The following is a 113922-nucleotide window of genomic DNA, read 5'->3' on the forward strand; positions in this document are numbered from 1 at the left end:
CGTAGGAGAGGCCATGAAATCCATTGCGCCGTACGCCTTCGGCATGAAGCCAACGCGGGATCGCGCAGTGGTCGGCCACCTCAGCATGGGTTCGATGAAATGCGGTCTCGAAGCAGGCGACCTGCGGGAGCGTTGGGAAGTCAGACAGGATCAAACGTATTGGAGCCAGATTGTGCGGCAGATGAAGCGGCGCCAATTCCGTCAGTCCATCCAGGCGAGTCAGGACCTCCTGATCAATCAGGACCGGGCGGTCATGCTCCGCACCGCCGTGAACGACGCGATGCCCGACAGCAATGGGGCTGATATGAAGCTCATCCCGCAACCAAGCGACTGCAATGTTCAGTGCGGCCGAAATATCCAGCACCGCTTCGATCGGATAGGCGCGATTGGCAAGCGGATCACCGCCGGCACTGCTCGCTTGCAGTCGCGGGCAACGCCCGATGCCGTCGATCCGCCCCTTAATCTGCTGTCGTAAGATTCCTTCTCCTTCGACCGAATAGATCCGGAACCAGAGGTGGGAAGAGCCGGCATTGATGACAAGGATGGTATCCATGGCACTCACGTCGCACTCGTTGGAGCATGTCAAAACCCTGCATCAACACCGACGGTCACAGCAACGGCACCAAGCGAGCCAGACAGTCAACGCTCGATCGCCAGTTTTGCCGGCACAGCACGTTCGGTACGAATCCAGGCCACCGTCAGCTCCCAGACCACAGATAGAATGATAGGTCCGATGAAGAGGCCGATGATCCCGTGGAAGAGGGTTCCTCCGATCACCCCGATCAGGATGACGAGCGCTGGCGTGGTCAGGCCGCGGCCCATGACAAGCGGTTTCAGGATGTTGTCGAGAACTGATACGATCACGAAAAACACCGTCAGCAGGAGGGCGATCGGAAATTCCTTGTCGGTCCAGATCCAGATGATGACGGGCAGGATGACGATGGCCCCGCCGATCTGCACGATCGACAGCAACAACACCACAAAAGCCAGCAGCCCTGCGCTGGCGATGCCGGCCAGCTTGAAGCCGATACCCGCCAGCAACGCCTGGATGATGGCGACGCCGATCACGCCCTGGGCCACCGCGCGGATCGTGGCACCCGCTAGATCCAGAAAGTGCTCGCTCTGGTCCGGCACGACGCGCGACAGAAAGCTGCGCCCCGCAGCCACGAGCTGAGGTCCATACGGAAACAGCACCCCGGCCACCGCCACCGACAGCAAAAACTTGACCGTTCCCACACCGGCATTGCCGGCAAACCCAAGCAAGGTGGCCGCGAATGGCTTCAGATAAGGCACGATCGCGCGCAAGAGCGACCGGAGGTTGGTCGTCGCCTGATCCCAGAGATCGAAGAGCTGAGGCCCAATGACTGGCCACTCCTTGAGGGACTGCGGCGGCGAAGGCACATGCAATTCACCAGCCGTCACCTGGGCGGCAAGATCGGTGATCCCGTCGACCGCGCCCATGCCCAGCCAGGTCGCCGGTCCGATCACCACAGCCAGGTTGACGAGCGTGAGGATCGTCGCCGCGAGCTTCGGCCGTCCACCGAGAATGTTGCTGAGGCGCCGAAATACCGGGTTCAGCGCAGCGGCGAGCACGACACTCCAGGCCAATATGGGCACGAATGGACGGACCAGGAGAAGGGCCCAGATGAGCAACAGACCCAGCAATCCCAGCCGGATCAGAAGCTGGATGATCTCGTCTCCTGAGAATATCTGGCGGAGTGTTTTCACGGACGCGCCTTCAGCCATGCCGCGCATGCTGAGGCGAACTAGCCCCTGCTCTCACGCCGCACGCTTGATCCAGATCAAGCGTCGAGCCTCTTCTAGGGCTGTGGTCCGGACAGCGTCAGTTCGCGCTCGGCCCGAAATACGTTGCCGTAGAGACTCGCGATCCATTGCCGGCCTCGGGACGTCACGTTGAGATAACGTATCGCCGGCTGGATCTGGGGAGCCACGTTACTCCAATAAAATTGCGGATATTTGTAAACGATGTCCGCTGGCGTCGCGTAGCCCAGGGTCTTGTTGAGTCCGATCTCTTCGAATTCGTAGAACAGCGCGTTGGACTTCTTCAGATAGTTGGGATCGCCGAGCTGACCGATGAGATCGGCGGCCCGCAACAGCAATCCCTCCTCTTCGATGAGGCTGTCATTCGAAGACATCGTGTAAGGAAACCGGGTATATTCGATCGCCCGGGCGACCCGGTCGGCATCCAGCTGTTCGACGGAATCCAGCCGTTCCAGCACGAACAGTTTCGACCGATCGACATGGTATGGCGCGAGAGCCGCATCGGACGATCCGCGCGGCAGACGAACGGTGTTGCCCGTGACGTCCGCGATGAACAGATCGTCCTCATCGCCCTGAACGACGCCGCGGACGTATCCGATGTCGTGGAAAAGGCACGCCAGAATGAAATTCGCATAGTCATTTGCTGTGGTGGGACGCAGCAACGCACGTCCCGTCAAGATATCGTGCCCGGCCAGGGTTACGAGCAACGTATGCTCGATATTGTGATACAGGGCATCGCTATTGCCGATGCACTCCATCGTGAGCTTGGCCGCGAACGGAAGCAGTTCTGTCAGACCGGCATGGGAGGCACCGAACCGGTCCTTGGTTTCCGTCGTCAGAAACGCGCCCAGAGCTTGCGACACCAGTTCCGGAACTGTGATCATCAGGTCTCTCCGCCATGGTATTGTCGACGATGCAGATCAAGCCATGTCTCTCTGCGATCAATGCTGGCGATATTCGCAGATTCTTCAAGCCGGCCGCGCTCTGCGACCTTAAAGACGATCCATCTGGTGCCGCGCCTCGGGCAAGCGGACCCGTGACCGGTCGGAGCCGCTCACGGTCTCCAACCTCTCTCGTTGATTCAAATCAAGGCCAAGCCGGTAACGAAGGCAAACATTTCATGTGCACGGCCATGCCGCCGGCGTGACGGAATTCTTCTCTTGCCGGTCAGTCGAGATTTAAACCAGTGGAGGACATTATGAGGTTCATCAAAGGGGCATTTGCAGCAATTCTTACTGTCGCGAGCGCCATGATTTCTGTACCCGGAAGCGAAGCAGCGCCTTTGCCTACCAACGTCGGCGTGATGAGAGCAGCGCTCGATAACGACGTAGTAAACGTGCGCTACGGAGGCTGGGGTTATCGCGGCGGATGGGGTGGAGGCTACCGCGGAGCGGGATTGGGCTATCGTGGTTTGGGATATCGCGGCGCCGGATATGGCTACAGAGGTTATGGATATAGAGGCTACCGTGGCTGGGGCGCCGGCGCGGTGGTCGCGGGCGCCGTCGTCGGTGGCGCGATCGCAAGCTCCGGCTACTATGGTGCATATCCGTCCTACGGCGGCGGATACTCCTCTTACGGCGGAGGATACGGCTATGATTATTGTCCGCCCAGTGCCTACAGCGCCTACGGAAGCTATGGCGGTTATGGCGGCTACTACGCGAGACGGAGCTACTATTCCGGCTGGTAGAATCTGCCTCGGATTCTCCTGAGCACGCGCTCTTGGTGCCAGGGCTCGTCTTCGCGAGCCCTGAAAGCGCCAACGCGGCCGTATACTGCCAATATTGTGAACTACCCCGCGCATTGCGTCGCAAGACCGGGCGTCGCCCTGGGAGTGCGTCCCGTCGCGCGCGCTGCTGCACGAGAAGCAGTGCGGTCCGGCACTCCGACCAACCGCGGCGGTCCGGTCGATCGCGCCGGCAGACGCTGCCTGGCTTGCACGATAAGACCACAAAAATGAGGGCCGGCGTTGCTGCCGGCCCCCTGAAGACATCAGACCGAGAGAGTTCAGTACCTCGCGACGACGGGGTTGGCCCCTCCGAAGCGGTAATTGAAGCGCACGGTGAGCATATCCACGTCCTGAGTGATCCGGTCGTTTACAAAAGCGGCAAGGCGCGGATCGGCGACCGTGAACGAATTATTTCGGTGCCCCATGAACAGATGATCGTATTCGAGTCCCACCGACCAATTCGGGGTGAAGCCATACTCGAATCCGACACCGATGACACCGCCCCAGCGGGTTGCGCTTTGCGCCGCGAGCTCGGCGCCGGTCGCAGTATCAAGCACGCTGAGGCGATTGTCTGTCACCGCAGCGCCGCCCTTCACGTAGAACAGTGACGCATTCCAGGCGTAGCCGATCTGGCCGGTGAAGAGGCCGATGGCGCTCGTTTTGGCGCGCGTGGAGAGCGTCGGATCGAACAGGCTGACGCGCTGATTGCTGAGATCCGCCCAATCGCCCTGAGCCTCCAGACCAAACACCCACTGGCTGGCTTGCCAGCGGTAACCGAGCTGGCCACCGATGACGCCACCGGATCGATCGCGGCAGCCGGAAGCGACGGCGACGCCAGCCGCGTCAAGGAAATCCACGCAGTTGTGGTTCTGCGCCCAGCCACCATTGCCGCCGATGTAGAACCCCGTCCAATTGTAGATCGGAATGATCGGTGCCGGTGGCGGCGCCTTCACGGCCATGTCGGCAGCCATGGCGGTCCCCGCCGTGCACAGCGCCACCAGACCAACGGTTGTCAGAAAAAGTCTTTTCATCATGCTCTCTCCTTGCCGGCCGCTTTTGATTGCTCGAACGGCGGCTTGTTGCACTGCAATCATGCCCCAACTTCCAGCTGAAACTCTACGGGCGATGGCACAGACTCCACGTGCCAAAATGGCAACACTCAAGACATTTCGAACCAGACTCCGGGTTGCCTCGCCAGCAGAGTCGAACGACCGGCGCCAGTATGCGAAATCACCAAAAGGCAGCCGCCCGCTCCGAGCCGCCTCCGGTCATCAGCATCAATCACCATGATGGGCCGCTTATTTCTCCGGGTCGCGCTTGGCGTCTTGGCCGGCAACCTCGTCGCCTTGGTCTTGCTCTATCCAGGACGGAATGTCGCTCGAGGGGATCAGCCGTCGCGGCAAAAAGGGATTGAGCGTGCCTGCAAACACGATCAATCCCTCATTGAGCTTCTCTCGCGCGAAAGCCCGCGCCTCGGCTTCGCTCTCGAATGTGCGTGTCTCCCGTGGACTTCGCCGCTTCGGCAAGGTCCCACGCTTCTGCACCTCGAATGTTACGTACCAGGTCTGCGGCATCCGCCAGCTTCCGGATCGCGATCAAGCAGACATATGCCGGTGAACGATGATCGGTGAGATCATGTCGGCGTCCTAGTTGCGCCGCTCTTCACGGCGCTCCGTGCGCCCTGTACGCCTTTCCAGGCGGCGCCAGTCCGGCCCGTGCGCCGTTCCTGACGCCGCTCGTGGCGGGCTCCCCGCCTCTCCTGGCGTCGCTCCATGCCGATCGTCTGAGCCGGCACTTCTGTTCCTAACAGCACCGTGCCGGATGTCGCCAATCCGAGCAATGAAAGAGCCCCGCGACGATCGAATCGTTCAGGCCTTGACGTTTCACTCATGTCAGTTACTCCCGATCTTGAGGACGTTTGTAGGCGAAGCCTCGACGTGCATTCGTTGATCAGTATCAACGGCGGGCACCCCACTCCGCAGCGACGAACGGAGACGCTCACCAGACCTGGTTGCCAAACCAGCCGTACTGCGGAGGTCGCGAGACGAGCCGGATATTTCTTTCAATGTGCCTCCTCACAATTTTGTTTTGACGCTGCGGCTTCGCATCAGCCTTTGCCGACGGACGCGCTGGCGGTCGTTCGATATCGAGCGGTCCAAGCCGAGCAAATGCCTCGCGCGCGCGCGTCTGTGGCAGGTCGGCGCCCGGCGGGGCGGCGAGCTCGACCTTGGGGACGTCGACCGCCACGATCGTGGGCCGGCTAGTGTCGAGAACGATCCGTTCGGGCAACCTCAAATCAGAGTGGATGCGGATAGTGGAGGAGCGCGCAACGCCATCGTGTATAGCGGGCCGGACCGGGACAAAGGCATCCGCAACGAAGAGCATCGCGAGCAACGCACCGCCGACATAGAACAGATATCGTGAGATAGGCATTGTCGGCGCCATCGCCGCCGCAGATTTTCGTCTGGCAAGCAACGGGCCACGGCGGCAGAATTGGCGAAGCAACGCAACCTGCATGGACGTGGTTGCCTAAATCGAGCCGCCGCCGCTTCCGCCGCGGCGCGCCCCTGGTGAAACACTTGCTGAGGCATGGGCGACGCTTCGTGGTAAGCGCACGCACGCTGCAGCGGACTAATGTTCACCGCGCCCGACGCGGTTTCGCTTGAGCCAGATCAACGAATTGAATTATCGCAACACCGCCTCGCGTTAGTGCCGCATGGCATAGTCAGTGTCAGTGACATGCCCCTTGGTACAATGGCCGGAAGGGCAATTGCAGAGATGTGGCACGCAACGCAGAATTCTCACCGCGTACATCGAGCTTCTGGCAGGGAGGGCCGATGATGAGTCAATCCGAGCTGAGTTCGCGCGCAGCACTTTGCCGGCAGCTTGCAAGCCAGGATCCGGTAAACCAAATAGTCTGGATGGCCGAGGCAAGGAGCTGGTCACGCCAGGCCGCCGAGACGCTTCATGATGAGCACCAATTGAAAGGTGGCATCACCGCCCGATTGTTCTTCGCGTTCAGCAAATTGGTCGAGGCGCAACACGAGCCTACAAACGAAACAGCAGACATGATGAAGAGCAGGTCGAGAGGCGTCATGCCGTCTCGGAGCTTGTCGCCGACTGCCTGACGCATTCCAGCAAACAGCGCTCGCACGATTGCATACTTCGCTCCAGTGTGGAGAAGCCGTCCCACGTGACAGCACGCTTTCCGATGCGACCCGGCGGGCTGCACTTTTCAGACGTCGGAGCGTCCTCCTCCAGATTCACTTAACTCGCTCCGAACTGGATCCGGCGAATTCGAAGAGGAAGCGGACTCGATTTATTTCAATCCCTTGATCTAAAGCAAGTCGGCGGCCCAGTGCCGGGATGGTGTTGCAGCGTTGAACTTCATTTTTGGAGAACGTCCATGAAGTCGATAAGCGCAAGGAAAATTGCCGTTGCCGTCGCCGCGCTCGTATGCGGCACGACGCTGTCCATAGGCTGGACCGACCAAGGCGGAGTTTCGCTGAAGGTCGACAAGGCGCAAGCGGCGACGCGATTGTACGTCACTCCCTCTTATCGCGGACACTACTACACTAACGAGAGTCTGCCCTGGTACGCTGTTCGGGCCTATTACTTCGGCGGACCGTGGAGCTACGGCTATAGCGGCTGGACCGACTATGCGGCGCGCAACGGCATCGGTTGCGTCCCAGGCTCGTTGGTGAAGGGCGGTGACGGCATCATGTATGTCTGCCAATAGAGCTTGATAGCGGCGCGATGGACGGCGCTCATCAAGCCGCCTGTCGCGCTAAGCTGCGTTCCGAGATCGGCGACTGAGGGGGAGGATACCATGACCTATGTTCTGGTCGTCATCAGCTGGCTCGGCGTCGCGAACGGCGCCGTAGTCTCGACGCAAGAATTTTCAAGCGCAGAGCGTTGCGAAGCAGCCCGGATAGCGCTGATGGAATACGCAAAAGCGCGCAGTACCGACGAGACGCTCAGGCCACTCTGCATACAGAAGTAAAAAAGCGACGAAAAAGTGTGACGCATGCACCCGACCCCGACTGAAATCGTTCTGGTGTTTCGCCTTTGCTAACAGCTTCACGATTTCCACGGTTCTTTGATCTTGATCAATGGTCCGAGCGCCAGTCCATGGAGCGATCCAAATTCACTCTCACAGGCGGAGACTATCATGAAGCGTGGTTTGGTCACAAAGCTATCACTCGCGGCTGCCGTGGTCGCCCTTGGAGTGTCCGGCTCGATCGACTGGTCGGTCGACGAAGGCCTTTCGCTCTCGCTCGGCCGGGCTGAAGCACGGGTCGGGCGGCCCTTGACACCTGTATCAGTCGCTGGCGTAGCACGGCGCACCACCAGGCGCGCGGTCGTCGGCGGCGCGGCAGTCGGTGCAGCCGCTGTCGGCACGGCATGTGTCCGCGTTCTGGTCAATGGCAGCTACGTCTGCCGCTGATAGCCGTCGTTGCCGGCTCTGAACACCGCATCCTGCCGGATAATTTTTCTGCAGGATGTGCGGTTTCGGGTTTCGGAGCGCGATTGACGTGGCCGGATGCGAGCGGCAATGCACCGACCAAATCCTCGTTGGGCCACTGCAGATTTTTCAGTCTCCCAGCGGCCCTTTGGCGTCCCCGTCGCTTCCCTTCAGCAACTCGTATTTGATCCGCCGCATGCGTGCCTGGGCTTCGAGCGGCTTGCAATAGGCAGTTGACGCTGCGAGCAGGTCGATGGTGGCGAGAAACGCATAGCGCGACGCCGTAGGCTTGAGCGCGTCGGGCGCTTCGGGCACGTGCACGCCAAGCGCAATATCGGCGATTGAGGCCAGCCTGCTTTGCGGCTTAGTGATTGCCACGACCAAGGCGCCGTATTGCTTGGCGATACTGGCTGCGTCGATCACTTCGTTCGCCGCACCGGTGGTCGAGATGGCAACGACGACGTCATCCCGCCCGAGGGTCGCCGCGATCATGCGCATCAAGCTCGGGTCAGAGGCATGCGAGACGGCAATCCCAAGACGAAAGAACCGGTTCTGAACTTCCGCCGCCGCAAGAGTGGAACCGCCCCCCACCCCGAACGCTGCAAGCTTCGAACAGCCGGAGATAGCCTCGGCAGCCCTCTCGATGTCCTCCTTGCGAAGTCCCTCCTCGGCAGCGGCAATTGCACGACGAATTTCCTGAAACACCGACCGCCACAGCGCGGGGCGCGCCAGATCGGTCCCGACATGCGGGGGAAGCTCAACGTAGATCCGCCCAACCGCCATTGCTTGAGCCAGCCTCACCTTGAGGTCCCGGACGCCCCGGCAACCGACGGAGCGGCTGAACCGGGTGACCGTCGGCTCGCTCACGCGCGCCCGACGGGCCAGCTCGGAATTGCTGGCGTGAACGGCAAACTCCATATCGGCCAGCAGCACCGTGGCAACGCGTTGCTCGGACGGGCTGAGGCTTGGAGCGCTCTGCCTGATGAGGGAGATGATGTCGCCGACCACGACATTGTCGTCGCCCGACGGCTTCGAGATCGCTGCATCAACGGCTCTCGTCGGATGATTTCGCTTTGCACGCGCCATTGCCGCCCTTCCCCAGGTCAGATCCACCTGCGCCCTTGGCAAGAAGCTGCCGTAAGAAACCTTCAGCATCCGACCAAACGTATATCGGCATGCCCCATCAATAACAGCATTTTCCGCTTGATAATTGCCAAATTGTGTATGTAACTTTCAAACAAGCAATAGCGTGCCATCAGCCCAACAGCTGAAAGGCACATCCCCTGCACCGGGAAGCAGGCGGTTCAACAAGGCGGGAGGGCGATCATGAGATACGGTCCAAGTGTCTTGATGCGTGGCGTCGTGGGGCTGGTTACCGCGTCATTCTTGATTGCGCAGGCTAATGCCGCCACCCTGCTGCGCGAAGCCACCATCGGAGAACCGCCGCCGCTCGATGTCATGCTGACGACAGCCGATGTGGCATCGGTCATCGGCCGCCACATCTTCGAGACCCTGTATGCGCTGGACTCAACCTATACGCCGCGTCCGATGCTGGCCGAGAACGATCGGACGGAAGACGGCGGTCGGACCATCGTCATCGAGCTCCGCGAGGGTGTCCTCTTCCACACCGGCAAGGAGATGACCGCCAAGGACGTGGTCGCCTCGATGACGCGATGGGGCAGTTTCGGTGCGCGCGGCAAGCTCCTGATGGCGGCGGCTACGTCGGTCGAGGCGACCGGAAAGTATGAAGTCACGCTGAAATTGTCCGCGCCGAACGGCGCCTGGAAGGCTCTCATTGCGGACGTCAATGGCGGTCTTGCGATCTATCCGGAAGACATTGCCACCAAAGCGGGAAACCGGCCGATCGAGCAAAAGGACTATATCGGCACCGGGCCTTACAAGTTCGTGGAGTGGCGGCCGAACCGCTACGTCGAGGTGGAAAAGTTCGACGGCTACAAGCCGTTGAAGGAAAAGGGTGACGGCTTCGCCGGCGCCCGCCTTGCGAGCTTCGACAAGATCCGGTTCATTCCGGTGCCTGACGTCGGCACGCGCATGAGCGGCGTGCAGGCGGGCGACTACGACTATGCGGAAATGATCTCCGGCGATCTGTACGAGTCCCTGAGCAAAGATCCATCGGTTCAGGTGCAGCGTACCAACGCGCCGATCTTCGGCCTTTTTTTCATGAACTCGAAGCAAGGAATCCTGAAGGACAATTACAAGCTCCGCCGCGCCATCCAGACCGCGTTGGACAAGTCGCAGGCGCTGCGCGTCGCCTTCGGTCCCAAGGACCTGTGGAATGCCGAAGGATCGATCTTTCCCAACGGCACACCCTGGTACTCGACGGACGGCGCCTCAAATTATAGTGCGCACGATCCGAAGAAGGCCAAGGAGCTCGCAAAGGAGGCGGACTACACGGGGGCGCCGATCCGCCTGCTGGTCTCGACGAACTATCAGGCACACTATGACGAAGCCTCCGTCTTCACCCGCCAGCTGGCCGATGCCGGCATCAATGTTCAGATGATGGTCGTCGATTGGGCGACTCTTCTGAAGATGCGCGGCCAGCCGGAACAGTGGGACATCTTCGTCACCCACCATTCCTTCGCGCCCGACCCGCTGCTGCTCACGTTCCTGAATGCGAGCTATCCCGGATGGTGGGACAGCCCCGAGATCGGCTCGCTTCGGGCTGAGTTGATCAACACGACCGATCCAGCCGCGCGCAAGTCGACATGGGACAAGATCCAGTCGCTGATCTATGAGCAGGTACCCGTGATGAAAGTAGGCGATGCCTACACCTATGACATTGCGTCTCCCAAGCTCAAGGGGCTCAACCCAAACGGTCCCGTGTTCTGGAATGTGTCAACGAAGTAAGGACGGGCAATGAGGCCGCGAGGACTGTCGAGCGCCGGCGCCAGCGCGCATCGTTGCCGCTGAGCAGGCGCACAATCACATGTGGTCTTACGCATTCAAGCGCGCAGGAACGACGGCGGTGACGCTGCTGGCGGCGTCCATCATCATCTTCGCGTTCATCCATATCGTGCCGGGTGACCCGATCTATGTTTTGCTCGGTGACACCGCGACTCCCGACCAGATCGACGCCTTGAGACACCAACTCGGTCTCGACCAACCGATCATCCTGCAATATCTCACTTGGGCCGGCCATGTGCTCGAGGGCGACCTCGGGCGGTCGATCTTCTTCCAGGCGCCCGTGCTGTCGGTGATTGCCGATGGCGCCGAGACCAGCACCTTGCTCGCCACGATGACGATGATCTGGGTTGCGGTCATCGGCGTGCCGATCGGAATGATTGCGGCGGTCCGGCACGGCACGTGGCTCGATCAGGGATTGTCCGGCGGGGCGATGCTGATGGCCTCGATACCCACGTTCTGGGTCGGGCTCTATCTGATCCTGATCTTTGCGGCCTGGCTCGGTTGGTTTCCGAGCTCCGGTTATCCGTCGATCTTCGAAGGTGGCGTCGTCAATCTCCGCTATCTCGTCCTCCCCAGCCTGGCGCTAGCGGCTCCGAATGCCGCCTTGATCCTGCGGCTGACGCGCGCCAGCATGCTCGACGTCTCCCGGGAGGACTACGTGCGCACGGCGCGTGCAAAGGGAATCCGGCCGTGGCAGGTGGTGCGCCGCCACATTTGGCGTAATGCACTCCTGGCCGTCGTCTCGGCCTTCGGCTTCACCTTCGCCGCACTGCTGTCCGAAGCGGTGGTGACCGAAACCGTGTTTGCCCTGCCCGGCATCGGCCGCCTCGTCGTTCAGTCGATCCTTCGTCGAGACTACCCTGTGATCCAGGGCGTCATCCTGGTCATCGTGGTGGTTTATCTCCTGATCAATCTGATCGTCGATCTGAGCTATCGTCTGCTCGATCCGCGGGTCGAGCTCCAATGAGCAGCAATAGCGTGACCTTGTGGCTCAGGCCGTTCACCGCCCGCCCGATCGCGCTGGCCGGGCTCGGGGTCCTTGTGGCGACTGTGCTCGCCGCGGTCTTCGCGCCCTGGCTGTCGCCTTACGATCCGTATGCCATCGATCCCCTGATCCGTCTGACGCCCCCGAACGTGACCCACTGGTTCGGCACCGACCAATTCGGCCGGGATACTCTCTCGCGCACCATTCATTCATCACGCATGGCACTTCTGATCGGCTCGGGCGTGGTGGTCTTCGCCCTCGCAACGGGCGTTCCGGCCGGCGTACTTTCCGCTCTGTTTCCGCGGCTGGGTCACCTGCTGATGCGCATGGTCGACGTGCTGATGGCCTTTCCGACTCTGCTTCTCGCACTTGGGCTGATTGTCATCTTGAGCCCGAGTGTGGGCACCGTCATTCTGGCCATCGGGCTCGGCTACATGACGACGACGACCCGCATCGTCTACGGACTGACACTGCGCTTGCGCGCGGAGACCTATGTCGAGGCATCCCGCAGCATGGGTGCCGGAACGGCATGGCTCATCAGCAGGCACATCTTGCCGAACCTTGTCTCACCGCTTCTCGTACAGGCCAGCTTCGTCTTCGCGTTCGCGCAGCTCGGCGCGGCTTCACTCGATTTCGTGGGCCTCGGCGCGCCGCCGGACATTCCGAGCTGGGGCAATATGCTGGCGGAATCGCGCACCTTCATCACGCGCGCTCCGTGGCTGCTCTTCTTTCCGGGCATGATGATCGTGGCGACGGCATTTTCTCTGAACCTGGTCGGCGATGCATTGCGCGATCGACTCGATCCGCGGTTCCGTCAGGTCTTTGGTGAGAAGGGTTAGGCCGTGCTGACAGTTTGCGACCTTACGGTGTCAGTGGGGCCGGAGACCGCGCCGGTCGACATCGTCGCGGGCGTGTCCTTCAGCTTGGCCAAGGGCGAGATCCTCGGCCTCGTCGGCGAGTCCGGCTGCGGAAAGAGCATGACCTCGCTTGCAGTCATGGGATTGCTGCCGCAGCCCGGTCCCCGGGTCCGGGCCGGGCGGGTCCTGTTGGAGGGCTGCGACGTAACGCAGCTGCAGCCCTGGCAACGTGTCGAAGCGGGCCACGGCCGCATGGCAATGATCTTTCAGGAGCCGATGACCTCACTGAACCCGGTTCGCCGGATCGGCGATCAGATCGCGGAAGCCGTGCGCGTGCATGAGGGAATTCCGGGTGCAGCGGCGCTCGTCCGTGCGCGCGAACTGCTCGAACTGGTGCGTTTGCCTGACCCCAAAATGCAGCTGTCCGCGTATCCGCACCAGTTGTCCGGAGGCCAACGCCAGCGGGTCATGATCGCGATTGCGCTGGCCTGCCGGCCACAGGTGCTGGTCGCCGATGAACCGACCACAGCGCTGGATGTCACCATACAGGTTCAGATTCTCGGACTCTTGCGCGAGCTCTGCAACCGGCTGGATATGGCGATATTGTTCATCACTCACGACATGGGAGTCATTGCGCAGCTCGCCGATCGCGTCGCCGTCATGTACGCCGGCCGAATCGTGGAAACTGCGGCAGTCGATGCGCTGTTCGGCGCACCGCGTCACCATTACACCCGCGGACTGATGGATTGCATGCCGTCGCGAAATTCCGGTGCGCGCCGGCTGCCTACCATTTCTGGTCAGCCGCCGCTGCCAGGTTCGGTCGCTGCTGGCTGCGTGTTTGCCCTGCGTTGCGCAGCGGTGCGCGATGAGTGCCGCGTGGCGACCCCGCCTCGTCTGGAGGCCTCCCAAGGACACGAGGTGCTCTGCGCATTTCCGCTTGCCCGCGGGGAGCTGCCATGAGCGGCAATGTCATCCTCGATGTCCGGGACATGATGGTCTCGTTCAGTGCCAGGCGAGCCGGTCGGAAATACCGGGTGCAGGCGGTGGATGGTGTATCGCTGTCGCTGGCCGAAGGCGAGGTCCTCGGGATCGTCGGCGAGTCCGGTTGCGGCAAGACCACGCTGGGCCGAACCCTCGTCGGGCTGGTCCAGCCCGACAGCGGCAACATCAATTTGAAGGGAACCGAAGTGATCGGAGCCGGCGGCTCCGGCCTCCGCGAGATGCGTCTGAATGTCCGAATGGTTTTCCAGGATCCCAATGCATCGCTCAACCCGCGGCGCACAATTGGAGATTCGGTGGCGGAGGCGGCCGACATCAGCGGCTTCTTCAAGAGCCGCGCCGAGCGCAGCGCGGCCATAGCTGCCACCTTGACGGCCGTCGGGTTGAACCCGTCTTTCGCCGCTCGCTATCCCTACGAACTGAGTGGCGGGCAGCGGCAACGGGTCGGAATCGCGCGCGCCATTCTTCCTACGCCGTCCATCATCGTCGCCGACGAGCCGGTCTCGGCCCTCGACGTTTCCGTGCAGGCGCAGGTGCTCAATCTGATGATGGATCTGCGTGACCAGTTGAGACTGGCGATGCTCTTCATCTCGCACGACCTTGGCGTGATCGGACAGATCAGCAGCCGCGTTGCTGTCATGTATATGGGCCGGATCGTGGAGCAGGCCGGGACGCGGACGGTGCTGGATCATCCGCTCCATCCCTATACGCGCGCGTTGGTGGCAGCAATTCCGAAGCCGGATCCATCGAGGCGGATCCTGGGCGCGATCGAAATGGGTGAACCGCCGAGCCTCTTCACACGACCGCACGGTTGTGCATATGCGCCCCGCTGTCTAATGGCCAGCGATCGCTGTCTCGTCGATGTGCCACAACTTCGATCTGTCGGTGCGGACGGTCGGACAATCGCCTGCCACAACGTATAACCATCGAATGTCGCTGAGCGAAACGAGCCGCGCGAGGCACTGAGCCGGCAACGCTTGGGATTGATTTCTCCTCTATTCGAGCGTTCCCATTCACGCGGCGGCAGTCCGCGACCGCCATGCGGCAGGCACATGCAAATTCGGGAAGCCCGACGCCTGTTGCACCGCGATGTTAATCGCGACGCAGCATTCAAAATGAGACTGCCCGTTAAGCCGCGCACAGCTCCGATACGTGCGCTGCATCGGAGTTCGGTTAGCCTCCACTTCAAGAACCGTCGGCCCTGCCCGAACGCCGCACGACGCAGCGGACGCGCCAGGGCGCGGTGAAAAACAGCGACAAGAACGCCAAGGGAGGAGAGCAATGTTGAAAGGCAGTCTAGGACTGATCGCGTTGAGCAGCCTGTTACTTTCGGGCACAGCCTTCGCACAGGAGAAGATCAAGGTCGGCGTCACCGCGACGCTCGAAGGCACCTACACCGTGCTCGGCGAGGACGGCATCCGCGGCTTCCAGACGGCCCTCAACGTGCTCGGCAAGAAGGTCGGCGACAAGGAACTCGAATTTGTCATCGCCTCGACCGACGCGACGCCGGACTCCGCCGTACGAGCCGTGCGCAAGCTGATCGAACAGGACAAGGTGCAGATTCTGCTGTCGCCGCTCTCCGGCGACGAAGGCATCGCGGTCAAGAATTTTGCAAAGACCCATCCCGAACTGACCTTCATCAACGCCGCCTCGGGGGCCCAGGAAACGACCTATGTCGATCCCGCTCCGAACTTTTTCCGCTACAACATGGACGGTGCGCAGTGGCAGGTCGGCCTCGGCAAATACGCTTATGACGAAAAGAAGTATCGCAAGATCGCGACCGTCGGCGAAGACTACTCCTTCATCTATACGCAGGTATTCGGCCTCGTGCTCGAGTTCTGCGGTGCCGGCGGACAGGTCACCAACCGGCAATGGGTACCGCTCGGCACCAAGGACTTTGCCTCGGTTATCGCCGCACTGCCCGACGACGTCGACGCGATCTATCTCGGCCTCGGCGGGGCCGACGCCGTCAACTTCCTGAACCAGTACCAGCAGGCCGGCGGCAAGGCGCATCTGATGGGCGGCTCGATCATGATCGACCAGACCATCCTGTCGTCCAAGGGCAACGCCAAGAATGCCCTGATCGGCACGCTGGCCGCGAGCGGCCAGGCCGACACCTGGGAGAACCCGAGTTGGCAGAAGTTCGTGAAGGACTATCAGGACGCCTTCCCGGCCAACAAGCGCTTCCCGAGCCCATCGCTGCTCGCCACCAACTATTACGACTCGACCATGGCGCTGATCCTGGCGCTGCGTCAGGTCAATGGCGATCTCTCCAACAACCAGGCCAAGTATAAGGAAGCCCTCGCCAAGATCGAGATCGACGCACCCAATGGCAAGATCAAGCTGGACTCCAACCGCCAGGCGATCGGCACCAACTTCGTCACCGAGGTCGTCGACGACGGCAAGGGCGCGCTGTTCTCAAAGGTCGTGAAGGTGATCCCAAACGTCAACCAGACGCTGGGCTACGATCCCGCAGTGTTCGCCAAAATCGGTTTGCCGAGCCGCACAGTACCGGAATGTAAGAAATACTGACCTAGTCTCGTTCGCGAGCGATGATCGACCGGGGAGAGATTTGCCAGGACGCGACACGTGCGCCCTTGCATTCTCTCCCCGGTTGTTGAACGCTACCAAAAAATACCAAGAGCTTTTGGGAGGAGAGGCATGAGCCGGGCGCTCGCCGTCTTCCACGGCCGCTTTGGTCGGGCGACGGTCTATCAGTTGAACCGCCCTTTCAACATCCACGCACATCGCGAAGGTCATTTGATCTTCCATGTCGGCGGACGTTCCGCATGCATCGATGTCAGCGACGGACGTTACGAGCTCACAGAAGGTTCCGTCGTCGCGGTCAATCCGTGGGAGCCGCATAATTTCCTGCCATCCGATCTCGAAGGCGGCGCCGTTTTCTTCGTGCTCTACGTCAATGCAGAGTGGTTCGCGCCCGACGCGCCCGGCGCCGACCGCCTGCGCTTCGGCCGTACCCAGTTCACGCGGTCGGTTGCGCTCGACAAGCATATCAGGCACGCAGCCGCCCTCGTGTGCGGCGCCCCCTCTCTCAACAGCCTCGATGGCGAGCTGAGAAGTCTCATCGACATCTGTTATGACGAAAGCTGGCAACAGGCCGCGACCGCGCGCGATCCGCGCGCAAACGGCTCCGTCACGGATTTTCGTGTGCGCAAGTGCATCAAGATGATGTCGGAGAGTCCCGGCGCCGAGATCGAACTCGACACCATCGCGCGCGAATCCGGCCTGTCGCGGCCGCATTTCTACCGGCTGTTCCGCACCCAGACCGGCGTCACGCCACACCTCTATCTCAACACGCTGATGATGGAGCAGGCGCTGGAGGCGCTGGTGGCGAGCGAAGCGCCGATCGCCGATATCGGCTTCGATCTCGGTTTCTCGTCGCAGAGCGGATTCACCCGCTTCTTCGCCGCCAATGTCGGCATGGCGCCGACCGATTATCGCCGCGCGGCCAAGGTTTTGCGCGCCTGACCGCACGCGAAAAGATACTCACGATCAAACGCCTCCCTTTCAGCCGCATTAGGATAGGCCAAATGCGGTCCCGAAAAGAGGATCGCGCGCGATAGGGAGCGCATGTTCATGGCAGGGCTTGCGGCCGGCAACGGTCTGCGTGCCCCTCCGTCCTGCTTGCGGGATGAGAGATGGGGTGACGTGAAGACGGAGCGGCGATCATGACCCGCTTTGTCGAACGCCATCCCGCCTGGGCATTGATCGTCATTATCGCGATCGCGGTGGCGCTTTGGCTGATTTTCGCGGTGTGGCCGCAGGGCCTTGAAGATGCGGTCGGCCGCAAGCGGGTCTTTCTCAACGCGCTCTTCAACGGCATCACGCTCGGCGGTCTGTATTTCCTGGTCGCCAGCGGTTTTACGCTGATCTTCGGCCTGATGCGTAACGTCAACCTCGCACACGGCTCGCTCTATTTGTTCGGCGGCTATGTCGGCTACGCCATCAGCGCCGCGACCGGCTCATGGGTCCTCAGCTTCATCGTCGCTTTCATCCTGACGGCACTGGTCGGCGTCCTGCTCCAGGTCCTCGTCTTCCGCCGCATGGAAGGCCAGGACTTGCGCCAGACCATGGTGACGATCGGACTCTCGATCGTATTCGCCGATTTGATGCTGTGGGCCTGCGGCGGCGATTTCTATCAGATCCAGACCCCGAACTGGCTGATCGGACCTGTGGAGCTGCCGCTGGTCACCGCGGTCAAATCCTCAGGCGAGCCGGTCTATCTCCGCTATCCCCTGGTCCGGCTCGTGATCTTCGCCGCCTCCGTCGTAATCGGCGTGGCGATGTGGCTCGCGCTCAACCGCACGCGCATCGGCATGATCATCCGCGCCGGCGTCGACGATCGTGACATCCTGGCTGCGACCGGTGTGCGGATCCAACTCGTTTTCGTCGTGGTGTTTGCGCTCGGCGCCGGCCTCGCCGGCGTCGCCGGTGTCGTCGGCGGAACGTTCCAGTCGCTCTCGCCCGGCGAGGATATCCGCTTCCTGCTCGCCTCCCTCGTCGTCGTGATCGTCGGTGGCATGGGCTCGATCCCGGGTGCCGCGCTGGGCGCGCTCATCATCGGCCTCGCCGAACAGCTCGGCTCGGTCTACATCCCGACCTACGCCATCGTCGTGACCTTCCTGATCATGGTTCTGGTGCTGGCAATTCGGCCGCAGGGCCTGTTGGCGAGGCGCTGACATGTCCCTCGCTCACGACACCCGCGTCACGGTTCGTCCCACTGCTGCGGTGCAGCGCTCCAGATTGCGCGGATGGCCGGAGATCGACAATCCGGCGGCCTGGGCCGTCGCGGCTATCCTCCTGATCATGCCGCTGATCGCCAACGGCTTCTTCCTGATCGAGATCTTCGCGACCACGCTGATCCTCGGACTCATGGCGCTGAGTCTGATGTTTCTTGCCGGCTATGGCGGCATGGTGAGCCTGATGCAGCTCACCATCGCGGGTTTCTCCGCCTATATGGTCGCGGTGTTTGGCGCCAGCGGCAACGCCAATATCAGCCTGGGCTGGCCGTGGTGGCTTGCGGTCCCGATGGCGCTTGCGCTCGCGACCATCTTCGGCACCCTCGGGGGCGCGCTGGCGGTGCGCACCGAAGGCATCTACACCATCATGATCACGCTCGCGATCGGCGCGGCGTTCTATTATTTCACCAACCAGAACTGGGCGATCTTCAACGGCCATACCGGCATCAATACCGTTGCCACACCGCATTTCTGGGGCGTCAACTGGCGCGCCGACATTCCCTTCTACTATATCGTGCTCGCGGTAGCCGCGCTGTGCTACTTCGCCGTCGACTACATCTCCCGCGCACCGTTCGGCCTCGCGCTGCAAGGTGTACGCGATAATCCCCGCCGCATGGCGGCACTCGGCTTCAACGTCAATGCGCATCGCGTCGCGGCCTACGCCTTCGCGTCCTTCGTCGCAGCGTTGGCGGGAGTGCTCCAGGTCTGGAATTATCGGCAGATTTCGCCGGGATCGGTGAGCGTCGGAGCCTGCATCGATATCCTCATCATCGCAGTCGTCGGCGGCATCACGCGCCCTATCGGACCCTTTATCGGCGCGCTGATCTTCGTGCTGCTGCGCACTTTCGCACTCGACTTTCTGGTCAAGCTGGGGCTCGACGGCAACCGCTTTCGCCTCCTGATCGGCCTCGGTTTCCTCGCGATCGTGTTCTGGTCCTCGGACGGCGTCATCGGGCTCTGGCAGAGCTGGCGGCGCCGCCAACGCTCCGGCGCGGCAAGTTCAAGCGGGCGTCATGGCCGGGAAGCTGGTCGAGAATCTGGCCAAGGATCCACCCAAGGATCCCGCCATGGATAGCGTCGCGCAACGCCTCTCTGTCGTGGGCGCAGGCGCGGCGCTGGAGCTGCGCGGCGTGACGCGTCTGTTCGGCGCGCTCGCGGCACTCACCGACATCACCATTACCGTCCGCCCCGGCGAACGGCGCGCCGTGCTTGGCTCCAACGGCGCCGGCAAGACCACGCTGTTCAACTGCATCACCGGCGACTTCCCACCTTCTTCCGGCACCATCCGCTTCTTCGGCGAGGACGTCACGCACTTCCCGCCCTATGAGCGCATCCGCCGCGGCCTGCGCCGGACTTACCAGATCTCAGCGCTGTTTCCCGGCCTCACCGTCCAGGACAATGTCTATCTCGCCTGCCGTGGCGTCTCACGGGGGCGCTTCTCGTTCCTCCGCCCCGGTCAGAACGATGCGTTGATGCACGCGGCCGAAAATCTCGTGCAGGCCGTCCATCTCTCGGGTGTGAAGGATCAGCGCGTTGCCGAGCTCGCGCATGGCCAGCAGCGCCAGCTCGAGATCGCACTTGCGCTTGCCGGCGCGCCGCGATTCGTCCTGTTCGATGAACCGGCCGCGGGACTGTCGCCGACCGAGCGTGCCGAGCTGATCGAGATACTGACCTCCCTGCCCGCGCATATCGGCTACATCATCATCGAGCACGACATGGACGTCGCCCTGCGCGTCGTCGAGAGCGTCACGATGATGCACAATGGGCGGATCTTCAAGGAAGGTCGTCCGCAGGAGATCGAGTCCGATCCCGAAGTGCAGGAGCTTTACCTCGGAGGCGGCCATGAGTGAGGTCCGCCGCACCGCCGCCGCGCTCGAAGTCCGCGGGCTGGACGTCTATTACGGCCATTCGCATGCGCTGCAGGGCGTAGATCTGACGCTCGAGGCCGGCGTGTTCTCGGTCGTCGGCCGCAACGGCATGGGCAAGACCACACTGTGCAAGGCCATCATGGGGCTGGTGCCGGTCAGCGGCGGCTCGATCCGCATCCGCGGCGATGACATCACCCGGCAGCCGCCCGCCCACATAGCCCGGCTCGGCGTCGGCTATGTTCCGCAGGGACGCCGGCTGTGGCGCTCACTCCGCGTCGACGAGCATCTGCAGCTTGCCGCCGGCTTGCGCCGCGGCGCCTGGACGGTCGAGCGCATCTACAAGACGTTTCCGCGGTTAGCCGAGCGCAAGGATCACGGCGGCGGCCAGCTCTCCGGCGGCGAGCAACAGATGCTTGCGATCGCCCGCGCGTTGCTCACCAACCCGCGGCTGCTGATCATGGACGAGCCCACCGAGGGGCTCGCGCCCGTGATCGTGGCCCAGGTCGAGGAGATGCTGCTACAGCTTGGCGAGGACGGCGACATGTCCGTGCTCGTGATCGAGCAGAATATCGGCGTGGCTACCGCCGTGTCGCGCAACGTCGCGATCATGGTCAATGGTCGCGTCAACCGCATCATCGATTCGGTGCGGCTTGCCGCCGATCGCGAACTGCAGCAGCGCCTGCTCGGTGTCGGAATGCACGCCGGACTCGAGCTCGACCTCGACGTGCCGCCAGCGGATACGGAAGGGAAGCCTTCTCCGCAGCAGACACGGCCAAGCGGCGCAATCCGCATCTACATGTCCAACCCGACGCCACCGACACGGTGGTCGCAGCCCGTGCCGATCGCCCGCATCGAGGCTGCGGCCCGCACGTTCTCGACACAGGTGATGCGTCTCGACGAGACGGCACGGCGACGACGCGAACCGGACGCGACGCAAACGCAGGCCTCTCCGGTCGTGCTCGTCGTCGGTACGCTCGACACCAAGGGCACGGAGCTCCGCTTCATCCGCGACATCATCGCCGGGACAGGCCTGCGAACCCGATTGGTCGATGTCTCCACCAGCGGCAGGCACGCGGCCAGCGACGTCTCCGCCCAGGAGATCGCCTTGAACCATGGTCGCGGCGGATCGGCGGTGTTCGGACCTGACCGCGGCGCCGCCGTCACCGCGATGGCCGACGCCTTCGCCAGCTGGCTGCGGCGCCAGAACAACGTTGCCGGCGTGATTTCGGCGGGCGGCTCGGGCGCAGCGTCGCTTGTCGCGCCGGGTATGCGGACGCTTCCTGTCGGGGTGCCGAAGCTCATCGTCTCGTCCGTCGCCTCCGGCGACGTCGGGCCCTATGTCGGCCCCGCGGACATCACCATGATGCATTCGGTCGCCGACGTGCAGGGCCTCAACTCGATCTCGCGCGCTGTACTGGCCAATGGCGCCAACGCGCTGGCCGGCATGGTCAAGGCGCGCCTTGATCAGCATGCACGAAAGGATCGCGACGACAGCGGACTGCCGTCGGTCGGTATCACCATGTTTGGTGTCACCACGCCCGCGGTGCAGAAGATCGCCGCCGACTTGCTCGAGGATTTCGAGTGCCTCGTCTTCCACGCCACCGGCGTCGGCGGACGCTCAATGGAGAAGCTCGTCGATTCCGGGCAGCTCGCAGGCGTCATCGACCTCACGACCACGGAGGTCGGCGATCTCCTGATGGGCGGCGTATTCCCGGCCACCGACGATCGCTTTGGCGCCATCATCCGCAGCCGGGTGCCTTATGTCGGCTCGGTGGGCGCGCTGGACATGGTGAATTTCGGTGCCCCCGAGACCATCCCGGAACGCTACCGCGGCAGGAAGTTCCACGTCCACAACCCGCAGGTCACCCTGATGCGGACCACGGCGGAGGAGAACGAGCGCATGGGGCACTGGGTCGCCGATCGGCTCAACCGCATGGACGGCCCGGTGCGCTTCTTCCTGCCCGAGGGCGGCGTCTCCGCGCTCGACGCGCGAGGACAGCCATTCTGGGATCCGGATGCGGATGCGGCGCTGTTCCGAACGCTTGAGCGCAACGTGCGGCAGACCGCCAACCGTCGGCTCATCCGCGTTCCCAAGAACATCAATGACCCCGAGTTCGCCTCCACCATTGTCAGCGCGTTCCGAACATTGTTCGGCCGCACCGGGGCGCGCCGGAGACTAGCGAGGTGACCGATGGCCCGGTTTGAACGCGCTGCACTGTTGAAGCGCTTCCGCGACATGGCAAGGCGCGGCGAGCCCATCGTCGGCGGCGGGGCCGGCACCGGCTTGTCGGCCAAATGCGAGGAGGCTGGCGGTGTCGACCTCATCGTCATCTACAATTCCGGCCGCTACCGCATGGCCGGCCGAGGCTCGCTCGCGGGATTGATGGCTTACGGCGACGCCAACGCCATCGTGCTGGAGATGGCCGGCGAAGTGCTGCCCGTCGTCACCAGAACGCCAGTGCTCGCCGGCGTCAATGGCACGGATCCGTTCCGCGACATGGATCTTTTCCTGGACCAATTGAAGGCGCTCGGCTTCGCCGGCGTGCAGAACTTTCCAACCGTCGGCCTTATCGACGGCGTCTTCCGTGCCAATCTCGAAGAGACCGGCATGTCCTATGCGCTCGAGATCGACATGATCGCAAGGGCGCGCGAGAAGGACCTGCTGACGACGCCCTACGTCTTTAGCGAGAAGGAAGCCGCCGCGATGGCGATCGCGGGCGCGGATATCATCGTCTGTCATCTGGGCCTGACGACCGGGGGCACCATCGGCGCGCAGACCGCACTCAAGCTGACGGATTGCCCGGGGCACATCGACACGTGGGCCTCCGCCGCGCTCGGCGTCAATCCGGACATTCTGGTGCTCGCTCATGGCGGACCGATCTCCGATCCGGACGATGCCGACTTCATCATGAGGAACACACGCTATTGCCACGGCTTCTACGGCGCCTCCTCAATGGAGCGGCTGCCGGTCGAGCGGGCGCTGACGGATCAGGTTCGCAAATTCAAGGCGATCGGCGCGCGATAACGCCGAAAGGTCGAGGGAGAGAAACATGTCAGGGACTCTGGTCGGTGAATTGATCCTCTGGCTGATCGTCGCCGTCGTGGTGATCGTGGTCGGCGTCTACATCGTGAACTGGCTCTATCATCGCTCGTCCAAGGAGACCTCATTCGTTCGGACCGGCCTGCTCGGCGAGCGCGTTGTGATCAACGGCGGCGCCTTCGTGCTGCCTTTCATCCACGATTACACGCCGGTCAACATGAACGTGCAGCCGATGGGCATCGTGCGCTCGCGGCAGGACGCCGTGATCACCCGAGACCGCATGCGCGTCGACATCGAGGCCGATTTCTATGTCCGAGTGCAGGCGACCCGCGAAGCCGTGTCCATCGCGGCCGCCACGCTCGGCCGCCGCACCATGGAGCCCGAGCAGCTCCACGCCCTCCTCGCCGGCAAATTCATCTCAGCCATTCGTTCCGTTGCCTCGGAGATGACCCTCGAGCAGATGCACGAGCAGCGCGGTGAGTACGTCGCTCGCCTCAAGGCGAACGCGGCAGAAGCACTCGCCCAGAACGGACTCGAGCTGGAGTCAGTCGCGATCACCGATCTCGACCAGACCGATCTCGAATTCTTCAACCCCTCGAACCGTTTCGACGCCGAAGGTCTGACCCGCCTGATGGAGGATATCGAGGCCAAGCGCAAGCTGCGCAACGACATCGAGCAGGATTCGATGATCAAGATCCGCTCTCGCAACCTTGAGGCGGAGCGGCAAGCTCTCGAGATCGAACGCGAAAGCGAGACGGCGCGCCTCGAACAAGAGCGTGACATCGAGATGCGCCGGGCCCTGCAACGCACCGAGGTCGCACGTGAGCGGGCCCTGCGCGAGACCGAAGCCGAGCAGGCGCAGATTTCCGCCCGTGAAACCATCGAGAAGGCGCGAATCGCCAACGACCAGGCGATCGCCGAAGCCCGCATCGCTTCGGAGCGTGAGACCCGTCAGCGGGAGATCGAGCGCACCCGCACCATCGAGGAGAAGGAACTGCTCGCACGGGAGGATATCGAGAAGGCCCGGATCGCCAACCAGCGCTCGATCGATACCAGCCGCATCGCCTCCGAGCGCGAGGTGCGCCAGCGCGAAATCGAGCGGATGCAGACCGTCGAGGAAGCCGAGATCACCGCCCGCGAGGCGATTGAGAAAGCGCGTATCCAGCAAGACCGCGTCGTGACCGACGCCCGCATCGCCAACGAAGAGGAGACCCGGCGCCGCGAGATCGACCGGACCCGCGCCGTGGACGAAGCCGAGATCGCCGCCCGCGAGACCACCGAAAAGGCCCGCATCGCCCAGACCATGATCGTCAATGTCGAGCGCATCGCATCCGATGAGCGCACCCGCGCGCTGGAGATCCAGCAGGTGCGGAACATCCAGGAAGCCGAGATCGAGGCGCAGCGCGCGGTCGAGTCGGCGCGCATCGCCCGCGAGCACAGGCTCGCCGTCGAGCGCATCGCGGTCGAGCAAAATACCCGGCAGTTGGAGATCGAACGCAACCAGACGCTGGAAGTCGCAGAGGTCACGGCGCGCGAAGCCACGGAAGCTGCCCGCATCACCCAGCAAGAACGCGTTCGCTCGCTGGAAATCGCCCGAAACCGCGCCGTCGAGGAAGCCGACATTGCCTCACGCGAAGCCATCGAAGCCGCCCGGATTGCGCAGGAGAAGTCCGTTGCAGCCGAGCGTATTCAGGCCGAGCGTGACACGCGCGCGCTCGAGATCGAGCGCACCGCCGTGCTCGAGGCTGCCGAGTTGAAGCGTCGCGACGCCATCGAGCGCCAGCGCATCGGCGTCGATCTCGCGCTCGAAGCCGAGCGGATCACGTCCTCCAAGAAGCGCGAAGTCCTCAACATCGAGCACAAGAAGGCGATCGAGATCGCGGACGAGGACCGCGTCATTGCGCTTTCGACCAAGAAGTCCGAGCGCATCGACGCCGACCGCCAGGTCAGGCAGGCCGAGATTGTCGCGCGCAGGGAGGTCGAGACCACGGATGTCTCGCGCGAGCATGCGCTGGAGGCGGCGCGGATCGAACGCCGACGTTCCATCGAACAACTCGAAGTCGCCCGTGTCCAGTCTCTCCAGGAAGCCGAGATTGCCGCGCGCGAGGAGGTCGAGCGCTCCCGCATCGCGTCCGATCGTGGCCTCGACGAGGCCCGCATCGGCCGCGAGCGCGAGCTGCGCAAGCTCGAAATCAATCGCGAGAAGGAGGTCGAGACCGTTCTGATGGAGAAGGCAATTGCCATCCACCTGAAGTCGTTGGAGGAATCCGCGGCCAAGGCTTCGGCCGAGGAAGCGCGGGTGCATGCCACTGAGGCGACCGAGCGTGTCATTACCGCGCGCGAGAGCGAGATTGCGAAGCGCCGTAAGACCGTGGAGATCCTGATCGCCGAGAAGCAGGCGGAGGAGACGCGAATTGCCGCGGAAGCCGAACGGATCCGCGCTGCGGTCGAGGCCGAGGCGCAGCGTATGCTCAACGAGGCCGAGAACGTGCTGACCGACCAGGCGCGCTACTCGCTGTTCCGGCGAAAGCTGCTCGACCGCATCGAGGGCATCGTCCGTGAGAGCGTCAAGCCGATGGAGAAGATCGAGGGCATCCGCATCCTCCAGGTCGACGGCCTCAACGGCAACGGCCATGGCGGCAATGGCGGCCGTAGCGCGACCGACGAGGTGATCGACTCGGCGCTGCGCTACCGCGTCCAGGCGCCGCTGATCGACTCGCTTCTGGCGGACATCGGCGTCGAAGGCGGCAGCCTCGCCAAGATGCCAGGCCTGATCCGGGAGGCTCGCGACATGCAGGGCATCAAGGACTCCGCACGCAAGGGCGGCGGCGGCGGCGAGAAGCCAGCCGCTGCACCCTCGCCTTCGGCCGAGGGCGAGCCGCCCGCCGAGCGCAGCCCACGGAAGAAGAGCTGAGGTCGCACCATGGCCCGCGTCTACGTCTCAACCGTCGTCAACGCGCGCAACGATCGCGTCTGGGCGCGGGTACGCGACTTCAACGGTCTGCCGAACTGGCATCCGGCGATCGCGGAAAGCCGTATCGAGGGCGGCGAGCCCTCTGACAAGATCGGCTGCGTCAGGGACTTTCGCCTACGCAACGGAGATCGCATCCGGGAAAAGCTGCTCGGCCTGTCCGATTACGACATGTTTTGCACCTACTCGATCCTCGAATCCCCGATGGGGGTCGAGGACTACGTCGCGACGCTTCGGCTGACGCCGGTCACAGATGGCGACCAGACCTTCATGGAATGGACCGCCGAGTTCGACTGTGCACCCGAGCGGGAGGCGGAGCTCGTCGCAAACATCGGCGGTGGCGTGTTCCAGGGTGGCTTCGACGCCCTCAAACGCCAGTTCGGAGGCTGAGGGCCGTGCCGCACATCGTCAAGAGCACGATCGTGGATGCGCCGACCGGCTCCTTGTGGGCCGTGCTGCGCGATTTCAACGGGCACGATCGTTGGCATCCGGCGGTCGCGACCTCCACGATCGAGCGCGCGCAGGCCTCGGACAAGATCGGCTGTGTCAGGCGCTTCAAGCTGCAGGACGGTTCGGAGCTGCGCGAGCAATTGCTGACGCTGTCGGATCTGGAGCAGACCTTCAGCTATTGCCTGCTCGATACGCCGGTCCCGATGTTCAACTACGTGGCCCACGTCCGCCTGCTGCCGGTCACGGACGGCGACCGCACCTTCTGGCACTGGGAATCCCGCTTCTCGACGCGGCCGGAGGACAAGGACCATATCACCCACATGGTCGCGGAAGATATCTACCAAGCGGGGTTCGACGCGATCCGCCGGCACCTCAAGGAGGCTGTGTCAACATGACTGTGACGGTGAAGACCTTCACGAGTTCGAGTGAGGCCGCCGCAGCGCTGTCGTCCGATCGCAATGCGCGCTATCTCGGCGGCGGCACGCTCGTGATGCGCGCACTGAACGAAGGCGACATCTCCATCTCGACCGTCGTGCGCGCCAATGACCATGCCTTGACGCGCATCGACCCCTCAGGCCCGCGGATCACACTGGGTGCCGGCGTAACTTTCGCCCGGATTCTGGGCGAGCGCGACCTCGCTTTCCTGCACGCTCCTGCCCGCTCGATTGGTGGCCCGGCGGTGCGCAACATGGGTACGGTGGGCGGCAATCTGTTTGCGCCCAATCCCTATGGCGATTTCACCGTCGCCCTGCTTGCGCTCGATGCCACCGTGGCCCTGCAAGGCGGCTTTGGATCGCGCGACATTCCGATTGAGGAGTTTTTGCAGTCACGTGAAAGGCAGGCGGGCACGCTCGTGCTGTCGGTGTCCTGCACGCGGCCGGCAAGCGCGGAGGCTTTCCGCTACCGCAAGATTGCACGAATCAAGCCCAAAGGCGGCTCGGTCATCACGCTCGCCGCACATCTGCCTATCAGTGGCGGGCGGGTCGCCGGGGCACGCATTGCATTGGGATCGATGGCGCCGACGCAAATACGTGCGCGGGCGGCCGAACGCGCGCTGGAAGGCCGCTCGCTCGATGCCGCGACCATTGCGGCCGCGGCCTCTGCAGCCGTGGAAGGAACATCGCCGTCCAACAACGCGCTCGGCAGCGCCTGGTATCGCCGCGAGATCGTCGGCGTACATCTGCGTCGTCTTCTCTTGGGTCAGGAATAGATAGTATGGCCAAGACTGCCCTGCAATTTCGTCACAACGGCAGCGATGTCGCCATTTTCGTCGATGGCGGCACCAACCTGCTCGTCGCGCTTCGCGAATTGATCGGCGACATGACGCCGAAGTTCGGTTGCGGCCAGGGGGGCTGCGGCACGTGCAGCGTCCTGATCGACGGCGAGCTTCATCTCTCCTGTCTGACGCTGGCCGAGACCGTCGCCGGCCGCTCCGTCGAGACGCTGGATAGCCTGAAGCAAGGACCAAACCTGCATCCGCTGCAACGCGCTTTCGCCGAGAATTTTGCTGCCCAGTGCGGCTATTGCACGCCGGGCATGCTGATGGCGGCCAAGGCGCTGCTCGACCGCAATCCCTCCCCGAGCCGCGCCGAGATCGTCGAGGCGATCTCCGGCAACATCTGCCGCTGCACCGGCTACGAGCCGATCATCAACGCCATCCTCGCCGCCTCCGGCGGCCGGGTGAGCGCCTGAAGGACCAGACCATGCTGGAACTGCGCAAAGACATTTTCGCGGACGAGCGCGACGATAATCTCAACGAGATCGGCAAGGGCACACAGCGCCAGGACATGCTCGGCCATGTCACGGGCACATCGAGCTATTTCAACGACCACAAGCTCCAGGGCATGCTGCACCTGAAAGTCGTCCGCTCGACCCATTCTCATGCAAGGATCCGACGGATCGACACCGCGGAGGCCGAGCGCTCCGCCGGCGTGCGCCGGATCATCCGCGGCTCCGACGTGCCCCGTAACCTCAACACGCTCTTGAGCCTGATCAATTTCGGCAAGGACGACGAACCGTCGCTGGCCGTCGACAAGGTCCGCTACAAGGGCGAACCGATCCTGGCTGTCGTCGCCGACAGCGAGCGCGAGGCGTTCGAGGCGATTGCAAAAGTGCGGATCGACTATGAGCCGTTGCCTGCCGTGTTCGACGTGGAACATGCGTTGAAGGCCGGCGCACCGGTCGTCAACGATACCTATCCGAAGAATGCCTTCATTTATCACGACACATACGACCACCAGAAACTCCGCTTCGGCGACGCCGATGCCGCACTCGCGACCGCCGATCACGTGCTCGAACAGCGCTACCAGATGTCGCCCATCGAGCACGCGCCGACCGAAACCAACGGATCGATCGCGGCGCCCGACACCAACGGGCGCTATGTCGTCTATACGTCTACGCAGGCGCTGTTCTTCTCGGTCGACACCTGCGCCAAGATTCTCGACGTCCCCTCCAACACCTTCCATTTCATCGGCGGCACCGTCGGCGGCGGCTTTGGCGGCAAGGTGGACACGCTGACCGAACCGTTATGCATCCTGGGTGCGATGCTGACGGGACGTCCCGTGCGTTACGTGTTCGGACGCGAAGAAGAGATGCAATACGGCCCGCCGCGCGGCGCCGAGCGCATCTACATCAAGGACGGCGTGATGCGCGACGGCCGGGTCGTCGCGCGAAAGATCCGCGCATATTTCGACAGCGGCGCATATACACGGCTCTCCAGTTATGCCGCGGTGAAATGCGCAGCCCATCTGCCAGGACCCTATACCATCCCGAACGTCTATGGCGATGTCTACTGCGTCTTCACCAACCGTACGCCGGCAACCGCGATGCGCGGATTCGGCGTCACCGCAATGGATTTTGCGATCGAGTGCCAGATGGACAAGCTCGCGAACCTCGTCGGGATGGATCCGATGGAGTTCCGTATCCTCAATGCCTATCGCGACGGCGACATGAAGGCGCATCGGCGCGAGGCCAAGAACACGGCGCTGATCGAGTGCGTCCAGGTCGCGGCCGAGAAAGCCAAATGGCCGATCCGCGACGAGTTCAAGCGCGCCTCCTCCCGCAAGGACGGTGGCGGCAACCGCGCCGCAATCCCGCGGACGCCGACTGACACCCACGGAGGATCAACTGCGCCAACGCAGCAGCGCACAACCTATGACCGCTTGCCGACGGCGGCGTTGCGCGAACCACCGCGCGAGCCCCCACCGCCCGCGCCGCGCCCGCCGCAGCCACCGCGACCAGCATCGCCCTCGCATGGGGCGGGCCGCTTCTCATCCGTGTTCGGCACCAGGAGGCGTTGAGATGACCCGACATCGCGGACGCGGCATCGCGTCGGTCAATTACCCCATCGGCATGAACCTCGGCGGCGATCCCAGCCAGGCCCTGGTTCATTCCAATCCAAGCGGCAAGTTCACCGTGGCGCTATCCTCGATCGACCTCGGTCAGGGCATGAAGTCGGTAACGCGACAGATTTGCGCAGAGACGCTGGGCGTACCCGTCGAGGACGTCTATGTCGACACCGCCGATTCCGACACCGGTCCGCATTGCATGGGCTCGTTCGCCTCCCGCGGCACCCATCGCGTCGGCAATGCCGTGATGGCGGCGGCGCGTGAGGCGCGTGGCGTGATGATGGAGGCCGCCGCAGAGGAACTCGAAGTCAACGCCGCCGATCTCGAAGCCGACGGGCGTGGCAACATCCACGTCAAGGGCGCGCCGCACCGCTCGATCTCCACCAAGGACGTCGCCATCGCCGCGCAGTTCAAGCAGGGCAAGACCATCTCTGGCCGTGGCATCTTCCTGGTTCCTCTATCCAATGTCGATCCGGAAACCGGCGAAATGTCGCCGGCGACCTGTTACGCCCATGCCTGTCTTGTCGCCGAGGTCGAGGTCGACGACGAGACCGGCGAGGTCACGATGATCCGCATGGACTCCGCCTATGAGCTCGGCCGTGCGCTCAACCCGCGCCTGGTCGAGCAACAGCTCGTCGGCGGCGCGTGGATGGGCGTCAGTCACGCGCTCTACGAGACGCCTGAACCCTATTATCCCGACCCTGTCCACGGCCCTCGCGACTTCGTCGAATATGTCATGCCCGGTCCTGGCGACATCTGTCCGCACGACATCGCCGTGTTGGAACGTCCCGCCCCCGATGGCCCCTTCGGCGCCAAGGGTCCGGGCGAAATGTGCGCGAATCCCGTATTGCCGGCGGTTGCGAATGCCATCTTCAACGCCGTCGGCGTCCGCATCGACGATCTGCCGATTACGCCGGAGAAGGTGCTCCGCGCGATCAAGGCCGAGGGCGGCGCGCGCCCTCAGGCGCGGCGCTGAGGTCTCGATGGCCGTCCGCAGCAACATCGTCGGCATCGACAGCCCCGAGGCACTGGAGAAGGCATTACGGGCGGCCTATTACCTCGCCGACGAGGGACTGGCGACCGCAGCCTATCTCGGGCTGGCACTCGGCAAGCCATTGCTGCTCGAGGGCGCGCCGGGCGTCGGCAAGACCGAGGCCGCCAAAGCTATTGCCGCCGTCCTCGGCCGCCGCCTGATCCGCCTGCAATGCTACGAAGGCGTCGACGCGTCCGCCGCACTCTATGAATGGAACTATCCGCGCCAGATGCTCGCCATCCGTCAGGCCGGCGATGAGAGCATCGACATCTATGGCGAAACGTTTCTGATCGAGCGACCCATGCTGGCGACGCTGCGCGCGCCTGACTCGACTGTGCTGTTGATCGACGAAATCGATCGCGCCGACCAGGAATTCGAGGCCTTCCTGCTCGAATTCCTGTCCGACTTCCAGATCTCGATTCCAGAACGTGGTACGGTGCGCGCCTCCGAGCGCCCGGTCGTCGTCCTGACCTCAAACCGCACGCGGGATCTTCACGAAGCGTTGCGGAGGCGGTGCGTCTATCACTGGATCGACTATCCCACCGCTGAGCGCGAAGCGCGCATCGTGATGATGCGGGCCTCCAGCGTCGCCGAAGGGACCGCGCGGGCCGTCGTCGCGGCCGTCGAGAAACTGCGGCGCGAGCCGCTCAGCAAGGCGCCCGGAATCGCCGAGGCCGTCGACTGGGCTGAGGCCGCCACGCTGTTGCACAAGGGCGGCGCGCGGTGGCCCGATGCCTTCAAACGCTCGATCGGTGTTGCCCTGAAAGACGAGGAGGATCTGCACTTTATCTCGCCGCGCCTCGATGCCCTGCTGGCGGAGGCCTCTGCATGAGCGCCGAACCCGAACTGCCGCGCGCTGCGCGTGTTTTCATCTCGTTCGTCGGCTTGTTGCGAACGAACAGGTTTGCCGTCGCACCGGAACAGACGACCTCGTTCCTGGCCGCAATCCAGTTGCTCGGTCCCCGCAGCCTGGAGGACATTCGGCAGGCAGCCCTCGCAACACTGGGCCCTCCACCGGAGCGTCGCGCAACGTTCGACCGGCTGTTCGATCTGCACTTTCGTGGAAACGAGGCAATCGAGCGCGTCGATGACGGTGAGGACGACGAGACGGTTCGGCTGCAAGAGGAGGCCCGCGGAAATGACGAGCCGCTGTTGTCGGACGAGGCAAATGAGTCCGGCCTCGCAGCGGCGCGTGCCGAAGCCCTTGTCGAGCGCCGCTTTGCGCAGCTCTCGACCACCGATGCGCTGCGCCGGCTGTTCCGCGAGGCGCCCAGACGCCTACCGAAGCGGCGCGGCCATCGCCGCATGCGGGCACGCAGCGGGCCCTACGCGGATTTGCGCCGCACCCTGCGCGACTCCGTTCGCAGCGACGGCGAAATCCTCCGGCTGGGACGTTTGAAGCGGCGGCAGCGCCCACGCAAGGTGTTGCTTCTGATCGACGTCTCCGGCTCGATGAAGACCCGCACCGAGGAGAATATGAAGTTCGCGCACACGCTGGTACAGGCGGCGCCCAACGTCGAGGTCTTCACCTTCGGCACACGGCTGACTCGTATCACCCGGCCGTTGCGTCTCAAGCGGCGCGAGCAAGCGCTCAACGCCGCGGCCTACGTGGTGAGCGACTGGGACGGCGGCACCCGAATCGGCGATGCGCTTCAGGCCTTTCTCGCGGTGCCCCGCTTCGGCGGATACGCGCGCGGCGCCGCCGTGATCATCGTTTCCGACGGCCTGGAGCGAGGCGAACCCGATGCGCTACGCGATGCGGTCGCGAAACTGTCGCGCCGTGCGTGGCGCGTGAGCTGGCTGACGCCGCTCGCGTCTGGTCCCGGCTTTCGCCCGCAGACCGAAGCGCTGGTCGCGATCGAACGCTTTGTCGACGACCTCGTCGATGGTGGATCGAGCGCGTCGATCGTCGCGCACGTGCTGGCGCTGGGACAAAGGAGAGTTGCGTGACCGACATCGTCGATGGGCACCATCATATCTGGCGCCAGGCCGACCTGCCCTGGCTAGTGGGTCCGCTGCAGCCGCGCATCTTCGGTCCGTACGAGCCGATCCGGCGCGATTACCCGATCGAGGAATATCTCGGCGACCTCGAAGGCAGCGGCGTCACCCGCTCGGTCTATGTCCAGACCAACTGGGCCAATGACCGCTTCGAGGACGAGGCGGCTTGGGTGCAGCAGACCGCCGAGGCGCACGGCTGGCCGCATGCCATCGTGGCTTACGCCGACTTTTCAGTGGATGACGTGCGTCCACAACTCGACCGCCTGAAGCGCTATGCCCTGGTACGCGGCGTTCGCATGCAACTGCATTGGCACGAGAACCCGCTTTATCGCTTTGCCGCGCGGCCCGATCTCTGCACCGATCCCGTGATCCAGCGCAATATCGCTCGCCTTGCGGACTATGGCTGGAGCTTTGACCTTCAGGTGTTCACGCCGCAGATGCCGGACGCCGCACACCTTGCGGAATCCTGTCCCAAGGTGACCTTCATCCTCCAGCACGCCGGCATGCTCGAGGACCTTTCACCCTCAGGCCGCGCCGCGTGGCGTGCCGGGATGGCCCGCCTCGCCGCCTGCCCGAACGTCGTGTCGAAACTGTCAGGGCTCGGAACCTTCATCCAACGCAACGACCCCGCGCATATCGCATCCGTCCTGACGGATACGATTGCGATCTTTGGCGCCGAACGCTGCTTGTTCGGCTCTAATTTTCCAATCGAGAAATTGTGGACCAGCTATCGCGAATTGATCGATGCGTTCCGTGACGCTGCAGCGCCGCTACGAGATGATCAGCGCGAAGCTATTTTCAGAACGACAGCCATGCGCGTCTATCGGCTCTGAGCGCCGAGGAAACCAATAAGAACGGACACAGGGAGGGACGGAATGCCGCTGGAAATCAAGATCCTGGACTATGGCGATATCGAGCTGGAATCGAGCTTTCTGGTTCTCGGCCACGACTGCGGCCGCACCCGCCGTGTCCTCACCCTCGGCTTCCTGATCCTCGGCGGCAAATACCCGGTCGTGGTCGATACGGGTTACCGCTCCAACCAGATCATGGAAACGCTGGGGATGCGCGGCCTGCAGTATCACGAGCACATGATCGAGAACCAGCTTGCGCGGCACGGCGTGCGGATGGGCGATGTGCGTTTCGTCTGCCACACCCATCTGCATATCGACCACGCTGGCAAGGACGATCTGTTTCCGATGAACACGACCGTCGTCCTCAACCGCCGCGAGCTCGAGTATTCCGTGTCCGGCCTGATGCATCCGCAATATCCGGCGCCGGATATCAAGCATCTGATCGACCGTCTGCACACCAAGAGCGCGCTGCGCTTTCTCGACCTCGAAATCACGGGTCCCATCGAGCTGATGCCGGGCGTCTACTGCGACGCCGCGAATGCGCATACCGAGGGGTCGATGAACATCATCGTAGAAACCGCCGACGGCATCGCCACCATCTGCGGTGACGTCATCTATGATTTCAACGACCAGATCGTGACGCCCTTCAACGAGATCCACGACTGGGAGCCACGCACCACGGGCAACCACGGCACCACCAAGCGGGCCGAGAAGGCCGCCATCAAGAAGCTGCTCAGCAATTCGCGCTATCTGCTGCCGGTCCACGACCGTCCCGCCAAGATCGAGGGCGGCAACGTCGTCGGCCGGCTGCACGACCAGGTCCCTGGACCGGTCGTGCAATCCCTGCCCCAGCGCAACTGGTTTCCGGCCTAGACGCCAGAGGATGGACGATGACGCACGTCACCTTGCGCTCCGAATTCGAGACCCTGATCGATCCTTACGCACCGGTCGCGCAGATCGGCACCGGTTTTGACTTCACGGAGGGACCGATCTGGCATCCGGTCGATCATTATCTGCTGTTCTCGGACATGCCGGGCGACGTGCGCCGGCGCTGGGATGGGCGGCGCGGCATCGCCGAGGTCAAACGTCCGTCGAACAAGTGCAACGGCATGACCTATGACGCCGAGCTCAATTTGATCGTTTGCGAGCACGCGACATCGTCGTTGATCCGCGAGCGGCCGGACGGGCGGCGCGAGGTGCTAGCCTCGCACTTTGGGGGGCAGGAGCTTAACAGCCCCAACGACGTCTGCGTGCACTCCTCCGGCGCGATCTATTTCTCGGATCCCTGGTACGGCCGCATGCCAGTCTATGGCGTCGAGCGGCCAAGGCAGCTCGGTTTCCAGGGCGTCTATCGCGTCGTGCCCGGCGCCGAGCCGAAGCTGGTAGTTGACCGCAATCTGTTCGACCAGCCGAACGGGCTGTGCTTCTCGCCCGACGAGAAACTGCTCTATGTCAACGACACCGTGCAGGCACTGATTCGCGTATTCGACGTCAACGGCGACGGCTCGCTGTCGAGTGCGCGTGTATTCGCGAGCGGCATCCGCTCCGAGCTCGAGCCCGGCTTGCCCGACGGCATGAAGTGCGACCAGCACGGCAACGTCTGGGTTACGGCACCCGGCGGGGTCTGGGTCTATTCGCCGCGGAGCGAGCTGCTCGGCAAGCTCCGCCTGCCCGAGCTCGTCGCCAACCTTACCTGGGGCGGGCCGGATTTCCGCACGCTGTACCTGACTTCGACGCACTCGGTCTATGCCATTCCCACCAAAGTCGGACCGCGCCACGAGCCCTATATGAGCGGCAAGCGAGGCGGCGGCACAGCGGCCGCCGGCTCTGCTTCCGCTGCCCCCGTCCTCGCCGACGGCGAAATGCAGCTCGACCCGCGACGATGTGCCATGATCATCCAGGATCTCCAGAACGACGTTATCATGGACGGTGGCGCCTTTGCCGATTCCGGCGCACCCGGGCATGCGCGCCAGCAGCATGTTGTCGAGAATGTTCGCCGCCTGGCGGAAACGGCGCGGGCGCGCGGCGTCGCCATCATTCATGTCTGGTTCGTCGTCGAGTCCGGCGCGCCCGGCGTGACCTTGAATGCGCCCCTGTTCGAGGGTCTCGTCGACAGCAAGGCGATGGTGCGCGGAAGCTGGGGCGCGGCACCGGTGTCAGGTCTCGAACCACGGCCCGGCGACTTCGTGGTCGAGAAGGTGCGCATGAGCGCCTGGGAAGGCACGAGGCTCGAAACAATTCTGAAAGCAACCGGCCGCGACATGATCATCAACACCGGCGCCTGGACCAACATGTCGGTCGAGCACACGGCGCGGACCGGTGCCGACAAGGGCTACTTCATGGTTGTTCCTGAGGATTGCTGCTCGACCATGAACGCCGATTGGCACGCTGCGTCGATCAACTTTGCCATGCAAAACGTCGCCGTCGTGACCAAGGCCGATGCGGTCATCAAAGCGCTGGGATGAGCGGTGGCGAAGCTCCTGCACCTGTCCTGCTCGCCCCGCGACGACTCTTGGTCAAGCGCCGGCGCCCGCGTTTTCCTTGACGGCTTTCGCCGAGCTCGGCCCGATTGGGACGTGGACGTCATGAATCTCTGGCGCGAGCGCCTGCCGGAGTTTTCAGGCCCCATTGTCGAAGCCAAGTATGCACGGATGAAGGCGCAAGCCTTCAACGACGCGCAGCGGGATAGCTTCGCTGAAGCCGAGCGGATGGCGGTGCGCTTGGCGCTTGCCGATCGTGTGCTGATCTCAACTCCCATGTGGAACTTCAGCATTCCCTATAAGCTTAAGCAATGGTTCGACGTCATCGTCCAACCCGGGCCTACCTTCCGGTTCGACCCGTCCCTGGGATATATCCCGCTGCTGAAGGACCGGCCGACCATCGTCATCATCGCCAGTGGCAGCGATTTCGCGACCGGAATGAACCGCGGGCGCATCGACATGGCAACGCCTTACCTGCGCGAAATTTTGCGTTTTGTCGGGATCAGCAATGTCCGCTTTATTCCGATTGGGCCAACCACCGGACCGCAACAGCCCATCGAAGCGGCCCGCGAAAGAGCCCACCAACGTCTGGCCGAAATGGCCGCGAGCTTCTGATGCGCCTCGCAGGCCAGTCGAGGTTACGGCAGATTGTCCCGCAGAAAAATGTCAATGCGGATGCGCTCCTGGTCGGGGCTGATGGGCTCACCCGAACAATGCGCGAGCAGAACTCTCGCCGCAGACCGTGCCTCGTGGCCGGGATCCTGGTTGATGATTGCATCGAGCGCGCCGCGCACCAGGAAACGCCGTGTATATTGAGTGAGCTCATGGGCAATCCAGACCACCTCACGCGCGCGGCCCGAGGCCTCGAGTGCGTCGGCGATGCCACGGTTGCCGGCGCCGCAGCAGTAGATGCCGCGAAGATCGGGTTGGCGCGCGAGCAGTGCCGCAGTGAGCTCCCGCGTCCGCCCGCTGTCGTCGCGGCCCTCGACCACCGGCAGCGCGAGCAGGTTCGGATACTCGCTGGACAGGATCTGGTGGAAGCCGAATTGCCGTTCGGTGTGATCGCGCAGCGACAACGATCCCGCGATCACGGCCACCGTCCCCTTGCGACCAGTGAGGAACCGTCCCATCAGCGTTGCAGCGGTGCGGCCTGCCGCCGGATTGTCGATGCCGACATAGTGCAGGCGACGCGAGCTCGGCGCGTCCGACACAAGCGTCACCACAGCGACCCCGCGCGCGGTGAGTTCGTCGATCGCCGCGCGTACCCTGGGATGGTCGAGCGCGATGACGGCGACGCCCTGATACGCCGGCGAGAGATTTTCCAGCGCGACGGCGAGTACATCCGGATCGAACACGTCAACATGGAGGATATCAATGAAGCCGCGCTGGCCGGCGAGCCAGTCCGCGGTGCGCTGGACCTGCTCGGTCAGGTTGGTCATGAAGCTGTTGCTGCCGGTCGGCAGCACGAAGGCAAAGCGGAACGTCTGCCCGCGGGCAAGCCGAGCGGCCGCGACGTCGGCGCGATAGCCGAGTTTTGCCACCGCGGCCTCGACTCGCGCGACGGTCTTGGCGCGCACGCCCTCGCGCCGGTTGACGACGCGGTCGACCGTGGCGAGAGAAACACCCGCCGTGCGCGCGACGTCCTCAAGCGTGGCACGAATCACCGGCTGAGTCGCACCAGCGTTCATTCGCGCGCGGCCCACAGCATGCCACGGGTCATCAACGTTCGGATCTCCGGTACGTCGAGCTCGTAGGCGCGGTGGCCGAGCGAGGAATAGAACACCCTGCCCGCGCCGTATCGCTTCTTCCAGACCACGGGCATCACCACGCCCTCGATCCAGGGCGCGTGCTCGCCGGTGAAGGTCGTCGTCGCCAACACCTCGTTGGCGGGGTCGACATGCATGTAGTATTGCTCGGAACGGTGCTCGAAACTCTTCAGGCCCTTCATGATGGGATCATCCGGCTTCGTCAAGTCGACCTTGTAGTCGATGATGTTGCCGGGATGCGCAACCCACTGCCCTCCGCACAGGAACTGGTAGTCGACGGAATCGCGGAACGCGTCCCCCATGCCCCCATGATGGCCGGCGAGCCCGACGCCGCTGCGGACCGCAGCGCAGAGATTGAGCGCTTCCGCCTTCTCGATCTTCGCCATGGTATAGATCGGGATGATCAGTGACAGGTCGTGAATCGCGGGATCGGCGAACGCGGCGGTGGTGGTTTCGGTCCGCACCTCGAAGCCTTCCGCTTTCAGCCAGCCGCGGATCATCGACGCACAGAGATCGGGATCGTGCCCCGGCCAGCCGCCCCATACAATCATTGCCTTGCGCATGTTTCTGTCCTTAGTCGATCTGTCCGGTTTCACGCCCGGCCGGCAGCATCGCAGGCCGCTCGACGTAGCTCTCGATCTTGACGCGTCGCCCTTCGTCGGCAGAGGTCTGGAACGCCTCCATCACCTCCAGCACGTGGAAAGCGAGCGCGCCGCTGGCACGATGCGGCCGGTTGTTCAGGATCGCAGAGGCCATGTCGGCGACGCCAATGGAACGGAACTCGCCATCGACATGACCATGAGTCAGCGGCACCGGCTCCCAGTCGCCGCCGGTCTTGGCGACCTGCACCTCGCCGCCGAAGCGGTTCGGATCGGGCACCAGCATGCTGCCCTTGTCGCCATAAATCTCGATTGGCGCGTGCCGGTGCTTCGGCACATCAAAGCTCATCACGATCGAGACGACCGCTCCGCTCTCGAATTCGAGCGTGCCGGCGACATGGGTCGCAACTTCGACCGGGATCAGCGTTCCGTTCATTGGCTGGCTGGTGACCAGCCGCTCGGATTTCGGACGCGCGGTCGAGCCCATCACGCTCGCCACCGGGCCGAGCAGCTGCACGAGATCGGTGATGTAGTACGGCCCCATGTCAAGCATCGGCCCGCCGCCGCGCAAATAGTAGAAACCCGGCGCCGGATGCCAGCGCTCGTGGCCGGGGCAGCCGAAGAACGCGCTACCGGCCACAGGCGTGCCGATCGCACCATCGTCGATCAGCTTGCGCGCGGTCTGGTGTCCGCCGCCAAGGAACGTATCGGGCGCGCAGCCGACGCGAAGACCCTTTTGCGCGGCGAGATCCATCACCTTGCGGGCTTCCGTGACGTTGATGCCGAGCGGCTTCTCGGAATGAACGTGCTTGCCGGCGTTTAGCACTGCGAGGCTGACGTCAGTGTGGGCGAGTGGCACGGTGAGATTGATGACGATCTCAATATCGTCCCGCTTGAGCAGTTGATCGACCCGCATCGCCGGCAGTCCGAAGGCGGAGCCCTGCCGCTCCGCGACGTCGCTGCGCATATCGGCGAGCGCCTTGATTTCCATGACCGGGAATCGCTGGGCCGCCTTCAGATAAGCGGTGCTGATATTGCCGCAGCCGATGATGCCGATGCCGACTTTTCTCATTGTGATCTCCGTGAGGTACCGTTCACCCCTTGACCGCGCCTGCGGTGAGGCCAGCGACGATGTGTTTCTGCGCCAGAAGAAAGAGAACGATCGTCGGCAGGATGGTCAGCGTGATGAAGGCGAGGATCAGATGCCACTCGGACGAATACTCGCCCTGATAAACCATGATCCCGAGCGGCCAGGGATAGAGCGCGTCGGTGTTGAGCATCACCAGTGGCAACAGATAGGCATTCCAGCTGTTGACGAAGGTGATGGTACCGACGGTTGTCAGGATCGGCCGCGATAAGGGCAACGTCACATAGCGGAAGAATTTGATATAGCTGCAGCCGTCGACCAGCGCGGCCTCCAGCAGTTCGTAGGGGATGTCCTTGAAGAAACGCCGCAGCAGCAGCACGCTCATCGCAAGACTGAAGGCCGTCTGCGGCAGGGCAACGCCAAAATATGTATCGAGCAATCCGAGATCGCGCACTTTGATGAAGAGCGGCAGCACCGCTGTCGCGGCCGGAAACAGCAGGCCCAGCGTCAGATAGCTCAGCAGCATCGAGCTGCCGTAGAACCTGATATGGGCGAAGGTGAACGCCGCCATCGAGGCTACGATCAGGGTCAGTGCAACCGTGAGGGTCGAGATGATCAGCGAGTTGCGCAAGAGCTGCCAGTAGCGCGCCGAGAACAGGATGTCGGCATAGTTCTGCCACTCCCAGTGACGTGGCAAGCCGAACGGATTGACGCGCAGTTCGCCGAGCGATTTGAAGCCACCGAACAAGGTCGCGAGCAGCGGTACTACTACGATGATGGCAACGACGGCGAGGAACACCATCTTGAATAGCATTGAGGGATCAAACGGCGCGCGGATAGCCTTGGCGTTACTCATCGCGCATGAACCATCGCTTGTACGTGAAGGCAAAGGTCACGCAGATCGCGAACAGAATGACACCGATAGCGCTCCCGTAGCCGACCCGCATGCGCGAGATGCCGTTGTTGTAGAGAAAGCTCACCATCGTGTTCGAGGTATCCGCGGGCCCGCCGCGCGTCAGCGGCATGACGAGGTCGAACAGCTGCAGCGAGCCGACGATGGCGAAGAACACGGAGAGCCGAATCGTCGGATAGAGCAACGGGATGACCACATGTCGCAAGGCTTGCGATCGGGTCGCGCCGTCAATGCGTGCCGCCTCGACCAGGCTCTTGTCGAGGCTCTGGAGCGCTGCGATGAACAGCATCATGTGGAAGCCAAAGTACTTCCAGACGATCACGATCAGCACCGCCAGCATGGCCGTATCCGTCGAGGCAAGCAGATGTGGGGGCTCGGCGCCGAAGGTGCGCCAGATCGAAGCTACAAGGCCGTAGTCGCCATCATAGACGAAGCTGAAGATCAGCCCGGTCGCGATCTCCGCCAGGATATAGGGCATGAAGAACAGCATGCGCAGCGCCACCGCCCCGCGAAAGCGTTCGGCGAGCATCAAGGCCAGCGTGAGCGCAAGCGGCAGCTGGATGGCGAGCGAAACTGCGATGATCAGGCCGTTGTTGCGCAGCGCGAGCCAGAAGGCGCGGGTCTCCAGCACGAAGCGGTAATTGTCGAGGCCAATCCAATTGGTCGGCCTGCCGAACCCGTTCCAATTGAAGCCCGAATACCAGGCTGCTTCGCCGATCGGCAGCACAACGAACAATGTGAACAATAGCAGCGCCGGCGGCAGGAACAGGATGAGCACCGTCAGCCTGCCGTCCCAACTCGGGCCGCGGATCGTGACCTGTGGCACCATCTCGCCAGCAGCGCCGATCGCCGACACGCTCGCGGTCCGCCGTGCCACCCTCAGTTGCCCTGCTTCCACGCCGCCTCGATCGCCTTGGCAGCCTCTTGCGGGCTCATGCTGCCGCCGGCGATCTCGGCTGTGACGTCGTTGACGACGCGGCCGACCGACGGACCGAGGCTCTGGTCATAGAAATTCTGGTGGTAGTTCGACTTCGCCAGATTGGCGGCAATCAGCTTCATGAAGGAGTTGTTGAGGCCGACATCTGCGCCCTGCACCACCGGGATGATGAAGTTGCCGGCGGCAAGCCGCGTCTGCACCTCTTTGGAGACGAAATATTTCAGGAAATCGACAGCCTCCTTCGGCGAGCCTTTCGTAATCAGCCAACCGGTGATGCCGCCGAGCGTATCGGTGGGCGCGCCCTTGCCGCCGGTCACGACCGGGAAGTCGAACCAGCACATCTTGTCCTCGGTCAATCCGGCCTTGTCGGCGGCGAGAGCGCGCTGCAGATGATAGACCGTGCTGATCGCCAGCGTCATCGCCGCCTTGCCGTCCCCGAAATAGCCGACGGCTTGCGGATTCTTGAAACCCAGGAAGCCATTCTGGAACGGCTGGAGATCGACGAGCTGCTTGAACAGCTCGCCGGATTTCTGGAAGGTTTCGCCGGCAAAGCCGCCGTTCTCGCCGCGCAGCGCCGCATCGAACGCCGCCTTGCCGCCGATGCGCACAGCAAGATGCGTCCAGTAGAAGTGCAGCGGCCATTTGTCGGCGCCGCCGACGACGATCGGGGTCACGCCGGCGGATTTCAACGTCTTCACGGCTGCAAGCAGATCGTCCCAGCTCTTAATCCCGGCAGGATCGACCTTCGCCTTGGCCATCAGCTCCTTGTTGCAGAGGAAGCCGACCTGCGAGAGCGCTGTGGGCAGACCATAAACACGGCCGTTGCTGGTGAAGGCGGCGAGCGCCGCCGGTGTGAGACTGTCGCTGTAACCCTTCACAGAATCGGTGATCTCTTCGAGCACGCCGGCCTCGATCTGCGTCTTCAGGACACCGCCCGCCCAGCTGTAGATGATGTTGGGCCGGTCTTTGGATTGCAGGATGGTCGGCAGCTTGGCCTTGTAGGCCTCGTTCTCGAGGAACTGCATCTCGACCTTCACGCCCGGATGCGACCCCTCATAGGCGCGCGCAACCTCCTCCCAGATTTTGACCTGGGCCGGGTTGGCCTCGATGTGCAGCCACTTGACCGTCGTTTCGGCCGCAGCGAGTTTCGCTCCGAACAGGCATGCGACTACGGCCAGTCCCAGTTTCCCGAGCAGTCTCATCACATTCCTCCCAACGGCTTTTATTCTTTGGTGCAATCCTGCCCTCGATTTTTGAGGTACGCAACTGAAATTCTGATCTATGCACCTCACGAGCGCAGTAGCTAAGGTGAGCGGGAGAGTCGGCGGCGCGTTGCGCTGCCCCAACGCAAATCGAGGGATATCCATGGCTGCCGTTTATTCCGACCTCGCCGGCAAGGTCGTTCTCGTCACCGGGGGCGCATCCGGAATTGGCGCTGCGATCGTGCGGCGCTTCGCACAGCAGAAATCCAATGTCGTGTTCTTCGACATCAAAGTTGACGAGGGCCAATCCCTGGCACGCGAGCTTTCGGACCAAGGTCTTGGCGCGCATTTCATGCGTGCCGACTTGACCGATATCGCCGCATTACGTGCCGGTGTCGCGGAGGCGCGCAACGTGCACGGCGCGATCAACATCCTCGTCAACAACGCTGCGCATGACGAGCGGCACAGCACCGAGGAAATGACACCGGAGTATTGGGACGACCGTATCGCAGTCAACTTGAAGCACCAGTTCTTTGCTGCGCAGGCCGTGTTGCCGGACATGAAGGCGGCGAACGCCGGCGCCATCATCAATTTCGGCTCGGTGTCGTGGATCGCCGGACAAGGCGGCATGGCCGCCTACACCGCCAGCAAATCAGGCGTGATCGGTCTCACACGCTCGCTGGCGCGCGATTACGGCTCCTACAACATCCGCGTGAACGCGATAGCGCCGGGATGGATCATGACCGAGCGCCAGCTCGATAAATGGATGACGCCACAGGGCGAAGTGGAGCTGATGCAACGACAATGCCTGAAGCGCAAGCTCATGCCGGACGAGGTCGCCAAGTTCACCATCTTCCTCGCTTCAGACGAAGCCTCCGCCTGCACAGCCCAGCACTACATTGTCGATGGCGGCTGGGTCTGAGGCGGACCAGACCGGATCGTGCATTACTTGCGAGCGGCTCGGAACCTCGTCAACCAAGCTCCTGCCGAACCTTGGCCGCCGCATCGCACGTCGCCTTCAATTTCCCGAACGCGACAGCACGCGGCATGTATTTCATGCCGCAGTCGGGCGCCGGAACGAGACGATCAGGCGACACATATTTCAGGCCGTTGCGAATGCGGTCGGCGACCGTGTCGACGCTCTCGATCTGGGGGTCTGCGAGGTCGAGCACACCAAGCATGATTTTCTTTGAGGAGAGGTCCTTCAGAACGCCGAGGTCGAGTTTTGGCTGCGCCGCCTCGATCGAGATCTGGTCGGCAGTCGTATCGTCGAGCTCGGCGAGGAACGAATAGCCGGCCGGCTTGTTCGAGCCGGGCACGACCGCCGCATAGCCGAAACAGAGATGCACGACGGTCGGCACTGTGATGCCCTTCAGCGCGCGGTTGATTGCCTTGACGGCGTAGCGCTTGGCAGAATCCGGATTGTTCCGCACCCAGGGCTCGTCGAGCTGGATCACGTCTGCGCCCGCTCTTTGCAGGTCGAGCGCTTCGGCATTGACGGCCTCCGCCAGGGCCATCGCGAGCTCTTCGTCGTCCTTGTAGAACTCGTTCTTGGCCTGCTGGCTCATGGTGAACGGACCCGGCAGGGTGATCTTCGCTGCACGATCGGTATTCCTGCGCAGGAACTGCATGTCGTGCAGCTCGACCGGTCCCTTGCGTTTCACCGGGCCGACGACGCGCGGCACCGGGGTCTGGGTGTTACCAGTGCGCGCAACGATCATCGCGGGATTGTCTCCGTCGATCCCGTCGAGCGCCGTGGCGAAGCGGTTGGAGTAGCTTTCGCGGCGGATTTCGCCATCGGTCACGATGTCGATGCCGGCGCGCTCCATGTCGCGGATCGCGACGATCGTCGCATCGTCCTGGGCCTCCTCCAGATGTTCCGCTGGCAGCCGCCACATGTCGTGCAGGCGGGTGCGCGGCACCACTTTCGACAGCATGGCGCGATTCACGAGCCATTCCGGCTGCGGATAACTTCCGACCACCGTGGTCGGGAGGATATGCGTTGGCATCGGCATGACGGTCTCCTTGTTATTGCTGTGGAGCGCGGCCAATCAGGCCGCGCGCGTCGCCTTGGCCGGCACTTCGTCCTTGACGGGATTGCTGAGGACCCCGATCCCGGAGATCTCGATCTCCACGACGTCGCCGCTCTTCATCCACAGCGGCGGATTACGATAAGCGCCGACACCGCCGGTCGTGCCTGTGACGATGACGTCGCCTGGCGCGAGCTCGGTGAAGGTGGAGCAATAAGCAATCAGGGCCGGCACGTCGAAGACGAGATCGGAGATCGGGGCCTTCTGCACCTCGACCCCGTTGAGCCGCGTGATCAGCGTCTGCTTGCTGACGTCGGTCAATTCGTCGGTCGTGACCATCCAGGGCCCAAAGCCGCCCGTGCCGGCGAAATTCTTGCCGGGGGCGAATTGCGAGGTGTGGCGCTGCCAGTCGCGGATGCTGCCATCATTGTAGCAGGCATAACCGGCGACATGGTTCAATGCGGCTTCGCGCGAGATGCGGCGGCCGGCCTTACCGATGACAACCGCCATCTCGCCCTCATAGTCGAAGCGCTCGGATTCGAGCGGCCGGATCATCGGCTGGCCATGTCCGACCTGGCTGTTGGCGAAGCGGGTGAAGATCATCGGGTGTGGCGGGGTGGGATGGCCGCTCTCGGCCAGATGGGTGGCGTAATTGACGCCGATGCAGAAGATCTTGTCGGGATCGGGGACCGTCGGCAGCAGTGTGACGTCCTGCAGCGCGTGGTCGGGCTTCTCGCCGGCAAGCTTCTTCAATTCGTCGAGCGATCCCTTGGCAAGCAGCGTCTTCAGCGTCGGATAGGCCTTGAGACGCTTGCCGGCATCGATGACGCCGTTGTCGGTGACAATGCCAAAGCTCGCGCTGCCGGCGATCGTGAAACTTGCGATTTTCATCAGTCAAACGCTCTCTTCGATGGAGGAAACATAGTCGTTGATCGGAAGTGCGATCGCGCCATTGCGGATCGGAACGCATTGTGGAGGGAAATCCTGGCGGAAACGGGCGCCGGCCGCCTCGGCGCGGTCGAGGAACCGCTCCAGATGGTCCATCGCTCCGGTCGGAAGATCGTGCAGAACCATCAGCGTCCAGGGCTGCTGGCCGCACTGGACAACGGCGCGCTCGGTCCAGCCGTCGGGATCGTCCCAGTCGCGGGGGATCGCGTTCCAGAGCACACAGCTATGCTTGTGGCGGGCGAGATAGTCGACGACGGATGGCTTCAACAGCCGCGTATCAAGATTGCCGCCGCCACCGAACGGCCGGAACCAGCGCTGCGGATGGGCGAGATCACCGATCGCGGCTTGCGTGCAGCCAACTTCGTTCTTCGCGGTCGCGCGATCCGGCTGCTCGCCGAGCGGGACGCTGTGGGTGAAGGTGTGATTGCCGATCCAGTGCCCCTCCCCGTGCGCCCGGATTGCAAGGCCATGCCGCGCGGGATCGGCGAGCTTCTCGCCGATGACGAAGAACGTGGTCTTGATGCCGCGCTCTCCGAGAATGTCGAGCACGCGCGGCGTCACGTTGGGATCGGGGCCGTTGTCGAATGTCAGGGTCAGATCAAACACGCGGAATTTCCTCAGGTCGCTGGCTGCATCGCGCCCGATGCGATGTCATCGTTGGCCTGACCAGCGCGCGTGCCGGTCTGCCAGATCGCCGCCTTGCGTTCGATCCACCGGATCGCGGCGTTGAAGGCGATCGCCATGAACAGCACGAGGAGGACGCCGGCGAACACGTGCGGACTATCGAGGATCGTGCGGTAGCGCGAGATCAGATAACCGATGCCGGCCGAGGAGATCAGCATCTCCGAGACGACGACGCCAACGATCACCAGTGCGCCTCCCACGCGGAGCCCCGACAGCACTGTCGGAATCGCCGCGGGAATGATGACGCGAACCAGCCGCTGGCTCAGCGTGGCGCCCATGCTGCGTGCCGCGAGCAGGAGTTGAGGGTCGATGGTCTGGATGCCGGCGGCGGTGGCCAGCATCGTTGGCAGGAAGCCGTAAATCGAGGCGAAGGCGATCTTGGATTCCGAGCCAATGCCGAGCCACACCGTGAAGACGGGATAGAGGATCACGAGCGGCACGGCATAGAGGCTCGACACCATCGGCATGATCAGGACGCGCGGACGCGGCAGGCTGCCGACGATAGCGCCAAGCAGGATGCCGCCGCCGCAGGCGAAGGCCATGGAGATCAGCACCTCATAAAGCGTCACTGCGAGCGCGTGACCGTATTCGGCCGCGTCGGTCCATCCGGCCATCAGCGTCGACGAAAGCGACGGCAAGAACAGCTCGGGAATGAGACCGGTTTGCGGCAACAGCTCCCACAGCGCGATCAAGCCGATCACGATCAGACGTCGCAGCGTCTTCGCACTTATTTTGGCACTCATCTCCGCCTCAGGCCGATTTGCGGATATGCCGCCAGATGCGGTCGCGCAAGCTCCCGAAGGCATCGCCGCTCAGCATCTCATAGGTGCGGGGCCGCGGCAGCTGGACCTGGAGATGATCGACGATGCGGCCGGGCCGCGCCGACATCACGATCACCTCGTCGGCGAGATAGACCGCTTCGGTGAGGCTGTGTGTGACGAAGACGACGGTCTTGCCGGTCGCCGCCCAGATGCGCAGCAGTTCGTCACCCATGGTCATGCGGGTCTGCTCGTCGAGGGCAGCAAACGGCTCGTCCATCAGCAGCACCGGCGGGTCCTGCACCAGCCCGCGCGCGATCGAGACGCGCTGCTTCATGCCGCCTGACAACTCGTGCGGATGGCGCTTGCCGAAGCCGTCGAGGCCGACCAGCGTGAGCGCATCCTGCGCCTTGGCGCGGCGCTCCGCCTTGGGCACGCCACGCAGCGCCAGCGGAAACTCGACATTGTCTTCGGCCGTCAGCCAGGGAAACAGGCTCGCCTCCTGGAACACCACGCCGACCATGTCCGGGTCGGGCTGCAGAATCGGCGCGCCACTGATGGCGATCGAGCCCGAGGTCTGCTGGCGCAGGCCCGCCATCATCATCAGAAGGGTCGACTTGCCGCAACCGCTCGGGCCGACCAGCACGACGAAGCGACCCGGCTTGATATCGAGCGAGACGTCTTCCAGGGCGACGACGTCCTGAGACCTGGTCTTGAAGACCTGCCCAACATTCTTCACCTCGATCGCGCCGGCGCGCGCGGGAGGCTTCAACGGGGTCACGTTCGCCAATGGCTGCATCGCGTTTCCACCCATCTGACAAGTTCGTTGAAGGTCATGGCGATCGCGGCGACCATCACGACCCCGGCGAGGAGTTGCTTCATCTGGAAGTTCTCGCCCCAGGTCGCGATCTGGTGGCCGATGCCGTCGCGCGAGGCGTACATCTCGGCAAGGATCACGCCGGTGAGGTTGAAGATCATGGAGATTCGCAGGGCCTCGAGCAGCACCGGCAGCATGCTCGGCAGATAGACCCGGAACGCGGTCTGCATCGGAGTTGCGCCATAGGAGCGCGCCACCGTGAGATGCTCGACCTTGACCGACTCCACCGCCGTGGTCGTCGACATGATCACGATGAAGATCGTGGAGAAGAAGCCAAAGCCGACCTTCTGGGCGAACCCGACGCCGAGTACGAGGATGAACATCGGCAGGAAGATCGACTTCGGGATGCTGAAGGCGAAGAACAGCAGCGGCTTGGCCACGTCAGCGAAGTAGCGGTTCTCCGCAACCAGGAAGCCGATCGCGGCGCCGAAGGGGACGGCTAGCGCGAACGCGGCCAGTACTTCGGTCGCAGTCACCATCAGGTCTTTCCGCACGGCCGCGCGCTGCAGGAGGTCGCCGAGTGTCGCGAACGTGTCGGACGCCGAGGGCAGCAGGCGCGGATTGACGATGCCGGTGCGCGACAGCACCTCCCACAGCGCCAGGACCGCGATGACGATCGCGATCCGTGCAAGCTTGATGGCGAGTGAGTTCTGCATCGTCACGGCTTGGTCGGAACCGGCTTGAACCTGGTCGAGATCACTTCCTCGACCGGTACGATGTCCTTGAGCCCGCCGAGCTTGGCGAGGTCCAGCGACAGCTGCACGGCCGCGTTCACGTCGGGCGCGCCCATGTCGCCGCTGGTCTCGAGCTTCATGATCGTGTTGTCGTATTCCAGGGCGGCGATCTCGGCCGGCATTTCGTAGAGCTCGGCGATCAGCTTGACGGTCACGTCCCGATTGGCGCGCATGAACGCAACTGCGCCATAGAGGGCGTTCACCGCCTTCTGAACCAGCTGAGGCTTTGTCTCCGCCAATTTGTCGAGCACGATCCAGCCTGCCGTGAGGTTCGGCGGCACCGCCGTGGCGTAATCGAGGATCGACTTGGCTTCGCCCGATTTCGAGATCTGGAAGCTCAGCGGCGAATAGACCACGGCGGCCTCGACGTTGCCCGCTAGGAGGTTCGGCACCAGACCGCCGCCGCCAACCGGGACGCGCGTGAAATCGATCTTCTTGTCCTGGAGTGTCCATAGTGCGAGCAGGTCGGAACCTGAGCCGGCGGCGGTGATTGCGACCTTCTTGCCGTTGAGGCCCTTGACGTCGAGCGTCGACTTGGTCGGGACCATCAACTGCCAGCCAAAATTTCCCATCGCGGCATTGGCCACGATCCGCGACATCACACCCTTCTTGCGCCCCGCGGAGACCAGCGAGGGCGGATCGAGGATGATATCGGCCGCGCCCGCAGCCATGCCTTCGAACGTCTCTGCACCGCTGCGGTAGATGGTCAGTTCGGCCTGGATGCCTTCCTTCTCGAACAATTTCTGCCGCACGGCCGTCTCGGCGATCGTTGTCGGCCAGTAGGTCTTGGTCGGCAGGCCGACGCGAATGGTTTCGGCCGCGGCGGCAGGGCCGGCGAGCACGCCGGCTGCGAAGAGCGACGCCAATAGCGCCTTGCGGCGAGTTATTTTCATGATCTGTTTCCTCCCGGTCTCTGTTTTTCTTTGCCGGATTTTTCCGGATCGTCAGTTTGCGCCGTTCACCTCCGCAATGCGAGGCGCGGCGAGCTCGACAAACGCTTTGGTGATGCCGAAGTGCTTTGCCAATGCGCGAACCGCCGCGTCCGCGTCGCGTTTGACGACGGCAGCGACAATCACCCTGTGTTCAGCCTCGACGTCGCGCGGCTTGCCCACCTCCCTGCGGATCGAGAGGCGGCGATATCGCTCGCTTTGTTCGTGCAGCACGTCGCGGAAGCCGAGCAGCCACGGTGAGCCGCAGGCATTGACCAGCGCACGATGGAAGATGCGATGGCGCACCACCCACTCCTCATAATGCACCGTCGGATCGTCGGGGTAGCGATAGGGGACGGCCTTCAGGTCCGCCCAGGCGGATTTCACCGAGGCAAGCCAGGCATCGTCGCCCCGCTCGATCGAGCGACGGAGCGCAAGGCCTTCGATATCGATCCGGGTCTGCGTCACGTCGGCGAGATCGGCGAGCGACACCGGGCTCACCCGGAAGCCACGCTGGTCGGACGCCAGCACAAGCCCGTCGGCGACCAATCGGGAAAGTGCCTCACGTACGGCGGCAAGGCTCACGGAAAACTGCTTGGCGAGGCCGGCGATATGCAGCTTCTGGCCCGGAAGCAGCCGCGTCGCCAGAATGTCGGCGCGCAAGCGCTCGTGCAACGCCGATGTCAGGCTGCGCGGACCATCCCCGGGGCCTCCGGTCATGTGAAACTGAAGCGGACCCATGGGTCGAATGATGGCAAGGCAACGCGAAAGGGTCAATAGAAAATCGAAAATCGATTTTTCCTATTCATCTCACGCCCCGTTAAAACGGACCACCGGCCAGATCGGCGCAGGCATGGTGTCCCGCCACCCGCTCGTACAAAACTGATTGGCGCCCCGCTACTTTGCGAGGCGGAACTTCCCGCCTTCGACCTTGATCAGAAAGGCCGAGCGCTCGTCGTAACCGTTGTGATCGGCCTTGCTCATGTTCGACAGCCCATTGTTGAGATAGATGTTCTGCCCACGCTCGAGTGCGTCGCGCAGAGCCGCGCGAAATTCGGCTGTGCCAGGCTTTGCCGTCTTCAGCGCATCCGGTGCAGCTTTTCCGATCAGCGCGACGACATCCCAGAGGTGAGCAGCGAACATGTTGGGCTTTTGCCCGTTCGCCGCTTCATACGCGGTCACGAACTCCTCCGTCGAGCGACGAAACGGATCTCCCGTGGGAAGATCGGCGGCAATGGTGAAAGCCTCACCCGCGAATACGGCGCCTTCGACGTTCGCGCCACCGAGCTTGATGAACTCCTCGCTGGCCACGCCGTGTGTCTGAAATATCTTCCCGGCGTAGCCGCGCTCGCGGAGCGCCTGCTGCGGCAAGACCGCCGGAGTTCCTGCGGAGGCGATGAATACGGCATCGGGATTGGTCGACATCACCTTCAGCGCCTGACCGGTGACGCTGGTGTCGGCTCGCGCATAGACCTCATGTGTGGTTACGGTCAGCCCCAACGTGGGCGCGAGGCGGCTCACTTCCTTGTAGTAGCCCTCGCCGTAGCCATCCGAAACGCCGATATAGCCGAGCGTCTTCACGCCTGATTTCGCGATATGCTTGAGGATGGCGGCCGCCATGAGGTCGTCATTGGGAACGACCTTGAATGCCCAGGCGCGTTTCTCATCCATCGGTTGAACGATGGCGGTAGCGGCAGCGAGCGACAGCAGCGGCGTCTTCGATTCGAGCGCGACATCCAGCATCGGCATGGTCACCGGGGTCAGAGAGGAGCCGACCAGCACGTCGACCTTGTCCTGGATCACCAACCGGCGTGCGTTCTGGACCCCTTTAGTCGAATCCGACTCGTCGTCCAGGACGATATAGGTCACCTTCTCTCCACCGATCTCTTTCGGAAGAGCTGCAACCGTCTTGAGCTGCGGTTGGCCCAGAGCGGATCCCGGGCCGCTTGCCGAAATCACAATTCCAATCTTGATGTCCGCGTGAGCAGCAGTTCCATAAAGGACGCATGCCACAAGAAGCGAGGCTCGCGCGAAACCGATCTTCATATCCTGTTCCTCCTTGTCCGCTCTGATGACTCCGCCGGCTGCATCGGGCGCCCGGCTCGAGGTTGCACTGCTCCCCAGGGGCACCGTCGTTGCTCAGAAGGCATGTCGTCCGATATACGCGTTTCCTCCCGCGGTCCCGAGCAACCGGGCGGACCATGCTAAGCGGATCGCAGCAACGCGTCTGTCCCTAGCGTTAGGGACAAGCCATCGGTAGGGACAAGGCATCGGTGCCCGAACCGGACTCTCGAGGTAGGCGGACGCACAGTCGCGTTCTCGCGGCGCATTTCGCCCGAGCTTTGCTTCGTCACTCCACCCTCTTATCCAAGAGGGCGCAGGGAAGGCCGGGTGCCGGCTGGCACCCGCGGTCCGCTGCGCGAAAAGCACACGCAGGAAAACCGCACAGCAGCATACAGGTGTAGCCAATCACTCGGCCTTCCCTGCGCGATGGTTGGACGGCTTATGCCGTGCTCTCCCGGGAGCCGAGTTCCTGCTGGCCTCCCTCGTCCCAGCGAAATTCACCGACATCGCGCCGGTTGACGCAGATGCCGCATTCGCCAGGGCTTGACCGTAGCAACGACGGCCAGGACCACACGGTTTTGCCGTACGCACGGTTCGCCATTTCGCCACCGGTTTCGACGGCGTTGTGCACGTTGCCGCCGACCTGATGACGAGACGAACCCAGCAGCGCCGCTCGTCGGAACGAAGCCTTGGGCTCACGGAGAGCAATCCGCCCTGCCCACGCCTCTCGCACCCGAACGCTGCCGCGTCCACCGCAAGCCCGGCTCGCGAACGTGACGACCACAAGATCGCCCCTCAAGGATGAGCCGGGATGAGCGACACATACGCTAAAACCGAATTTCGGTAAAGTGGAATATATTTGAAAAGAGGGGTTGACGCGGTCGTGGCTGTTTCGGCCGACGGGTCTTGGCCTGAGACCTGTAAGCGCAGACGCGGCTGCGCGCTCCCGGGTTCCCCGGAGTCCACCTCCGTCTGACTTTCCTTAAGTGCGGCCTGTAATTTCTCTCATAGGTCAACCTCCATGCCGCGAGGCCGCTCGATCAGGAAATTAATGGTTTGGTAACCATACGAGCCTTGCTCGAAGGATTAATGCAAATCACACGCCGCCGGTGTCTCCCCCGCAACGACCCTGCTATAGAGCGTAGATCCGGCTCCATCGACCACCCCGAGCCATCTGTTTTCTTGGTTGCACATGAACAGACCTAGCAACAAATTCAACATCGCCATCGAGCAGGGATTCGACTTCCTGTCGCCCGACTACGCGGAGCTGTTTGACAATTCGGCCGCCACCGCGTTCCAGCATCCGCTCTGGCTGGACACCCTCTACACCAGGCTCGCATCTCATGCGGGCGCAACTCCTCTGGTTGTTGTGGTCCGCCACCGCGCGACGGGCGCCCTTGCGATGGTGCTGCCCTTGCTACGGATCCGGCGCGGCCCGATACGGACCGTCGAATTCGCCGACCTCCGCGTCTCCGACTATCTGGCGCCGGTGTGCAGCCCGCAGGTATTTTCCGAGCTGCTCAAGGACGAGAGTGCGTGCGCAGAGATTCGGTGCCTCGTCCGCCCGTTCGATCTGCTCCGGATGACCAAGCTGCCGGATGGACGGCTTCCGATCGAGAACCTTCTGGCTGCGCCTCGCCGCACAGCGATGGACACCAATGCCTACGCCACCGTTCTCGTCACGCCATTCGAGCAATGGCGCGCCAGTGCGTTGGATCGTTCCTACCAGAAGGAGCTCGCAAAGAAAGCCCGGCAGCTCCAGAAGAAGGGGGACGTAATTTTTTCATGCTGCAGCGACAGCGCCTCCGTCCTGGAGGTGCTGGACGTGATGAAGAAATTTCGCGGGCCGCGCTTTCAGGCACATGGCGACGGAGATCTGCTCCAGCGCCCCGAATATTACGGCTTCTATTCCGAGATAGCGCACCGCGGTCTCGGCTCCTTTGTCCGGCTCTATGCCATGAAGATGAACGGCGAGGTGATTGCGGCCGTGCTCGGTCTCTGCCATCGCGGTAGATTCCTCGTGATCATGGGCGCCTTCGACATTGCCGGATACAAGAGCCAGTCCCTGGGCGCACTGATGTTCGAGCAGGTGGCGAAGGATTGCATCGAGCGCGGGGATCAGATGCTCGATTTCACCATCGGCGACGAGCCTTACAAGAAGCAGTTCGGCGCGGAGCCTTCGCCGATGTGGACCGTCACGCAGGCCGGCAGCACCACGGGCGCCTTCTCCCTGTTCGCACTCAAACAGGCGCCTTGGCTCAAACTGGCCGCCAAGCGAATGTCGGAGTTCAGGCTTCTGCCGACCCGCACCTCAACGCCGACGCGCTGACCGGCGCGAGGCGCCGACGGGCGCGGCTCTCAGGCGCGTAGCGCGCTTCGAACATGCGCGAGCCAGCCCGGATGCATCTGATCGACCCGGTGGGTGATACTGCGTCGCAGGAAGTGCAGCCGCCGCCGCACGTCCCAGCCGATATCGTTGCGGGACGTCAGGGCCTGCCGGAAGCGCGCCATCTTCAGTGATTGCTGGTCCGACGCGACCTTGTCGGGATCGGAATAGAATTGCGAAATCTTCTCCTGGCTCATGCCTGCGGTCATGAGCCAACGCGGCGCATATTCGGTGCAGAGGCGCTCGACGTCGACCAGCAGGCGGGCCACGCCGGTGCCAGCGGCCGGACAATTGGTCTGGAAGGCGTCGCCGATGAGCACGACGCCGGGCTGGAGATGTCCCTCCACGACGGACAGGTCCATCACCCAATTCTGCACCCGGTCGATCACGCGGAAATCGCCGAGGTAAGGCCGCAATCCCGGCAGCAGGCGCAAAACCGTCGCTTCCGGTTCGCGGCGCAGCTCGCGCATGATCGGATCGGTCGGGTCGCGGAACATGAAGAGATTTGCCCGCATGCCGGCGCGCACCGGAAACAGGCTGAGATAATCGATGCCGTCCGCCGTGCGCTCGCCGTAACAGGTCAGCGCCTCGAAGTCGAACGGCGCATCATCCCGGCGGGCGATCGTGAAGCCGAACGAGACCGAATGACGCTCGGCCAGCACGCGCCGCTTGATGCCGAGCTTGTAGCCGAGAACGCCCGCCATGCCCGTGGCCAGCACGACGAGTCGCGCTGTCAAGCGCCTCCCGGACGCGAGCTCGATATGCTGGATATCGTCGCTGCATTTGACGGCGGTGACCTCGTCGATGATCAGGCTCGACGGATCAGGCAGTTGGCTGCGCGCCATGGCGACGAGATCCGCATATGGAAGTCCGTAAGCCCGGCCGACGCTGACATCGACCACCTTGCCTTCCCTGATATTGAGCACCTGGTCATACCGGCAGGCCACGTTGTCGAGCGCGTCGAGAAAGCCAAGCTTGCGCAACATCTCCAGCTGATGGCCGCCGATTTTCTCGACCCGGAACTCGTCCGGATAGACCGCGCGCTTGTCGACGAGAGCGACACGATGCCCCGACCGCGCGAGCACGGCCGCCGCGAGCGAGCCCGCAAGGCCGCCGCCAACGATCGCGATGTCGGCGGCGATCGTCGAAGTGCCGGCTGCGGCAATCGGCTCGGGCACGTTGCTATCCGCCGTCATGGTGCAGGCTCCCACGGTCAATGATGATTGCCTGAGCAATTCTCACGCCTGATGTCGCATCGCAGGACCAAACGCGATCATTTCTCGATATCTCGGTTAATGCAGCGGAGACCTGCCCGGCCCGATGAGGTCCGGCACGCGCCTTGCTCGGGACGGCTATTCCCGGCGAGCTGGTCCGCATTCCAGCGGCTCATCTCGCCTCATCGGCCGTCGATGCGGCGCTATGCCGCCACGCGATTGGGCTGCACTTTGCTCTATCCGGGACAGTGGGGTCAGCGATGTTCCATAGTGAAGCACCAGGCATGACCGCGACGTCGCCGCGGTCGGCAGGATCACGAAGACCGTCCATTAACACTCGCGATTTTTCGGCATGCTAGGCTTTTGGAGGTAATCGGAAAATGTCTCTTCAGGGGAAGTTGCCTCTTAAATTTCCATGATCGAATCCATCGTCCAGTTCATGCGGCGCGACGTGACTCGCGGTGTTGCCGGAACCATCCTTCTCAAGGTTGGTAGCGGCGCGCTTGCATTCGCGTTGTTCTCGCTTGCGGCACGAACGATGTCGCCCGATGGGTTCGGCATCTTTGCGACCTGGCTTTCGGTGGCCCAGATGGCAGCGGTCGTCGGCCTGGTGGGCCAGGAATCGCTGCTGGTGCGATTTCTGAACGAGTATCGGGCTGGAAATCAGCCCGATCTCACCAAAGGCGTGCTGCTATCGAGCTTCAAGATTTCCTCCGTCGCGATGCTGATTGCGATCGGCGCAATCGCGATCGGCGCCAACATCAAAGGCGCCTCGTGGCTGCTGGTTGTCGCGGTGTCGGCCTACACGGCCGTGAATGCGGGGCTGATGCTTGGCAGCCAGATCGCACGCTCGCTGGTCAGCATTCTCATGGGAGAAGGAAACAGGGAGTTCTTCTGGCGAGTCAGCGTCGTGCTGTTTCTGCTCGCAATCATGTCCGGCCATCGGCTGCTCGATCCCGCCGAATTGATCGCCGTGATGACGCTTGCCATGTCCGTCGGGCTGGTTGCACAGATCATCGCGATTGCGCGAGTTCTGCCGGATTTCCGCGGCACGGCGGTGCGTTCCGAGCCGTCGCGCTGGAGATCGAGCGCGCTTCATTTCTGGGCCGCATCCATCCTCGAAGCCGCGAACCAATATTTCGACGTCATTCTGGTCTACTGGATGCTGGACCCGGCAACCGCCGGAATTTACTTTGCCGCTTCGCGCCTCGCCAACATCTTCGCCATGCTGTCGGCCGCATTGTACAGTTTTGGCGCACGTCGGCTCCCCTCGCTCTACTTCAGCAAGAACCATCAGGAATTCGAGCGAACGCTGCGGCTCATGGCGGAAGTGACCGCGGTGTGCGTGGTCAGCGGACTTCTCCTGATCTGGGTTGGCGGTCCCCATCTGCTCAACCTGTTTGGGCCGCATTTCGCTGCGCAGCACTGGGTTCTGATCGTGCTCGCCATCGGAACGGCGTTCCAGGCGGCGGGCGGTCCGTCTGCGGCGATATTGCAGCTGACCGGCTATGAGCGCGAGTATGTCCCCGTGATTGCCGGGAACGTAGCGCTGCGGCTAGTCGGATTTCTCGTCCTCATTCCCTGGCTCGGCGTTCTTGGCGCAGCAATCTCGGCCACTGTATCGCTGGCGCTCGCGACCATCGCCCTCAACATCATCTGTCGCCGGCGAACCGGCGTCGACCCCTCGATTTTGGGGCTTCTGCGTTTCTCGGCGTCGAAGCCTAGCGCCTACGCGGTCCGTGCCGCGGATGGTGAATAGAGCGTCAGAATACGTCGGGCGTGTCCCGCATGAAGGAGCGCACGGGCGACCGTCAGCGCACCGGCAGAGTCGTTTTCGCACGCTCTCAGTGGCCCGCTCCAACCTGAATATCGATGGCTGGTCGGCAGTTACCCACGTCCTATTCGCTTCATCGGGAACCGCCGGAATACCCTGGTGAACGACGCCCTTGCGGCAGGGCGCATTAACTCCGTTTCTTGCTAGTCGGTGTCCGCGCGATGCCCGCATGGTAGATAGGCGGTTAAGAAGGTGAACATTCGTTTCTTCAGTGGGTCGGGATACGTGCTCCATTACCAGCCAAACAAGGCGTTGGGCGATACGACTGCGACAGCACTCTCGCCGCCCAGTGGTGGCGGACGAAAGCTGCACGTGCTCCTCGTACAGACCCAGGCCGAGAACGCCGGTGCGCAGGAGATCTCGCGCCTGCTTGGCGCCGGGCTGACCGCCCGCGGCTATCGGGTCACCAATCTGTTCTTCTTCCGCAAGTCGGATTCGTTCGATGAGCCGCCGGACACGATCTATTGCGCGTCGAGCCGGCCGGGAAATCCGCTGGCGCTGCTGCAAATGCTGTGGACGCTCGGCGGCCATCTCAGGGCCACGAGGCCCGACGCCGTTCTGACCTTTCAGCACTTCGGCAATGTCATCGGCGCCGGCGTGGCGCGCCTCATTTGCCGCGCGCCTGTCATCGCCAATCAGGTTTCCTCCGCGCTGTCGATGAGCTGGCCGATCCGTATCGCCGACATCGCCATGGGCAGCCTCGGCTTCTTCGACCGCATCACGCTCAATTCGCTGGACATGCAGCGCGAGTATTCGCGCTACCCCAGGGCTTATCGCGCGCGCATGGTGCATGTCCCGCACGGCTTCGACGACAAGGCCCTCACGCTGACGAAGCAAGCTGCGCGACAGAAATTTAATCTGCCGCCGGATCGCACCCTGCTCGGCTGCGCAGCAAGATTGCACCCGCACAAGCGGCTCGACGCGGCGATACGTCTGTTGCCGGATCAACCATCCTGGCACCTCGCATTGGCCGGCCAGGGAGCCGACGAGGCCCGGCTGCGGCAGTTGGCAGATGATTTGAAAGTATCGGACAGGCTGCATCTGCTTGGCGAAATCACCCCGCGCCAGATGGCGGAGTTTCTCGCCGCTCTCGACGTGTTCGTATTTCCGACACAGGCGGAGACCTTCGGCCTCGCCGCTGTGGAGGCCGCAAACGCCGGCGTTCCCTCCGTCGTCACCGATCTTCCGGTCTTGCGCGAGGTGTTGTCCGTCGAAGGAAAACCGACAGCGCTGTTCGTCGATGCCTCCGATCATACCAAGCTGTCCGCGGCCGTCTCCAGGCTCCTGACGGACCAAAAACTGAGCGACGAACTGCGGCAAAACGCCAAAGGCCTGAAGCTGCGCTATTCAGTGGATGCCATGGTGGAAGAATACGTTCGAATTCTCGGCCAGGTCATTTGATCGGGACGCATTGAAACGGATCGGCTCGACATGACCATCGAGTTTCGCTGTGAAATTGAGCATGCGCGGCGATGGATGGGCCGCGAGACGCTGTCGGTCGACGGCCGGGATGTCCCGGTCCAGATCGTATGGACGGCAACGACGGAGCCGCGCCCCACAGGTCTCGACGCGCTGTTCGAGCTCGAACGTTTGGTGTTGCACAAGGGCAAGCACAGCGGCACCGATCGGCTGAAGATCAGTCCCGACCGGATGCAGGCTCGCGCCGGCACGGCAGACGTCATCGTCGATTTCACCGGTGCCGCGCGGGATCCGAACTGCTCCGCCCGGCAGTACCTCCGCCCACTGTTCAATGGAGTCGCAGGCGAAAACGCAGCCCTTGCCGCCATTCTCGCCGGCGATCTGCCCGTGATCGAAATCATCGACGAGATCGGCGGTGCAGTCCTCGATCGCGGCCACCCCTCCGCCGAAATCGCAGCCGGTCTGAGCGGCGGCCTAGAAACGGTCATGGCACGAACCCTGACCATGGTGGCGGCCATCCTGCCCGGACGACCGCGCATCGTGCCCCAGCTGGCACGCCCCGCTCGAGCCACCAACGGCCGCCCGCCGGCGGCGTACGTCGCGCGCGGGCTCGCCGTATCGATCGCCAAGGAGATCTATCGGCTCTGCTGCTATGCGCCGCATTGGCATGTCGGATGGCGCATCAACAAGGGCACAGGCGTCTGGCAGACCGGAGATCTGTCAGGGCCTCGCTGGAACGTCCTTGCAGATCCCGGAAACCACTTCTACGCCGATCCTTTCCCCATCACATGGCAGGGAAGAACATTCGTCTTCTTTGAAGACCTTGATCACAGGGTTGGAAAAGGAATCATTTCCGCGATCGAGTTCAACGACTCCGGCCCGATCGGAGCGGTCGTCCCCGTTCTGGAGGAGCCTTGGCACCTCTCCTATCCGTTCCTGATCGAGGACGATGGCGCGTTGTGGATGATCCCGGAGAGCTCGCTCAATGGGGACGTCGCCCTCTATAAATGCGTTCGGTTTCCGGACAAATGGGAGCGGCACGCGACGCTGCTTTCGGGCGTCGAGCTGGCCGATGCCACGATCACCCGGCACAACGGCCTGAATTATCTGTTCGGAGCCTGGCGCGACGGCACCGGCGGCTATTCGGATTCGCTGGCGATCTATTATGCCGAGCACCTCATGGGCCCCTGGTTGCCGCACGCCAGCAACCCGGTCCTGATCGATCGCGCGAGCACGCGACCTGCGGGGAGTTTCGTCACCATCAATGACAAATTGTGGCGACCGGTCCAGAATTGTGCCGACGGCTACGGCGCAGCGCTCGCGCTGGCGGAAATCGTCGAACTATCGCCGACGACGTTCAAGCAGATCGTCCGTCACTCTCTGAGGCCCGGACCGGTATGGCCCGGCAGGAAGTTGCACACCCTGAACCGCTGCGGCCAGCTCGAGGTGATCGACGGATCGCGTGTCCAACCCAAGACCCGCGCCTTCACGAGCAAATTGCCATCGGGCGTTTTGTCGCCGCGGACCAGTCCCTCTACCGCCAGCTAGCGCGGGTGGCTGAACAGGTCGATCGTGGCGTCGTCGACAGCGATATCGACTAGGGCGGGACCGCTCGACGCCAACGCTTCGGTCAAGATGGCGTCGACGTCACCGGCATCGGTCACGCGCCGCCCCGGACAACCCATCCCCCTAGCGAGCGCCACGAAGTCGAGCCCGGGCAAATCGATTCCGGGCGGGCGGTGCGCCTGCATCAGCTGGCTGAAGGCGCGCATCGCGCCATAGCCTGAATTGTTCATGACCACGAAGGCGATCGGCAGGCGGCGTTGCACCGCGGTCCAGATCGCCTGGATGCAATACATCGCCGATCCGTCGCCGATCAGGGCGACGATGCGGCGGCCCGGCCGCGCCAGCGCCACGCCGACGGAGGCTGGCAGGCTGTAACCAAGTCCGCCGCTCGTCATCGTGTAGAAGCTGTCCGCGCCCGGCCGCGGCAGGAATTGTTGAATGGCAGGACGATGCGACGGCGCCTCCTCGACCACGATCGCATCGCTCGGCATCAACGCCGAGAGCCGGGCGAGCGCATGGCTCGGCGGAATCGGATTTTGCGCGGCAGGAGCGGAAGGCCGCATGCGCGGGGCCGGCACCTCGCGCTCAGCGATATCTGGCATCGCCGACAGCAGCCCAGCCAGTGCTTTCGGGAGCGTGCTGATGATGGTGTCACCGACAGAAGCGGATGCGGCTTCCGTCGGATCATCCGTGATCTGCCAGACCGGCGTTCCGTCGTCGAGCAATTCGCATTGTCCTTCGACATGGAAAGTAAACACCGGCGCGCCGACCACGATGATCAGATCGGCGCCGCGCAGGGCGCGGGCGAGACCTCCTGGTGCTGCCGGAAGGAAGCCGGCGAACAGCGGATGCAATTCCGGAAAGCTCGAACGGCTCGACATCGGGCTTGCCCAAACGGCCGCCCTCGCCTGTTCGGCCACAGCGACCATCGCGTCGACGCAGCCGTTGCGATCGATGTCGGGCCCGACAACGAAGATAGGTCTTTTGGCGGCTCGGATCGCCGCGCCGAGCCGAACGATCGCCGCCGGATCGGGCGCAAACTCCGTCGCGATGTGGCGGACCGGCGGAGCGATTGCGGGCCGCGCCCAATCATCCGACGGGACCGACACGAATGTCGGACCGCGCGGATGCTGCATGGCGGTGAGAAAGGCCTGCGCAATCGCCGCTGGAACATCTTCGGCGCGCGCCGGTTCGGCGCTCCATTTCACATAGGGCTTTGGAAACTGTGCGGCGTCCTCGGCGAAGAGATAGGGTCGCATCCGCAATAGGCTGCGCGCCTGCTGCCCGGCTGTCACGACCATCGGCGTCTTGTTGCGGAACGCGGTGAAGAGATTGCCGAGGGCATGACCGAGTCCGGCCGCCGAGTGCAAATTGACGAACGCCGGGCGCCCCGTCGCCTGCGCATAGCCATCCGCCATGCCGACGACGCAGGCTTCCTGCAGACCGAGCACATAGTCGATGTCATCGGGCCAGTCGCCGAGGAAGGCAAGCTCGGTCGAGCCGGGATTGCCAAAAACGCGATCGACGCTAAATGACCGAAGCACACCGAGGGTCGCTTCTCGAACCGTGAGAAATTTCGAATTCATGAATGGACGTCCTGGTGGGCTTCGCCTGCGGCGCGGTTAGAAGGGATAGTGCTGCGGCTGGGTCTCGATGGTGATCCAGCGCAGATCGGTGAACTCGGCGATGCCGGCCTGGCCGCCGAAGCGGCCGTAGCCCGATCCCTTCACGCCGCCGAACGGCATCTGCGCCTCGTCATGCACGGTCGGGCCGTTGACGTGGCAGATGCCGCTCTCGATACGCTGCGCCACCGTCAGCGCCCGCGCGACGTCGCGGCCGAACACGGCGGCCGAGAGGCCGTATTCGGTGTCGTTGGCGAGCCGCACGGCGTCGTCCACGCCACTTGCGCGGATCACCGAGACGACGGGACCAAAGCTCTCCTCGGTGTAGATGCGCATGCCGGGCACCACGCGGTCGAGCACGGTGGCCGGGACGACCGTGCCAACCCGGTCGCCGCCCGCGAGCTTGACGGCGCCTTTGGCGATCGCGTCATCGATCAGTGCAACCACATGCTTGGCCGGCGCCTCGTCGATCATCGAGCCGACCACCACCGGAGCGCGGCGCGGGTCGCCGGCCGGAAGCGCAGCCGTTTTCTTCGCGAGCTTCTCGACAAAGGACGCCGCCACCGCCTCGTCGACGATCACCCGCTCGGTCGACATGCAGACCTGCCCCTGATTGATAAAGGCGCCGAACGCCACGGCCGCGACGGCGGCGTCGAGGTCGGCATCGTCGAGCACGACCAGAGGCGCCTTGCCGCCAAGCTCGAGCAGCACCGGTTTGAGGTGGCGCCCGGCGAGCTCGGCGATGACGCGACCGACGCGGGTCGAGCCGGTGAAATTGATCCGCCGCACGGCAGGATTGGCGATCAGGCGCTCGACCAGAGCGGGCGCATCGGCCGGTGCGTTGGTCAGGACATTCACGACACCGGGCGGAAAGCCTGCGTCCTTGAAGACCTCGCCGATCAGCCGGTGCGTCCCCGGACAAATCTCGGAGGCCTTGAGCACGACCGTATTACCGCAGGCGAGCGCCGTCGCCACGGCGCGAACGCCGAGAATGATCGGCGCGTTCCACGGCGCGATGCCGAGGCAGACGCCGGCCGGCTGGCGAACGGACATTGCGAGACATCCCGGCTTGTCCGACGGGATCACCTCGCCGGTGATCTGCGTGGTGAGCGACGCCGCTTCGCGCAGCATGCCGGTCGCAAGCTTGACGTTGAAGGCCGACCAGATCTCCGTCGTGCCGATCTCGGCCATCATGATCTTGACGAAGGCATCGCGCTTGGCGTCGAGGGCATCTGCGGCCTTCAGCAACAGAGCGCGCCTCGCATTCGGGCCAAGTGCCGACCATCCTGGCAATGCGGCGGAAGCCGCCGCCACCGCCGCGTCGGCATCGGAGCCGGTCGCTGCGGCCGCGCGGCTTGCGACCTCCTGCGACAGCGGATTGCGCCGCTCGAACATCTTGCCGCTGGAAGCGGCCTGATCCTGCCCGTTGATGAGAAGACTGACGTCCATGAAGACCTCCCTGGTGTTGGTGATGGCGCTCGCCCTAGCCGAGTAGCCGCGACTTGCCGGTTTCACGCGCGAAGCCGAGCGCGATCATCGCCGCGAGCGCGAGCACGACGTAGTATCCTGTGATCGCGTAGGTGGAGCCCGTCAGCGCAAACAGGCTGGTGGCGACGAGCGGCGCGATGCCGCCGCCCAGCACCGTCCCAAGCTGCTTTCCGATCGATACGCCGGTGAAGCGGATGCGGGTCGGAAACAGTTCAGGGAAATAGCTTCCTTCGCTGCCGAACATCAGCGGATGGATCACCCCCGCGGCTAGGATCACCGCGCACGTCACCAGCATCGTGTCACGGCTCGCGACCACACCGTAGAATGCAAACATCGAGATGGCTGCGAGCACCACGCCGGCCAGGAACAGACGCTTTCGTCCGATGCGGTCGGACCAGGCGCCAATGAGGGGCATCGCAACGAGCCCGACGAGATTGGCGAACAGCACGGCCTGCGTGATGACGTCCTTCTGGACGCCGAGCTGACGGGTCGCGAAGGAGATGGTGAAGATGGCCGTCAGATAGAAATAGGATGTCTGCGCCATCTCGGCGAAGAACACGATGAGGATCGGCCGCCAGTGCTCCCGCACTGCTTCGACCACAGGCGCTGCTTCAGTCGTCTTCGCCTTTCGGAACGTCGCGCTCTCCTCGATGCGCAGGCGCATGTAGACGCCGAGCGCGACCAGCACCGCGCTGATCAGGAACGGAACGCGCCAGCCCCATGACAGCAGGTCCGCTTCCGGCAGCCGCGAGATCGTGAGCGCCGCAAACGAGGCGAGCACGACGCCGACAGGTCCTGCGGCCTGGATCACCGCGGCCGAGAACCCGCGCTGGTGGCCGGGCGCCGTCTCGATCGCCATCAGGATCGCCGCGGTCGACTCGCCGCCGAGCGCAAAACCCTGGAGGAAGCGTAGCATGACGAGCGCGACCGTCGCGGCCACACCTGCACTGGCGTAGGTCGGCAACAGACCGATCGACATGGTCGCAAGTCCCATCATGAGGAGCGTACACAGCAAGACGGACTTTCGGCCGAGGCGGTCGCCGAAATGACCGAACACCAGTCCGCCGAGCGGACGCGCCAAGAAACCGACTGAGAACGTCGCGAACACCGCGATAGTCGCCGTGAGTTGATCGAACTTCGGAAAGAACAGCTGATCGAACACCAGCGGCGCGACCAGGCCGTAGATGAAGAAGTCGTACCATTCGATCGCGGTGCCGATGGTGCCGGCGATCAGGATACGCCGGCGGCTGCTCGCCGTCTGCTCGGCGGTGGCGGTGGCGGTGGCGGCATGATCGTCGTAGTCCTCCAATGCTCTTGTCGTCACGGTTTCCTCCTCCGGTGTGATTTTTCGATTTGTTGTCTTGTTGTTGTTGGCCGCGCAGCCGCTGATCGGATGCGGCGGCAGGATCGATCAGCTGGCCAGGCGCGCGACGTCGCTCGCGCTGTGTCCAAGTGCGCGGGCGAGGACGCCTCCGATCATCCCGGCCTGTGACGCGCTGCCGCGCCAGGCCACGATCTGGTCGGGGCGTATCAAAGCGAGATCGGCGTCGTAGAGATCGCGCAGGGATTTCGGCAGCGTGACGAGTTTCACATCGACCCCGATCGCGCGGATGGTCTCGGCAACTGACGCATGCGCGGACATGACCTCGCCGAACTGGAGCAGCGTCCACTCGAACCCGAACAGGTCGTACAGGGAGACGCCGTCGTCCAACCACGCATGCGGGGCGCGGCCGCCGGGACAGGCGCTCGGAACGTAGACGTTCGCGGCGTCCGGCGGCGGCTGGCTGCCATCGGAAACGATGATCGGCGACCCGTCGTAACGCCCCCCGAAGGTGACGCCGGGGATGTTGAATTCGGCGCGGGCGTGCTGTTCGAGATAGACGCCCGCCGTCCGCCGCGCCTCGTCGCCGGCGTCGGTGGCATCCTCGATGTCAGGCGCGGGCGCGAACAGACCGAGCGAGTCGGCAAAGCGACGCGCATAATCGGTGTTGCGCAGCGCCACCGGACGCCGCTCGACCTCATAGCTGTCGAGCAGCCCCGCCGGGCTCACGCCCTTGACGACGCTTGCGAGCTTCCAGCCGAGATTGACCGCATCCTCGATCGCGGTGTTGTAGCCAAGCCCGCCGGTCGGCGTGAAAAGATGCGCCGCGTCGCCGCCAAGGAACACCCTGCCCCGCTGCATTCCATTCGCGACCAGCGCGTGACCGGCGGTCCAGGTCAGGAACGAGAGCACCTCGCAATCGATCGGTGCGCCGCAGGCGCGCTGGAACGCGGCTTTGGCTTCGTCGATCGTGATCGCAGTTTCGTTCTCATCGAACCGAAGCTGCGTATGAAACGCAAACTCGTCGTGACCGTTCACGGATGCCATGAAGGCGCGACGGTCGCCGTTGAAGCAATTGTACATCCACGCCTTGGCGTGCGGGATGCTCGCGTAGAAGCCGGGCGAACGGAGATAGACCGCCAACATGCGGCCGCCCATGAAATCACGCTGCATCCCGGTTTCGCCGCCGTAGGCAATCCCGAGCGACTGCCGGACCATCGAGCGCGGTCCGTCCGCCCCGACCAGGAAGTCGGCCCGGATCTGAAATCGGCTGCCATCATCGAGACATTCGACGTCGGCGACGATGCCGTCGCCGCTTTCGACATAGCCGATCAGCCTGTGGCCGTAGTTGAGCTTTACTCCGGGGATTCGTTCGGCGTGGCGGCGCAGCACCGCCTCGACATATTTTTGCGAGACCCGGTGTGGCAATTCGGCCGCGCTCCAGGAGCCCGACATGCCCTTGACGAGCTCGCCCGCGCGTGACGATGACGGCAACTGAAATCGGGCCAGCTCGTAACCGGTGTAGCGCGTGAAGTACGCAACATCGGTCGGATAATCCGCTGGCAGACCTTCGCGTCGGATTTCGTCGGCAAAACCCAGCCGCCGATAGTGCTCCATCGAGCGCGCCTGCGTCGCATTGGCTTGCGGATTGAATGCCGTGCCCGGCTTTTCATCGACCAGGATCGCGGACACGCCGCGCCGGCCGAGCTCGTTGGCGAGCATCAGGCCGCAGGGCCCCCCGCCCACGATGAGCACCGAGGCCGTCAGACATGTTTCCAAGATGCTTCTCCCTACCAGCATTATTCTGCATGGTAAGGTCGCCTGACGATATCGTCAAGTAGCCTGACTAATCGACGTCATCGAGGGTGTCGAACGTCGCGCCATAGATCGCCAAACCTTTCAGGATCGCATCCATCGTGGCCTTGCCGAGTTCCGCGCGCATCTCCTGCTCGGCGACGTCGACCGCATCGCGGAACGCGTCGAGCCATTTGCGTCCGGCTGGCGTGAACATGACGATGCGCGCGCGCCGATCGGTCGGATCGGCGATGCGATCGACCAGGCCGAGCTCGGCGCATTGATCGACCAGCTCGCCCATCGCCTGCTTGCTCATGGAAGCGCGGCGGGCGAGCTCCGTTAGTCTGGTCCCCTCCACGTCGAGATTGCGCGTGAGGCCGACATGCGCGATCCGCGTTTCGTCATGCCCCTTCTCGCTCATCAATTCGAGCACACGACCTTCGAAGCGTCGCACCGCGTTGTTGAGCAGCCGACCGATGTTGGCATGCCGCCATGCGGTGCCGGATGTCCTGGCTTTCAATGGATGTGCCTTCTACAAAGCCGCCTGAATTCGAAAATGTCGCTCACTTCGCCGCGTCGATCCAGATCCCCGGCTGCGAATGCTCGCGGATGTGGCTGACCAGGAAGTCTGAAAAGACCCTGATCTTGGCGGGCAGTCCGGCACGGTTCTGGTATGCGATGTTCATCGTCAGCAGCGGCAGCTCCCACTCCAACAGGACCGGGACGAGACGGCCCGCCGCGATATCGCTTTGCACGATGTACAGCGGCTGGATGAGAATGCCGAGCCCTGCCAGTGCGGCACCGCGGATGACCTGGCCGTCATTGCTGTCGAGCGTCGGCGTGATGCGGACAGTCTGCGCGCCGTTGCCTTTGCTTAGGCGCAGCGAATAGGGATCGTTGGCGAGATTGTAGACCAGCATGTTATGGCGCGCGAGATCGACGGGCTGTTCCGGCTCGCCGCAGCTTGCGAGATATGAGGGCGCAGCAGCGAGCACACGCCGCATCTGGCCGATGCGGCGGACGATGATGTTCGAATCCGGCTCCTGCTCGCGCGTCCTGATCGCCACGTCGATGCCGGCCTCGATGAAATCGGAGTACCGGTTGGCGGTGGTGATCTGCATGTTGAGCTTCGGATAGCGCGCGCGGAAGGCCGGCAGCATCGGCGCCAGATAGATCACCGCAAAGGACAGCGAACTCGTGACCCGCAACGTGCCCTGCGGCGACAGCGCGCGATCGCTGACGATGTCCTCTGCTTCCGCCAGTTCGCTCAAAACCCGGCTCGAGCGCTCCAGCAGCTCTTGCCCCGCCTCCGTCAACCACAGCCGACGGGTGTTGCGCTCGATCAGCCGGACCGCAAGGCGCTCTTCGAGCGCGCTGAGATGGCGGCTCGCGGCAGCATTCGACATGCGCAGGGCTTCGGCAGCTTTGGACAGGCTGCCGAGCTCGGCCGTCTTGGCGAACACTTCCAACTGGAGCAGGCGGTCCATTATTTCGCAAATAGGAAAAGAGACTTACGATTATTGATCTTTATTTCCGCATCCCGCAAGTCAAAATGGCCCAAACACAAGCAAGATAGCAGGCGAGGAAACAGCGAAATGTCGGGCCCGATCAGGCACATCGTGATGTGGCGGCTGCGCGGGGAGACGCCAGCCGAGCGTTCCGCCGCCCGGGTCAAGGTCAAGACCCTGTTCGAGGGGCTGCGCGGCCGGATCGACGGCCTCACCCATATCGAGGTCGGCCTCGATGTCAGCGATGTCGACTACGCCTGCGACGTGGTCCTGTTCTCCGAATTCACCGACCACGCTGCGCTCGCGGCCTATGCCACCCACCCGGAACATTTGCGCGTGCGCGAGGCGCTGGGCGACTTGCGGATCGGACGCTTCCAGGTCGATTATCCCATCAAAGAGACCGGCGCATGATCGGTACGTTCACCTTTGAAAACCTGCCCTGCCGCGTCGTGTTCGGCAGCGGAACGCTTGGCTCGGCCAAGGCCGAGGTCGAGCGTCTCGGCGGCAAGCGCGCGCTGGTGCTGACGACGCCGCATCAGGAGGCGCAGGGCAAAAGCTTGGGCGCGGCGCTCGGTCCGCTTTACGCCGGCATCTTTCCGGGCGCGACCATGCACACGCCGGTCGAGGTCACGGAGCGGGCGCTCGCGGCGATGAAGGCCTGCGAGGCCGACTGCGTCATTTCCCTCGGTGGCGGATCCACGACCGGACTTGGCAAGGCGCTGGCCCTGCGCACCGGAATCAACCAGCTCTGCATTCCCACCACTTATGCCGGCTCGGAGATGACGCCGATCGTAGGCCAGACCGAGAACGGCCTGAAGACAACGGTACGCGACGCCGCCATCCTGCCGGAGACCGTGATCTACGATGTCGAGCTCACTTTGAGTCTGCCGGCGAGCCTGGCCGCGACATCAGGCATCAACGCAATCGCGCATGCGGCCGAAGCGCTCTACGCGCGCGACACCAATCCGGTCACGTCGCTGATGGCGGAAGAAGGCATTCGCGCGTTGGCACGTGCCCTCCCCGCCATCGCCGCCAAGGGCGACGATCGCGAGGCTCGCACCGAAGCACTGTATGGGGCCTGGCTGTGCGGCGTCTGCCTCGGCACAGTCGGCATGGCGCTGCATCACAAGCTCTGCCATACGCTCGGCGGCACCTTCGACCTGCCGCATGCCGAGACCCACACCGTCGTGCTGCCGCATGCGCTGGCCTACAACGCGCCCGCCGTGCCCGACGCGATGGCGCGCATCTCACGCGCAATCGGCGCCGCCGATGCATCGCAAGGACTCTTCGAGCTCGCGAAGCGGCTGGGTGCGAAGGTCGCATTGCGCGACATCGGCATGCCCGAAAGCGGCATCGACAAGGCCGCGGATCTCGCGGTCACCAACGCCTACTGGAACCCGCGCCCGCTCGAACGCAACGCCATCCGCGACCTGATCGCGCGCGCCTGGGCCGGCGAGCCGCCCGACGCTATCAAAGCCGCGGTTTAATTCCATGCGGCGCACGCTGATCAAATCCGCGATCATTATCAGCATGGATGATGCGATCGGCGATCTACCTGACGGCGACGTGCTGATCGAGGGGAGCCGCATCGTTGACGTGCGCTCATCGATCGACCTCGGCGGCGCGGCCGAGACGGAGATCGTCGACGGCACCGGGCGCATCGTCATCCCCGGCCTGATCAACGTGCATATGCACACCTGGCAAACGGGCTTGCGCGGCTATGCTGCCAACTGGACGTTGCTGGAATATTTTCGCCGCATGCATGCCGGGCTCGCGACGGTCTTCAGGCCCGAGGACATTTATATCGCGACCTTGGTGGGCGCGCTGAATCAGATCAACCACGGCACCACCACGCTGGTCGACTGGTGCCACAACAATCCGACGCCCGATCATACCGACGCCGCCGTGCGCGGCCTGATCGAGAGCGGTATCCGCGCGGCCTTCTTCCACGGCTCGCCCAAGCCCGAGCCGAAACCGGGCGAACCGCACTTCTCGGAGATCCCGCATCCACGCCATGAAGTCGAGCGGCTGCTGGCGGGCCCCCTCGCCGACCGCGACGGCCTCGTCACGCTTGGGCTCGCCATCCTCGGCCCGCATTATTCGACGCTCGACGTCGCCATGCACGATTTCCGTCTGGCACGCGAGTTCAAGCTGATCGCATCGATGCATCAGGGCGGTGGGCCCGCCAAGACGCCTGTTGGCTGGGAGAAGCTGATCGAGGCGGGTCTCGTCGGCGCGAGCACCAACATCGTCCATGGCAACGACCTCCCGGATGATCTCCTGGATCGGATGGTCGATCTCGGCGTCTCCTTCTCGGTGACGCCGGAGAACGAGATGATCCAGGGCCACGGCTTTCCGATCACCGGACGGCTGCTCAAGCGCGCCGTACGGCCGACCATCGGCATCGATCTGGAATCCGTGCTGGGCGGCGACCTCTTCTCCGCCGCACGCGTTGCGCTCTCGATGCAGCGGGCACTGGACAACACGGAGTCGCGCAAGAACAGCGGCGCCATTCCGGCGACGACCACGGTCCCCGTCCGCGAGGCGCTGCGCTGGATCACGACGGAAGGCGCCCGCATGCTCGGCCGCGAAGACCAGATCGGCTCGCTGACGCCGGGCAAGCTCGCCGACCTCGTCATCATCGATTGCTCCGATCTCAACCTCGTCCCGGTGCACGATCCCGTTTCCACCGTGGTGATGCAGACGAGCCTTGCCAATATCGAGGCCGTCATGATCGGCGGCGTCTGGAAGAAGCGGAATGGGCGGCTGCTGGCCGACGGTCTGGAGGCGAAAAAGCAACTGCTCGTGCAATCCGGCCGGCGGCTGGTGCAGGACATCGAACGACAGGGACACGCCGCCTGAGGGCGTCAAGGACAACAACAATGACAGCTTTTTCGAAGAACATCGCTTTCATCGGGATCGGCAAGATGGGTCTGCCGATGTCGGTGCTCGTCGCCAAGGCCGGCTATGCCGTGACCGCGTTCGACCGGAGCGCCGCACGGCTCGACGAGGCGCGCGCGCAGGGCATTTCGATTGCCGCTTCACCGGCCGAGGCCGTGGGCGGCAAGGCCACGATCGTCACGTCCTTGCCCGATGACGCGGCCTTGCGCGGCGCATTGCTCGGCCCCACCGGCCTCATCGCCGCGATGGCTGCTGGATCTGTCCTGATCGAGACCAGCACCGTGAGCGTCGAGGCTTCCGCAGAGGTCGACGCCGCCGCACAGGCGCGCGGTGTCCTCTACCTGCGTGCGCCGGTCTCGGGCAATGCCAGCATCGTCCACACCGGCGCCCTGAGCTGCTTCGTCTCGGGCCCGAAGGACGCCTACGAAAACGCAAAGCCGCTGTTCGCCGCCTTCACCCGCGCCCAGACTTATCTCGGGCCCGGCGAGGAAGCGCGCTATGCCAAGCTCGCGGTCAATCTGATGATCGCGGTGTCGGCCACCATGATGGCGGAGAGCCTGGCGCTGGCGCGCAAGGGCGGCATCGGCTGGCAGGATATTCTGAAAGTTCTCGACGACAGCGCTGTCGCCTCACCGATGGTGAAGTACAAGACCGCGCCGCTGCGTAACCGCGATTTCGACTCGACCTTCTCCTGCAGGCAGATGGCCAAGGATCTCGATCTGATCCTCGGCGCCGGCCACGCCGTCGGCGTGCCGCTTCAGCTCGCAGCCCAAGTGCGGGAGACCTATGGCTCGCTGGTCGCGCAGGGCGACGGCGACGCCGACTTCATCGCGACCGTCAAGCACATCGAGCGGCTGTCCGGCCTCGGCGAGCCCAAACTCTGATTCACGGAGGCATCCATGCGCAATTTCAACGAGAACACCATCACCGACGCCGTGCTGGAGCGGATCGCGGGCGCGACCGATCCGCGGATCAAGCAGGTCAGCGAAGCGCTGGTGCGCCACCTTCATGCCTTCGTCCGCGAGGTGCGGCCGACCCAGAAGGAATGGGAATACGGCATCGACTTCCTGACTCGCACCGGTCACATGTGCGACGACAAGCGCCAGGAGTTCATCCTGCTGTCGGACGCGCTCGGCGTCTCCATGCTGGTCGACGCCATCAACCATCCGGTGCCGGAAGGCGCGACCGAGACCACAGTGCTCGGTCCGTTCTTCGTGCAGGCGTCACCTGAGAAAGACAACGGCGCTGACATCTCCGGCCCGATGGAAGGCGATCCGATGCTCGTCACCGGCTCGGTGTCGACCGTCGACGGACGGCCGCTTGCCGGCGCCGTCGTGGACGTCTGGCATTCCGACGATGACGGCTATTACGACGTGCAGCAGCTCGACAAGATCGGCGATCTCGCGATGCGGGCGCGCTTCCACACCGACCAGAATGGCCGCTTCAATTTCTGGTCGATCAAGCCGGCTGCCTATCCGATCCCGCATGACGGCACGGTCGGCGACATGCTGGCGGTCCAGGGCCGCCATCCCTGGCGCCCGGCGCACGTGCATTTCATGATCTCGGCGCCCGGCTTCGAGCAACTCGTGACCCATGTGTTCGTGGCCGGCGACCAGTATCTCGACAGCGACGTGGTATTCGGCGTCAAGGACAGCTTGATTCGAGAATTTGTGCGGTGCCCGCCAGGCCGTGCGCCCGATGGTCGCATGGTGGACAGCGAATATTATCATCTCAACTATGATTTCGGCCTGAAGCAGGTCGCTAGCAGCGCACGAGCCGCTTAAGCTGAACGACGGCGGACCCAACAAGAGTCCGACAACAAGGCAGACAGGGAGCAAGGATGGGACCGCGGGTCAGCACGAGCATATTGGCCGATCGCCTCACAGGCATGATCGGCCCGCGCGCGAGCGTCGCGCGTGGCGTGCTCGATCAGCATGGGCAGAGCGAGTCGCATTATCGCAACCTGCCGCCCGACATCGTCGTCTTCCCTGAAACCACGCAGGAGGTCGCGGAGATCGTCAAGCTGTGCGCGGGCGCGAATATGCCCATCGTGCCGTTCGGCGCCGGGACCTCGCTCGAAGGCAATGCGGCCGCGGTCGCGGGCGGCGTCTGCTTCGACTTCGCACGCATGAACAAGGTGCTGACGGTGCACGAGAGCGACATGGACGTCGTCGTGCAGCCCGGCATCACGCGAAAGCAGCTCAATGCGGAGCTGCGCGGCACCGGACTTTTCTTTCCGATCGATCCCGGTGCCGACGCCTCGATCGGCGGCATGACGTCCACGCGCGCCTCCGGCACCATGGCGGTGCGCTACGGCACCATGAAGGACAACGTCATGGCGTTGGAGGTGGTGCTCGCCGACGGCCGCGTGATCCGGACCGCCCGGCGCGCGCGCAAGTCAGCCGCCGGTTACGATCTGACCCGCATGTTCGTCGGCGCCGAGGGCACGCTCGGTGTCATCACCGAGATCACGCTGAAGGTGCATCCCGTCCCGCAGGCCATCTCGGCCGCGGTTTGCAGCTTCGACAGCCTGCACAACGCCGTGGACACCGCGATCTCCGTGATCCAGTCCGCGATCCCCGTGGCGCGAATCGAGCTGCTCGACGACGTCATGATGCGCGGCATTAACGCCTATGCGAAGCTCGGCTATCGCGAAGCCCCGACCCTGTTCTTCGAATTCCATGGTTCCGAGGCCTCCGTCGCCGAGCAGGCCGAAGCCGCACAGGCCATTGCCGCCGACCATGGCGGACATGGCTTTGCCTGGGCCAAGGCACCGGAGGATCGCAGCCGGCTCTGGCACGCCCGCGACAACACGCTCTATGCGGGCCTGGGCTTGCGGCCCGGCGCGCGCGCCGTGATCACCGACGTCTGCGTGCCGATCTCGCGGCTGGCGGAATGCCTCACGGAGACCCGGCGCGACGCGGACGAGCACGGTTTTACGGCGCCTATCGTCGGCCATGTCGGCGACGGCAATTTCCACATGCTGATCCTGATCGATCCCGCCAGGCCGGAGGAAGTCGAAGGCGCCAAGGCGCTTCAGGCCCGGATGGTCGCCCGCGCCATTGCCATGGACGGCACCTGCACTGGCGAGCACGGCATCGGGCTCGGCAAGATCGACTATCTCACCGACGAGCTCGGCGAGGCCGTCGATGTGATGCGGTCGATCAAGACCGCGCTCGACCCTGACGGACTGATGAATCCCGGGAAGATCTTTGCAAGCGGAGCGCGCGCATGAGCACCGCCGCATTGGCCGTCGAGCCCGCGGTCTCCACGCCGCTGCTGGAGCTGCGCGGCATCAGCAAGGAGTTTCCCGGCGTAAAGGCGCTGGACGATGTGTCCTTTGCCGTCTTCCCCGGCGAAGTCCATATGCTGCTGGGCGAGAACGGCGCCGGCAAGTCGAGCCTGATGAAGGTGCTGTGCGGCGCCTATCGCGCCGATGCAGGCGAATTCTACTACAAGGGCGAGCCGGTCGCGATCAACTCGGCCGCGGACGCGCAGAAGCTCGGCATTGCCGTGATCTTCCAGGAATTCTCGCTCGTGCCCCATCTCGATATCGCCCAGAATATTTTCCTCGGCCGCGAGCCGAAGGGCCGCATCCCTGGCACGATCGACCGCAGCAAGATTCTCGCCGACGCCAGGCGTGTGCTTGGCATGATCGGATTCGAGATCGATCCCTCCACCGTCGTCGACAAGCTGGGAGTGGCGCAGCAGCAAATGGTCGAGATCGCGAAAGCGATCAGCCAGAACGCCCGCATTTTGGTGATGGACGAGCCGACCGCGGCGCTGTCCGATCGCGAGACCGAGCTGCTGTTCGCGCTGATCGCGCGGCTGAAGGCCGACGGCGTTTCCATCGTCTACATCTCGCACCGCATGGCGGAAGTGTTCGCGCTCGGCGACCGCATCACCGTGCTGCGCGACGGTCGTCGCATCGACGGCGTTCGCCCGGCCGACGTCACGCCGGACCAGCTCGTCCGCATGATGGTCGGTCGCAACGTCGACATGACCTATCCGCGCAATTTTGCCGACAAGCCCGGCGAAGTCCTGCTCGAGGTCAAGGGCCTGAGCGCCTCCACCGGAATCTCGGACATCAACATCGAGGTGCGCCGCGGCGAGATCGTCGGCCTGTGTGGCCTGGTCGGCTCGGGTCGTAGCGAGGTCGCGCGTGCGATCTTCGGCGCGGATCCCGTGACCTCAGGCGAGATTGTCTTCGACGGCAAGACTATCTCCGGCGAGCCTGATCTTGCCGCCCGCCGTGGCATCGCGCTGATCCCGGAGAGCCGCAAGAGCGAGGGTCTCGCGCTGTTGCGGTCGGTGGGGGACAATCTGGTGGTGTCGGCGCTGCGAAAGCTGTTCCCGAGCGGTCTGTTCGACCAGCGTCGGGCACAGCGCACTGCCGACGACCTGATCCGCCAGTTGCGCATTGCGACGCCGGGCGCGCGCCAGACCGTCGGCCTGCTTTCGGGCGGCAATCAGCAGAAGGTCGTGATCGGCAAGTGGCTCGCCGCCGGCTCAAAACTCTTCATCTTCGATGAACCGACCCGGGGCATCGACATCGGCGCCAAGGCAGAAATCTTTGCCCTCATCGATCGCCTAGTCGCGGAGGGCGCAGCGGCGCTGATGATCTCGTCCGAACAGGTCGAAATCTGCCATGTCTGCGATCGCGCCTACGTGATGCGCGAGGGGCGCATCGCCGGGCACCTCGCGCGCAACGAGCTGACAGAGGAGAACATCGTGCGACTGGGGATGCATCATGCGTGAGGCCACGGTCGTTTCACAACCGAATCCGCTGCAACGCATTCCCGGCGTTGCCATCGTGCTGGTGCTGCTGATCGCGCTGTTCAGCACGATCGCGCCCGGCTTCCTGTCGGTCGCCAACCTCTCCAACGTGCTGGTGCAGTCGACGATCCTGACCATGCTCGCGCTGCCGATGACCTTGATCATCATGACCGAGGGGCTGGACCTGTCGATGGGCGCGGTGCTGACGCTGACCTCGCTCTGCGTCGCGATTGTCTCGCTCGCCACCCACTCGATGTTGCTCGGCCTCGGTGCCGGGCTCCTCGTCGGCACGGCCTTCGGCTTCGCCAACGGCTGGCTGGTTGCCATCGTGGGCATCCCGCCCTTTGTCGCCACGCTCGGCACGCTCGGCATGGCGCAGGGCCTTTCGCTGATCGTCAGCGACGGCCAGAGCGTGGTCGGCATCCCCCACAGTGTGCGCGACATCTATTCGGCGACGCTTCTTGGTGTCCCAGTGCCGATCGTGATGGCGCTGGTGACCTATGCAGCGTTTCACGGCCTGCTCTATCACACCCGATTCGGCACCTACATCTTCGCGCTCGGCGGCAACCGGGAGGCGCTGCGCTATGCCGGCCTGTCACCCAACCGGCTGCTGATCGCGGTCTATGCGATCGGTGGCGCCATGGCCGGCATCGCGGGCCTGCTGATGACGGCGCGGATGAATTCCGGGCATCCAACCGCGGGCCTCGGTCTCGAATTCGATGCGATCGCGGCCGTTGCCGTCGGCGGCACGTCGTTCGAGCGCGGCAATGGCTGGTTGCTCGGCACGGTGCTCGGCGTGCTATCCGTGGGCGTGCTGCGCAACGGGCTGAACCTGATCTCGCTGCCGTCCTCGGTGCAGGTCGCAAGCGTCGGTGTCCTCGTCATCGTCGCGCTGTTCTTCGATGGTCTCAGGAGCCGCGCATGACCGACATCAGCAAAGAGGCCGTCGCGCCGCCCCGCTCGTTCCTGTCGCAGGACGCGATCCAATTGTTCTATCGGCTGCTTGCGGCGCTGCTGATCTGTGCGGTGCTCGCCGTGCTCAGCGATTCCTTCCTGAGCCTCGGCAACATCCTCAATGTGCTGAGGCAGGCGAGCCTGACCTTCTTCATCGCTTCGGGCCTGACGCTGGTGGTGCTGACCGCGGGCCTCGATCTCTCCGTCGGCGCTAATGTCGCGCTGTCCGCCTGCATCGCCGGGACCGTGATCCACAAGACCGGCTCGCCGGCGCTCGGCATCCTCACCGGGCTTGCCTGCGGCGGCCTCGTCGGGTTGCTCAATGGCGTCATGGTCACCGCGCTCCGCATCCCCTCCTTCATCGCCACCTATGGCATGCTCTGGGTGCTGAACGGCCTCACCTATTGGTACATGGCGGGCGAAACCCTTCACGGCTTCCCGGCCGGCTTCCGCCAGATCGGCAGCGGCTATCTGTTCGGCCTGCCGATCCCGGTCTACCTGCTGCTGGTGTTCCTCGGGATCGGAACGCTGTTTGCGCAACGAACGATCTGGGGCCAGGAAATCTATGCGATCGGTGCCAATCCGGTCGCGGCACGGCTCTCCGGCATTCCAGTCGCGCGCCGCCTGCTGCTGGTCTACGCCGTCTCCGGCACCATGGCGGGGCTCGCCTCGATCATCTTCCTGTCGCGGCTCAATTCGGCCGAGGCCGACATCGGCGAAAGCCTGACGCTGCCCGCGATCGCCGCCGTGCTGATCGGCGGCACATCGCTGTTCGGCGGCGTCGGCACGGTGTTCGGCACCTTCATCGGCGCGCTGATCCTGACGCTGGTGCTGAACGGCATGAACCTCTTGTCGGTCAGCGCCAACTGGCAGCCGCTGGTCACCGGCATCATCGTCATTCTCGCGGTCTGGCTCGACATGAAGACCCGGCGCCGCGCGCAATGAGTTCTTGAACGACCAACAAGCAAAACGAGGGATGGAGGCAACATGAAACAGAAACTGGGTTATTTGGCGCTACCGCTGCTGATGGCGGCCGCGCTCACCACGCAAGCGCGAGCGGACGGCGAGACCATCGCCGTCTTCACCAAGAACCAGACCAACCCGTTCTTCCAGACGGTGCGGGTCGGCGCCGACAACATGGCGAAGACGCTGAACGCGAAGACGCTGCAGTATATCCCGACCAAGCCCGACAGCATTCCCGAGCAGCTCAGCCAGATCGAGGACGTCGTGGTGAAGAAGCCGAGCGCCATCGTCTTCACGCCGGTCGACTACAAGGCGATGGTACCGGGTGTCGAGAAGATCAACGACGCCAAGATCCCCGTCGTCAACATCACTGATCGCTCCGCCGGCGGCAAGTTCCTGTCCTTCGTCGGCGCCGACGATTATAGCCTCGGGCTCGAGACCGCGCGCTTCCTGCTCAAGACGCTGGGCGGCAAGGGCAACATCGTCATCATCGAAGGCGTCAAGGGATCGCTGACCAATGTCGACCGCGTCCGCGGCTTCAACGACGCGCTGAAGGAAAATGCCGGTGCGAAACTGCTGGCCTCGCAGCCCGGCAACTATCAACGGCTCCAGGCGCTCCAGGTGATGGAGAATCTGATGCAGTCGAACGCGCAGATCGACGGCGTGCTCGCCGCTAACGACGCCATGGCGGTCGGCGCGATCGAGGCGCTCGACGGCGCCAACCGCAAGGCGCAGGTGATCGGCATCAATGGCACCAAGGAAGCGATCGACGCGATCAAGTCCGGCAAGCTGCTCGCGAGCGGTGACTACAACGGATTTTTCCAAGGCTGCCTCGGCACCATGATGGCGATCCGCTCCTTGCGTAACCAGCCCGTCATCGCAGAGATCGTGCTGAAGCCAACCGTCATCACCAAGGACAATTACCAGCCGTTCGACGTGCCGCTGGAGCAACGCAGCTGCCCGACTTTCGAGGAAGCCAGCAAGCTTGGCGGCAAGTAACCAAGCGCATCCATCACGACAAGCCCGGACGGCCGCAGCCGCGGCCGTCCCAAGAAAACGGGATATAATCGGAGACCATCATGCTGTTCGCCATTCACGCCCTCGACTGCGCCGGCGCACTGCCGACCCGGCTCGCCAATTACGACGCCCACAAGGCTTTCCTAAGCGACACCTCGCGCTTCGGCGTCAAGATCGTGATGTCGGGGCCGTTGGTCTCCGACGACGGCGAGAGGATGATCGGCAGCCTGTTCCTGATCGAAGCCCAAAGCCGCGCTGAAGTGGAAGCCTTCAACCGAGCCGATCCGTTTGCCGCGGCCGATATCTGGGAAAAGGTCACGATCACGGGATTCCTGCGCCGCCAAGGTTGAGAGCCGCCAAACAAAAAACGCGAAAACAACCCCATGCACAGTAGAACGGGATTGTTTTTAAACATGAATTTTCGTCGGAAACGTCTTTCACTCGTCGGGCAAAACAGGAGCAGAGTGCCATCCTAGCCCAACAGTCGCCCCAGCGTCTCGATCCAGAGCTTCGCCGCTGTGCCCCAACGGCTAGCCGCTCGCCACCGCCGCAGCTTCTTCGAGATGACAGGCCACCCACTGCTCGGGTCCAGCCGCGCGCAATGTCGGCTCCTCGGTCCGGCAGCGATCGAACACGAGCGGGCAACGGGTGTGGAAGCGGCATCCGCTCGGCGGGTTAATCGGGCTCGGCACGTCGCCCTTGAGGATGATCGGATTGCGCTGGGCACCCGGCTCCGGCAGGGGCACCGCCGAAAGCAACGCCTTGGTGTAGGGATGCTTTGGCGCGGCGAATATCTCGTAGCGCGGCGCCACCTCGACGATCTTGCCGAGATACATCACGGCGACGCGATGGGTCATGTGCTCGACGATCGCGAGGTCGTGGCTGATGAACAGCAGCGCCAGGCCGAACTCGCGCTGGAGATCCTGCAGCAGATTGACGATCTGTGCCTTGACCGAGACGTCGAGCGCGGAGACTGCCTCGTCGCAGACGATCAGCTCGGGCTCGGCCGCGAGTGCGCGTGCGATGCCGATGCGCTGGCGCTGGCCGCCGGAGAATTCGTGCGGCCTGCGATTCAGCGCCTCGCGCGGCAGGCGCACGGTGTCCATCAGCGCCGTCACGCGGGTTTCGAGGTCGATCGCGGATTTGGCGAGGCCGAAATTGCGGATCGGCTCCGCCAGGATGTCGCGCACGCGCATGCGCGGATTGAGGCTCGAGAACGGGTCCTGGAACACCACCTGCACGCGGCGGCGCATCTGGCGCATCGTGCTCGGATGGGCGTCGTCGATGCGCTGGCCGTCGAGGATGACCTGCCCTGACGTGATGTCGAACAGTCGCAGGATCGCACGGCCGACTGTCGATTTACCGCAGCCGGACTCGCCGACCAGCGACAGCGTCTCGCCGCGCGCGATTTCGAACGACACGCCGTCCACCGCATAGACCCATTCGGACTTGCGGCTGAACATGCCCTTTTTGACCGGAAAGTGTTTCTTGAGGTCGTTGACCTGGAGCAGCGGGGGACTCATGCCGCGACCGCTCCCTTGGCCGCATAGTGGCAGGCCGCGACCTGACGTGGCCCCTTCTCTTCGAGCCCCGGCGCGTACTGCCGGCAAAGATCGGTCGCGAGCGCGCAACGTCCGGCGAACACGCAACCGACGATGGGCTTGCGCAGATCAGGCACCTGTCCCGGGATCTCTGCAAGCCGTCTCGCGGTGCCGGTCAGCGACGAGCCGAGCCGCGGCACTGCGCCGAGCAGGCCTTGGGTATAGGGATGACGCGGCGAACGGAACAGGTCCGCCACCGGCCCCTCCTCGACCTTGCGGCCGGCATACATGACCATGACGCGTTCGGCGATCTCGGCGACCACGCCGAGATCGTGGGTGATCAGGATGATGGCTGCGCCAACCCGGTGCTTGAGATCCAGCATCAATTTCAGAATCTGCGCCTGGATCGTCACGTCGAGCGCGGTGGTCGGCTCGTCGGCAATCAGAAGCTTTGGATTGCAGGCGAGTGCAATGGCAATCATGACGCGCTGGCGCATGCCGCCGGAAAGCTGATGCGGATATTCGCGCACGCGGCGCTTCGGCTCGGGAATGCCGACCAGCACCAACATCTCGATGGCGTGCGCCTCTGCGGCTTCCTTATCCAGGCCCTGGTGGATCATCAGCGTTTCGCGGATTTGACGCCCGACGGTCAGGACCGGGTTGAGGCTGGTCATCGGCTCCTGAAAAATCATCGAGATGTCGTTGCCGCGAATGGCGCGCATTTCGCGATCCGACATTTGCAGCAGGTCCTTGCCCGCGAAGCGGATGCTGCCGGCTATTCTGCCCGGTGGTTCCGGGATCAGCCGCATCAGCGACATTGAGGTCACCGACTTGCCGCAGCCGGACTCGCCAACGATGGCGAGCGTCTCGCCCTCGTTGACATGGAACGACACACCGTCCACCGCGCGGTTGATGCCGCTGGGCGTGCGGAAGTGTGTTTGCAAATTCTCGACTTCGAGCAGTGCCATCGCGATCAGCCCCTCGCCATCAGAGGCTCTTGGCCATGCGCGGATCGAGCGCATCGCGAAGGCCGTCGCCGAGCAGGTTGACGGCGAGCACGGTGACGGACAGGAAGGCCGCCGGAAAGAACACGATGTAGGGCTTGACCTGCCACAGCGCCCGCCCCTCGGCCATGATGTTGCCCCAGGACGGAATGGTCGGCGGCGTTCCCGCGCCGATGAAGGACAGGATCGCCTCCGTGATCATCGCGCTGGCGCAAATGTAGGTCGCCTGGACCAGCATCGGCGCCACTGTGTTGGGCAGGATGTGGCGCAGGATGATCATCGGCGTGCGCGTGCCGCAGGCCACCGCCGCATCCACGTAAGGCTGCTCGCGCAGCGACAGCACGACACTACGGACAAGACGGGAAACACGCGGAATCTCGGCGACGGTGATCGCGAGAATGACGTTGCCGACGCTGCCGCGTGTCAACGCCATCAGCGCGATCGCCAGCAGAATCGGCGGGATCGACATCAGGCCGTCCATGAAGCGCATCAAGATGCCGTCGGCCCAGCGGATGAAACCGGAGACGATGCCGATGGCAAGACCGACCGCGGAGGCGAATATCGCAACCGAGAGCCCGACGGTGAGCGAGACGCGCGCGCCGAACAGCACGCGTGAATAGATGTCGCGGCCGAGGACGTCGGTGCCAAACCAGTAAAGCGCCGACGGTGCGCGGGTGCGCTTGGCCGGCGCAAGTGCGGTCGGATCCACCGTTCCAAGATAAGGCGCAAAGATCGCGATCAGGACGAGGATCAGCAGCAACGTGCCGCCGATGGCAACGGTGGGATGGCCGCGCAGCAGCCCGATGAAGCCGCGCCGGATCGTGACCGGCCGGAGGATCTCAGGCAGTTGCGGCGCGAGGACGAAGCCCGCCGGCAGCGCTTGCGGATTGACGGTCGTGTCGGTCAATAGCGGATCCTCGGGTCAACGAGCGTATAGGTGACGTCGATCATCAGATTGACGAGGACGTAGACGAAGCTGAACAGCAGCACGATGCCCTGGATGACGGGATAATCGCGGCGCAGGATCGCGTCGATCGTGAGCCGGCCGAGGCCGGGAATCGCAAACACGCTTTCCGTGACGACCGCGCCACCGATCAGGAGCGCGATGCCGATCCCGATCACCGTGACGATCGGCACCGCCGCGTTCTTCAGCGCGTGGACGAACAGGATGCCACCCTGCCCGAGGCCCTTGGCGCGCGCGGTGCGGATATAATCCTGCTGCAGCACTTCGAGCATGGTGGCGCGCGTGATACGCGCGATCAGCGCGATGTAGACACAGCCGAGCGCGATCGCCGGCAGGATCAGGTTTTGCAGCCAGGGCCAGAAGCCCTGGGCGAGTGGCGTATAGCCCTGCACGGGAAGCCATTCGAGCTCCAGCGCGAAGACGTAGGCGAGGACATAGCCGACGACGAAGACCGGGAGCGAGAAGCCGAACACGGCAAAGGCCATGATCGCCCGGTCGATCAGGCTTCCCGCCTTCCACGCCGCCAGCACGCCGAGCGGCACCGCGACCACGATAGTGAGCAGGAGCGTGACCATCATCAGCGACAGCGTCGGCCCGAGACGCTGCCCGATCATGGTCGAGACCGGCAGATTGGTGAAGATCGAGGTGCCGAGATCGCCGTGCAGAATGCGCCAGACCCAGCTGCCGAACTGGATCAGGAAGGGTCGATCGAGGCCGAGGCTCTGACGGATGCGCTCCACATCCTCCGGACTTGCCTGATCGCCCGCGATCACCACGGCGGGATCCCCCGGCGCGATGTAGAGCAGGCTGAACACGAACAGCGCGACGATCGCCATCACTGGCAAGGTCGAGGCGATACGCCGGAGGATGTAGGAGAGCATCTGGCTTCAGCGCAAGGTCATGCGGATTTCGACACGCCCCAGAAGAACGGCAGCGGCCCTTTCGTGATGCCGGAGACGTTCTTGCGCCAGGCCGTGTAGCTGAGGAAGAAGCCGGTCGGCGCGTAGACGACGTCCTCGAGCGCGACCTTGTTGAGGCGAGCGACCGCGGCCTTCTCCTCGTCGAGGTTCTTGGCCTCGAACCAGGACGTGACCTCCTTCTCGGTGCCGGGGCTGTTCGGCCAGCCGAACCAGGCCTTGTCGCCGTTGGCGCGAATGGCGGTATAGGGCGCCGGATTGATGCAGTCCGAACCCGCATGCCAGGTGTGGAACATGTTCCAGCCCCCCTGTCCAGGCGGCGTCTTCTGCGCGCGGCGGGAGCCGACCGTACCCCAATCGGTCGCGACGAAGTCGACATTCATACCGAGCTTCTTTAGGAGATCGGCGGTCACATCGCCGAACGCCTTGGTGATCGGCTGATCCTGCGCCACCAGACACGTCACCGGCTGGCCGGAATAACCGCTCTCGGCGAGCAGCTTCTTGGCAGCGTCGAGATCGCGCTTGCCCTTGAGGACCTCGCCGCCCGCCTCGGTGTAGAGCGGCGTATCCGGCGTGAAGAAGCCGGGGAGCGGCTTCCACAGCGAATTATCGTCGCCGACGAGCGCACGCATATAGTCTTCCTGGCTCATCGCCATCAGCACTGCGCGCCGCGCCCGCACGTCGTTGAAGGGCGGATACAGGAAGTTCATGCGGAACGAGCCGACATTGCCGAGGGGGTCGCCGATGTCGACGCTGATGTTCTTGTTCTTCTTCAGGACCGGGACGAGGTCCGCGATCGGGTTCTCCCACCAGTCGATCTCGCCGTTCTGCAACGCGGCCGCAGCGGTCGCCGGATCCGGCATCACGATCCATTCGACGCGGTCGATCAGCATCTGCTTGCCGCCAGCGAGCCACGACGACTTTTCCTGCCGCGGCAAATAGTCGGCGAACTTCTCGAACACGGCTTTCGCGCCGGGGACCCATTCGCCCTTGGCGAACTTCATCGGCCCCGAGCCGACATAATCGCCGATCTGCTTGAACGGGTCGGTCTGCGCAATGCGCTCCGGCATGATGAAGGCGCAAGGCGAGTTGTTCTTGCCAAGCGCATAGAGCATTTTCGGGAACGGCTGCTTCAGCACCCATTTGAAAGTGCGATCGTCGACAGCGGTGAGCTCCTGCTGCAGCGCCTTGAGCATCAGCCCCATCGGATCGCGCGCCGCCCAGCGGGTGAGACTCGCAACGACGTCCTTACTCCGCACCGGCTCGCCATCGTGGAATTTGAGTCCCGGACGCAATTTGAACGTCCAGGTAGTGCCGTCGTCGGTCACTTCCTCGGACTCGACCATCTGCCGCTGCGGCTGGAGCGCGGAATCGACGCCGTAGAGCGTATCCCAAACCAGCGCGGCAGCATTGCGCACGACATATTGCGTGCCCCAGATCGGGTCGAAATTGGCGAGATTTGCTTGCGGCACGAAGCGCAGGGTGCGCGCGGAGGCGCCTTGTGCGATCGCCGGGGCCGAAAGGCCGCTCAATGCCAGACCGCCCGCGCCGGCCAGTCCCTTCAATACGGTCCTGCGATCCATGAAATCCTCCCAATAGTGCCGTGATGCCGGCCATCGTTGGCCAAGAACAGGTGAAACCAGAGCTCATTGGCGTGCAAATGGTATGCCACTAACCGGGCCTTCGCCAGCGGGAGATCCGCACCATTTGGACCGGTCGAGACCTCAAAGCGCGGCCGCCAGTACCGGGCCGGTCTCGATATGCGGGATCGCCTCGACCAGCTTGCGCGTGTAATCGGTCTTGGGATTGTCGAACAGCGCCCGGCTCTCGCCCTGCTCCACGATGCCGCCATTGCGCAGCACGATGGTGCGGTCGCAAAGCATGCGCACCACGTTGAGGTCGTGGCTGACGAACAGCAGCGCGATGTCGTTCTCGCGCCGCAGGCGGTCGAGCAGTTGCAGCACCACGGCCTGCACGGAGACGTCGAGCGCGGCGGTCGGCTCGTCCAGCACCAGGAGCCGCGGCCGGCAGGCGATGGCGCGGGCGATGCCGACGCGCGCCTTCTGGCCGCCGGAGAGCTGATGCGGAAAGCGCGGCAACAGATCCAGCGGCAGCCCCACACGATCGGCGCAGTCTTCCACCCGCTTGCGCAGCGCATCGCCCCCACGCATGCCGTCGAGCCGCATCAGGGGATGGGCGATGCAATCGAAGGCCGTGAAGCGCGGGTTGAGGCTCTCGTTCGGATCCTGGAACACCATCTGGATGTCTTTGCGGAAGCGCGAGCGATGGAAGTCACGCGACGCCACGTGGCCGATCGACTGCCCGTCGAACACGATCTCGCCCTCGCTCGGATCGATCAGGCGGCAGATCATCCGCGACGTCGTGCTCTTGCCGGAGCCGGATTCGCCGACGAGGCCGACGCTCTCGCCGCCAACCATCGTCATCGAGAAATCCGCCACCGCCGCAGCACCCTCGTCGAAGCGTTTTGCGAGCTTGCGCACTTCCAGCAGCGGTGGAGTCCCGTGGGCGAGCTCCTGCCTGGGCCTGCTGACGACAGCTGCATGGCGCTCCCGCTCCTCTTCCGTCACGAGGTCCTCGATTTGGGAGGTCGCAGTCGGCGATGCCGCCACCAGACGCTTGGTATAGGCGTGCTGCGGCGCGCCGAACAGCGTCCTCGGGCTTGCCTCTTCGACGATGCGACCGCGCTCCATCACCGCGATACGGCGACAATATCGCGCCGCTAACCCGAGATCGTGCGTGATCAGGATCGTCGCCATGCCGCGCGCGGCGGCAATCTCCGCCAGGAGATCCATCACCACTTTCTGCGTGGTGACGTCGAGGCCGGTCGTCGGCTCATCGGCGATCAACAGCGCGGGATTGCAGGAAACCGCAATCGCGATCATGACGCGCTGGCACATGCCGCCGGAGAGTTCGTGCGGATAGGCGTTCATCCGCGTTTCCGGCTCGCGGATCTGGACGGCACGCAATAGCTCCAGCGCCTCGGCGCGGGCGGCATCCTTCGATATCCGCTTGTGAGTGAGGATCGCGTCCGCAATCTGCAGACCGATCGCGCGGATCGGGTTGAGCGCGGCCCGCGGGTTCTGGAAGATCATGGACATGGCGGCGCCCTGGAGCTGACGGAGATCGTCGCCCCTGAGCTTTGTGACGTCCTGGCCGCGAAACAGGATTTTTCCGCGAGTGACGCGCCCGGCTGAATCCAGGAGTCGCGTTGTGGCAAACCCGGTGACCGACTTGCCCGATCCGCTCTCGCCGACGAGGCCGAGCATCTCGCCGGCCTCGACCGCGAGCGTGACGCCGCGCACGGCCTCGACCAGTCCACGCCGTGTCGAGAACGAGACGTGGAGATCGTCAATCTCGAGGAGCATCTCGCTCATGTGCGCATGCGCGGATCGAGAATGTCCCGCATCCCGTCGCCGAGAAGGTTGAAGCACAGCACGGCCATCATCAACGCGAGGCCCGGAAAGGCCACCAGCCACCACCGCCCCGTCGAGATGAAGCGGGCGCCCTCCGCGACCATGATGCCCCATTCCGGCGTCGGCGGCTTGACGCCGAGGCCGATGAACGACAGGCCGGCCGCATTGAGAATGGCCCAGCCGAGGTTGAGCGAGATCTGCACCGCCATCGCCGGCAGGATGTTCGGCAGCAGGAAGCGCAGCACCACTGAGAAATGGCTCTCGCCGCAGGATCGCGCCGCCTCCACCCAGCCGACATTGCGCCGGACGTTGACCTCGGCGCGCGCGAAGCGGATGTAGAAGGGAAGATTGATGATCGCGGTCGCGATCACGATGTTCTCGATCCGGTTGCCGAGCGCCGCAACCATCGCCATGGCCAGCACGAACAGCGGAAAGGCCATCATGACGTCGACGAAGCGGCCGACCGAGCGGTCGAGCCTGCCGCCGGCATAGCCGCAGAAAGAGCCTACGACGGCGCCGATCACGAAGGAGATTCCGACCGCCGAGACCGCGATGGCAAGGTCGAGGCGGGCCGCAACGACGAGGCGGCTGAACACGTCGCGCCCGAGCTGGTCGGTGCCGGCCAGATGCGCCGCGCTCGGCGGCTGCAGGGCCTCCGAGACATTGGAGACGACGGGATCATAGGGCACCAGCCACGGTCCGAAGATCGCGACCAGGACAAACAGAAGGACGCCCGCCGCGGCGACACCGGTCAGCGGGTTGCCACGCAAAATCCAGACCGAATGGCGGAGGGTTGCGCTGGTCATCCGATCGACACCCTGGGATCGGCGATGCCGTAGCAGATATCGACCACGAGATTGACCAGCACGAAGATGCCAGCCATCAGCAGCACAAAACCCTGGACCGGCGCATAGTCGGACGACAGCAGCGCATCGAGCGCGTAGGAGGCGACGCCCGGCCAGGAGAACACCTTCTCCACCAGGACGTTCGCGCCAAGCATGGTCGAGAACACGATGCCGGCAATGGTGATGACGGGAAGGATCGCATTGCGCAGCGCATAGGTGACGACGACCTTCTGCCAGGACAATCCGACCGAGCGCGCGGTGCGCACGAAATCGCTGCCGAGCGAGACCAGCATCGAGGCTCGTGTGATCCGCGCCAACGGCGCGATCACGAACAGGGCCATGCTCACGGCCGGCAGGATCAACTGCTTGCAGGCCGCCCACCAGCCCTCGATGTCGCCCGCGAGCAGGAAATCGACCGACAGAAACCCGGTGCGCTGCGGCGGCAGCGAGGTGAAGACGTCGATCCGCCCGGTCGGATCAGGCGCAAGACCGAGCAGATAGTAGAACACATAGATCAGCAGCAGGCCCGAGACGAAGGTCGGCACGCAGACGCCGAGCGCGCAGAACAGTCGCACGCCGTGATCGACCAGCGATCCCGGCTTCAAGGCTGCGACCACGCCGAGCGGCACCGCTGCGATCAGCGCGATCAGGAGCGCCGTGAAGGTCAACTCCAGCGAGGCCGGCAGCCGTTCGCGAAGGTCCTTCAAGACCGGCTGCCCCGTCATCATGGAGCGGCCCAGATTGCCGCGGCCGATATCGGAGAGATAGAACACGAGCTGCTCCGGCACCGACTTGTCGAGCCCCATCTGCTTGCGGATCTGCTCGATCTCCTCCTTGCCGGCATTGGGTCCCGAGGCGAAGAACACCGCGGGATCTCCGGGAAGGACCCGCATCAGGAGAAAGGTGAAGACCAGCACGCCGAACAACGCCGGCAGCGACGACATAAGCCGCCTCCCCGCCCGCACCACCGTCGCACCAAGACCGGTCATCACCTTTCAGAGCCTCTGGCTTACGGACATCACTTGCGGCTGACGTCGCGATAATCGACCTGACGATGGAACTCGTAGGTATAGCCCTCGATCGACGAGGCCATCACGGCGTCCTGGTTCGGCTGCCACAGCGGGATCTGCGGCATTTCGCTGAAGTGGATCGCGTTGAGCTTGCGGCCATCCTCCTCGTACTTGGCCTTGTCGGGCTCGAAGCGGGCCTCCTGCGCGATTGCGGCCAGCTCAGGATTGTTGATCGAGCTGTAATTCCAGCGCTGATTGCCGGTGTAGAAGTTGCGGTAGAAGTAATCGGTCGAGGGCAGCCAGGCGACGATGCCTTCAGTGAACAAAGGCAGCTTCTTCTCGTTGATCTGCGTCGACATCTGCGCATCCGGCAGCTTCTGGATGTCGACCTTGATCCCAATCTTGGCAAGCGATTCCTTCACGAGAGCCGCCATCGGCTCCGCGGTCGAGGCCTGACCGACGTTGAAGCTGAAGGTGGTCGAAAACCCCTCCGGGAGTCCTGCGGCTTTCAGATATTCCCTCGCCTTGTCGAGATCGGTCTTCACCGGCGCCTGGAACGGATAGATGCCGTTCAGCGGCTTGCCATCCGGCCAAGTCGCACCGAACAGCGGGGCCCCGCGGCCGAACAGGGCCGCCTTGAACATGTCCTCATAGGGCAGCGCGAAGGCGATGGCTCGGCGGACGTTGACGTTGTCGAAAGGCGGGATCTGGTTGTTCATCGAGACGAAGGTGATCGAATTGTATTGCGGCGTCGAGACCACCTTGAGCTTGCCCTTGGCCTCGAGCGACTGCACGTCGCTGGCCTGGAGATCGACGACGAGATCGGCGTCGCCCCGCTCGACAAGATTGGCGCGGGTCGCGGGCTCCGGCACGGACTGCACGATCACGCGCTTGAAAAAAGCCGGCTTGTCGGGCGAGCCGCGGTTCCAGGCCTCGTTGCGCTTGATGATCACCTGCTCGCCGGGCTTGAAGCTCTCGATCACATAAGCACCGCTGCCGGCAGTGTGCTCCTTCAGCCAGGCGGTGGCCCAGGGATCTTCCGGGGTCGCATGCTCCTTGGCAACCTTGGAGTTGATGATCAGCGGGTAGACTGTAGCCAGATTCGGCAGCGCGAGCTTGTCGGGTTTCGGCAGCGTCACCTCGATCGTGAGGGGATCGATCACCTTGAACTGGTCGGCCGACGTCAGCGATCCCGTCAGCAATTGTGCCTTGCCGAGGATGGGCGCGGTGACGCAGCGATCGAGCGACCATTTCACGTCCTCGGCGGTCACGGGCGAGCCGTCCTGGAACTTGGCATCCTTGCGCAGACGGAATGTCAACTTCAGCCCGTCGGGACTGACGTCGTAGGATTCGGCGAGTTCGCCGGTGATCTTGTCGAGATCGAACACCCATTTGCCGTTGAGCTGCTTGCGGCCGAACGCCACAAGGCGGTCGTAAGTGCTCATGCTCAGCGCGAAGGATTCGCGCGTCGAGCCCGGAATGTTGGGATCGAGCGTGTTGACGGATGCGCCGGTGACATAGCGCAGCGTCTCGGCCCTGGTTTGCGCTTGCGAAGGCGCTGCGGCGATGAGCAACAACGCGGTGGTGGCGAGCACGGAGGATGCCGACCTGAAAGACACAAAACGCATTTGTTTTCCCCAAAAATCTCGACAAGAACGCCAGCAAGGCAGGTTAAGAAACAAGCAAGTTGCGCGCCAGTCTTATGATGCGCTCTTGTGGACGCTTTGTCGCGGCGGCGCATGGACGATCATCGCGATTCCTCCATGTTTCGCGCTGGCCGCGTGACCACGGCCTGCGGCACGTCATAGGCGCGGAGCGAGGCCCAGTGTCGTTCGACATCGGCACGAAACAGACCGCGCGTCAGTCCGTTCACCAGCTTCGGCACCGCGGTCGTCATCGCGTTGATCGACGATCCCGACGGACCAAAACTCATGGTGGAGGCGATGGCGAAGAGATGGATGTCTGAAATCCACGGCGTCTCGCCCGCGACACGTTCGGTGAAGGCGTAATCGTCGGCAAGATAGGGGAAGCGGCCGAGCCGCGCGTTGCGTTCGCTCTCCGGGGGCAGGTAGCGGTCCGCCCAGGTTGCGATATTGCCGGCAAATGCGCGCAGCTCGCCACGGCCGGCAAAATCCATGTCGATGCCGGTGCCGCAGATGACGAAATCCGTTGCGATGACGCCGCGCGGCGTCTGCAATTCGATGCCCTCGCCGGTCTCGCGCGCGGCCTCGATCGGCGCGCCCTCGTGCAATGTGAAATTGGCGTGATTTGCGCAGCGATCGTAAGTTGGCTGCGGAAAGCCTTCGCGCATCTCGAGAATGGTGCGCATGAAGCGCCAGCGCCAGGCATCGTCGAGATCGCTGAGATGGCGCAGAAAGCCGCGGAAGGTCAGCCAGCGATAGGGCTGGATCAGCTGGATCTGTGCCCTCCGACACAGCAGATGCACTTCCGCCGCGCCCGCTTCCAGCGCAGTTGCCGCATTATCGAAGGCAGATGCGCCGGCGCCGATCACGGCGAGGCGCTTGCCGCGAAGATTTTCGAAATCAATGTCGTCGACGACGGTTGCGACCGAGCTCACCGGCAGATGGCTCAGCGGTTCGGGGATCATCCAGTTCCCCATCCCCTCCTGCCCGGTCGACAGCACGACCTTGCGCGCATGGAGCGTCTCGACGCCATCGCCATGTTTCACGCGTGCAGCCAGTAGACCATCTGCCGCCGGCCGGATTTCCAGAAGCTCGCTCCCGTTGCGCACGGGCAAGCCGATCGTGCGCCGTAGCCAGAGCAGATACTCAGCCCAATGCTCCCTCAGGATCAGGTTCAGCGTCTGCCAGCTTTCCTTGCCGAAGCGGGCCTCATGCCAGGATTGATAAGTCAGGCTCGGGATGTCGAGGTCAGGTCCCGTATAGTCCTTCGGACTGCGCAGCGTCGGCATGCGGGCATAGGTGAGCCATGGCCCCTCCTTCCCCTCCTCGGCCTTGTCCAGCACCAGGATGTTGCTGACGCGGGAGCGCATCAGGCCGAAGCCGATGGCGATGCCGGATTGGCCGGCTCCGATCACGAGCACATCCAGCGCCAGCTTGCCGTCCGGTCCCGTCTTCGGTTCGAGCCAGGCGGCACCGGGATGCGCGATCCGCGCGAGATCAGCGCGAACGTTCGTTTCGAACTCTGTCAGCGCATCACTCATGCCGCGAGCCAGCCTCCGTCGACCACCATCACGGTGCCGGTCGTGAACGAGGACGCATCGCTGGCGAGATGTAGCGCGGCCTGCGCGATCTCCTCGGCCTGGCCGAACCGCTTCATGGCATGGCGCTTGCGGGAGGTTTCGCGCACCTCGTCTGAATTGTCGTGTCGGACAAAGCTGCGGCGAAGCATCGGCGTGTCGATCGCACCGGGCGCAATCGCGTTGACGCGAATGCAGTCGGTTGCGAAATCCACCGCCATCGTCCGCGTCAGGCTGACGATCGCGCCCTTGGCCGCGATATAGGCGCTGTTGCCCTTGCCGCCGGCAATCGCGAGCTGCGATGCCAGCGTAATGATCGAGCCGCTGTTCTGCCGCTGCATCTGCGGTACCGCCGCTCGCGCCCACAGCCAGGTGCCACCGACATTGGTGCGGAACACCGCGTCCCAATCGGCAGGGTCCGTCGTCAACACGGTGCCGCCGCAGGAGAATCCGGCCGCGGTCATGAGAATGTCGAGCCGGCCGTGCCGTGCCACGACGTCGTTTGCAACGGCCTCGGCGAAATCGGCATCGCCGACGTCGCCAACATGCGTCATGGCCTCGCCAACCAGGCTCAACGTTTCCTGGAGTCCCGCGGCATCGCGATCCACCAGAGCGAGATGCGCGCCCTCCTCCGCGAACAGCTTCGCGCTGGCACGGCCGATGCCGGAGCCGGCTCCCGTAACGATGGCCGTGCGCCCCTGCAGCCGCATGTCAGATCCACTCCTTGTGCTGCGTCAGCCAGGCGCTCATCGCGGCCGCCGACTCGGCGCAGCCGAACCGAGCGCGCCAGCCAAATTCATCCGCCATCCGGTTCACCGACAGCGGCGCGCGATAGGGCCCATGCAGCTTGATGACGGTGTTCTCGCCCGGCGCCGCGAGGCGGCACTCCAGGCCGGGATGCAACGCTGCATAGGCCTCGCCCCACTGCAGCGCAGGCCATAGCCCACCGCTGGAGATGTTGTAGAGCTGGTGGCGCGGCCGCTCGGCCTCGATCAGCAGTGCGACGGCCTCGGCCGCATCCGGCGCGTAGATCCAGTCCCTCATGCCTGCTTCGGGCATGATCGCCGGCTCCCCGCGGGCGAACGCAGCCAAGATCTGGAACTGGAGGCTTGGCGTGTCGCGCACGGAGCTCGGTCGCTCCCACGGTCCGAACAGGGCGCTCAGCCGTACGCTCAGGAAATTGCCGCCGAAGAGCTCGGCATGACGCGCAACCGATCGCTCCGATGTGAACTTGCTGATGGCATAGAACGAGACCGGATCGCAGGGCGTTTCCTCGTCGAGAACCTCGACCCGCGCGCCCGCGGCGCCGTAGGCCGATGCCGACGAGAGATTGACGACCCGGCGCACGCCATGACGGATCGCGGCGAGCAGGATCGGGATCTGCGCCATCACGTTGATCTCAAGAACGCGCGCAATCGATGCTCTCTCCAGTTCATCACCGGCTGTGATCGCCGCGCCGAGCACGATCGCATCAACGCCTTCGGCGATGAGGGCATCGATGGCATCTGCGTCGGTGATATCGCCCTGCACGGCTTTGAGCCGTGCGCCATAATCGGCAAGAGACCGTCGTGCCGAAGACGGCATCTCTGCACGGTCATACAGCGTCACGTCATGCCCACGCGCAAGCAGCGCCTCCGCAACGTTGAGGCCGACAAAACCGGTGCCGCCGAAGATGACGATCCTCATCGCGCGCGATCCACCGTCACAGCAGTTTCGCTCCGAAATTCCGCTCGGGATCCATGTCGGCGACGAGCCGCCCCGTCGGCTTGGCCGCCTCGCCACCGCTGCGTGCCAGGAACTGGCCGCTGCCAGCGCTCGCGAGGCACTTGTTGCCGTCGATGATCACCCGACCACGCGACAGCACCGACACCGGCCAGCCCTTCAGTTTGCGTCCCGCAAACGGCGTATAGCCGGCGAGGTCGTGCATCATCTCGTCGGCGATCACGGTCTCGCGATTGGGATCCCAGATCGCGATATCGGCATCGGCGCCGATTGCGATCGAGCCCTTGCGCGGATGCAGATTGTAGATCTTGGCCGGCGCGGTCGAAGTCAGTTCGACGAACTTTTCCAGGCCCAACCGTCCCTTCGACACCATTGCGTCGAACAGTAGCGGCAGCCGCAACTCCAGCCCCGGAAGGCCATTGGCGACCTGCTTGAAATTGGGATTTGGACCGGCACGCAGCTTGCCGGTCTCGTCGTAACGATACGGCGCGTGATCCGACGAGATGGTCTGAAGATCGCCGAGCGACAGCGCCTGCCACAACGCCTCCTGATCCGAGTGCGTGCGGGGCGGTGGGCTGCACATCCACTTGGCGCCTTCCGCCCCGGGCTTGTCGAGATCGGCAGCGGTCAGGAACAGATACTGCGGACAGGTTTCGGCAAACACCTTCAAGCCTTGCCCACGCGCGTCGCGGATGACCTTGGCGCCTTCGGCAGTCGAGACATGGAAGATCATGATGGGCTGGTCAATCAACGCCGCCATGCCGATCAGCCGGGTAAAGGCTTCCGCCTCCGACACCCGGGCGTGGCTGACGGCGTGGTATTTCGGCATGGTGTAGCCGCGCGCGAGCAGGCGCTTCACCATCCAGGCGATGATACCGTGGTTTTCGGCATGGGCGCACAACATCGCGCCGGACTGGCGCGCGGCAAGAAGGATGTCCAGCAACGGCTCGTCGTCCACCTTGAGCCGGTCATAGGTCATGAAAATCTTGATCGAGGCATGGCCCTGCTTCACCAGCGCCGGAATATGCTCCTCGACCGTTTCCCTGGTCGCATCGGCGATGATCATGTGAAAGGCGTAATCGATCACGGCGCCCTTCTTGGCGAGGGCGTGATAATCCTCCACCACCTGCGGCAGCTTCATGCCGACATGCTGGGCGGCAAACGGGATCACCGTGGTCGTGCCGCCGAAAGCGGCCGAGACGGTCGCGCTCTCGAAGGTGTCGGCGTTCATGATGCCGGCAGCGGACAATTGCTCGATGTGGGCGTGGCTGTCGACGCCGCCGGGCAGAACGAGCTTGCCGCGCGCGTCGATCTCGCGCTTCGCAGGCGGAAGCCCGCGCCCGATAGCGGCGATGGTCTCGCCGGAGATGGCGACATCCGCTTCAAAGACGTCCGTTGTCGTCGCGACGCGCCCACCGCGAATGATCAGGTCGTAAGCGGGTTCAGTCATGAGGCACTCCATGATAGGCTCAAGCCAAGTGATCGAAATTTTGCAGGAAGACCAGCATGTCCCGACCACGCATTCTCGTCATCAATCCAAATTCCAACCCTGCGGTGACGCAGGGGCTGGAGGACGCGCTGAAGCCGCTCGGCTTCGAGGGCGGCCCAGAACTGGTCTGCCAGACGCTGGCCGAGGGCCCGTTCGGCATTGAAAGCCAGGCGGATGTCGATGGCGTCGCCATGCCGCTGCGCCGGCTGGTCGAGGGCGACAACAGCTCGGCTGCCTTTGTCATCGCCTGTTACAGCGATCCCGGGCTTCAGGTCTGCCGCGAAGGCACTGACCGCCCCGTGTTCGGCATCGCCGAGTGCGGCGTACTGACGGCGCTGGCCCGCGCGGAAACGTTTGGCGTCATCGCGATCGCCCAGCGCTCGATCCCGCGTCACATGCGCTATCTCAGGCAGATGGGACTGACCGACCGCCTTGCCGGCGAGCGGCCGCTCAACATGAGCGTCGCGGAAACCGCCTCGGGCGAAGGCACGCTGGCCAGGATGATCGAAATCGGCCGCGCGCTGCGCGACGAGGACGGCGCCCGCGCCATCGTGATGGGCTGCGCCGGCATGGCGCGCCATCGCCGTCCCCTGGAAGACGCGCTCGGCATCCCCGTGATCGACCCGACACAGGCGGCTGTCACGATGGCGCTGGGTACGGTGCAGTTCTCGAATCACTAGGCGTCCTTCAGCTCTTTGGCGTCCTGCCGCGCGAGCCATTGCGCGTGGCTCTCGCGGACAAGCGCGAACGTGTCCCGCTGCGTCGTGTACAGATTGCCGAACATGCGACCGATCGGCCGGTAGGCGTCGAGGTCGACATACATATTGGCCTCGTCGACGAGGCCCTCGCGGGCGTGAATCCGGAGCACCTCGCCGACCAGCAGTTCCCGATCGGGCGAGAAGGTCAGCGCGACATGGCGCCGGCATTCGAGCGCAAAGGGGGCCGCGGCGAGGCGCGGCACCTTCACGTCGATTGAGGGAAGTGTCGCCAGCCCTGCCGCAGCGACCTCGCTGTCACCGGACGGAAAATCCACCGCGCAATCGTTCATCGCCACCGACAGCGCCTCGTCCACCATGTGAACGACGAACTCGCCGTCACGATGGATGTTGCGGGTGGTGTCCTTGGGGCTGTGATCCGGCTTGTGCTGGAGCCCAAGCACGATCAGCGCCGGGCTCTCCGAAAACACGTTGAAGAAGCTGAAGGGCGCGGCGTTCACCGCCCCGTTCGCATCGAGCGTCGTCACCAGCGCAATCGGCCGCGGTACCACCACGCCGCAGAGCAGCTTGTAGCGATCGCGCGGATCGAGCTCGCGCAAGGATATGCCCGATGTGCTCTGGCCAGCCATCGCCGTCACTTCTCCGGCGGCGGCACCGCGCCGGTCCGGTTGGTGATCAGCCCGTAATGCTCGATACGGCGATGCTGGGCGAAATTAAAGATCGTGGTCTTGCCGAAGGTGGTGGCGTCGAGGTCGCAGGCGTGGACCAGCAGCTCGTCCTCCTCCGTCTTCGCTTCGGCGACGATTTCGCCGTTGGGATCGACGATCAGGCTGCCGCCAAACAGCGGGTGCCCGTCCTCGTTACCGGCCTTGGCCACCGCGACCACCCAGGTCGCGTTCTGATAGGCGCCGGCCTGCGCCGAGAGGCGGTTGTGGAACAGGCGTTTCTCGACGCCCTCATCGCTCCTCTCCGCATTCACGGACGGCGTGTTGTAGCCGATCAGCACCATCTCGACGCCCTGCAAGCCCATTACGCGATACGTCTCGGGCCAGCGCCGGTCATTGCAGACGGCCATGCCGATGATACCGCCCAGCTCGCGCCAGACGTTGAAGCCGAGATCGCCCGGCTCGAAATAACGCTTCTCCAGATGCTGGTGCGAGCGCTTGGTGTCGTATTCCACATGGCCGGGCAAATGGATCTTCCGATATTTGCCGACGATCTTGCCGGATCTGTCGGTCAGGATCGCAGTGTTGAAATGATGGCCGTCGGGCGTCAGCTCCGCATAACCAAAATTCATCGCCATCTGGTGCTGCGCCGCGCGCTCGAACAACGGCCGGGTCGCCGCATTCGGCATCTCGCGCTCGAACCAATTGTCGAACTCGGCCCGGTCCTCGACGTACCAGCGTGGGAAGAAGGTCGTGAGCGCCAGTTCCGGATAGACGATCAGGTCGGCGCCCTTGCTCTTGGCCTCCTCCATCAGCGCAATCATGCGCTTGACCACGGCCTCGCGGCTGTCGGCTTTCTGGATTGGACCCATCTGGGCGGCGGCAACATTGACGATACGCATCAGCGATTTCCTGGTGATGTCTTGGGCCAAGCTAAAATTTCAATAATGTGCCGGCGCGCGGCAGCATAACGCCGCATCGACCGGACTTTCCAGCCGGCGCCTGTACATCGGCATCGTGTGCGCTGCACCCTCATGTCTGTTCCGCATCGGCAAGATCGAGACCGTGGTCCAGCGCGTCCAGAAGCTGTTCGGCCTCATGCTCGGAGATCACGAGCGGCGGTGCGAGGAACAGCGAGGTCTGCTCACCGCTGGTCCCGATCACGGCACCGGCCGCCAGCGCCCGCTCCGCGACGCGCGAGGCGATCGGCACCTCGGTGGTGTCGGCATGCCAGGAGCGCCAGTCCGGCCCGTGCAGCTCCACGGTCCAGTGCAGCCCCTGCCCCGCCACGCGCTGCACGCTTGGATGTTTCTGCGCGATAGCGAGCAGGCGGCGGGTGAACAGCTTTTCGAGCCTCTTCACGTGCTCCAAGATTTTCTCTTCGCTCACAACCTTCAGATAGGCGCTGACGGCGGCCATGCTGATCGGATGGCCGCGCAGCGTGCCGTAATTCTGCCAGCTCGCGCCCTTGAGCCGTTCGACGATATCTTTCGACACGACGACCGCGGCTACCGCCGCCGCGCCGCCACCGAGCGATTTTCCCAGCGTCACGATGTCAGGACGGCTCTCGGCGCCCTGGAACGCGAACCAGCGCCCGGCGCGGCCCGCACCAGTCACCACTTCGTCGGCGATCCAGTAGGAGCCAGCCTGCCGCGCGCACCGCGCCACCTCGTCCTGATAGGCGCCGTCGTAATAGATGCCGCCCTGCGTGTAGTCGATGATCGTCGCCGCCGTGTCCGAAAGCAGGCGCGTGGCATCGGCCAGATATTCGCTGGGCGGGGTGTTGTTGGCCGGCGCGCCGTAGATCGCGCCATCCGGGGCCGGCAATATCCGCACCGGCGCCATCGGTGCCGGCAGCTTCGAGCCGCCCGAGTGCACCGCGAGGCCGCCATGCCATTGCGGCTGCACCGTCATGCTGCGCGACAGGCCGGTGATGCCGTGATAGGCGCGCTCGCGCGTTGCCAGCGCGGACCGCTGCGTCAGCGCCTGACAAAGCGACAGCGCCATATCGTTGGCCTCGCTGCCGCTGATGCAGAAGCGCACCGCACCGACCCAATCCTCCTCACCCTTGAACGCGATGGCCATTAAATCGTCCGCAGCCTGCTCGCGGCCGACCCAGGTCCACCCCTCGTTCACGACGGGCGTATCCGCGGCGCGGCGGATCGCCTCCACCATCGCGGGATGACGATGTCCGAGGCCGCCGCCGGTGTTGCTGCCGTCGATGAGCTTGCGACCATCCGACAGATGAAAATAGACGCCCTCGCCGCCGACCACGGCCATGGGCGCACTGTCGCCCGCGTTGAGCCCGGTTCGCAACAATCTGCTCATCGCAATCCCTTCATTGCGCAGCCTCTACGCCGTAGCCACCGCCGCCGCAGGTCTCGATCGTGACGAGATCGCCTTGCTGCAGCACCAGGTTCGATTTGCCGTCGATCGCGACGCTCGCGCCCTGCCGGATCAGCGAGATGCGGCAGGCCTTGCCGGGCTCGCCGCCCTGCATGCCGAACGGCGCTATCACCATGCGCTCGATGCAGGTGGTCAGATGCATCGACGGCGCCAGGATGCGATAGGTGCGCACGACTCCGTCCCCACCGCGATGCGCGCCGGCGCCGCCGGACTGCCAGCGAATGGCCTGTTGCTCGACTTGGATCGCGTAATTCGCCTCGATCACCTCGACCGGCGTGTTCGATGTGTTAGACAGATGCACCCGCGTCGCGGAGATGCCGGCGCGATCGTGCCGCGCGCCCTCGCCACCTCCGTGGACCTCGTAGAGCATCTTCCATGAACCGTTCTGCCGCGGCTCGGCAAAAAACAAGACGCCGGCCGTTGTCGCCCCGCCCGCCGACAGACGTTCGGGAATAGTGTCCTGCATGGCGCGGAAGATCGCATCGACGATGCGCATGGAGGTCTCGTGATTGCCGGCCGCAACCGAGGCATTCCATCCCGGCTCCAGGATCGAGCCCGGGCGCGTGATGATGGTCAGCGGCCGCAGCGCGCCCGCGTTCTGGTGCATGTCGCGCCCGCTCATGATGCGCGCGGCATAGGCCACCGCAGAGCGCGCCATGAACGGTGTCGTGTTGCAGAAATTCGAGACGCGGTCGCAGCTACCCGAGAGGTCGAAGATTGCTTCGTCGCCCGCAATGGTGATCTTGACATGAATGCGCGCGGGCGCGTCGTCGACGCCGCCGTCGTCCAGATAATCCTCGCCCTCGTAGACACCGTCAGGCAAATCGCGCAACGCCTCGCGCATCTCGATTTCGGAGAGATCATGCAGGCGCGCCTGCGCCGCCGTGAAGACCGCCTTGCCGTGCTCGCGGCAGAGCTCGACGATGCGCTTCTCGCCGGCTTTCGTTGCGGCGATCTGGGCGAGAAGATCGCCCTCGCAGGATTCGGGATCGCGAACATTGGCCTTGAGCAGCTGCACGATCGGCGTATTGACGCCGGCTGCCGTGGCGATCAGAACCGGCGGAATTCGCATCGCCTCCTGGAAGGTGTCGATGGCTTTCGCAAAATAGCTGCCGGGCCATGTTCCCCCGATATCCGGCCAGTGCGCGAGGCTGACCGCGAACGCCACGATCTCGCCGTCGACGAAGACGGGGCGCACGACCTTGACGTCGTTGAGATGATTGCCGCCGAGCGGGCCGACATTGTAGATCAGTGCATCGCCTTCGTTCAGGCTGTCCCGCGGCACCACCTTCAGCAATTCGAGGACCGTATAGGCCATTGCGCCGAGATGAATCGGGATGTCGCGGCCCTGCCCGACCAGGTCGCCGCGGCCGTCCGTGATCGCCGACGAAAGATCGCCGGCCTCGCGCAGCAGCGGCGAACGGGCCGAGCGCGTCATCACCAGGCTCATCTCTTCGGCCGCGGCCGAGAGCCCGTGCCTGATGACCTCGACGACGAACGGATCGAGCTTCATGCGGCCCTCCGCGTCAGGAACAAATTGCCTGAAACATCCGGCCTTGCCTGCCAGCCGGGCGGGACCACCACGGTCGACCATGCGTCTTCAATGATGGCCGGGCCGCTGACGATCTCGGTCAGCGAAGCGCGATCGATGATGCTTGTCGCGACGTCGTGAAAGCCGTCGAACGAGCAGCTGCGCTCGCCGGTGGATACCGTCCTGACCGCGGTGGCCGGCCGGCTCACGACGGTGCTCGAGGGACGGCGTGCCTGCACCCGCACGGATTCGATGACGCAGCTCTCGCTCGTCGCATAGCCGAACAGCTCATGGTGCCGGGCCAGAAAATCCTTCTTCAGCCTGATAACATCGAGCGGTCGCGCGAACGGCACCGGAATAGCGTCGTTCTGCGCCGCGTAGCGCATCAAGGCCACCAGCTCGATCTGAATCTCGGTCGCGGCAACGCCGTTGGCGATGAGCGGCGCCGACGCATCGTCGATCAGCACCCCGATCCGCTCGGACACGCGGGCGAGATCGATGCCGTCAAGCGCAGCGCGCAGGGTTTGCTGCTGGAGGAAGCTGAAGTCGGCGGTGAGACAACCCAGCGCCGAAAACGCACTCGATGCGCTGGGAACGACGACCTCGGCGATCCCGTAGAGATCGGCAAGACCCGCGGCGTGCATCGGGCCACCACCGCCGAAAGCGAGAAGCGTGCAGTCGCGTCCGTCGATGCCGCGCTCGACTGTGACGCGGCGGAGCGCACGCGCCATTGTCGCATTCGCGACCTTGATGATGCCGAGCGCGGTTTCGGTCAGGCTCAGCCCCAACGCGCGCGCGATCGGCGCGATGACGTCATTAGCTGCCCTGATGTCGATTCCGATCCGGTCGCCAAGCCTGGTTTCGGGATTGAGATAGCCGAGCACGGCGTTGGCGTCGGTGATGGTCGGCTCGGTACCTGCGCGGCCGTAGCAGGCCGGTCCCGGCTCGGAGCCGGCGCTTTCCGGTCCGACGGTCAGGCCGCCGGGACCATTGCGCACGATCGAGCCGCCGCCCGCGCCGATCGAGTGAACCGCAAGCATCGGCTGGCGCAGCGGCTTGTCGCCGAGCATGCGGCCGTCTGTCATCTCGGCCTGGCCATCGACGATCAGGCAGACGTCGGTCGTTGTCCCGCCCATGTCGAACGTCAGCATACGCGACGTGCCGAGCTGACGCGCGATGCTGACCGATGCGGAGACGCCGGCCGCGGGGCCCGACATGGCCATCACCAGCGGCCGCCGCTTCACGGCCGAGATCGGGACCATGGCACCGGCCGAATGAAACACCTGCAGGCCGGGGCCGATCGGCAGCCGCTGCTCCAGCTCGCTCAGATATTCCACCGCGATCGGCATGGCGGCGGCGTTGAACACGGTCGCCGAAGTCCGCTCATATTCACGCGCCTCGGGATTGACCTCGTGCGACAGCGAAACGTGGGCAACGACGCCCTTGAGGCGCTCGCCGAGCATCTTCTCGTGGACGGGATTGGCATAGGCGTGAAGCAGTGCGACCGCGACGCTCAGAACGCCGGTTGCTTTCAGCCAGGCGACCAGGCGCTCGATCTCCGCTTCATCCAGCGCCTTCAGCACCGTTCCCTCGTGGTCGAGGCGCTCGGCAAGGCCAAAACATCGTTCCGGCGGCACCAGCGGCGGCGATTTCGGCGGGACATCGAGACGATAAAGATCGCGGCGGCGATAGCGCGCGATCTCCAGCACGTCGGCAAAGCCTTCGGTCGCCACCAGCGCCACTTTCGGCAGCCGTCCCTCGACGATGGCGTTGGTCACACGCGTGGTGCCGTGGACGAAGCGCTTGACCTCGCTCTTGCGCAGGCCGACCGCCTCAATGGCCTCCAGCATCGCCTGAACCGGAGCCTGAGGTCGCGACGGCACTTTCGCGATCCGCGCCTCCGCGGGGGAGTGCCGGATTGCGATGATGTCGGTGAAGGTGCCGCCGATGTCGGTGCCGACCTCCCAGTGATTTTCGTCAGTGCTCATGTGTGGGTCAGCTGCGAACGACGTTCGAACCGGACGCCGGGTCCTTCCCGTCCATCGCCAGGTTCAATCGCAAACCGAGAGCGCTCATCATCATCCCCTGTCATGCCACCGCTTGCGAGCGTGCGACAGAGCGATGGGCTCGGGATAGGGCCAGAGTTGTCGCAACGCATTGGACCAGCCCGCGACGGGCAGGACGCGCGGAGGCACATTTTAGTGCAGCGCTGCCCGCAGGGAGTGCACGCCGGTGTGGATCGTTCCACGCGAGAAAAGTGCGGCGCACCACGCATTTTCGCGGACAAAACGCCGCATCCGCTGCAGTGCAATCCACGCGCCGCGCACGGACTGTCTAATTTGCAGGCGATAGACCGGCGCTAAGGGCCCTGCGAGTGCTCATGAGCTATGCATGCCAGTCGGCTCAGCCTCTCTTTATTGTACGATCAGTAAGCGGTGGTTTTGCCCGCTCAACGCATCGCGACCTCACTCCAGGCCTCAGGCTGCAAACGAGGGACGCAGGCGGCGCCAGCCGATGACAATGCCCGTGATGGAGAACAGAAAGCCGAGGGCGCAGAGCCCGACGACCAAGCCGTCACGCAGCAACGGATGCGCGACCAGGACCGGAAAATCCAGCGTGTGCAGTGCGCCGTAGAACCAGCGATAGACCCGCCGCGACGAATCCAGCCTTTGCAGCAAATTGCCGTCCGCGCCGTCGATGTCGAACCAGAGGTCGCCGCAGCAGGAGCGGTAGACCGGGGCACCCGGGACGGTGGACTGCGCGGGATAGTTGTCGTTGTCGGCAAGCACGGACGGTACTGCGCAGCCGGCTGCGAGGCGCGTTGTCAGCCTCTCGACCTCGTGCACATCCAGAGATCCCGTTGGTCGATCGCGGGGCGCATCCCCTGCCTTGATCAAGGTCTGAGCGGCAAGGCCCGTCCGATCCCGCCGATAGAGAGTGCCGTTGAATGCAAACCATTCGGTCTCACGGGCCGACGGCGCTCCAGGCTGCCGATCGATCGATGGGGCAGCCGTCCAGTTCGGTGCGGCGTTCATCACGCTGGATTCGGCCGAGGTCAATTGCCCACGCGAGAATAGTCGCCCGTGATCCATGGAGAGCCAGCCGCTGAAAATCCAGGTCAGCACGAAGACCATCGCCGCGAGGCCGATGAGATGATGCAGCGCATGCCAGCCACGATAGGGCGAGCCGATCTGGCCACCTCGAGGTTTGATCCGCGCAAGCCCGAGCACGGCGCCCAGCAATGCTGCGATCAGGGCCAGCAGCGACAAGGTCCAGACCACGCGATCCCACAGTGGCCAGTTGCTTCGCAGCACCGTTGGATAGATCCAGTGCAGCACGCTCCCGACGAGATTCCAGGTCCGCTCGCTGCGCGTCGTATCCAGGACGATCTCGCCGGTGAGCGAGGAGACATAGACCTCCGTTCCGGCGGCGTCGCCGAGGGCAACCCGAAACAAGGGACGATGGCGGTCAAAGCCGTTCGGCACGCTCCATTGGTCATAGTCCGAGCGCGCAACGATCGTGGCCCGCGCAGCATCGAGCCCACGGCTGCGGGCGTGATCTCGCGCGATGGCCAGCACGACGTCGAATGATTTGACCGACGCGTCGACCCCATCGGTGGCGCGGACTGCGCCCGCGCGCGACAGCCCCGCGACGACATAGACCGGTCCGTCGCTGCGCTGGATCAGGCGAACGCGCGTCGCATCCGCGATGCCGCTTGCGGCCACGGCATCGGCGACCGCAATCCTGGTCTCAGCGCTAGCCAGCGGCACGAGTCCGGCAAAGCGTTCCGCTTCCGTCAAGGACGGAAACGGAACGAAGTGCATCACGATTCCCGTCGCGAACCACATCGCGAACAGCAGGCAGAACGCGATCCCGAGCCATCGATGCAGCAGGACGATCGCGCGCATCATCGATCAGCGTCCTACCATTTGAACGCGGCCGAGATCTCATAGGTGCGCGGTGCGCCCAGCAGGATCTGGTCTGGGTAGAACGGATCGCCCCAGATCGCGTAACGCTTGTCGGCGATGTTGCGCACCCGGAAGGTCAGGCGGGCTTGGTCGACTGCATTGAACACGGTCTTTGGGATGTCGACGAAGGCGTAGACATCGGCCACGGTATAGGCCTTCAGCGTCACGGTGTTGGCATCGGTGTTGTAGCGGTCGCCGACATGGCGACCGGTGATGCCGAGCTCGACCGTCCAGGGCGTGAAGAACCGGTAGGACGCGCCGGCATTGGCGACGACGCGCGGCACGTTCGGCGGCGTGTTGCGGGAGAACGAGCCGCCGACAAAATCGTAGTCGGCGTAGCGCGCATCGACATAGGCGATGTTGCCCCAGAGGCGCAGGGGATCGATCGGGCGGACCGAGGCGGCAAGCTCGACGCCCTTCGACTCCTGCCGTCCGGCGAGGTTGAGCTGCATGCCGCCGGCCGCGGCATAAACGTTCTTGCGCAGGATGTCGTAGGCCGAGAACGACCACTCCGCCCGGTTGTCCCAGAACAGGTGCTTGACGCCGGTCTCGTAGGTGCGTGCGGTGGTCAGGTTGAGCGGATCGGTCGGATTGAGCAGGAAGATGTTGTTGGCAGCGATGTCGGCGCCGGTCGCGTATTGGCTGAAGAGGGTCAGGCCGGGAACCGCTTCCCACGTGTAGCCGATGCGGCCCGTGGTCGGGACCCAGGACTGCGAGAACGGGAAGTTCGCCTTCTCCAGACCGAACTTGTCGGTCGAATTGCGGTCGAGCCCGATATGCTCGACACGCAGGCCACCAACCAGCGCAAAGCTGCGCGTGAGCTTCAGCCGGTCCTCGAATGACAGCGCCTCATTATCGATGCGCGCGGTCTGCTGCTGGATGGTGAGCAGGCCGTAGTAGCCGCGTGGTGGTTCGACCAGCGGAACGGAATCGCCGGGGAAATTTGCGGCGCCTGGCCTCACGAAATCAAGATAGCTTGAGGACAGCGTCGTGACCAAGCGATTGTCAAAGCCGGCGATATTCGCATTCCAGATCAGGTCGGTGACGTTGCCGACCAGGCGTTGGCTGTGCGCGACATAGAAGCGCTCACGGTCCACCATGTTGGTACCGGAATTGAATGCCTCGACCTCATTGTTGAACCACGTGCGCTCTGCGCCATAACCATAGGCCTGGCTCTTCAGCGTCAGGTCAGGCGCCAGCTTCAGCTCGAAACCGCCGCGCAGCCACACTTCCTTCGCCACGTTCTTATTATCGAGGACGTTGTAGTTGGTGTTGAAGGTGCGGTCGTCGATCGTGACCGCACCGAGATTGGTTTTGTTGTAGTTCGAGACGTAAGTGCCGGAAACGATCCCCGTCGTCGCATGCGAGCCGCTGAAGGCGATCGGCACCAGCGGCGCACCCCAATAGGCTTTCGAGCGATCCTCGCGGTACTCGATCGCGCTCCAGACCTTGAGGCTATCGGAGATGCGGTAGTTGAGCTGACCCGACACATCGAGCGTCTTGGTGTTGGTGTCGTCGGCAAAGCCGTTGAGCGAGGAACGGCTGACGTCGACGCGGTAGTCCAGCCCCTGCACATTGGTGCTGCCGCCCGAGCCGTAGTGCGCTCGGAACGAGTTCAGCGAATCCCAGGTGAAATCCGCCTCGTTCCGGATCGGGCCGGTGTGCGGCTGCTTGGTGACGAAGTTGATCGCGCCGCCGGCGGCGCCCTCGCCCGACATCAGCGACGCCGGACCTTTCAGGAATTCGACGGCCTCCAGATTGGCCGTGTCGGTGATCCGCGAGGTCATGTTCTGCGGACCGATCTTGATGCCGTTGTAAAGCGTGTTGATCTGGCTGTTGGTGAAGCCGCGCATGGAGAACGCCGAGGGCTCGGCCGGATTGTCGCCGGATGTGACGCCCACCGCTCCCTGCGCGACGTCGGACACGGTGCGATAGCCCTGCTCACGCATGGTTGCGGCCGAGATCACCTCCACGGTCGCGGGCGTTTCGCGCACGGTCAGGCCGAGGCGCGAGGCGCTTTCGGCGACGGCATTGGTATTGAGCGGCGTCTGTGCTGCCGCGATCGGCACGACAGGCCTAGGCGGTACAGATGCGGCCGCTGGCGGGCGCGCTGCTGCGCGGCGTGGGCCCTGCGCCTCCCGCGCGGCGGGCTTGGCCGGCTTGCGGGATTGGGCGGGCGTTACTTCGACCGGCGGCAGAGGTTCACCAGCCTGCTGCGCCAGCGCGGCGGAGGGATCAAGAACGGCAAAGGATGTGAGTGCGGCGGATGCAAGCAGGAACGCGCGCGGTCGTACAATGCGAACAGGAGACACGGTCTCGGACCTCGGTATGACGTCAGTGGCACGTCACAGCGAACCAAGGTCCCATCTTCCGGCTCCCAGCCTTCCGATGAAGCCGAATGTCTGTACTCCCCGACCGACATCTTCGCGTGTGACCACGGCTGACGGCAGGTCTCCTGGCTCGCGGGTCAGTACCTTGCGTCGCCTTCCCGGGACCGAGATACCCAGTGGCACGTGACGCAAGATTCGCCGCTTACAGTTGCGGGGGCAGCCACGGCATTGGGGACAACGTCCCCGCACCGCATTCCCTTTTCATCCCCTCTCGGGGAAACCGTCGCGAGCATCTAGGATTACGATCCAGACAGAGTCAATGTGCCAGTTGCGGCGTTATTGCCACAACGACCAGTTTCCTCGGAGAGAAGCATGGAAGGCGAGACCTTCCTCTGGCTGATACGGCATGCGCCCGTCGATGGCGTCACGGGGACGATCCATGCGGCCGACGCGCCGGCCGATCTCGGCGGTCGCGCGCAGCTGGAGGCGCTGCGGCAGCGCCTGCCGCGGGACGCCGCGAGCTATGCGAGCCCGTCGCGGCGCACGGTCGAGACGGCCCGCGCGCTGGGGCTCGAGCCGCTGCAGCTGGACGAATTCCGCGAGCAAGATTTTGGTGACTGGACCGGCCGTCGGCATGACGAACTCGCCGCGACCGGTGGCGAGGCCTATGCACGGTTCTGGAGCGATGCGGCGCGCGGACGGCCGCCGGGCGGCGAAAGCTTTGAGGAACAGGTCGCGCGGGTCCGGCTGGGTCTGTTGAAGATCAGCAGCGGGGCCGCAACGCTCGTCGTGCATTCCGGCACGATTCGGGCGGCGCTGTGCATCGCGCTGGATCTGACGCCACAAGCGGCGCTCGGCTTTGTGATCGATCCGCTGTCGCTGACCCGGATCGACCGGCTCGCGACCGGCTGGCGCGTCGTCTGCGTCAATCAGCGGACGATTTGATCAGGCCGGACGATCAGGCACATTGGCCTGCGCAAAGGTCGCCATGCCGTTGTGGAGCGCGCAAGCCGACCGCACCAGCGGCAGCGCGATGGCCGCGCCCGATCCTTCGCCGAGCCTGAGATCGAGGCTGATCAGCGGTTGCACGTTGAGCGCGCGCAGCACCAGCCGATGTCCCTGCTCGGCGGATTGATGCGAGGCCAGCAGGAACGGCTGGCACGAGGGGTTGAGCCGCGCCGCCGCCAGCGCCGCGACCGACACGATAAAGCCGTCGATCAACACGGGGATGCGGCGCTGTGCAGCCGCGATAATTGCACCGCAGATGGCCGCGATCTCGAGACCGCCGACGGCGCACAGGATCTTTTCGGGCGAAGCGCCCGCAATGCCATGGCGTGCGATCGCAGCGTCGATCACCCGCGCCTTGTGCGCACGGCCGGCCGCGTCGATGCCGGTGCCACTGCCCGCGATCTCCGCGGCGCTCACGCCGAGCAAGCCGGCCGCGATCGCCGCCGATGTCGTGGTGTTGCCGATGCCCATCTCGCCAAAGATCAGAAGCTCGGGCTGCCCGCCCTGCGCGCGCGTCACCGCACGTCGGCCGGCTTCGAAGGCGAATGCCAGCTCTGTGGGGGTGAGCGCAGCGTCGACGCTGAAATCGCGCGTGCCGCACCGCGGCTTGTCGGTCACGATTCCAGCCATCTCCTCCTGCGCCAGCGTGCCGGCGTCGACGACCTCCAGGCTTGAGCCCAGCTCACGCGCCAGCACCGAGATCGCGGCGCCGCCGGAGGCGAAATTCGCCAGCATCGCGATGGTCACTTCTTGCGGATAGGCCGAGACGCTCTGCGCGACGATGCCGTGATCGCCGGCGAAGATGACGATCGGTACCCGCGCCGCGCGCGGCTGCTCGGTTGCTTGCAGGCCGGCAAGGTCAATCGCGAGCTGCTCGAGCCGGCCGAGCGCGCCGGTCGGTTTCGTCAGTTGCGCCTGCCGCGCCACCGCCGCCTCGCGGTGGACTGCGGAGATCTCGGGGCATTGTTGGGTGACCCATTCGGGGAGCATGCTGCCTCGCTTGCCTCACGGCCTGCGCTTGAGGATGTAATTGTCCATGATCCAGCCGTGCCGTTCGCGCGCCTCTTGGCGCACCGCGACGATACGCGGGCCGATCTCGGCCAGCGCGCCGGACATGACGATCTGATCGGCCATGCCGAGATAGGCGCCCCACCAGATGTGCAGGCCTTCCGGATCAAGCGACTGGAACGCCGTGCCGCCGTCGAGCATCACAACCACGGTATCGACGCCTTGCGGCCAACCGCCATCGCGCAAGCGGCGTCCGGTCGTGACCAGGAAGGGTTCGCCGATGTCGTTGAGCGGCAGCGCATGCGCCGCACACAGCGCCTGGATCGAGGTGATGCCGGGAACGACCTCGATCTTTGGCGAGGGATTGAGCCGCCGCGCGATGCGCAGCGAGGAATCATAAAGCGAGGGATCGCCCCAGATCAGCAGCGCGACCTTGCCCTCGCCTTTGAGATGATCTGCGATCGTCTGCGACCAGGCCGCAGCCACGGCATCGTGCCAATCGTCCACGCCCTTGCGATAGTCCGCTTCAGCGGCGTCGCGCACGGGCAGATCGAACTCGGCAACGCGCCTCTTATCGCTGGTGAGCACATCCGCGCAGATCGTCCGCCTGAGATCGGCGAGGTCGGACTTGGCCGTCCCCTTGCGCGGGATCAGGACGAGATCGGCCGCGTTGATGGCAGTGATCGCGGCGCGCGTGAGCTGCTCGGGATCGCCGCAACCGATGCCTATCAGGGAGAGCGTGAGCATCGTGCCCGCGAAGGGCGGCCATAACGGCCGCCCGTTCGCTTGTCTCTAGGCCGCGTTGTGCAAACGCGGCGTGACGAGGCTGGATGCGGTGACGCCGCGCAACGACTTCGCCAGCGCCAGCACGCCGAGATCGGCGAGCGGCTCGATCACGATGACCAGCGCATAGGACACCGCGAACGTCGCGATGTTGGCGAGGTTGGTCGCGCCGAAACCCGATCCATAAATCGCCCAGAACGCCACCCAGGCGATAACACCCGCCTGATAGGTCGTCGAAAGCGCCAGCGCCTGGCGATACTTCAGATCGACATAGGCCGTGTTGCGCGCAATGATCCGCGTGGCGATCGCCTGGATCCCGAACAGCGGCACCAGCAGCGTGGTGACGTTCATGCCATATTGCGGCAGGTCGGGCGGCTCGAAGAAGATGCCCTGGAACAGCAGGCCGAATGCGAGGCCGAAGGCCGCTGGCGCAGCGCCAAACAGCAGGAACAAGGTCGAGCCGAGGATGAAGTGCACTTCGGAGACACCGACGGGGAAGTGCGGCAGGACCTCGAAGAAGATAAATACAAGTCCCGTAGTGACGAGCGTGCGCGCCGCGAACGACGTGATACCCTGCTCGCGCACGGTCTCGACCGCGAGCTTCAAGGCAACGCCGCCGACGGCGATGCCGGTTGCGTAACTCAGCACGAGCTTGGCGTCCGAGACTAGTCCGGGTTCGATATGCATGGCTCAGATCCTTCTTGCCGTCACACCCGACGGCCTTGGCCTCAAAACGTGCACGGCCGGTCTCCTGGCTCGCGGTTCACTGGGAGTCTCCGGCCTTCCCGAACCTTGCGGCCCAGTGGCTGATCGAAGTCCCTCACCGCTTACAGTCGCGGGGGCGGCTGGGGTTTTGGGCGCCGCAACTGGGTCCGCCCATCCCCATTCCCGATTATGCTCCGGCGCTTTGCGCCGCGTGGAGCACCATGCCTCTCCTGTGTGCCCCTTTCGCCAGCCGGGCGTCAAGGGGTGAAGGGCGGCCGAGAGCGTCATGACGGATAATCCCCCGCCAGCGCGCCGAACAGGATGACGGCCGCCGTGGAGGCCGCTCCGCCCCGCGCAAGCTGCTCGGCAAGTTCCGAAATGGTGGTGCGAACCAACCGCTCGTCGGGACGGCCGAGCGATTCGGCAAACAGCGCCGGCGTGGTTGGGGCGAGGCCGTGCTCGATCAATTTGGCGACCAACGCCGGAAACGTCCGCCGGCCCATATAGACCACGGTCGTCGCCTCGGGATCGGCCAGCGCTGCCCAATTGAGGTCTGGCGGCAGCTCGCCGGTGACGTCCGCGCCGGTGATGAACTGCACCCGGCGCGAGGTATGGCGCCGGGTCAGGGGAATGCCGGCCTGGGCCGCAGCGACGCAGGCCGTGGTGACGCCCGGAATGATCTCATAGCCAATGCCCGCTTCACGCAGCGTCTCGAGCTCCTCCTCGAGCCGGCCAAAGATGCCGGCATCGCCCGACTTCAATCGCACCACGCGCGCGCCTGTTACGGCATAGTCGACCAGCAGGCGGTTGACATGGTGCTGCTTGGTCGAGGCCCGTCCCGCCCGCTTTCCCACTGCAACAAGATTGGCGCCCGGCCGGGCCAGATCGAGGATCGCGCCCGAAGCAAGATCGTCATAGAGCACGACGTCGGCCTCGCGCAGCCGCGCGGCACCCTTGAGCGTGAGGAGCTCGGGATCGCCGGGGCCGGCGGAGACGAAGGACACAAAACCGCTCACCGGTCCTCCGCGATCAGATGGAAGAACGTGCCAGTGGCTTGTCCCCGCCGCGAGCCGGTCTCGGCGATGACCGCGCCTGTCGCGTCGTGCACGACCGCCAGCGGCGTGTCGGGCTGCGCGAGGATCGTCGAATAGTGGAATTCGTGGCCACGCAGGCGTGCACCGGATTGATGACCCGGCATCGGCGTGGCGAGTTCGGCTAGACGATAGCCCAGATGCATGCGGCGCTTGGCAAAGCTCGTCTCCAGGCCGAGCAGGCCCGTCATCTCGTGGCGGATGCCGTCGGCGTCGGTCAAAGCGGTGCCCAGCACCATATAGCCTCCGCACTCGCCGTGCACCAGGCGCGTTTCGGCGAAAGCACACAAGCCGCTGCGAAAGCGCGCATTGGCCGCGATCTTGCCGGCATGCAGCTCGGGATAGCCGCCAGGCAGCCAGCACACATCGGCGCCCGGATCAGGGCTCTCGTCAGCCAGCGGCGAGAATGTCGAGATATCTGCACCCGCCGCGCGCCACGCTTCCAGCATATGCGGATAGACGAAGGAGAACGCGGCGTCACGGGCCAACGCAATGCGCTGACCGGGCGGCGTCACGTTGACGTGGCTCGCGGCAGGTTGCGGCGACCAGATGGCAGCCGATTGCAGCACCGCATCGAGATCGACATGCTCGGCGACGAAGCGCGCGGCCTCGTCGATCAGCTTGCCGATCTCCGCCTGCTCCTCGGCCTGCACCAGCCCGAGATGCCGCTTCGGCAGGCTGATCTCGGCATGGCGCGGCAGCGCGCCGAACAGGGCGATGCCGGCATCCAGCAGCGCATGCCGCACGAGAGCTTCGTGGCGGGGGCTCGCAACGCGATTGAGCACGACGCCTGCGAGCCGCACGCCGGGACGATAGTCGCGAAGGCCCGCGGCGATCGCCGCCGCCGTTTGCGCCTGGCCGGATGGATCGATCACCAGCAGCACCGGCCAGTCCAGCATCTCTGCAATGTCGGCGGTCGCCCCGGTGCCGCAGACGCCTCGCGCGGCCACGCCGTCGAACAAGCCCATCGAGCCTTCGGCCAGCACGACATCGGCGTCAGTGCCGCGACTGACGAGATGCGAGATCGTCCCGCGATCCATCGCCCAGCTGTCGACGTTGACCGAAGCGCGTCCGGTCGCGGCTGCATGAAACGCGGGATCGATGTAATCGGGGCCGCTCTTGAAGCACTGCACCCGCAATCCGCTGTTGCGCCAGGCGCGGGCAAGCGCCAGCGTCAGCGTGGTCTTGCCGACGCCGGAGGCCGGCGCGGAGATGACGAGCCCCGCCGCCATCACGACACCTCCGGAAAGCGCGGCTCGGCGCCGACCGGCCGATAGCGGCGGTCATAGTCGGCGGCATAGAGACGGCTCTCGGAAAAATCCGCCGCGCCCAGAGTCTTGCCGACCAGGATAAGCGCGGTGCGCTCCATCTCGGCTCCGACCGCAGCGTCGAGTGTTGCGAGCGTGGCGCGGACGATGCGCTGCTCAGGCCAGCTCGCGCGCCAGACGACCGCGACCGGGCAATCCGCGCCGTAATGCGGCGTCAGCTCGGCGACGACCTTGTCGAGCAGATGGATCGACAGATGGATCGCGAGCACCGCGCCGGTGGCAGCGAAGGCGGCAAGCTTCTCGCCTTCCGGCATCGCGCTGGCGCGGCCAGGCGTGCGCGTCAGCACCACCGTCTGAGCAAGGCCGGGCAGCGTGAGCTCGACCTCCAGCGCAGCCGCGGCGGCGGAGAAAGAGGGAACGCCGGGCGTGACCGTGTAGGGAATGTCGAGTGTGCGCAGGCGGCGGAGCTGCTCGCCCATCGCCGACCAGATCGAGAGATCGCCGGAATGCAGCCGCGCGACGTCCTTGCTGCCGGCATGCGCGGCGGCGATCTCCGCGACGATTTCGTCGAGCGACAGCGGCGCGGTGTTGACGATCCGCGCACCGGGCGGGCAATGCGCCAGCGCGCCTTCGGGGACAAGCGAGCCGGCATAGAGACAGACCGGACAGGCGGCGATCAGGTCGCGGCCGCGCAATGTCAGCAAGTCAGGGGCACCGGGCCCTGCGCCGATGAAATGCACCGTCATGCGCCGTCCCCTTCCGCAATTGCCGCGGTCGCGGTGCGATCCTGCGAGACCACCCGCGTCGCAATCAATCGCGCGCGCGATCCAGCTGCCGCGAGCGCCGCCGCTTCGGCGACCGATCCCGTCCCGAATTTTTCCGCGACGAATTTTGACTGGGTCGGCGTGTCGATGCCGGCCAGCATTTCGGCGGGGACCGCCTTGATCGGCACGCCGCATTCGCGCGCAAGCTGCTTCAGCACTTCCGCGTCCGCCTTGTCGCTGACCGTCGCCACCGCTGCGAGGCCTTCGGGACCACCGGCTGCCAGAAGCGCCTCACGCAGCGAGGCCAGCGTGACATCCTTTTTGAATCCAAGTCCGGCGACCTTCATCGGACCGCGCTCCATTGCACCACCGGCCGCGCCGCCTGCCAGGAGCGGTAGCGGCCGAGCGGAGTGGCATGTGCAATCTCGACCCGCATCAGTTCGCCGCCATGGTGCTGGTGCAGCTCGCCAAGCAGCGCTTCCGTCTCCAGCGTCACCGCATGCGCTACGAGTCGCGTTCCGGATGCGAGCCGCGACCAGATGGCGTCGAACATCGCGATGTCGAGACCGCCGCCGATGAAGACGGCGTCAGGTGCGCCCAGCGCAGCAAGGACTTCAGGCGCTTCACCTGTAATGATGGTGATCCGATGTGCCAACCCGAACGCAGCCGCGTTGCTGCGGATATTCGCGGCGCGATCCTCGCGCG

Annotated in this window: 106 protein-coding genes and 2 riboswitches (2 of these 108 cut by a window edge); of the genes, 48 read left to right on the plus strand and 58 right to left on the minus strand. The window is 64.1% G+C overall.

The genetic code is table 11. The annotated features are described in order from the left end of the window. From ABIC03_RS04215 to ABIC03_RS04225, 3 genes are all read right to left on the minus strand, one after another. On the minus strand, positions 1 to 553 hold the 5' portion of the coding sequence (locus ABIC03_RS04215; RefSeq protein WP_354055775.1) for an acetate/propionate family kinase. It extends 656 nt beyond the left edge of the window; the window shows 553 of its 1209 coding nt (coding positions 1-553); its start codon is at positions 551 to 553; its stop codon lies beyond the left edge, outside the window. 86 nt (positions 554 to 639) lie between these two features. Further along, complete coding sequence (locus ABIC03_RS04220; RefSeq protein WP_354055777.1) at positions 640 to 1755, minus strand: AI-2E family transporter; 1116 nt, start codon at positions 1753 to 1755, stop codon at positions 640 to 642. A 65-nt stretch (positions 1756 to 1820) separates the two neighbouring features. Next, positions 1821 to 2666 carry an HD domain-containing protein gene (locus ABIC03_RS04225; protein WP_354055779.1) on the minus strand — a complete coding sequence of 282 codons (846 nt, stop codon included), beginning with the start codon at positions 2664 to 2666 and terminating at the stop codon, positions 1821 to 1823. A 365-nt stretch (positions 2667 to 3031) separates the two neighbouring features. Between ABIC03_RS04225 and ABIC03_RS04230 the strand changes: the two genes are divergently transcribed. Continuing rightward, positions 3032 to 3469 carry a hypothetical protein gene (locus ABIC03_RS04230; RefSeq protein ID WP_354055781.1) on the plus strand — a complete coding sequence of 146 codons (438 nt, stop codon included), beginning with the start codon at positions 3032 to 3034 and terminating at the stop codon, positions 3467 to 3469. A 317-nt stretch (positions 3470 to 3786) separates the two neighbouring features. Here ABIC03_RS04230 and ABIC03_RS04235 read toward each other — a convergent pair whose 3' ends face one another. The 3 genes from ABIC03_RS04235 to ABIC03_RS04245 form a co-directional block, all read right to left on the minus strand. Next, a complete protein-coding gene (locus tag ABIC03_RS04235) occupies positions 3787 to 4542 on the minus strand; it encodes an outer membrane protein (protein ID WP_354057498.1) in 756 nt (251 codons plus the stop codon). A gap of 264 nt (positions 4543 to 4806) precedes the next feature. Beyond that, the gene (locus ABIC03_RS04240; protein WP_354055783.1) at positions 4807 to 5082 is read right to left on the minus strand and encodes a hypothetical protein; all 276 of its coding nucleotides are present in this window, start codon (positions 5080 to 5082) and stop codon (positions 4807 to 4809) included. Between the two features lie 424 nt (positions 5083 to 5506). Further along, positions 5507 to 6025, minus strand: coding sequence for a hypothetical protein (locus ABIC03_RS04245; RefSeq protein ID WP_354055785.1), 519 nt, complete (start codon positions 6023 to 6025; stop codon positions 5507 to 5509). A 320-nt stretch (positions 6026 to 6345) separates the two neighbouring features. On the opposite strand from ABIC03_RS04245, the gene ABIC03_RS04250 reads away from it, so the two are divergent. From ABIC03_RS04250 to ABIC03_RS04265, 4 genes are all read left to right on the plus strand, one after another. Next, complete coding sequence (locus ABIC03_RS04250; protein WP_354055787.1) at positions 6346 to 6636, plus strand: hypothetical protein; 291 nt, start codon at positions 6346 to 6348, stop codon at positions 6634 to 6636. 278 nt (positions 6637 to 6914) lie between these two features. Beyond that, positions 6915 to 7247: a hypothetical protein gene (locus tag ABIC03_RS04255; protein WP_275167517.1), complete on the plus strand. Its 333-nt coding sequence runs from the start codon at positions 6915 to 6917 to the stop codon at positions 7245 to 7247. Between the two features lie 90 nt (positions 7248 to 7337). Then, positions 7338 to 7511: a hypothetical protein gene (locus ABIC03_RS04260; RefSeq protein WP_275167518.1), complete on the plus strand. Its 174-nt coding sequence runs from the start codon at positions 7338 to 7340 to the stop codon at positions 7509 to 7511. Between the two features lie 168 nt (positions 7512 to 7679). Further along, positions 7680 to 7955, plus strand: a complete 276-nt coding sequence (locus ABIC03_RS04265; RefSeq protein ID WP_275167519.1) for a hypothetical protein — start codon at positions 7680 to 7682, stop codon at positions 7953 to 7955. 147 nt (positions 7956 to 8102) lie between these two features. Here the strand turns inward: ABIC03_RS04265 and ABIC03_RS04270 are convergent, their stop codons facing one another. Further along, positions 8103 to 9128 carry a MurR/RpiR family transcriptional regulator gene (locus ABIC03_RS04270; RefSeq protein WP_275167520.1) on the minus strand — a complete coding sequence of 342 codons (1026 nt, stop codon included), beginning with the start codon at positions 9126 to 9128 and terminating at the stop codon, positions 8103 to 8105. Between the two features lie 171 nt (positions 9129 to 9299). Between ABIC03_RS04270 and ABIC03_RS04275 the strand changes: the two genes are divergently transcribed. From ABIC03_RS04275 to ABIC03_RS04395, 25 genes are all read left to right on the plus strand, one after another. Continuing rightward, complete coding sequence (locus tag ABIC03_RS04275) at positions 9300 to 10841, plus strand: ABC transporter substrate-binding protein (RefSeq protein ID WP_354055790.1); 1542 nt, start codon at positions 9300 to 9302, stop codon at positions 10839 to 10841. Between the two features lie 79 nt (positions 10842 to 10920). Continuing rightward, entirely contained in the window at positions 10921 to 11865 is a 945-nt protein-coding gene (locus tag ABIC03_RS04280; protein WP_007608695.1) for an ABC transporter permease, read from the plus strand. Next, on the plus strand, positions 11862 to 12722 hold the full coding sequence (locus tag ABIC03_RS04285; protein WP_354055793.1) for an ABC transporter permease: 861 nt from the start codon (positions 11862 to 11864) through the stop codon (positions 12720 to 12722). Before ABIC03_RS04280 ends, ABIC03_RS04285 begins: the two co-directional genes overlap by 4 nt. A gap of 3 nt (positions 12723 to 12725) precedes the next feature. After that, on the plus strand, positions 12726 to 13700 hold the full coding sequence (locus ABIC03_RS04290; protein ID WP_354055795.1) for an ABC transporter ATP-binding protein: 975 nt from the start codon (positions 12726 to 12728) through the stop codon (positions 13698 to 13700). Then, the gene (locus ABIC03_RS04295) at positions 13697 to 14662 is read left to right on the plus strand and encodes an ABC transporter ATP-binding protein (RefSeq protein WP_354055797.1); all 966 of its coding nucleotides are present in this window, start codon (positions 13697 to 13699) and stop codon (positions 14660 to 14662) included. The genes ABIC03_RS04290 and ABIC03_RS04295 overlap by 4 nt, the downstream gene beginning before the upstream one ends. Positions 14663 to 15020: 358 nt before the next feature. After that, complete coding sequence (locus ABIC03_RS04300) at positions 15021 to 16271, plus strand: ABC transporter substrate-binding protein (RefSeq protein WP_275167525.1); 1251 nt, start codon at positions 15021 to 15023, stop codon at positions 16269 to 16271. A 129-nt stretch (positions 16272 to 16400) separates the two neighbouring features. Continuing rightward, on the plus strand, positions 16401 to 17228 hold the full coding sequence (locus ABIC03_RS04305) for an AraC family transcriptional regulator (protein WP_027569321.1): 828 nt from the start codon (positions 16401 to 16403) through the stop codon (positions 17226 to 17228). A gap of 200 nt (positions 17229 to 17428) precedes the next feature. Beyond that, positions 17429 to 18439 (plus strand): branched-chain amino acid ABC transporter permease, encoded by a 1011-nt coding sequence (locus ABIC03_RS04310; protein ID WP_275167526.1) that lies wholly within the window; start codon positions 17429 to 17431, stop codon positions 18437 to 18439. 1 nt (position 18440) lies between these two features. After that, on the plus strand, positions 18441 to 19574 hold the full coding sequence (locus ABIC03_RS04315; RefSeq protein ID WP_275167527.1) for a branched-chain amino acid ABC transporter permease: 1134 nt from the start codon (positions 18441 to 18443) through the stop codon (positions 19572 to 19574). Next, positions 19567 to 20349, plus strand: a complete 783-nt coding sequence (locus ABIC03_RS04320; protein WP_007593014.1) for an ABC transporter ATP-binding protein — start codon at positions 19567 to 19569, stop codon at positions 20347 to 20349. Before ABIC03_RS04315 ends, ABIC03_RS04320 begins: the two co-directional genes overlap by 8 nt. Next, on the plus strand, positions 20342 to 22555 hold the full coding sequence (locus ABIC03_RS04325; RefSeq protein ID WP_354055801.1) for an ABC transporter permease: 2214 nt from the start codon (positions 20342 to 20344) through the stop codon (positions 22553 to 22555). The genes ABIC03_RS04320 and ABIC03_RS04325 overlap by 8 nt, the downstream gene beginning before the upstream one ends. A 3-nt stretch (positions 22556 to 22558) precedes the next feature. Then, a complete protein-coding gene (locus ABIC03_RS04330) occupies positions 22559 to 23392 on the plus strand; it encodes a phosphoenolpyruvate hydrolase family protein (RefSeq protein ID WP_354055803.1) in 834 nt (277 codons plus the stop codon). 25 nt (positions 23393 to 23417) lie between these two features. Further along, complete coding sequence (locus tag ABIC03_RS04335; RefSeq protein ID WP_354055805.1) at positions 23418 to 26321, plus strand: flotillin family protein; 2904 nt, start codon at positions 23418 to 23420, stop codon at positions 26319 to 26321. Between the two features lie 9 nt (positions 26322 to 26330). Further along, positions 26331 to 26768: an SRPBCC family protein gene (locus tag ABIC03_RS04340; RefSeq protein ID WP_007593021.1), complete on the plus strand. Its 438-nt coding sequence runs from the start codon at positions 26331 to 26333 to the stop codon at positions 26766 to 26768. Positions 26769 to 26773: 5 nt separating this feature from the next. Then, positions 26774 to 27223, plus strand: a complete 450-nt coding sequence (locus ABIC03_RS04345; protein ID WP_354055808.1) for an SRPBCC family protein — start codon at positions 26774 to 26776, stop codon at positions 27221 to 27223. Next, positions 27220 to 28038: an FAD binding domain-containing protein gene (locus ABIC03_RS04350; RefSeq protein WP_354055810.1), complete on the plus strand. Its 819-nt coding sequence runs from the start codon at positions 27220 to 27222 to the stop codon at positions 28036 to 28038. The genes ABIC03_RS04345 and ABIC03_RS04350 overlap by 4 nt, the downstream gene beginning before the upstream one ends. A gap of 5 nt (positions 28039 to 28043) precedes the next feature. Then, complete coding sequence (locus ABIC03_RS04355) at positions 28044 to 28520, plus strand: (2Fe-2S)-binding protein (RefSeq protein ID WP_007593025.1); 477 nt, start codon at positions 28044 to 28046, stop codon at positions 28518 to 28520. Between the two features lie 11 nt (positions 28521 to 28531). Further along, positions 28532 to 30127, plus strand: a complete 1596-nt coding sequence (locus tag ABIC03_RS04360; protein ID WP_354055813.1) for a xanthine dehydrogenase family protein molybdopterin-binding subunit — start codon at positions 28532 to 28534, stop codon at positions 30125 to 30127. A 1-nt stretch (position 30128) separates the two neighbouring features. After that, complete coding sequence (locus ABIC03_RS04365) at positions 30129 to 31151, plus strand: xanthine dehydrogenase family protein molybdopterin-binding subunit (protein WP_354055815.1); 1023 nt, start codon at positions 30129 to 30131, stop codon at positions 31149 to 31151. Between the two features lie 7 nt (positions 31152 to 31158). After that, entirely contained in the window at positions 31159 to 32040 is an 882-nt protein-coding gene (locus ABIC03_RS04370) for an AAA family ATPase (RefSeq protein WP_354055817.1), read from the plus strand. Then, positions 32037 to 33158: a vWA domain-containing protein gene (locus ABIC03_RS04375; protein WP_354055819.1), complete on the plus strand. Its 1122-nt coding sequence runs from the start codon at positions 32037 to 32039 to the stop codon at positions 33156 to 33158. Before ABIC03_RS04370 ends, ABIC03_RS04375 begins: the two co-directional genes overlap by 4 nt. Then, the gene (locus tag ABIC03_RS04380) at positions 33155 to 34039 is read left to right on the plus strand and encodes an amidohydrolase family protein (RefSeq protein ID WP_354055821.1); all 885 of its coding nucleotides are present in this window, start codon (positions 33155 to 33157) and stop codon (positions 34037 to 34039) included. The genes ABIC03_RS04375 and ABIC03_RS04380 overlap by 4 nt, the downstream gene beginning before the upstream one ends. Before the next feature lie 42 nt (positions 34040 to 34081). Next, positions 34082 to 34930: an MBL fold metallo-hydrolase gene (locus tag ABIC03_RS04385; RefSeq protein WP_275167539.1), complete on the plus strand. Its 849-nt coding sequence runs from the start codon at positions 34082 to 34084 to the stop codon at positions 34928 to 34930. Between the two features lie 17 nt (positions 34931 to 34947). Further along, positions 34948 to 36522: an isochorismatase family protein gene (locus ABIC03_RS04390; RefSeq protein ID WP_354055823.1), complete on the plus strand. Its 1575-nt coding sequence runs from the start codon at positions 34948 to 34950 to the stop codon at positions 36520 to 36522. A gap of 3 nt (positions 36523 to 36525) precedes the next feature. Beyond that, positions 36526 to 37152: an FMN-dependent NADH-azoreductase gene (locus ABIC03_RS04395; RefSeq protein ID WP_354055825.1), complete on the plus strand. Its 627-nt coding sequence runs from the start codon at positions 36526 to 36528 to the stop codon at positions 37150 to 37152. Positions 37153 to 37175: 23 nt separating this feature from the next. Here the strand turns inward: ABIC03_RS04395 and ABIC03_RS04400 are convergent, their stop codons facing one another. The 6 genes from ABIC03_RS04400 to ABIC03_RS04425 are packed head-to-tail and all read right to left on the minus strand — an operon-like array spanning position 37176 to position 43041. Next, a complete protein-coding gene (locus tag ABIC03_RS04400; RefSeq protein WP_275167542.1) occupies positions 37176 to 38225 on the minus strand; it encodes a LacI family DNA-binding transcriptional regulator in 1050 nt (349 codons plus the stop codon). Beyond that, positions 38222 to 38866 (minus strand): ThuA domain-containing protein, encoded by a 645-nt coding sequence (locus tag ABIC03_RS04405; RefSeq protein WP_275167543.1) that lies wholly within the window; start codon positions 38864 to 38866, stop codon positions 38222 to 38224. The genes ABIC03_RS04400 and ABIC03_RS04405 overlap by 4 nt, the downstream gene beginning before the upstream one ends. A 10-nt stretch (positions 38867 to 38876) precedes the next feature. Next, a complete protein-coding gene (locus ABIC03_RS04410; RefSeq protein WP_275167544.1) occupies positions 38877 to 39974 on the minus strand; it encodes a Gfo/Idh/MocA family protein in 1098 nt (365 codons plus the stop codon). A 22-nt stretch (positions 39975 to 39996) separates the two neighbouring features. Then, entirely contained in the window at positions 39997 to 40845 is an 849-nt protein-coding gene (locus ABIC03_RS04415; protein WP_275167545.1) for a carbohydrate ABC transporter permease, read from the minus strand. Then, entirely contained in the window at positions 40838 to 41779 is a 942-nt protein-coding gene (locus ABIC03_RS04420; RefSeq protein ID WP_502916913.1) for a carbohydrate ABC transporter permease, read from the minus strand. The genes ABIC03_RS04415 and ABIC03_RS04420 overlap by 8 nt, the downstream gene beginning before the upstream one ends. 2 nt (positions 41780 to 41781) lie before the next feature. Further along, the gene (locus tag ABIC03_RS04425; protein ID WP_354055829.1) at positions 41782 to 43041 is read right to left on the minus strand and encodes an extracellular solute-binding protein; all 1260 of its coding nucleotides are present in this window, start codon (positions 43039 to 43041) and stop codon (positions 41782 to 41784) included. A 163-nt stretch (positions 43042 to 43204) separates the two neighbouring features. Between ABIC03_RS04425 and ABIC03_RS04430 the strand changes: the two genes are divergently transcribed. Then, on the plus strand, positions 43205 to 43963 hold the full coding sequence (locus ABIC03_RS04430) for an SDR family NAD(P)-dependent oxidoreductase (RefSeq protein ID WP_354055831.1): 759 nt from the start codon (positions 43205 to 43207) through the stop codon (positions 43961 to 43963). 49 nt (positions 43964 to 44012) lie between these two features. On the opposite strand, the gene ABIC03_RS04435 is transcribed toward ABIC03_RS04430, so the two are convergent. From ABIC03_RS04435 to ABIC03_RS04480, 10 genes are all read right to left on the minus strand, one after another. Next, entirely contained in the window at positions 44013 to 45056 is a 1044-nt protein-coding gene (locus ABIC03_RS04435) for a 5-methyltetrahydropteroyltriglutamate--homocysteine methyltransferase (protein WP_354055833.1), read from the minus strand. A gap of 36 nt (positions 45057 to 45092) precedes the next feature. Further along, positions 45093 to 45962, minus strand: a complete 870-nt coding sequence (locus ABIC03_RS04440) for a fumarylacetoacetate hydrolase family protein (RefSeq protein WP_275167549.1) — start codon at positions 45960 to 45962, stop codon at positions 45093 to 45095. A gap of 3 nt (positions 45963 to 45965) precedes the next feature. After that, positions 45966 to 46625 carry a polysaccharide deacetylase family protein gene (locus tag ABIC03_RS04445; protein WP_354055835.1) on the minus strand — a complete coding sequence of 220 codons (660 nt, stop codon included), beginning with the start codon at positions 46623 to 46625 and terminating at the stop codon, positions 45966 to 45968. 11 nt (positions 46626 to 46636) lie between these two features. Beyond that, positions 46637 to 47446, minus strand: a complete 810-nt coding sequence (locus ABIC03_RS04450) for an ABC transporter permease (protein ID WP_275167551.1) — start codon at positions 47444 to 47446, stop codon at positions 46637 to 46639. A gap of 7 nt (positions 47447 to 47453) precedes the next feature. Next, positions 47454 to 48260: an ABC transporter ATP-binding protein gene (locus tag ABIC03_RS04455; RefSeq protein WP_354055837.1), complete on the minus strand. Its 807-nt coding sequence runs from the start codon at positions 48258 to 48260 to the stop codon at positions 47454 to 47456. Further along, positions 48239 to 48994, minus strand: coding sequence for an ABC transporter permease (locus ABIC03_RS04460; RefSeq protein WP_354057500.1), 756 nt, complete (start codon positions 48992 to 48994; stop codon positions 48239 to 48241). The genes ABIC03_RS04455 and ABIC03_RS04460 overlap by 22 nt, the downstream gene beginning before the upstream one ends. A gap of 2 nt (positions 48995 to 48996) precedes the next feature. Next, positions 48997 to 49965 carry an ABC transporter substrate-binding protein gene (locus ABIC03_RS04465; RefSeq protein ID WP_354055839.1) on the minus strand — a complete coding sequence of 323 codons (969 nt, stop codon included), beginning with the start codon at positions 49963 to 49965 and terminating at the stop codon, positions 48997 to 48999. A 51-nt stretch (positions 49966 to 50016) separates the two neighbouring features. After that, positions 50017 to 50721 (minus strand): GntR family transcriptional regulator, encoded by a 705-nt coding sequence (locus ABIC03_RS04470; protein WP_354055841.1) that lies wholly within the window; start codon positions 50719 to 50721, stop codon positions 50017 to 50019. A 177-nt stretch (positions 50722 to 50898) separates the two neighbouring features. Further along, complete coding sequence (locus tag ABIC03_RS04475; protein ID WP_275167555.1) at positions 50899 to 52047, minus strand: ABC transporter substrate-binding protein; 1149 nt, start codon at positions 52045 to 52047, stop codon at positions 50899 to 50901. Positions 52048 to 52504: 457 nt separating this feature from the next. Then, the gene (locus tag ABIC03_RS04480; RefSeq protein WP_354055843.1) at positions 52505 to 52849 is read right to left on the minus strand and encodes a hypothetical protein; all 345 of its coding nucleotides are present in this window, start codon (positions 52847 to 52849) and stop codon (positions 52505 to 52507) included. Between the two features lie 408 nt (positions 52850 to 53257). On the opposite strand from ABIC03_RS04480, the gene ABIC03_RS04485 reads away from it, so the two are divergent. Continuing rightward, the gene (locus tag ABIC03_RS04485) at positions 53258 to 54394 is read left to right on the plus strand and encodes a GNAT family N-acetyltransferase (protein WP_354055845.1); all 1137 of its coding nucleotides are present in this window, start codon (positions 53258 to 53260) and stop codon (positions 54392 to 54394) included. A 29-nt stretch (positions 54395 to 54423) separates the two neighbouring features. Here the strand turns inward: ABIC03_RS04485 and ABIC03_RS04490 are convergent, their stop codons facing one another. Continuing rightward, on the minus strand, positions 54424 to 55647 hold the full coding sequence (locus ABIC03_RS04490) for an FAD-dependent oxidoreductase (protein ID WP_354055847.1): 1224 nt from the start codon (positions 55645 to 55647) through the stop codon (positions 54424 to 54426). Positions 55648 to 56080: 433 nt separating this feature from the next. Here ABIC03_RS04490 and ABIC03_RS04495 point away from each other — a divergent pair, with 433 nt between their 5' ends. The 3 genes from ABIC03_RS04495 (at position 56081) to ABIC03_RS04505 (ending at position 60466) form a co-directional block, all read left to right on the plus strand. After that, a complete protein-coding gene (locus ABIC03_RS04495; protein WP_354055849.1) occupies positions 56081 to 57424 on the plus strand; it encodes a lipopolysaccharide biosynthesis protein in 1344 nt (447 codons plus the stop codon). Between the two features lie 300 nt (positions 57425 to 57724). Then, on the plus strand, positions 57725 to 58900 hold the full coding sequence (locus ABIC03_RS04500) for a glycosyltransferase family 4 protein (RefSeq protein WP_354057501.1): 1176 nt from the start codon (positions 57725 to 57727) through the stop codon (positions 58898 to 58900). Between the two features lie 30 nt (positions 58901 to 58930). Continuing rightward, a complete protein-coding gene (locus ABIC03_RS04505; RefSeq protein WP_354055851.1) occupies positions 58931 to 60466 on the plus strand; it encodes a glucosamine inositolphosphorylceramide transferase family protein in 1536 nt (511 codons plus the stop codon). On the opposite strand, the gene mdlC is transcribed toward ABIC03_RS04505, so the two are convergent. The 6 genes from mdlC to ABIC03_RS04535 form a co-directional block, all read right to left on the minus strand. Then, entirely contained in the window at positions 60463 to 62070 is a 1608-nt protein-coding gene (gene mdlC / locus ABIC03_RS04510; protein WP_354055853.1) for a benzoylformate decarboxylase, read from the minus strand. The genes ABIC03_RS04505 and mdlC overlap by 4 nt on opposite strands. Before the next feature lie 36 nt (positions 62071 to 62106). Then, the gene (locus ABIC03_RS04515; RefSeq protein WP_354055855.1) at positions 62107 to 63555 is read right to left on the minus strand and encodes an aldehyde dehydrogenase; all 1449 of its coding nucleotides are present in this window, start codon (positions 63553 to 63555) and stop codon (positions 62107 to 62109) included. Between the two features lie 34 nt (positions 63556 to 63589). Beyond that, entirely contained in the window at positions 63590 to 64918 is a 1329-nt protein-coding gene (locus ABIC03_RS04520) for an MFS transporter (RefSeq protein WP_354055857.1), read from the minus strand. Positions 64919 to 65005: 87 nt separating this feature from the next. Continuing rightward, entirely contained in the window at positions 65006 to 66715 is a 1710-nt protein-coding gene (locus ABIC03_RS04525; protein WP_354055859.1) for an FAD-dependent oxidoreductase, read from the minus strand. A gap of 46 nt (positions 66716 to 66761) precedes the next feature. Beyond that, positions 66762 to 67229 carry a MarR family winged helix-turn-helix transcriptional regulator gene (locus ABIC03_RS04530; protein ID WP_354055861.1) on the minus strand — a complete coding sequence of 156 codons (468 nt, stop codon included), beginning with the start codon at positions 67227 to 67229 and terminating at the stop codon, positions 66762 to 66764. Between the two features lie 43 nt (positions 67230 to 67272). Further along, positions 67273 to 68196, minus strand: coding sequence for a LysR family transcriptional regulator (locus ABIC03_RS04535; RefSeq protein WP_275167566.1), 924 nt, complete (start codon positions 68194 to 68196; stop codon positions 67273 to 67275). Positions 68197 to 68304: 108 nt separating this feature from the next. On the opposite strand from ABIC03_RS04535, the gene ABIC03_RS04540 reads away from it, so the two are divergent. The 11 genes from ABIC03_RS04540 (at position 68305) to ABIC03_RS04590 (ending at position 79178) form a co-directional block, all read left to right on the plus strand. Continuing rightward, positions 68305 to 68628 carry a Dabb family protein gene (locus ABIC03_RS04540; protein WP_018458706.1) on the plus strand — a complete coding sequence of 108 codons (324 nt, stop codon included), beginning with the start codon at positions 68305 to 68307 and terminating at the stop codon, positions 68626 to 68628. After that, positions 68625 to 69704: a maleylacetate reductase gene (locus ABIC03_RS04545; protein WP_354055864.1), complete on the plus strand. Its 1080-nt coding sequence runs from the start codon at positions 68625 to 68627 to the stop codon at positions 69702 to 69704. The genes ABIC03_RS04540 and ABIC03_RS04545 overlap by 4 nt, the downstream gene beginning before the upstream one ends. Positions 69705 to 69708: 4 nt before the next feature. Beyond that, positions 69709 to 71079 carry an amidohydrolase family protein gene (locus ABIC03_RS04550; RefSeq protein ID WP_354055866.1) on the plus strand — a complete coding sequence of 457 codons (1371 nt, stop codon included), beginning with the start codon at positions 69709 to 69711 and terminating at the stop codon, positions 71077 to 71079. Between the two features lie 20 nt (positions 71080 to 71099). Further along, positions 71100 to 72002: an NAD(P)-dependent oxidoreductase gene (locus ABIC03_RS04555; protein ID WP_354055868.1), complete on the plus strand. Its 903-nt coding sequence runs from the start codon at positions 71100 to 71102 to the stop codon at positions 72000 to 72002. A 15-nt stretch (positions 72003 to 72017) separates the two neighbouring features. Beyond that, entirely contained in the window at positions 72018 to 72902 is an 885-nt protein-coding gene (locus tag ABIC03_RS04560) for an intradiol ring-cleavage dioxygenase (RefSeq protein ID WP_354055870.1), read from the plus strand. A 56-nt stretch (positions 72903 to 72958) separates the two neighbouring features. Beyond that, positions 72959 to 74353 (plus strand): FAD-linked oxidase C-terminal domain-containing protein, encoded by a 1395-nt coding sequence (locus ABIC03_RS04565; protein ID WP_354055872.1) that lies wholly within the window; start codon positions 72959 to 72961, stop codon positions 74351 to 74353. Further along, entirely contained in the window at positions 74350 to 75876 is a 1527-nt protein-coding gene (locus ABIC03_RS04570) for a sugar ABC transporter ATP-binding protein (RefSeq protein ID WP_354055874.1), read from the plus strand. The genes ABIC03_RS04565 and ABIC03_RS04570 overlap by 4 nt, the downstream gene beginning before the upstream one ends. Next, the gene (locus ABIC03_RS04575; protein ID WP_354055876.1) at positions 75869 to 76819 is read left to right on the plus strand and encodes an ABC transporter permease; all 951 of its coding nucleotides are present in this window, start codon (positions 75869 to 75871) and stop codon (positions 76817 to 76819) included. Before ABIC03_RS04570 ends, ABIC03_RS04575 begins: the two co-directional genes overlap by 8 nt. After that, positions 76816 to 77793, plus strand: coding sequence for an ABC transporter permease (locus tag ABIC03_RS04580; RefSeq protein ID WP_354055878.1), 978 nt, complete (start codon positions 76816 to 76818; stop codon positions 77791 to 77793). The genes ABIC03_RS04575 and ABIC03_RS04580 overlap by 4 nt, the downstream gene beginning before the upstream one ends. A gap of 42 nt (positions 77794 to 77835) precedes the next feature. Continuing rightward, the gene (locus ABIC03_RS04585; protein WP_199198270.1) at positions 77836 to 78810 is read left to right on the plus strand and encodes a sugar ABC transporter substrate-binding protein; all 975 of its coding nucleotides are present in this window, start codon (positions 77836 to 77838) and stop codon (positions 78808 to 78810) included. Between the two features lie 80 nt (positions 78811 to 78890). Next, entirely contained in the window at positions 78891 to 79178 is a 288-nt protein-coding gene (locus ABIC03_RS04590; protein ID WP_354055880.1) for a YciI family protein, read from the plus strand. A 180-nt stretch (positions 79179 to 79358) separates the two neighbouring features. Here ABIC03_RS04590 and ABIC03_RS04595 read toward each other — a convergent pair whose 3' ends face one another. The 13 genes from ABIC03_RS04595 to hydA form a co-directional block, all read right to left on the minus strand. Continuing rightward, the gene (locus ABIC03_RS04595) at positions 79359 to 80351 is read right to left on the minus strand and encodes an ABC transporter ATP-binding protein (protein WP_275167577.1); all 993 of its coding nucleotides are present in this window, start codon (positions 80349 to 80351) and stop codon (positions 79359 to 79361) included. Further along, positions 80348 to 81337, minus strand: coding sequence for an ABC transporter ATP-binding protein (locus ABIC03_RS04600; RefSeq protein WP_354055883.1), 990 nt, complete (start codon positions 81335 to 81337; stop codon positions 80348 to 80350). Before ABIC03_RS04600 ends, ABIC03_RS04595 begins: the two co-directional genes overlap by 4 nt. A 19-nt stretch (positions 81338 to 81356) precedes the next feature. Next, positions 81357 to 82280 (minus strand): ABC transporter permease, encoded by a 924-nt coding sequence (locus ABIC03_RS04605; protein WP_354055885.1) that lies wholly within the window; start codon positions 82278 to 82280, stop codon positions 81357 to 81359. Next, positions 82277 to 83218 (minus strand): ABC transporter permease, encoded by a 942-nt coding sequence (locus ABIC03_RS04610; RefSeq protein ID WP_106942294.1) that lies wholly within the window; start codon positions 83216 to 83218, stop codon positions 82277 to 82279. The genes ABIC03_RS04605 and ABIC03_RS04610 overlap by 4 nt, the downstream gene beginning before the upstream one ends. A 17-nt stretch (positions 83219 to 83235) precedes the next feature. After that, entirely contained in the window at positions 83236 to 84837 is a 1602-nt protein-coding gene (locus tag ABIC03_RS04615; protein WP_354055887.1) for an ABC transporter substrate-binding protein, read from the minus strand. Between the two features lie 141 nt (positions 84838 to 84978). Beyond that, a complete protein-coding gene (nikE, locus tag ABIC03_RS04620; protein ID WP_354055889.1) occupies positions 84979 to 86649 on the minus strand; it encodes a nickel ABC transporter ATP-binding protein NikE in 1671 nt (556 codons plus the stop codon). Continuing rightward, complete coding sequence (locus ABIC03_RS04625; RefSeq protein WP_007608569.1) at positions 86646 to 87494, minus strand: ABC transporter permease; 849 nt, start codon at positions 87492 to 87494, stop codon at positions 86646 to 86648. The genes nikE and ABIC03_RS04625 overlap by 4 nt, the downstream gene beginning before the upstream one ends. After that, the gene (locus ABIC03_RS04630; RefSeq protein WP_502916914.1) at positions 87491 to 88525 is read right to left on the minus strand and encodes an ABC transporter permease; all 1035 of its coding nucleotides are present in this window, start codon (positions 88523 to 88525) and stop codon (positions 87491 to 87493) included. The genes ABIC03_RS04625 and ABIC03_RS04630 overlap by 4 nt, the downstream gene beginning before the upstream one ends. Before the next feature lie 26 nt (positions 88526 to 88551). After that, a complete protein-coding gene (locus tag ABIC03_RS04635) occupies positions 88552 to 90171 on the minus strand; it encodes an ABC transporter substrate-binding protein (RefSeq protein ID WP_354055893.1) in 1620 nt (539 codons plus the stop codon). A gap of 119 nt (positions 90172 to 90290) precedes the next feature. Further along, complete coding sequence (locus ABIC03_RS04640) at positions 90291 to 91727, minus strand: NAD(P)-binding domain-containing protein (RefSeq protein ID WP_354055895.1); 1437 nt, start codon at positions 91725 to 91727, stop codon at positions 90291 to 90293. After that, entirely contained in the window at positions 91724 to 92473 is a 750-nt protein-coding gene (locus tag ABIC03_RS04645; RefSeq protein WP_354055897.1) for an SDR family oxidoreductase, read from the minus strand. The genes ABIC03_RS04640 and ABIC03_RS04645 overlap by 4 nt, the downstream gene beginning before the upstream one ends. Before the next feature lies 1 nt (position 92474). After that, entirely contained in the window at positions 92475 to 93449 is a 975-nt protein-coding gene (locus ABIC03_RS04650; protein WP_354055899.1) for an NAD-dependent epimerase/dehydratase family protein, read from the minus strand. A 16-nt stretch (positions 93450 to 93465) separates the two neighbouring features. Then, on the minus strand, positions 93466 to 94935 hold the full coding sequence (gene hydA, locus ABIC03_RS04655) for a dihydropyrimidinase (RefSeq protein WP_354055901.1): 1470 nt from the start codon (positions 94933 to 94935) through the stop codon (positions 93466 to 93468). 56 nt (positions 94936 to 94991) lie between these two features. Between hydA and ABIC03_RS04660 the strand changes: the two genes are divergently transcribed. After that, complete coding sequence (locus tag ABIC03_RS04660) at positions 94992 to 95654, plus strand: aspartate/glutamate racemase family protein (protein WP_354055903.1); 663 nt, start codon at positions 94992 to 94994, stop codon at positions 95652 to 95654. On the opposite strand, the gene ABIC03_RS04665 is transcribed toward ABIC03_RS04660, so the two are convergent. The 7 genes from ABIC03_RS04665 to ABIC03_RS04695 form a co-directional block, all read right to left on the minus strand. Then, complete coding sequence (locus ABIC03_RS04665) at positions 95651 to 96319, minus strand: flavin reductase family protein (RefSeq protein WP_354055905.1); 669 nt, start codon at positions 96317 to 96319, stop codon at positions 95651 to 95653. The genes ABIC03_RS04660 and ABIC03_RS04665 overlap by 4 nt on opposite strands. Before the next feature lie 5 nt (positions 96320 to 96324). Continuing rightward, positions 96325 to 97257, minus strand: coding sequence for an N-carbamoyl-D-amino-acid hydrolase (locus tag ABIC03_RS04670; RefSeq protein ID WP_354055907.1), 933 nt, complete (start codon positions 97255 to 97257; stop codon positions 96325 to 96327). Between the two features lie 130 nt (positions 97258 to 97387). Beyond that, entirely contained in the window at positions 97388 to 98683 is a 1296-nt protein-coding gene (locus ABIC03_RS04675) for a class-III pyridoxal-phosphate-dependent aminotransferase (RefSeq protein ID WP_354055909.1), read from the minus strand. 10 nt (positions 98684 to 98693) lie between these two features. After that, the gene (locus ABIC03_RS04680) at positions 98694 to 100274 is read right to left on the minus strand and encodes a hydantoinase B/oxoprolinase family protein (protein ID WP_354055911.1); all 1581 of its coding nucleotides are present in this window, start codon (positions 100272 to 100274) and stop codon (positions 98694 to 98696) included. Next, the gene (locus ABIC03_RS04685) at positions 100271 to 102280 is read right to left on the minus strand and encodes a hydantoinase/oxoprolinase family protein (RefSeq protein ID WP_354055913.1); all 2010 of its coding nucleotides are present in this window, start codon (positions 102278 to 102280) and stop codon (positions 100271 to 100273) included. The genes ABIC03_RS04680 and ABIC03_RS04685 overlap by 4 nt, the downstream gene beginning before the upstream one ends. Before the next feature lie 489 nt (positions 102281 to 102769). Continuing rightward, the gene (locus ABIC03_RS04690; protein ID WP_354055915.1) at positions 102770 to 104203 is read right to left on the minus strand and encodes a PepSY domain-containing protein; all 1434 of its coding nucleotides are present in this window, start codon (positions 104201 to 104203) and stop codon (positions 102770 to 102772) included. 11 nt (positions 104204 to 104214) lie between these two features. Next, the gene (locus ABIC03_RS04695) at positions 104215 to 106572 is read right to left on the minus strand and encodes a TonB-dependent receptor (RefSeq protein ID WP_354055917.1); all 2358 of its coding nucleotides are present in this window, start codon (positions 106570 to 106572) and stop codon (positions 104215 to 104217) included. Positions 106573 to 106688: 116 nt separating this feature from the next. Next, a riboswitch (cobalamin riboswitch) is annotated at positions 106689 to 106890 on the minus strand. A 72-nt stretch (positions 106891 to 106962) separates the two neighbouring features. Here ABIC03_RS04695 and ABIC03_RS04700 point away from each other — a divergent pair. Then, positions 106963 to 107535: a histidine phosphatase family protein gene (locus tag ABIC03_RS04700; protein WP_354055919.1), complete on the plus strand. Its 573-nt coding sequence runs from the start codon at positions 106963 to 106965 to the stop codon at positions 107533 to 107535. Here the strand turns inward: ABIC03_RS04700 and cobT are convergent, their stop codons facing one another. From cobT to cbiT, 8 genes are all read right to left on the minus strand, one after another. After that, positions 107536 to 108588, minus strand: coding sequence for a nicotinate-nucleotide--dimethylbenzimidazole phosphoribosyltransferase (cobT, locus tag ABIC03_RS04705; protein WP_354055921.1), 1053 nt, complete (start codon positions 108586 to 108588; stop codon positions 107536 to 107538). A 15-nt stretch (positions 108589 to 108603) separates the two neighbouring features. Next, positions 108604 to 109353, minus strand: a complete 750-nt coding sequence (cobF, locus tag ABIC03_RS04710) for a precorrin-6A synthase (deacetylating) (RefSeq protein ID WP_354055924.1) — start codon at positions 109351 to 109353, stop codon at positions 108604 to 108606. A 45-nt stretch (positions 109354 to 109398) separates the two neighbouring features. After that, the gene (locus ABIC03_RS04715) at positions 109399 to 110076 is read right to left on the minus strand and encodes an energy-coupling factor ABC transporter permease (RefSeq protein WP_354055926.1); all 678 of its coding nucleotides are present in this window, start codon (positions 110074 to 110076) and stop codon (positions 109399 to 109401) included. 37 nt (positions 110077 to 110113) lie between these two features. Continuing rightward, a riboswitch (cobalamin riboswitch) is annotated at positions 110114 to 110333 on the minus strand. 45 nt (positions 110334 to 110378) lie between these two features. After that, positions 110379 to 111110 carry a uroporphyrinogen-III C-methyltransferase gene (gene cobA, locus ABIC03_RS04720; protein ID WP_275167599.1) on the minus strand — a complete coding sequence of 244 codons (732 nt, stop codon included), beginning with the start codon at positions 111108 to 111110 and terminating at the stop codon, positions 110379 to 110381. After that, on the minus strand, positions 111107 to 112417 hold the full coding sequence (locus ABIC03_RS04725; RefSeq protein WP_354055929.1) for a cobyrinic acid a,c-diamide synthase CobB: 1311 nt from the start codon (positions 112415 to 112417) through the stop codon (positions 111107 to 111109). The genes cobA and ABIC03_RS04725 overlap by 4 nt, the downstream gene beginning before the upstream one ends. After that, positions 112417 to 113199 (minus strand): precorrin-4 C(11)-methyltransferase, encoded by a 783-nt coding sequence (gene cobM / locus ABIC03_RS04730; protein WP_354055931.1) that lies wholly within the window; start codon positions 113197 to 113199, stop codon positions 112417 to 112419. Before cobM ends, ABIC03_RS04725 begins: the two co-directional genes overlap by 1 nt. Then, complete coding sequence (locus ABIC03_RS04735; protein WP_275167602.1) at positions 113196 to 113564, minus strand: cobalamin biosynthesis protein; 369 nt, start codon at positions 113562 to 113564, stop codon at positions 113196 to 113198. Before ABIC03_RS04735 ends, cobM begins: the two co-directional genes overlap by 4 nt. Further along, positions 113561 to 113922 carry the final stretch of a precorrin-6Y C5,15-methyltransferase (decarboxylating) subunit CbiT gene (gene cbiT / locus ABIC03_RS04740; RefSeq protein WP_275167603.1) on the minus strand. It continues 820 nt past the right edge of the window, so the window shows 362 of its 1182 coding nt (coding positions 821-1182); the start codon falls outside the window, past its right edge; its stop codon occupies positions 113561 to 113563. The genes ABIC03_RS04735 and cbiT overlap by 4 nt, the downstream gene beginning before the upstream one ends.

The sequence above is a fragment of the Bradyrhizobium sp. RT6a genome (assembly GCF_040547675.1).
Lineage (GTDB): Bacteria > Pseudomonadota > Alphaproteobacteria > Rhizobiales > Xanthobacteraceae > Bradyrhizobium.

Excerpts from the sequence above, each read along its gene's own strand:
- ABIC03_RS04220 (WP_354055777.1), bottom strand. The coding sequence starts at position 1,755 with ATGCGCGGCATGGCTGAAGGCGCGTCCGTGAAAACACTCCGCCAGATA.
- ABIC03_RS04225 (WP_354055779.1), bottom strand. The coding sequence starts at position 2,666 with ATGATCACAGTTCCGGAACTGGTGTCGCAAGCTCTGGGCGCGTTTCTG.
- ABIC03_RS04230 (WP_354055781.1), top strand. The coding sequence starts at position 3,032 with ATGATTTCTGTACCCGGAAGCGAAGCAGCGCCTTTGCCTACCAACGTC.
- ABIC03_RS04235 (WP_354057498.1), bottom strand. The coding sequence starts at position 4,542 with ATGATGAAAAGACTTTTTCTGACAACCGTTGGTCTGGTGGCGCTGTGC.
- ABIC03_RS04240 (WP_354055783.1), bottom strand. The coding sequence starts at position 5,082 with ATGCCGCAGACCTGGTACGTAACATTCGAGGTGCAGAAGCGTGGGACC.
- ABIC03_RS04245 (WP_354055785.1), bottom strand. The coding sequence starts at position 6,025 with ATGCAGGTTGCGTTGCTTCGCCAATTCTGCCGCCGTGGCCCGTTGCTT.
- ABIC03_RS04250 (WP_354055787.1), top strand. The coding sequence starts at position 6,346 with ATGATGAGTCAATCCGAGCTGAGTTCGCGCGCAGCACTTTGCCGGCAG.
- ABIC03_RS04255 (WP_275167517.1), top strand. The coding sequence starts at position 6,915 with ATGAAGTCGATAAGCGCAAGGAAAATTGCCGTTGCCGTCGCCGCGCTC.
- ABIC03_RS04260 (WP_275167518.1), top strand. The coding sequence starts at position 7,338 with ATGACCTATGTTCTGGTCGTCATCAGCTGGCTCGGCGTCGCGAACGGC.
- ABIC03_RS04265 (WP_275167519.1), top strand. The coding sequence starts at position 7,680 with ATGAAGCGTGGTTTGGTCACAAAGCTATCACTCGCGGCTGCCGTGGTC.
- ABIC03_RS04270 (WP_275167520.1), bottom strand. The coding sequence starts at position 9,128 with ATGCTGAAGGTTTCTTACGGCAGCTTCTTGCCAAGGGCGCAGGTGGAT.
- ABIC03_RS04275 (WP_354055790.1), top strand. The coding sequence starts at position 9,300 with ATGAGATACGGTCCAAGTGTCTTGATGCGTGGCGTCGTGGGGCTGGTT.
- ABIC03_RS04280 (WP_007608695.1), top strand. The coding sequence starts at position 10,921 with ATGTGGTCTTACGCATTCAAGCGCGCAGGAACGACGGCGGTGACGCTG.
- ABIC03_RS04285 (WP_354055793.1), top strand. The coding sequence starts at position 11,862 with ATGAGCAGCAATAGCGTGACCTTGTGGCTCAGGCCGTTCACCGCCCGC.
- ABIC03_RS04295 (WP_354055797.1), top strand. The coding sequence starts at position 13,697 with ATGAGCGGCAATGTCATCCTCGATGTCCGGGACATGATGGTCTCGTTC.
- ABIC03_RS04300 (WP_275167525.1), top strand. The coding sequence starts at position 15,021 with ATGTTGAAAGGCAGTCTAGGACTGATCGCGTTGAGCAGCCTGTTACTT.
- ABIC03_RS04305 (WP_027569321.1), top strand. The coding sequence starts at position 16,401 with ATGAGCCGGGCGCTCGCCGTCTTCCACGGCCGCTTTGGTCGGGCGACG.
- ABIC03_RS04310 (WP_275167526.1), top strand. The coding sequence starts at position 17,429 with ATGACCCGCTTTGTCGAACGCCATCCCGCCTGGGCATTGATCGTCATT.
- ABIC03_RS04315 (WP_275167527.1), top strand. The coding sequence starts at position 18,441 with ATGTCCCTCGCTCACGACACCCGCGTCACGGTTCGTCCCACTGCTGCG.
- ABIC03_RS04320 (WP_007593014.1), top strand. The coding sequence starts at position 19,567 with ATGGATAGCGTCGCGCAACGCCTCTCTGTCGTGGGCGCAGGCGCGGCG.
- ABIC03_RS04325 (WP_354055801.1), top strand. The coding sequence starts at position 20,342 with ATGAGTGAGGTCCGCCGCACCGCCGCCGCGCTCGAAGTCCGCGGGCTG.
- ABIC03_RS04330 (WP_354055803.1), top strand. The coding sequence starts at position 22,559 with ATGGCCCGGTTTGAACGCGCTGCACTGTTGAAGCGCTTCCGCGACATG.
- ABIC03_RS04335 (WP_354055805.1), top strand. The coding sequence starts at position 23,418 with ATGTCAGGGACTCTGGTCGGTGAATTGATCCTCTGGCTGATCGTCGCC.
- ABIC03_RS04340 (WP_007593021.1), top strand. The coding sequence starts at position 26,331 with ATGGCCCGCGTCTACGTCTCAACCGTCGTCAACGCGCGCAACGATCGC.
- ABIC03_RS04350 (WP_354055810.1), top strand. The coding sequence starts at position 27,220 with ATGACTGTGACGGTGAAGACCTTCACGAGTTCGAGTGAGGCCGCCGCA.
- ABIC03_RS04355 (WP_007593025.1), top strand. The coding sequence starts at position 28,044 with ATGGCCAAGACTGCCCTGCAATTTCGTCACAACGGCAGCGATGTCGCC.
- ABIC03_RS04360 (WP_354055813.1), top strand. The coding sequence starts at position 28,532 with ATGCTGGAACTGCGCAAAGACATTTTCGCGGACGAGCGCGACGATAAT.
- ABIC03_RS04365 (WP_354055815.1), top strand. The coding sequence starts at position 30,129 with ATGACCCGACATCGCGGACGCGGCATCGCGTCGGTCAATTACCCCATC.
- ABIC03_RS04370 (WP_354055817.1), top strand. The coding sequence starts at position 31,159 with ATGGCCGTCCGCAGCAACATCGTCGGCATCGACAGCCCCGAGGCACTG.
- ABIC03_RS04375 (WP_354055819.1), top strand. The coding sequence starts at position 32,037 with ATGAGCGCCGAACCCGAACTGCCGCGCGCTGCGCGTGTTTTCATCTCG.
- ABIC03_RS04385 (WP_275167539.1), top strand. The coding sequence starts at position 34,082 with ATGCCGCTGGAAATCAAGATCCTGGACTATGGCGATATCGAGCTGGAA.
- ABIC03_RS04390 (WP_354055823.1), top strand. The coding sequence starts at position 34,948 with ATGACGCACGTCACCTTGCGCTCCGAATTCGAGACCCTGATCGATCCT.
- ABIC03_RS04400 (WP_275167542.1), bottom strand. The coding sequence starts at position 38,225 with ATGAACGCTGGTGCGACTCAGCCGGTGATTCGTGCCACGCTTGAGGAC.
- ABIC03_RS04405 (WP_275167543.1), bottom strand. The coding sequence starts at position 38,866 with ATGCGCAAGGCAATGATTGTATGGGGCGGCTGGCCGGGGCACGATCCC.
- ABIC03_RS04410 (WP_275167544.1), bottom strand. The coding sequence starts at position 39,974 with ATGAGAAAAGTCGGCATCGGCATCATCGGCTGCGGCAATATCAGCACC.
- ABIC03_RS04415 (WP_275167545.1), bottom strand. The coding sequence starts at position 40,845 with ATGAGTAACGCCAAGGCTATCCGCGCGCCGTTTGATCCCTCAATGCTA.
- ABIC03_RS04425 (WP_354055829.1), bottom strand. The coding sequence starts at position 43,041 with ATGAGACTGCTCGGGAAACTGGGACTGGCCGTAGTCGCATGCCTGTTC.
- ABIC03_RS04430 (WP_354055831.1), top strand. The coding sequence starts at position 43,205 with ATGGCTGCCGTTTATTCCGACCTCGCCGGCAAGGTCGTTCTCGTCACC.
- ABIC03_RS04435 (WP_354055833.1), bottom strand. The coding sequence starts at position 45,056 with ATGCCGATGCCAACGCATATCCTCCCGACCACGGTGGTCGGAAGTTAT.
- ABIC03_RS04440 (WP_275167549.1), bottom strand. The coding sequence starts at position 45,962 with ATGAAAATCGCAAGTTTCACGATCGCCGGCAGCGCGAGCTTTGGCATT.
- ABIC03_RS04450 (WP_275167551.1), bottom strand. The coding sequence starts at position 47,446 with ATGAGTGCCAAAATAAGTGCGAAGACGCTGCGACGTCTGATCGTGATC.
- ABIC03_RS04455 (WP_354055837.1), bottom strand. The coding sequence starts at position 48,260 with ATGCAGCCATTGGCGAACGTGACCCCGTTGAAGCCTCCCGCGCGCGCC.
- ABIC03_RS04460 (WP_354057500.1), bottom strand. The coding sequence starts at position 48,994 with ATGCAGAACTCACTCGCCATCAAGCTTGCACGGATCGCGATCGTCATC.
- ABIC03_RS04465 (WP_354055839.1), bottom strand. The coding sequence starts at position 49,965 with ATGAAAATAACTCGCCGCAAGGCGCTATTGGCGTCGCTCTTCGCAGCC.
- ABIC03_RS04470 (WP_354055841.1), bottom strand. The coding sequence starts at position 50,721 with ATGACCGGAGGCCCCGGGGATGGTCCGCGCAGCCTGACATCGGCGTTG.
- ABIC03_RS04475 (WP_275167555.1), bottom strand. The coding sequence starts at position 52,047 with ATGAAGATCGGTTTCGCGCGAGCCTCGCTTCTTGTGGCATGCGTCCTT.
- ABIC03_RS04485 (WP_354055845.1), top strand. The coding sequence starts at position 53,258 with ATGAACAGACCTAGCAACAAATTCAACATCGCCATCGAGCAGGGATTC.
- ABIC03_RS04490 (WP_354055847.1), bottom strand. The coding sequence starts at position 55,647 with ATGACGGCGGATAGCAACGTGCCCGAGCCGATTGCCGCAGCCGGCACT.
- ABIC03_RS04495 (WP_354055849.1), top strand. The coding sequence starts at position 56,081 with ATGATCGAATCCATCGTCCAGTTCATGCGGCGCGACGTGACTCGCGGT.
- ABIC03_RS04505 (WP_354055851.1), top strand. The coding sequence starts at position 58,931 with ATGACCATCGAGTTTCGCTGTGAAATTGAGCATGCGCGGCGATGGATG.
- mdlC (WP_354055853.1), bottom strand. The coding sequence starts at position 62,070 with ATGAATTCGAAATTTCTCACGGTTCGAGAAGCGACCCTCGGTGTGCTT.
- ABIC03_RS04515 (WP_354055855.1), bottom strand. The coding sequence starts at position 63,555 with ATGGACGTCAGTCTTCTCATCAACGGGCAGGATCAGGCCGCTTCCAGC.
- ABIC03_RS04525 (WP_354055859.1), bottom strand. The coding sequence starts at position 66,715 with ATGCTGGTAGGGAGAAGCATCTTGGAAACATGTCTGACGGCCTCGGTG.
- ABIC03_RS04535 (WP_275167566.1), bottom strand. The coding sequence starts at position 68,196 with ATGGACCGCCTGCTCCAGTTGGAAGTGTTCGCCAAGACGGCCGAGCTC.
- ABIC03_RS04540 (WP_018458706.1), top strand. The coding sequence starts at position 68,305 with ATGTCGGGCCCGATCAGGCACATCGTGATGTGGCGGCTGCGCGGGGAG.
- ABIC03_RS04545 (WP_354055864.1), top strand. The coding sequence starts at position 68,625 with ATGATCGGTACGTTCACCTTTGAAAACCTGCCCTGCCGCGTCGTGTTC.
- ABIC03_RS04550 (WP_354055866.1), top strand. The coding sequence starts at position 69,709 with ATGCGGCGCACGCTGATCAAATCCGCGATCATTATCAGCATGGATGAT.
- ABIC03_RS04555 (WP_354055868.1), top strand. The coding sequence starts at position 71,100 with ATGACAGCTTTTTCGAAGAACATCGCTTTCATCGGGATCGGCAAGATG.
- ABIC03_RS04560 (WP_354055870.1), top strand. The coding sequence starts at position 72,018 with ATGCGCAATTTCAACGAGAACACCATCACCGACGCCGTGCTGGAGCGG.
- ABIC03_RS04565 (WP_354055872.1), top strand. The coding sequence starts at position 72,959 with ATGGGACCGCGGGTCAGCACGAGCATATTGGCCGATCGCCTCACAGGC.
- ABIC03_RS04570 (WP_354055874.1), top strand. The coding sequence starts at position 74,350 with ATGAGCACCGCCGCATTGGCCGTCGAGCCCGCGGTCTCCACGCCGCTG.
- ABIC03_RS04575 (WP_354055876.1), top strand. The coding sequence starts at position 75,869 with ATGCGTGAGGCCACGGTCGTTTCACAACCGAATCCGCTGCAACGCATT.
- ABIC03_RS04580 (WP_354055878.1), top strand. The coding sequence starts at position 76,816 with ATGACCGACATCAGCAAAGAGGCCGTCGCGCCGCCCCGCTCGTTCCTG.
- ABIC03_RS04585 (WP_199198270.1), top strand. The coding sequence starts at position 77,836 with ATGAAACAGAAACTGGGTTATTTGGCGCTACCGCTGCTGATGGCGGCC.
- ABIC03_RS04590 (WP_354055880.1), top strand. The coding sequence starts at position 78,891 with ATGCTGTTCGCCATTCACGCCCTCGACTGCGCCGGCGCACTGCCGACC.
- ABIC03_RS04595 (WP_275167577.1), bottom strand. The coding sequence starts at position 80,351 with ATGAGTCCCCCGCTGCTCCAGGTCAACGACCTCAAGAAACACTTTCCG.
- ABIC03_RS04600 (WP_354055883.1), bottom strand. The coding sequence starts at position 81,337 with ATGGCACTGCTCGAAGTCGAGAATTTGCAAACACACTTCCGCACGCCC.
- ABIC03_RS04610 (WP_106942294.1), bottom strand. The coding sequence starts at position 83,218 with ATGCTCTCCTACATCCTCCGGCGTATCGCCTCGACCTTGCCAGTGATG.
- ABIC03_RS04615 (WP_354055887.1), bottom strand. The coding sequence starts at position 84,837 with ATGGATCGCAGGACCGTATTGAAGGGACTGGCCGGCGCGGGCGGTCTG.
- nikE (WP_354055889.1), bottom strand. The coding sequence starts at position 86,649 with ATGAGCGAGATGCTCCTCGAGATTGACGATCTCCACGTCTCGTTCTCG.
- ABIC03_RS04625 (WP_007608569.1), bottom strand. The coding sequence starts at position 87,494 with ATGACCAGCGCAACCCTCCGCCATTCGGTCTGGATTTTGCGTGGCAAC.
- ABIC03_RS04635 (WP_354055893.1), bottom strand. The coding sequence starts at position 90,171 with ATGCGTTTTGTGTCTTTCAGGTCGGCATCCTCCGTGCTCGCCACCACC.
- ABIC03_RS04640 (WP_354055895.1), bottom strand. The coding sequence starts at position 91,727 with ATGAGTGATGCGCTGACAGAGTTCGAAACGAACGTTCGCGCTGATCTC.
- ABIC03_RS04645 (WP_354055897.1), bottom strand. The coding sequence starts at position 92,473 with ATGCGGCTGCAGGGGCGCACGGCCATCGTTACGGGAGCCGGCTCCGGC.
- ABIC03_RS04650 (WP_354055899.1), bottom strand. The coding sequence starts at position 93,449 with ATGAGGATCGTCATCTTCGGCGGCACCGGTTTTGTCGGCCTCAACGTT.
- hydA (WP_354055901.1), bottom strand. The coding sequence starts at position 94,935 with ATGACTGAACCCGCTTACGACCTGATCATTCGCGGTGGGCGCGTCGCG.
- ABIC03_RS04660 (WP_354055903.1), top strand. The coding sequence starts at position 94,992 with ATGTCCCGACCACGCATTCTCGTCATCAATCCAAATTCCAACCCTGCG.
- ABIC03_RS04665 (WP_354055905.1), bottom strand. The coding sequence starts at position 96,319 with ATGGCTGGCCAGAGCACATCGGGCATATCCTTGCGCGAGCTCGATCCG.
- ABIC03_RS04670 (WP_354055907.1), bottom strand. The coding sequence starts at position 97,257 with ATGCGTATCGTCAATGTTGCCGCCGCCCAGATGGGTCCAATCCAGAAA.
- ABIC03_RS04675 (WP_354055909.1), bottom strand. The coding sequence starts at position 98,683 with ATGAGCAGATTGTTGCGAACCGGGCTCAACGCGGGCGACAGTGCGCCC.
- ABIC03_RS04680 (WP_354055911.1), bottom strand. The coding sequence starts at position 100,274 with ATGAAGCTCGATCCGTTCGTCGTCGAGGTCATCAGGCACGGGCTCTCG.
- ABIC03_RS04685 (WP_354055913.1), bottom strand. The coding sequence starts at position 102,280 with ATGAGCACTGACGAAAATCACTGGGAGGTCGGCACCGACATCGGCGGC.
- ABIC03_RS04690 (WP_354055915.1), bottom strand. The coding sequence starts at position 104,203 with ATGATGCGCGCGATCGTCCTGCTGCATCGATGGCTCGGGATCGCGTTC.
- ABIC03_RS04700 (WP_354055919.1), top strand. The coding sequence starts at position 106,963 with ATGGAAGGCGAGACCTTCCTCTGGCTGATACGGCATGCGCCCGTCGAT.
- cobT (WP_354055921.1), bottom strand. The coding sequence starts at position 108,588 with ATGCTCCCCGAATGGGTCACCCAACAATGCCCCGAGATCTCCGCAGTC.
- cobF (WP_354055924.1), bottom strand. The coding sequence starts at position 109,353 with ATGCTCACGCTCTCCCTGATAGGCATCGGTTGCGGCGATCCCGAGCAG.
- ABIC03_RS04715 (WP_354055926.1), bottom strand. The coding sequence starts at position 110,076 with ATGCATATCGAACCCGGACTAGTCTCGGACGCCAAGCTCGTGCTGAGT.
- ABIC03_RS04725 (WP_354055929.1), bottom strand. The coding sequence starts at position 112,417 with ATGGCGGCGGGGCTCGTCATCTCCGCGCCGGCCTCCGGCGTCGGCAAG.
- cobM (WP_354055931.1), bottom strand. The coding sequence starts at position 113,199 with ATGACGGTGCATTTCATCGGCGCAGGGCCCGGTGCCCCTGACTTGCTG.
- ABIC03_RS04735 (WP_275167602.1), bottom strand. The coding sequence starts at position 113,564 with ATGAAGGTCGCCGGACTTGGATTCAAAAAGGATGTCACGCTGGCCTCG.